This is a genomic window from Paraprevotella xylaniphila YIT 11841 (assembly GCF_900683745.1).
In the GTDB taxonomy this organism is placed as follows: Bacteria; Bacteroidota; Bacteroidia; order Bacteroidales; family Bacteroidaceae; genus Paraprevotella; species Paraprevotella xylaniphila.
In genome coordinates this window covers 55,712-171,054 of sequence record NZ_LR215980.1, presented here as the reverse complement: position 1 = coordinate 171,054, position 115,343 = coordinate 55,712, and the positions used below count along the sequence as shown (strand labels likewise).

Below are 115,343 nucleotides of genomic sequence, written 5' to 3'. Positions count from 1 at the left end.
CATCTATCTGCTCGTCCGCAGGCTCTTTTATCAAAGTGCCGTCGCGGTCTATAAACAAGGCTTTTTTCATGATGTTCATTTTATCGTCTCCGGTTTGTAAGAACGCAACGCGCCCAACAGACTGTTGTCCTCCTGCGGCGTACCGATGGTCACGCGCAGGCAGTCGCCGCAAAGTTCCACCCTCGAACGGTTGCGCACGATAATGCCGTTCTTCACCAAATAGGCGTATATCGCATCGGCTCCTTTGACTTTCGCCAGAAAGAAATTGGCATTCGTCGGATAAATCCTCTCGCAGATATCCAGTTCGGCAAAGGCCGCCATGACCTGCCCGCGTTCGCGCAGCAACGTCTTCACCCACTTGTCCACATCGAAACGCTTCTTCAATATCTCCACGGCCTGACGCTGGGTCAGTTGGTTCACGTTGTAAGGGTACTTCACCTTATTAAATAAAGAGATGACCTCTTCGGAGGCAAAGGCCATGCCCAAGCGGATGGCCGCGCTCCCCCATGCCTTGGAAAACGTGTTGAGCACGATGAGGTTCGGGTATGTCTCCAGTTCTTCGCGGAACGGTTTCTGTCCGGAAAAGTCGGCGTAGGCTTCGTCGATGACCACCATCCCCGGAAAACGCTCAAGCACCTTGACGATTTCCTCCCGTTCCAAGTCGTTTCCCGAAGGATTGTTCGGCGAACAAAGGAATATCAGTTTCGTATGTTCGTCCGCAGCAGCCAGCAATTTGCCGGCATCCAACCGGAAACCGTCGTCCAACAATACGGGGCGATAGGCCACGTCGTTGATGTCCGCACACACTTTATACATACCGTAAGTAGGAGCTATCGCCACCACGTTGTCCGTCTTCGGTTCGCAGAAAATCCGGAATGCCAAGTCGATGGCTTCGTCACTGCCGTTGCCGAGGAAGATTTGTCCGGGCTTCACGCCTTTGACGGGAGCCAACATCTCTTTCACCTCCAGTTGCAAAGGGTCGGGATAGCGGTTGTACGGGGCATTGTAAGGATTCTCGTTCGCATCGAGAAAGACGGAAGCCGCCGCACCCTTGTATTCGTCACGGGCCGAGCTGTACGGCTTCAGCGCCCAGATGTTCGGGCGCACCAGTTTTTGCAAAGGTTTCATGCTCATTTCATTTCGGTTTTAATGGATTCCAATCTTACGGTCATGGCATTGCGGTGTGCATCGAGATGCTCGCCTGCCGCCATGAGTTCCACGGCCGAACCGATGGCACGGACCCCCTGCGGCGTAAGTTCCTGAAACGTAATCTTACGGTGGTAGCTGTCCAAGTTGACACCGCTATAAGCCGTGGCATAACCGTTGGTAGGCAACGTATGGTTTGTGCCCGAAGCATAATCCCCCGCACTCTCCGGCGTATAAGAACCGAGGAACACGCTGCCTGCATTGACCACCCGTTCGGCGGCCTGCATGTAATCGGCCGTTTCGATAATCAGATGTTCGGGTGCGTAGCGGTTGGTCAGTTCCAGTGCCTCGTCCATGTCGCGCACCACGACGAGTTTGCTGTGGGCCAATGCCTGCTCCGCGATTTCCTTGCGCGGAAGGGCAGCCAACTGGCGTTCCACTTCGTCCTGTACCTTGCCGACCAAGGCTTCGTCGGTCGTCACCAACAAGACTTGGCTGTCCACGCCGTGCTCGGCCTGCGAAAGCAAGTCGGCCGCCACGAACACCGGATTGGAACCGGCATCGGCCAATACCGCCACCTCCGAAGGTCCGGCGGGCATGTCGATGGCTACGTCGTGAAGCGACACCTGTTGTTTGGCCGCCATGACATACTGGTTGCCGGGACCGAATATCTTATACACCTTGGGCACGCTTTCCGTACCGTAGGCCATGGCACCGATGGCCTGCACGCCGCCTGCCTTGAAAATGCGGTTCACTCCGGCCACACGGGCTGCGCAAAGGATGGCGGGATGCACCTTGCCGTCACGTCCCGGCGGCGTGCAAAGCACGATTTCACGGCATCCGGCAATCTTGGCCGGTGTGGCCAGCATCAGAACCGTGGAGAAAAGCGGTGCCGTCCCTCCGGGAATGTAAAGCCCCACCCGTTCTATGGGAACGGCTTTCTGCCAACAGGTCACCCCGGGACGGACTTCCACTTTCGTCGTTTCAAAGCGTTGGGAAGCGTGAAACTTCCCTATATTTTCGTGCGCCAGGCGCAAAGCATCTTTCAGTTCGGGCGACACCAAGCGTTCGGCCTCGTCCATTTCTTCTTCCGTGACGGCCAGACACTCCAGTTCCACATGGTCGAACTGCTTTTCGTAGGCCATGACGGCGCGGTCGCCACCCGTCTTCACGTCGTCCAACACCCGGCATACGGTTTCACGCAACGTGTCCACGTTCATTACGGGACGTTTCAACAGTTCGTCCCATTCTTCTTTTTGCGGATATCTTATCACATTCATTTGCTGTCCTCCTCTTTTTGATATGAAAATGCCGACCTGTCCGGCTCAAAGAATCATCTTCTCTACGGGAACAACCAGAATGCCCTGTGCTCCCAGTTCCTTCAGCTTGGAAATAATCTCCCAAAAGCGGGACTCGTCGATGACGGTGTGCACGCTGCTCCACCCTTCCTGCGCCAAAGGCATCACCGTGGGGCTTTTGGCTCCGGGCAATACGGACACGACATCTTTCACCTTGTCCGACGGCACGTTCATCAGGACGTATTTCTTGTCTTCCGCACTCTTTACCGCCTCAATGCGGAACAGCAATTCGTCCAAAATCGCCTTCTTGGCATCGTCCATATTCCGGTTGGCGATGAGCAACGCCTCGCTCTTCATGACGACGGCCACCTCCTGCAAGTTATTGCTAACCAAGGTGGAACCGGAGCTTACGATATCGAAAATACCGTCGGCCAACCCGATACCGGGCGCGATTTCCACAGAACCGGTAATGACATGGATGTCAGCCTCCACCCCGTTTTCCTTCATGAATTTTTTCAGGATATTGGGATAGGAAGTGGCTATCTTCTTGCCTTCGAACCAAGAAAGGCCGGAATAATCCACAGCCTTGGGGATGGCCAACGAAAGGCGGCACTTGCTGAAGCCCAGACGGCGTACCACCACGGCATCCTCCTCTCTTTCCACAAATTCATTTTCGCCCACGATACCCAAGTCGGCCACTCCTCCCGCCACGGACTGCGGAATATCGTCGTCGCGCAGGTAAAGCACCTCGACGGGGAAATTGGAAGACTGCACCAACAAGGTGCGCTTGGATGAACTCACTTTGATGTCGGCCTCCGCCAGGAGTGCCATGGTGTCTTCGTAAAGACGTCCTTTCGACTGTACTGCAATTCTAAGCATATCTGTTTTTTCAATAATGTATTCTTAAACTATCAAAAAAGGCTCACCGTTCATATCGGCAAGCCTTCATTTCTATCCTTCCATTGGCACACGCGGGACAGCCTACCGATTTCTAACCGTTAGGATGATGATGGTGGCGTGTTGCAATATTCTTCATTTTCTCTTTTGTTTATGGCAAAGTTAAACTATTATCCGCAAATAAGCAACAAATTCGCAAGAAAATTACGAAGAAGTTATCGTTGCCCAAAGGAATATATAAAAATTAGACATAGCATTTTTACATGGGGTGCCTCTCACGAATACTCCTTTGAGATTGTCCATAATCGGATGACAATGCCGAAGAATAATTTTTCTTGATGACCTCCTCGCATGGGCTACCTCCAAATGCGTTGTAACCAATATATTCCACATCAGGCAACTGCATATAAAACAAACCTAAACAACGTCTAAATGCATATGCCCCTACAGACTTTATTTCTTTCGAGAACGCTATGGCATACAAATCCTTGCAATCCGAAAAAGAACTTTCAGGAATTTCATCTATAGAAGCATTCCAATACACCTGCCTCAAAGAGCTCGAATGAAAAACAGAAGTTCCAATTTCTTCTACCGAGCTAGGAATAAGAACTAAATCAAGTCCTTCACAGAAACTAAAAGCACTATTCCCTATCTTACGGATACCTTCAGGAATAATAAAGTACGGAGGCATGTACATCCCTGTAAAAGCATACGCACCGATTTCGCCCACTCCGTTGACAAAATTCGTTTTAGCACATCCAGCCACAACTTTTCCTGTCGCCGTTTCTATAACAGCATTGCATCCCTGTCTGGAGTCGTATACCGGATTCTGCACATCCACCTCCATTGAGATACAAAATATACAACAAGCAAAAGCACGTTCACCTATTAAAGTTACCGTTTTGGGAATTTCTACCGTACGAAGTGAACTATGGACAAATGCAGCCTCTCCTATTTCCTTTACGCCCTCCACTATACGTGAATTTCCACATCCGGAAATAATCTTATCGCTTGCAGTTTCCACGATTGCATTGCAACCATACCGTGAATCATAAACCGGATTCAACGTATCAACTTCGATTGTGTCTAACATCCAACATTTTCCAAACAAGGGTGCTTGTATGGAAGAAACCTTAGAAGGAATATGCAAAGACTTCATTTGAGCACACCCCCAAAAGGCAAAATTCCCTATCCTTTCAAGAGTATGTGGCAACACAACAGATTTCAAGCCTGCACAACCACTGAAAGCCCCACTGCCAATCTCCACAACCCCTTCCGGAATAGACAATTCTTCCATACCCAAACAACCATAAAAAGCAGATTCGCCAATACGCCCTATCCCTTTGGGAATAACAGAAGTACGGCAACCAAGAACGAGTTCCTTATTTTTTTCATCCACAATGACATTACAACCTTCAGGTGAACTAAAAATTTCATTCCTACGGTCTACACTGATTGAACGCAAATTGGGACAAAATCCAAAAGCACTGCTACTTATATAATCTACGGTACTGGATATCACTATGCTCTGAAGTAAGGGAGAGTCAAAAAAAGCATAATCATATATAGCCTCTACTCCCTCTCCGATAACCACTTGTTCCACACATCCATTTCGGGCAAAAGCATTCTCCCCCACTCCCGTCACACGATACTCATAACCGTTATGCACAATCGAACCGGGCAGTACCAAAATTGTTGCCGTACGCAAAGAGTCTTCTATTCCCACTATATACACAGCAGAATCCCCATCATATACATAGTCTTCTACCATATATTGAAAATGGCCGTCCGTAAATACCCCTCCGGCACAGACCGTTAAAATTGTCCGAAAGAACAAAACTACAAATACAGACAGGAAATTAGTCACACGCATTTGCAACATGGATTTTAATAATAAACAGAAACAACCGTACTTGCCGGAACAGTTTTTACACCTTCGCTATCGCTATACGTCACGGTATCTCCCTTCGGATTATATCTTATAAATTTTCCGGTATGATTCGCAAAATTCACTGTTCTTACTTTCGTTTTTCCAGGATCCTTAAAAAAATCCGATGCCGTATTATCCTTGCTAAACGTCTTTCCTCCTTGCAACAAACCAAAATGAATTCCCACATTCAACATCACAGACGGATCCATTCGACCTCCTTGATAATCATAATTATCATGAGCGTATTTATATAATTGATTATAATAGTTTTCTGCCGTTGTCCCTGAATTAGTCCAACCTTCCGGAGTCTTGTGTTTCAAGGACACTAAAGCATAAAGAGCACACTCGTCCTTATTCACCGGAATATCAGCATCAGGGTTTCCTCCTACTTCCGGCCCTAACCGTTTTCCCCTCATGATTTGGTCTTCGATATCCAAACTGGATAATCCCGGCTCTTCATAATCGGCAGTACAACTACCCAAATAAAACAAACCTGATGCAATTGCGATTGCTGCGACTGACACATAAAACGTTTTTCTCATAATACACAATTTAAAATGGTTTATACTTTACCCTATAAAAGCCTTACCAACTTTTATCTATGGGTTGTTGCAAATATAGGTATCCCGCCTGCATTTACAAAATATTTTTTTAATAAAATCAATAAACATGTTTTATAACACAACAAACAGACACTATTTGTCTACCTCTAAGATTACAAAACAGCCTTCATCCTTCAGGGTACATGTTAATTTGAAGTTATAGGCTGAAGGATGTTTTTGCAAAACCTCTTGGGAAAACTTCTGGAAGGGGATGCAATACGAGACAAGAGGAATCCACCGTAAAATTCTACCGCCTCATAACTCGTTCCGTATAATGGTCCAAACATTCATTAGCTTCTTGGATAATCCTTTTCACCGCTGCGGATTTCTTAATTTTAACAGGCTTATTCATAATTGTTCTCGCCACTTCACAAGCATTTACACTATCCCCGTTTTCCCTATAAATCCGCATCTCATGGTATAAAGGTAAAAAGCGGTTAGGCACCATCCTGTTGGCATACCTATATTTTTCAATAGCCATTTGAGGCTGCCCTAAATGTTGGTAACAGCTTGCCATGAGCATCTGCACATTATAATCATTATATTTACTGGCGCACTCTTGAAGTATTTTCAGTGCTTCATTATAATGTCTTTCAAAATGAAGTTCTGCACCATAATTATACAAGAAAGCTCCGTCATCTTTCAAATCCTTATATAATTCGGCATATTGTGGTAACATATCCAAAGTTTCTCCCATCAAGGCTTTCTCTTGCACCTTAACCCAATGCACCTCATTTTTATATGACACGGCCATGGGAACAGAGTAAAGAAAAGCAACAAGCAAAGCACAAAAAGCCAATGGCCTGACAAAACGGAACCGTGCAAACACCGGGAAAAGACTAACTGATAGAAGATAAGCTATGACAAGCCAAACAAAAGGGATATGGAAAGGATAAGAAAACATCGCCCAAATGGCAAGAGCGAAATACAAACTTATCCAAAGTTTCTTCTGCTTATCACAACCCTTAAAAACGTTCTTCAAAATCCACCCCAACATCAGCAATAAAAGAATCAACCCCGCAATACCATATTGAACGGTAAACCACAAGAATTCATTAAACGGATGAGAAAGGTTATCTGCCAACAAAAGAAAAGAAGATTCAGGATTCCGCATAAAATAATCGGCCTGATACGGCATATAGAAAGCATCAAAACCATTGTTTCCCCATCCCAGAAACGGACGGTCGGCAATCATGTTCGCAGAAACTTTCCATGCCAACAACCGTCCGTCTGCCGAGTCTTGTTTACACCAATACAACACTCCTGCCAACAAAGCCAAAGCAACCCACAAAAGAATTATTCGTTTTCGATTGAACCTGTAATCTTTTATCACCCCCAACTTAGGCATCCACATGATAAAAGCGGAACATATCCCTGCGAGTATGCCTGTGCGAGAAGCTGACAATATTAAAAAAGCCCCCATACAAAAAGTCAAAACACCCCAGACTAAACGACAAACAGCAGTTGACCTTGCAGTAAAATACATACCTATGGGCAAGCAAAAGGACATGAACATAGCAAAAACAGCCGGATTGTCAAAACTACCGGTAAAGTGATAGTAAGGGTTGATTACAGGAAAAAGACCGCCAAGTTGCAATAGGGCACATACTATTTCCAAGATTCCCACACAAAAAAAAGACATGAGAACTGCGTGTGTTGAAGACAAGTAATCCCGTTTCAAGACAACGGCCATACAAAAGCAGATGCCAATGACCATCACGCTAAATGCAGCCCACATGTGGCATAACAAGTGAGCCAGGCGGAAATGTGGAAAAGCCGCCATAAAAGCAGTGCCGCCACATAAAAGCAAGGCAACACCGCCCCACAAAACCGTACTCCTATTCCACCTCACATTCATAATCCACGCACGAACGGCTCTGTTTGCAATCCTTCAGCAAAGCCGCTACGGCCAAATGAGCCGGATGGACCGCATAAGCCCTTACGTCGTCCATCGTGTCGAACTCGCTGTAGAGCGCGATGTCGAACTGTTCTTCCGGATTGGCATTCAACCCGACTTCAATCTTCCGGATAAACGGGATTTTGGCAGGCAGTGCCTCTATCCCTTTCTTAAAAGCGTCCATCACATTTTTCTTACGCCCAGCTTCCATCTCAGAAGCCAACTGAAATAATACGATATGTTTCACCATAATAATACAACGTCTTTTATATTATTTTCATCCAAAGTTAGCAAAAAATCCGTTCATGGCACCCGCTTCCAACTGTTTTTTGCTTACCTTTGCCTTATCACACTTATGCATCCATTATGATCAGACAAGGAATCATCGGTATTTGGAGATTTTACCGCGACGGTTTCCGCAGCATGACGCTGGGACGTACGTTGTGGGCCGTGATTCTCATCAAACTTTTCATCATGTTCTTTATCCTGAAACTTTTTTTCTTCCCGCCTTTCCTCAAAGGCAAATCGACCGAAGAAAAGGAAGACTATGTAGGCAACGAACTGATAGAAAGAGCTATCCATCCTTAATTTGAAATAAAAACAAGGCTTATGTTAGACAATATGGAGACAATGATAGACTGGTCAAGGGCACAATTCGCCCTGACGGCAATGTACCACTGGCTGTTTGTTCCGCTCACGTTGGGACTGGCCGTCATCATGGGAGTTATGGAGACACGATACGTCATTTCCGGTCATAATTTCTGGAAAAGGACAGCCCGGTTCTGGATGAAACTGTTCGGAATCAATTTCGCTATCGGAGTAGCTACCGGACTGATTCTCGAATTCCAATTCGGTACGAACTGGAGCAACTATTCCTGGTTCGTAGGTGATATCTTCGGAGCACCGCTTGCTATTGAAGGTATCGTGGCCTTCTTTATGGAGGCCACTTTCGTGGCCGTAATGTTTTTTGGATGGGACAAAGTCGGCAAGAAGTTCCATTTGGCTTCGACATGGCTCACCGGCCTGGGAGCCACCTTGTCTGCCTGGTGGATTCTGGTGGCCAATTCATGGATGCAATATCCCGTAGGAATGGTATTCAACCCCGAAACGGTACGCAATGAAATGGTCGATTTCCTCGCCGTAGCCTTTTCGCCTGTAGCCGTAATGAAATTCTTGCATACGGTACTCAGCAGTTGGATTGTAGGAGCCGTGTTCGTCATTGGAGTTAGTGCCTGGTTCCTATTGAAACGGCGTGAGAAGGAATTCGCCTTGGCCAGTATGAAAATTGCAGCATGTACAGGTATGGCCGCCTCACTGTTGACACTATATAGCGGAGATAAATCCGCCTATCAGGTCGCACAATACCAACCGATGAAACTGGCTGCCATGGAAGCGCTTTACGAAGGTGGGACAAGACAGCCGTTAACAGTGGTCGGCGAATGGAAAATCCCGACCATGCTGTCTTTTCTGGCCACACGGAATCCCGACGGTTACGTACCGGGAATCCACAACATCCTAGCGGGAGGATATACGACAAACGACGGTTCCAAGGCTCTGTCCGCCACAGAAAAGATAGCGAAAGGCAAAATGGCAATCGCGGCCTTATCGGATTTCCGGCAGGCTCAAAAGGACGGCGAACAAGATAAGATGGACGCGTCCCGCCGCACATTGGAAGAAAACATGCCATACTTCGGTTACGGTTATATTCAAAACCCTGACGACCTTGTGCCGAATGTAGGACTTTCGTTCTGGACATTCCGGATTATGGTAGGTTTCGGGATGTATTTCCTTGCTTTTTTCGCCTTGGTTATTTTCCTGTCATGGAAAAACATGCTATATGGACAAAGATGGCTGCACCGAATCGCCCTATGGAGCATTCCTTGCGCCTTCGTAGCCAGCCAGGCCGGCTGGGTCGTAGCAGAGGTCGGGCGACAACCTTGGGCCATCCAGGATTTGTTACCGGTCAATGCCGCCATATCCAACCTGTCCGCAGGAGCGGTACAAACGACATTCTTCATCTTTCTGGCCATTTTCACTATTTTATTCATTGCCGAGATAGGCATCATGGTAAAAGCCATCCAAAAAGGGCCTGAATCCCGGGCGTAACCGATAAAAAGATTAGTCACTGTCAAATATCAAAACTATGGAATCTACCTATATTTTTCTACAGCATTATTGGTGGTTCATCATATCCCTGTTAGGGGCGCTATTGGTCTTCTTGTTGTTCGTACAAGGGGGCAACTCATTGTTATTCCGCTTGGGAAAGAATGAAACGGAACGCGCCTTATTGGTGAACGCGACAGGCAGCAAATGGGAGTTTACATTTACCACGCTCGTCACTTTCGGAGGGGCTTTTTTTGCCTCTTTCCCTCTGTTTTACAGCACAAGCTTCGGCGGAGCATATTGGCTGTGGATGCTCATACTTTTCAGTTTCGTACTACAAGCCATTTCTTATGAATTCCAATCGAAATTAGGAAATCTGTTAGGCAAACGTACTTACCAATCTTTTTTGGTATTCAACGGAGTCATGGGTCCGGTTCTGCTTGGAGTGGCCGTAGCTACATTCTTTAACGGGTCTGATTTCCTTGTCTGCAAATCCAATCTGACGGAAACTACAAATCCCGTCATCAGTCATTGGGGTAACGAATGGCACGGTTTGGATGCCTTGGCAAATCCTTGGAATCTCATGTTGGGACTGGCTGTCTGTTTTCTGGCTCGTATTTTGGGTTGCCTTTATTTCATCCGCAGCATTCGCGACACAGGGCTGATTCCACGTTGCCGCCGCCAGTTATTGGGAGACAGCATCCCATTCTTGCTTTTTTTCCTGGCTTTCGTGGTCCACACGCTATTGAAAGACGGTTTTGCCGTCCATCCGGAAACCGGCATCATTTTCATGGAGCCATACAAGTATTTCCACAATTTGACAGACATGCCGATATTGCTTGTCTTGTTCCTTTCAGGTGTGACAGGTGTGCTTTTCGGCCTCATTCGTGGTATCTTCTGCCACACCTGTCACAACGGTTTTTGGTTTACAGGCGCAGGAACCATACTGACCGTATTATCCTTACTCCTGTGTGTCGGTTATAACCATACAGCCTACTATCCCTCCACTGCGGATTTACAAAGCTCTTTGACCTTGGCAAACAGCTGCTCCAGCCTATTCACCCTAAAGACCATGGCCTACGTGTCTCTCCTCCTTCCCATTGTCGTGGCCTACATCGCATACGTGTGGAAGGTTATGGACCGCAAACCGCTCACATCGGAAGAAGTCACCGAGAACGAGGATGTATATTAATACAAAAACAGAATACCCATGTATATTATCGGAATAGCCGGAGGCACGGGCTCCGGAAAAACAACAGTCGTACGCAAAATCATAGAGAGCCTGCCCGCCCACGAAGTAGCCCTCATACCACAAGATTCCTATTACAACGACAATACAGGAATACCGATGGAAGAGCGACGTAAAATCAACTTCGACCACCCTTGTGCTTTCGATTGGAAGTTGTTGATACAGCATATCAAGACCTTGAAGGCAGGACAAGCCATTGAGCAACCCACTTATTCTTATTTGGAGTGCAACCGGCTCAAAGAGACCATACACGTGGAACCGCAAAAGGTAATTCTCATTGAGGGCATACTCGCCTTGTCCAACAAAGAACTCCGCGACCTGATGGACTTGAAGATTTTCGTGGATGCAGATTCGGACGAACGCCTCATCCGTGTCATCGAACGCGACATCGTGGAGCGGGGAAGAACTGTACAAATGGTGGTGGACCGCTATCGGGCCGTACTCAAACCCATGCATCTGGAGTTTATCGAACCGACCAAACGCTATGCCGACCTTATCATTCCCCAGGGAGGAGAAAACGAAAAAGCTATCGAAATCATGCGTACCTACATCCTTCACCATCTCAGCCTCCGTTTGGAACAAAGCGGACAAGCCTTATGAGAGTCCGTGCAAACGGAAACAGAACGGAAACCCGTTCCCAGTTACAAAGAAGGAGACCGGACTTATGGAAACCCTATCTGTCAATCAGCCTCATAACCTCCCTATTGCTGTCCTTCAATGCCGTATCCTGCGGAGAAAAAGAAGAGAAAAAAATATCCCCTTTGGGTATTACGGAAGAGGAAGGTGCGGAAACAGCTTATGACTTAGACCAGATACAGGAAGCCGGCGAACTGATAGCCGTCACGCTGTCCGGCCCCGACACCTATTATGAATATAAGGGAAAAGGATTCGGGCTGCAATTTGAATTGGCCGAACACTTTGCCGTTTCCATCGGTGCCAAGCTCCGTATGGAAGCCGTACGCGATACGGCGGAACTTTTCCAACGTCTGAAAAAAGGAGAGGCAGACCTCATCGCGTTGGAAATTCCGGAGAACCACATGACAGACATGGAACTGCAATTCTCCGGTGTCCGGTCGTGCCTGTCAGACAGCACGGCCGCAGCCAAAACCGGATGGGTCGTACGAAAGGATGCACCCTTCCTGGCCGAAGCCTTGGACGGATGGTATAAACCCGAGACGCGGTCTTTCTTGCAAAAAAGGGAACAGTTGCGCCTGTCTCCCGGCGGAAATGTAAAACGCCGTGTCCGTGCCCCCTTCCAGAATCGCGCCAAGGGCATTATCTCGCCGTACGACACCCATTTTATCCGTCATAGCCAAGCCATCGGGTGGGACTGGCGGCTCATGGCCGCACAATGTTACCAAGAGTCCGGTTTCGACCCGGAAGCCGTATCGTGGGCCGGAGCACGCGGACTGATGCAGATCATGCCTGAGACAGCCGTACATCTCGGCTTGCCCGCCGACCAAATGCACCAACCCGAAAAGAACATCAGTGCGGCAGCCCGGTACCTCCGTGAACTCGAACGTAAATTCAGCGATATACCCGGCAGGGCGGAACGTATAAACTTTATCCTGGCGGCCTATAATGGAGGCACGGGACACGTCCGCGACGCCATGGCCTTGGCACGCAAGCACGGCAAAAACCCGCACCTGTGGAACGACGTGGCTCCTTTCATCCTCCGCCTGAGCCAACCGCAATATTACAACGACCCCGTGGTGCGTTACGGTTACCTGCGCGGAGAAGAGACCTACGGCTACGTGACTTCCATCCGTGAACGTTGGCAACGCTACCGCGCTGCCGTCCATGGCGGCACGACCGGTGCCGCTCCCGCCCCGTCGCGCAAGAATTCTCGCGGAGGATTCAAAAGCAAAGTACTGAGTGCCGAAGAACTGGAAGCCAAGTCCAAACAGAATACGCCATAACCCATGACGGAAGAGATTCAGGACATATTCGATGAAATCAGAAACATCATGCAGCCGGACATGGACCATACCGCACGTTACCATGCCCTTGACACGCTGTTGCTCCGTGCGCTGAAAGACCGGACCCGCCACAGTCCGGTGGATTTCACCCACACGGCCGCACGCCTGCACTGGCTCTGCAAACAAACCGGCCATCCGTCCCACCCGTTGGAAGTGTTCCGTGCACGGGCAGGACGAATACAAAAAGGGCTTTTCCTGCCCAACGGAGAGGATGAAACCTACGACTTAAAAGCGGTCTGCGAAGGATTGGCAGCTTTTTACCAGACTCATGTCCCGGAGGACGTGCAAAAACGCCTGCCCCGCCATTGGCGACCCGCTCCCGCACCTGCCGAAAAAGTACTGCAGGCCAAACGTATCCGGATAACGGTGCACCGGTGGGACGAGCATTTCATTTATGGAAAAGACCACACGCATCCCACGGAACAACTGTTGAAAGTGGAATATGCCGACGAAACCGACCGCACGTTCGCCGACTTGAACGGACAACTGTACGAAGGGGCACAGCTCAATCTCTTATCGGTCAAGGCCATAAAGGCGGAAGGCGCATATCCTTACGTCCTAAAACCCGAGATGTTAGTTCTCGACCCGGATTTCCTGATTGACATTACAGCCTTGTGCGCCTGCATCAAGCCATACGGGTATTCGGCATACACCCACTTGTTGAACAAATTCGCCCCTCCGGCACGCTCTGCGGCCATACAGTTGGGAAATGCGGCCAACCAGTTTCTGGACGACTGCGTGAATGAGCGATTTATCCAAAACGCAGACGGGACGACGGAAGCGGAACTCTACCTGCGTTCCATGCAAAATTCTTTCCGGTTCTCCCCTCTTGCCTGGTCCACCTTGCCGGACATCGACCGCGATTTCTTCAACCGGTGCGAAATGCAATTCCACCACATCCGGCAAACCGTACGCAACAGTTTCAGCGCCGCAGGCATCGACATCCGGCAAACGGAAGTGGAACTGGAGCCTTCTTTCCTTTGCGAAGCCCTCGGGTTGCAAGGGCGTATGGACCTGCTCACCCGGAACGCCGACAAATTAGTGGAACTGAAAAGCGGAAAAGCGGACGAATATCCCTACCGCAGCCCGAAGGAAGAACACAGCCTGCAAATGGCCCTGTACAAAGAAATCCTGTATTATAACCTGGACCGCAGGCGTGAGCAGGTACAGTCTTACCTCTTCTATTCACGCTACCCCGGGCTTTATGCCGTAGACGTGCCGCGCAGCCATATCCGCCGCGCCATGGCCCTGCGGAATGCCATCCTGCACATAGAGCATCGCCTGAGAAGGGGGGAATCCCGCACGTTGATAGAAGAGCTGACGGAAGAACGGCTCAACGTGGACGGACGCGCCGACCGGCTCTACAGCCGCTACCTGCGCCCCCGCATGATGGAAATACTGGCACCGCTTCATGGCATGAGGGGAATGGAAGCCGATTATTTCCATCGCTTCCTGACGTTTACCGCCCGCGAACAATTCCGCGCCAAAGTCGGGGACGACCGGGCTGACTCGCCGGGCGGGTTCGCCGAAACATGGTGCTGCGACACGCAGACCAAACAACAGAACGGGAACATCCTGACCGGACTGAAACTGCATCCCGTCCCCGACGAGGAAGGTGCCGTCGTGCGGTTGGACTTGCAACTTCCGGAATATGGCGAAGACTTCCTCCCGAACTTCCGGCAGGGTGACATGGTGATGCTCTACGAACGGAACCACGAAGGGGACAACGTGACGAACAAACAGTTCTTCCGTTGCACCATAGAGGAAATCCATCCTGAACGCATGCTGCTGAAACTATCTTACAAACAGCGGAATGCCGAAGTATTCCGCCCCGACAGCCTTTATGCCGTAGAACCGGGCTACATGGATGCCACATTCAACCAAGCCTATTCGGGACTGTTCAGCCTGCTCACCGCCCCACGGGAACGGAAAGAGCTGCTGTTGGGCATACGGCCACCGGCCACCGACCCGTCCGTAAGGCTCCACCGGCATTACCTGAATGAAGAAATAGACCGTATCGTCCTGAAAGCCAAACAGGCCCGGGATTACTTCCTGCTTGTCGGGCCGCCGGGGACAGGAAAAACGTCGGTGGCCCTGAAATCCATGGTAGAAGAGTTCTTGTCGGACCATCCGCAAAAGACCCTCCTGCTCATGGCTTATACCAACCGGGCTGTGGATGAAATCTGCCATACGCTGTCTGCCATCAACCCTGCTCCGGAATATATCCGCATCGGGCAGGAACTGAACTGCGCCCCGGACTTCCGGACACGGCTCATGAAGCACGTCATCGGGGATGCCACCTCCCGAAAAGAAATCTACGAGAAGTTGGCGCCCGTCAGGGTGTTTGCCAGCACCATCAGCAGCCTATGCAGCCAGACGGAACTGTTCAGCCTAAAGGTCATCGACGTGGCCATCATCGACGAAGCCTCACAGGTGCTCGAACCCCAACTGCTCCCCCTGTTATGCGCCACCACTCCGGTGAACCGGGGAGACTATAACCTGAACCGTCTGGCCATCGGGAAGTTCATCCTCATCGGCGACCACAAGCAACTGCCCGCCGTGGTGAGCCAACCCCGGGAAATGTCACGGGTGACCGAGGATAGCCTGCAAGCCATCGGGCTGACCGACTGCCGTAACTCCCTGTTTGAACGCCTGCACCGGCTAAACAGCCTGCAAGGCACGGAAGGCATCGTGGAAATGCTTCACCGCCAAGGACGCATGCATCCGTCCATCTGCGAATTTGTCAACCGTAATTATTATAACGGCGGACTGGATGCCGTTCCCCTCCCCCATCAACAGGAACCGTTGGCTTTCGGCATCCGGCCGGACGATGACCGATGGACCGCTTTCGTAGCCGGTACACGCATGGCATTCATTTCCGTACAAGCCGACGAAGCAGAATATTATATAAAAAGCAACAAGCGGGAAGCCGAGACCGTGGCACACTTAGTACACACCCTTTGCCAACTGCACAGCCGCTCGGGCATCCCCTTCAGTCCCTGCAAGCAAATCGGAATCATCGTCCCCTTCCGCGCACAAATCGCCATGATACGCAAAGCCTTGGCCGAACGGCACATTCCCGACACGGCCGGCATCACCATCGACACGGTGGAACGTTACCAAGGCAGCCAACGCGACATCATCATATTCAGCACCACTGTCAGCCGCCCGTACCAACTCCCTATCTTGTCCGAACCCGTCATGACAGACGGCCGGGAATTAGACCGCAAGCTCAACGTGGCCCTCACCCGGGCACGCAAGCAATTCTTCATGACCGGAAACGAAACGCTGCTCCGGAAATGCACGGCCTACCGGGAGTTTCTGGATTTTTTAAGCAAAGGGCAAATCCTGCGTCTGTAAAATCCCCCATTACAAAATGTCAAAAAGTCAAATCCGATAGTGCGTGGCCCGTTTATCCGTCCCCCACTCGGATGTCCGCCGTAAATACGCGATTCCCGTACCGTCGGGAAAAGACAAGATGGAAGCCGGACACATATTATGTTATCATTATGAAAACCGTTGGCTGCGTCCTGCGCAGCCCCAAGAGAATGGCGTAACCCCGTAAAGCGTTTCGCCTTACAAAAAGACACTCCGGACCCGCAGGCTTTTCCTTTCCAAATAGAAAAAATAACGGTTCCCGAAGCAAGTTATGCCAAGGTTTCAAGGTGCTTGTCCCGCAGACAAGCGCATGACTTCCGACCGTCATGCGGAGAAAAAAAATGTTTTCTCAGCCGAACGATTTTCCATTCTGCTCCAAACGATTCACGTCTTTAGTAAATAAACATAAAAAAACGCCCTGAAACCTTAAAAAAAGTATTCTTAAAAAGTCATTTCCATACCTGTTTCTGTACTTTTCCCGCCCTCAGGCCATCGAAAGGAAAGCCTTTTCCCTTTCCATTTGCATACAGGAAAGCGGAAAAGCCGTGCATACTGTCAAAAACGGGATATCCGATTCCATTCACCCTGCCTTATTCCGGTACGCCCTATCCACCCCCATACGTACCATCCTATGTGCCCTCAACAGATGCGCACCCACGGTGCATTCGGCCACACCAAGCCGGTCAGCGATGGAAGCATACGACATTCCCTTGTAAAAATACAAAAGATACACTTGACGGCGTCTTTCGGTCAACCGTTTCACCATCTTCTTATGCACAAAGCGGAGTTCTTTATAACAATAGTCTTCTTCGACCGTATTGCGACCACACTGTACCTCACCGTAGCTGTATATGTCCATCCGGCTTTTTTTCATATAACGGCGGCGCAGATAATCTATCACGGTATTCCGCATGACCCTAAAGACTAAATTCTGGAGGGTTACCATGCGCACTCCTTCCCGGCATCTCCATATATGTTCAAAGACATCCTGGGTCAAATCTTCCGCCTCTTCCCTGTCACGAACCCGAGAGAAGATATACCCGTTCACCTTCTCCCTATACTGCATATAACATGCAGAAAACTGACTTTCCGTGAATATTTCCATGATATTTGTTCCTTTCAAGTTTTTCTTCTTGCAAAATTAAGCCACATCGGCAAAACAGGATAGGGCAAATTTCGACAAAACGTATGTCATTTTTTCCCATTTCACACTTTCCTCAAAAAAAACAGGCATGGAAACCACGATATAAGCGCAATTCCATGCCTGCCATTCCTTAGTATGTCATTCTCAATTCTCCACCATCGGCAAATACCAGTTATTGCGGTCTCTCAATTTATTATAAAGCGCCTGGTCGGGATTGTCCGGACTCGTACGGCGAGCCACACGGGAAGCCAGGAAATCTTCTCCACGACGGAACGCAAAACGCATCAAGTCGTAAAAACGGTTGCCTTCGTAGGCCGTCTCCAAAGCCATCTCGTCGCAAATCATATCCTCTACTTTCCTTATGCTGTCCTCACGCGAAGCCATGGCCGGCAACGCATAATGCAACGTGTCCATCTCCGCATTCCCGCAACCGCGTGCATGCAACCCCATATTATCCTTGTTGTCATACATGTCGTAAAACGTATAACCGGACTGCATCAAACGGCGGTATTCCCCGTTGGCATCGTATTGTATCAGATTGCCACGGCTCAAACCATACTTCAGCACATGGAAAGCCGTCAACGGATAACCCGCACGGTTGATAGCCTCTGCCAGACGGAGGTAAACCGCCCCCGTACGGTAAGTGGTCACATGCGGCCATAGTGAAGAATACTTATTGATGCTCAACCCGTATCCTTCCTGATAATCCCGGTTGAAACGCAAATCGCCCATGAAATATTGCGGTGTGCCCGGCACCGTGATATATGAATAATACTGGGGATTTTCCTTTGTCCCGTAATACAAAGTATCCTTTGCCAGCCCCGTAAAGCGAGACATATACTCACTTTCATCCGATTCTGATTCTTCTGTATACATCACGTAGCAATAATAAGATTCATCCACCAATTTCTGAAGCGCGTCAGAACCCATGAAAAACCTGAACGATTGCTGCAAACTTCCTAATTTACCATATTGGGAGTTGCCTGCAAATGGAACGAGGCTGATACGTTCCATAGTATTGCCTCCCACAAAAACGGAATTCCAACGGTCCACAATTTGGGCGCCGTCCAAATCCACAGTCCGATAAGCTACCTTTATTTCAGGATTTACAAATCGTTCTTCGGACAATAAATAATCACGATATTCCTGAGCCGCCTTGGCAAAATCGGATTTATTGCCATCCAATGAACCACGCCATAAATAAAGGTCGCCTCTCAGCAAACGGATTGGAAGAAAAAAATCGCTACTGTTTACCGAGCTATTCTGGTCATAAGTGAAGTTCCCGTAATTGGGAAACGGCACATCAACGTAAGGAAGCAAATCATCAATGAAATAAGAACAAATCTCACCCAGTCCCTTCCGTCTGGAAGGGTCGTTCATCACTTGCTCTATTTCAGAATAAGACAGCAGAGGCTGAGTATAGAACGGGATTTCGCCATAAAGCAAAGCCAATTGCAAGTAAGCCCACGCCCGGTAGGCACTCACGGCTGCATATTCCTTCAGGAACACTTTCTGCCCGCGACGCTCCATCTCGGCATCCGCACGCTCCAAATAGAAATTGCAATTATTCACAATGGCATAGTAATCCCGGTAGCGGTTGAAAGTCGCATCCTCCAAATTCTCAAAACGAGCCAAATCCACCCAAGCATTACTTGCACCGGCTAAAGGAACAGGCTTTACCAAATCTCCCCTCAATTCACCTAAAAGCACTCCTTTTTCGACCACGTCTTGAACCTTGTCCAATATACCCAACACAGAGAACACGGTATCGCCCGGTTGAGAAAAATCATGGTCTTCTTCAAACATCACCGTAGTGGTATCCACCTCGCAAGCTGTGAAAGACACCGTAGCCGCCATCCAAATTGCGGTCGACTTTAATATGTTTTTTAACATCTTCATATCCTTGTTAAAGATTAATTTTAACCCCTAAAACGAAACTGCGCCCGTGTCCTAACAAACCACGGTCAATCCCCTGGTAAATCGGATTGCCTGAAATGGAGAGTTCCGGATCACTACCTAAATATTTCGTACACGTAAACAGATTGTTGGCAGCTCCCCAAACTGTAATCCCTTGCAGGAACGTCAAGTTGAAGGGAAAGCGATAGCTCAAACTCAAAGTCTTGAGCTTCAAATAAGAGCCATCCTCAATCCAACGGTCGGAAAAACGTGCGTTTCTCATCCGGTCCCCGTATTCCACACGGGGAATCGATGTCTGCTGCCCCTCTGAAGTCCAACGGTTCAATAAAGCCGTGGTTTGGTTATTATAAGAACTTCCGCTTTCCAATACGGCACGCTGGTAATTGTAAATGTCATTCCCCAAAGAATAACTGAAGAAAGCATCCAATGTCCAATTTTTGTAATGCAGGCTAGTCCCGAAATTACCGAAAATATCCGGATTAGGGTCGCCGATTACATCTTTGTCTTTATTATCAATCACCCCGTCAGCTACCAAATCGGAGAAATGTACATCACCGGCACGGAAAGCACTTCCATTTTTGCTTCCATTACGTAAATCCGTTTCAGCAGCTTCTTCCGAGGTGGCAAACACACCCTGAGTCTTGTAACCATAGAACAAACCGATCGGGTTCCCTACCTTAGTCATGACCTCACCGCCATAAACAGAAGTATAAACCGTCTTATCGTTATCCGGCAATGCAGTCACCTCATTCTTGTAATGGCCGACACTTGCAGAAATTTCCCATGAGAAATCCTTTAATGCCATGACTTTGGCCACAGCCGCAACATCAAAACCCTGGTTTTCCATCTTACCCTCATTACTCCAATAATTGCGCAATCCGCTCACCCCTCCCAATGTCTTGTAAGCTAACATGTTGTTCACATAAGACTTATAATAATTGAATCCAAGCGACAAGCGGTCATTCCAAACGGACATGTCCAAACCAACTGAAATCCGCGTGACCGTCTCCCATTTCAGTTTATCATTGCCGATATTGGCCAAGGACAAACCCGACGTATGATTCAAGAATGCACTTGGAGCAAAGTAAGAGCGGGAGGCAAAGCAATCAATATTGTCATTGCCCGACTGGTCGATGCCGACATTCAGTTTCAAATAGTCAATACCCTTCACGTTCTGGAAGAAAGGTTCGGCGGAAACCACCCAAGCCGCCTGCAAGGACGGGAATATCCCCCAGACATAATCGCCCAGTTTCACTCCCCCTGCGGCATTCCTGCCGAAACGCGTAGATGTCTCCGCCGTCAACGTTCCCTGCAAAAAATACTTATCTGCATAATTCCAATCCGCATTCACATACACAGCCGTGGATTTCCATTCCTCAATAATGCCGTCCACCTTACGGTTCTTCATTTCATTGGTGATGTTCGGCAACTTATCTCCCGCACTGTTGTCTGCACGAATAGCATCCGAATTAAATGAATCGCTTAAATAACGGAAACCGCCAAAAAGATGAATCACATGTCCGCCATAACGGCATGACCAATCAATCCTGGTATCGCTCGCCACGGACAATTGCTTACTGGAATAAGCCCTTGACCTGTTGGCTGTCATATCGTCACCGCTCTCTGTAAAAGTCGGTACCCCCTCATCCGGAATAAACGAACGTTCCGTGACATTGTTCAACACGTAACTTACCTTTTCAGACAGTGTCAGGTTTCGATTGATTTTCCATTTCGGCATGGCACTCAATGAAAACAAAGTATACTCCAACCGGTTTTTATTACTCGCGTCGCCATTCTCCAATATGGACAAGGGATTGGACAAGTTAAAACAATCGTAGTCTGCCATGGATGCCGTAAACCGGCCATATTGGTCAGGATTGTATGCAGCCAATACGGGGGATTTAATCAGGCCCAACATTCCCGGAGACAATGCCAGCCCACTGCCCATTCCGTCATCCCGTAAATTCCGGGTCGTATTGGAATAAGCTACATCCAAACTGCAATCCAGATTCTTCATAAACTTCACATCTGTATTGAAACGCATGTTCAACCTTGCGAAATCATTATACTTCAATGTGCTTTGCGCATTTGCATAGCCTATGGAAAGATTGTAATTAGCCACATCGTCACCACCTTGCACGTTTACACCGTAATTCTGCGTGAAAGCCTCATGATAAACATAATCCTTCCAGTCCGTATCGTTATGGTACATGGCATACTTTTGCTTGTCCGTTGTAAAATCGTCCAAGAAATCCGGAGTTTCGGTCACGTTCCCCATTACATCCGTTGCATACAAACGATATTGCCCGGCATTCATCATCGAAGGCAATTTCGGCAACAATTCAACCGCCCCATAGATGTCTACATCAATCCGTGTAGCCATACTCTTTGCACGTTTTGTCTCTATCACCACAACCCCATTGGCACCTTTCGCCCCATATAATGCAGTGGCGTTTTTCAACACTGTCACTTTCTCAATGTCATTGACACTGATAGCCGAAAGCACGTTATTGACATAACCTTCATGCATTAACGAACGTCCGTTTTGAGTATCAAGAATCACACCGTCCACCACAAACAGAGGTTGCCCGCCTCCATTCAACGAATTATATCCTCCAATAAACATGTTCGCCCCTTGGGCGGGATTACCCGAACGAAGCAACACACGCAAATCAGCACCAAGTTTTTTTGCCATTTCATCTTCAACGGTCAAAGACGAATTTGCAGAAAAATCCCCGACACTGCTCTTATTCGTCACCCTCACTTCATTGGCATAACCATTGGAAAAATGTTCCGAATACATCCTCACTACCAATTCTTTTCCTTTTCCGGCCAAATGTACCCTGGCCAAAGCATAAGTAGGAGTACGCACCAACAATTGATTGGCATACAACGGCACTTTTATTTCAAAGGTACCCTGTTCGTCGGAAATGGAACTGAACCGGTCGTCTCCGGCCACTTGTATGATGCCGCCCTGTACCGGCCCGCCCGTGGCTGCATCGACCAATGCCCCCTTATAAACCACCGTGGGTATCTTATTCATTTCCCTCTGCACTACAATCTGAAGCGAATCAGTTTCTCCTCCTGCGGCCGATAACGTGGAATCTGCCACCCCTTCCGCATCCACCTGTCCATAGGTCGTTTGCAGGCTGCCTGCCAAGGCCATACAAAAACATATACTATATAGATTCTTATTCTTCATCACTTAAATCTCCATCAATTGAGGGTTTCAACAATATGCAATCAATATATAAATCACGTGTATAATCCGACTCACTACGTTTAGGCGTGCTGACGATTTTCAAAGAGATTTTGGCATCTTCCATAGAAGCACGATCGGGGAAATAATCACAATAAGCAAACTGATGCCCTCGTGCCACCCATATCGTATCAACCTTGTCGCCTGGTATTTCAATCCCTTCCACTTCCAACTTTTCCTTCGTGTATTTATCATTCAATTCTACATCAACACGTCCTTTTTTCGTATCAATGGAAGAAGACCAACCGTTACGCGTCAGATTCATCGGAACAAATACAATCCCTATGTCATAAGCGCAAGACAGCACGTTCGGGATTGCATAAGTGACGGTGGCACCCCGCAACATGTTCGTAGAAGTAAACTTCATGTAGTAGCTTGATGACACACCGGTATTTGCAGCGGCAACAAACACCGGACGATCCTTATTTTCATCGTAATAATTAGCCGTAAGCAGATACTCACCGATATTCTCGGCTTCAACGACAATGTCGCTGTTTAAGACCTGATAGGGGCTTAAATTCACATCGGCCGCTTTCAATATTTGTCCATTGCTACAACCTATGGCTTCGGTCCCTTCAAACAAGCCCCCGGCATCTTGTGGACGATAGAACAATTTTCCGGACGTACTTTCCCAATAATCGGATGTCGAAGACTGACTACGGGTTTCAAATACCAAAGCATCCAATATGCTGCGACACGCATACTTGTCTGCCAATTCCGGTTCTTCGTCTTCCGAATAATGATAAAAGCCCTTAAACTTATCCACCAACCGGTCCCAACAATCATTCACGGGAACCAACATCGTATAATCCCGCTGCTCGTCATTCAAGTAGCCAATCTGCCCCCACAATTCATTTGTCAAGACAAACACGGAATCCGTATACACCTGTTCCCCATTCACCACACCGCCCGGTGTACTCAATTCAGGCACAAACTCCAATTTATTAAAGCTATACAAATAATCGGTAATATTAGAAAAATCAGCATCCTGTCTCAAATAAGACCAAACATTGTTATTGTAAACCGCCTGGCAATCTAATATATGCAAATCTCCATTACTGCATTCAATATTAAAAGATTTGGCCGGCGAGCCATTGAAATGAGGCACGCCTCCTTCTGACACAAAAGGCATGGGCTTCCCGTTCAACACCTTTATGGTATCGTTCACAACGGAGGATGCCGCAATAACCCCACGGGCGATATGGTTTTTAACCACTTGCTCCATCACTTCGTCCGGAGTCATGTCCTCACCGGTCACCAATGTCGTGTCTATGCTGCCGGATGGTGCCCAAACCGTATAGCGTTGGCCCGAATCCAAGAACTTGTCATAACCGTATCCTTTAAGCAATTTTGCAAAATCCGACAACTCCGGACGGGCAGTAATTTCCTGCCACAAAGTCCTTGTAGGACGGGGTACACCATCATAATGTGCATCCCAATCGTCCGAACAAGACAAGACCAATCCGGAAGCCAATACCGCCATGCAACAAATAGTTGCCTTGGCATATCTTTTAGAACCTTTCATAATCTTCTGCTTTTAATTTAATTTCTATCTTCTGGTATGGCACCATTATACACACTTTTCGGCACAATTTCGATAAAATCGATATTCAACATGCGCCCGGTTCTTTCGTCTACTTTACGCAAGCGCAAATAAGAAGGTTTTTCTTCCAAAGTCTGGGTGGTAACGATATTACGTATATACCACCAATCGTTAACCAACTTCGCACGTAATGAAACCCTGTCATTGTCTACCCTATACACGCAGGCAGGCCCCTTCATATACCCCAAATTACGCATAGCCTTGTCATTCTCAGTAATGGTTGTCTTTCCTTCGAGGTTATACGACACGTCGTTATGGATATCGTCAAATAAATCATTATCTGCTATCATTCCCACTTTTGGCATTCCGCCTCCCCATCCCAAATTCAAAGGAATTCCGGTGGGTTGCATATATTCGGTATTTTGTCCAAAATAGATTTGCGCAATTCCCATAAAGCCATTGGCCACGTACCCCAACCTGATTTCATATTGGCCGGCCGGTACGGCAGGCAAACGTAACATCACATCATATTCCCCCGCAAAATTCATATTATCCGTACGGAATGCTGCCAAATCATAGTGCGACCCCATTCCGGTTCCCTGAGCCTGAGGCCAACGGTTATATTTGCAATCGCATTGGCTGTCATAACGCACATCATCGAAATACCCTTCCGGGAAATGCCACCACAACATATCTCCGTCCGGATCCAGACGGACATCATTGTTCACCAATTCAGGAAACAAGACGCCCGTATCAATACGGATTCGTTCACTACGAAGCATTTTCACGACATTTTCATTATAAGAAAGGATGCTGCCCAGAAATTGGAAATTGCCATTTACAGTTGAAGAACCTCCGGAAGGAAGGACTTCCACACCATCCATCCTGTTGTCAGCCCTATTCACATCGTCACAGCGATTCAAATATATCCCGTCTCCCAAAAGAGAAACTTTTTGCGCACGCAACAAATTACCGGCCATGGTTTCGTAGTACTCCACAAAATCCCCACCTTCCTGCACAGACCAATCCGGAGTGGAACATACCAAATCCCCATAGCTTGCATTACGGTCCAAGATGTGATAAGCAATAAAACGGTTTAAAGGATTCTTGGGATGCGTATAGTCATCATCATATACCCCCTTGTCGTCCGGATATACCTTGTCGTATATGTCCTTTGCATAATTGAACAAGGATACCAAATCCGCCTGAAGATCTCCCGTATAGACAGGCTTACCCATATTTTGCGGATCATATACAGTTTTATATAAATTATCCTTCTCCACCAATACCGTATAACCGAACTTGCGGGCCGGAGGAACTTTATTCCCCTCCGTGGTGTACTCTGAGTTCGAAGCATATTGGGCCAACCGGGACAACATCTCCGGACTTTCATCTTTTTCCCTTAAAATGGAATCCGTCAAATGAGTCTGTTTCAATGCCTCCATAAACAGGGTAAAGCCTAATGTCTCACATTTGGACTGCATGTAATCAGGCAATACATAACTGGACTGCTCCAACACACGGTCTATGGTATGGACGACCCCATTGCTCACCGTATCGTTAGCTTGGATAATCCGTGAATAATCATTCAGGACAAATACCGTCATACTATCGTTTATTGCAGCATCGAACTCCTTCTCAATGGTCACTTGCACCTTACGGTCGTACATATTAGGCTTCTGAAGATAACCTGTTGAAAAATCAGAGGTCAAGTAGCGAACGCCTATCAAATGGCTTTTGGCCAAGGCCACCACTGCAGAATCCGGCAGGGTCTCCAACGTGCAGCCCGGATAATTACTATCCACATAACGGTCTATGGCCTCGTTGGTCGGTGCAAAGCAAGTGTAATCCCCATAAGCATACATCAAACCTTTCATGCCGGCACGTTCCAAAATAGTGGAAAACTCACCATATTTCCCGTCTGCATCCAAATAATCACCAACCGTCTGACCTTGGAACACATAATAACTGTCACCTTCCACACCGTCGTCATAACAGCCGGACAGCATGGTTGCCAAAACCACACATCCTATTACCTTATTATATATGTTACGTTTCATATTACTTCTATTTACTCTTGATTAATAAATGATGTAAGCCTGATTCTGGTCCGGTACCAACAACGGATTCACATCTAACTCTTTCTGATAAAAAGGCAGATACAAATTGTCCAATGACCCCATCCGAGCCACGGCATCACGTCCTCCCGTTCCATATTTACGTTGCAAATACGTGCTACGCAAGGTGGACATCGCATTCACCGGATTATCGGAGTGACGTACCATCCGCATCAAGTCATACCAACGCTTCCCCTCGAACATCAATTCACGCTGCCGTTCATCCAAAACGATGTTCTTGATCTTATCGGCATCATACACCAACAAGCTACGCCCTTTGCACGACCGCATGTTCACAGATTTCACAATCTCAAAAGCTTCCTGCTTGTTTTCATCCCCTCCCATATAAGCCAAAGCCTCAGCACGCATCAACATCACATCCGTCAAACGGTAAACAATCCAATTCTCTGCCGTGGAGCGAAGCACTCTTTCATCATTTCCAAAATACAAGAAACGAAACTTATAGACAGGATAACTGTTCGAGGGTTCGCCCTTATATCCGGTATTCTCTTCCAACCGTAAATCAGATGCGTCTGCAAACAAGGCATCAGCCGTCTGATTGGTCAAATAAGCCGCTGCATTGACCCTGCCTGAAAGGTCTTTATGATTTCCGTAGAAATAAGAAATACCTTCATTGCCATCCTTACGGTTGTCATAATCGTATTGAAGCTCAAAAATACTTTCAAATGAATTACCCCGCTCATACAACATGGTATAAGGATAATGCGATGAATAAGATTCATCCAAAAGCGGATAGCCATTGTACAAGGCCAGAGAGCCTTCCGTAGAAGAAGATATAAAATTTCCCTCCAATTCTGCTGTTTTGATGACATTGTACTCTGCCATTTTCTCATCCATGATTTCCTTGCAATATTGCACGCACTTGGCATAATCCCCTTTCCACAAGTAAATATCTGCCAAAAGGGCTTTCACGGATAACTTATTGAAACGTCCTTTCCTTTCGCGTTCATCATCAAAAAACTTTTTATTCCATATATAATCTTCTGACCATTCCAAATCTGCAATAATCTGTTCCAACACATCCTGCTCGGAGGATGCACGTACTTTGAAATCCACATCATCGCCGATAGTCGCCTGAAGCACCAACGGCACTTTTTTAAAGGTGCGGATTAAATAGAAATAACACAAGGCGCGAATCGACTTGGCTTCGGCTTCATGCGTACGTAATTCGTCTACTGAATAATTTCCATCCTTGGCTTGGGCCCCAGGTGCATAATGCAAGATGGTATTGCATAAATTGATTACATTATAGAAATCCGCCCACGAAGTCCAACTGTTGTCCGGAACGATATTATTCGTATAAAAATCATAAAGCTCCTTTTCTTTTGCGGCCATTGTGGAAGTTTCAGTCAAATTGTCGCCCCGTAACTCCCCCCAGGCTATCACACGTTGTGAGAAGCCCTTGTCCTGCATGTGAAAATAGCAAGAAGTTATCACACTCTCCACCTCGCTTTTCTTCTCCCAATAGTTTTCCACCACCACAGCATTCAGGGGCGTGATATCCAAGAAGTCGCCACAGGAAGTCGTAAAAGCGGCGAGAGAAACGGCCATGGCCAATGTCCCGGTTTTCAATATCTTTTTCATATTTCCTTCTGTTTATTCATGTCATTAGAACGTTGCTGTCAACCCGAATGTGAAAGACTTTGCACGAGGAGTAATCGCCTCGTCTTTAGTCACTCCCATATCACCATAATTCACTTCGGGATCCACGCCTGAGTATTTGGTCAGGCAGAACAGGTTCTCTCCGCTCACGTAGAGGTTCAGGCGGGAAAGCCCGATGCGCTTGATAAGCTTGGAGTCAAACCCATAAGAAAATTGCAAATAGTTCAGGCGCAAGAATGAGCCGTCTTCCACAAAACGGTCGCTACCCATCCAGTTATATCCTTGGCCATACAAAGCCCGAGGCAACACATGTCCCCCATTTGCACCGTCACCTTCCTTACGCCAACGATAGTTCACCGCCGTACTCTGATTGTCGGCACCATGCATGTTTTCCGCCCTCATTCGTGCCACATTTGCAATCTTGTTACCATAACGGTAGTTGAACTGCGCATTCAAACTCCATCCTTTATAGAACAACCTAAACCCAAAACCACCAGTCAATTTGGGCAATGAGCTGCCTAAATAGACCACATCATATTGATCAATGCTTCCGTCATGGTTCACATCTTCATAAATAGCATCACCACCGGTAAAAGCATATTTCGTACCATTATAATCATAATACATGGGCATCGGTTCTCCATTGGCACCATAAATGACGCTTCCGGCCTCATCCCGCGCCACCGGACAAGTCGCGCCGGATGCCTGTGCCTTGTCGAACTGGTCGTAACTGTAAGCATACACGCCTTTGTAACGCAAGCCGTAAATCGCACCAAACGGGTTGTCTATCTGCACACGGGACATATACTCCCCGTTTTTAGGTAACTTGACCCCTGTTCCATTAATGGCATTCAGACGCGTAGGTGTCATGGCCGTAATGGTATTCCGGTTATTAGCGAACGTAAGATTGAAAGTAGCTGCCAAATCTCCCGCCAATTTTACACGGTTCAGGTTCAAATTGATTTCATAACCTTTATTCAACATGTCTCCACCATTCTCCACAATCAACTCCGAAAAACCGGTCGTTGTGGGAATAGAAGCATGTTCGGTCATCAAGTCTGTTTTCTTATGGGAATACAAATTGATATCCGCCGTAACCAAATCATCAAACAATCCGATATTCCACCCTAAGTTCCACGCAGACTGTTTTTCCCAACGCAAATCCGTCAAGCGGACATTGTTCGGCCGCATCCCGATGGAATTAATATACCCTCCGTCTACACCATACACACTGAAATGAGTATCTTCCTTAGGAGGTTGCGTACCCGTCACGCCCCATCCGAAACGAACCGCAAACATGCTCAACCATTTTTTGGTAGGTTCCATCCATTTTTCATCCGAAATGTTCCAACGGCCGGAAGCTGAATAAAAATACCCCCAACGGTACTTTTGGCCAAAACGGGTGTTTCCTTCTCCGCGCAAGGCCAAATCCAACGAATACTTGGACTGGTAGGCATAATGCCCCTGAAGCACCCAATTGGCCTTCCGCCAATGACCTGCCCCCGTTTTCGTCTCGTTCAAAAAGCCACCGGCTGTCCCGGAAGTGATGGTTCCGCTTGGCAACAAGTATGAACTCAAGAACTGGGAACTGGACGTACCGGAAACCATTTCCCCTTTAAAGAACAAGCGTACCGAGTGGTCTTGGTTCATGATATAAGGGATATATGTCAACTGATGACGTGTGTTAAAACCGAAACTCTTTTCAAAAGCCGAAGAAGCGGAATTTATCCCTTTCTCATTCTCCTTGAAATCCACATTCCTCAACTCCCAAGGATAGTAAGAATCATTGTATTTATTATAAATGCTCAATACCACAGTCCCCTTATAAGTCAATTGGTGCGAAGTCTCGTCAAGTCCCAACAAACGGTATTGGAAATCGAATTGGGGTTGGATGTTATAACTACGTTCCTCCTTCTTTGCCAAATATGCCGAAGCCACCGGATTCACTTTACCGCGTTGTGACGAAAGTTCATCCTTGTCCCCTTGGTACCGTTCCACAAACCTCGGTTGCATGTAATACGTACCCAAAGAATTACCGTACGCATCCTCGTCATAAATAGCCAGATTGGGCATCTTCGTATAAGCTATCCCCAACAAATCATCACTATTCATGTGGTTGTCCGTATAAGTCAGTGCAAAGTCACTCGAAATCTTGATGCGGTCGTTCACAAAATAATCCAATGCCATACGGGTTGTAAAACGATCCAGTTTCTGAGCGATGATAGAACCTATCTGATGGTCATAACCGGCAGAAATACGATAATTCGCTTTTTCCCCGCCTCCCGACAAAGAAACATAATGCGTTTGGAACAACCCGAACTGCTTCACGGCATCCCTCCAGTCGGTATTGTTATTGAATTGTTCGTATTCAGAAAACGTCGGGTCATAATTCAGTTCCGGCTGACTTTCGGGATTTTGGTTCACATTGAAAAGTTCCTCTTTCATCATCATGGTATACTCATCTCCGTTCAATAATTTGTAACCCTCCGGCTGATAAGTCCCCTTCAACCTCAAAGAATAAGTAAACTGGGGCTTGCCACGCCTTCCACGCTTGGTTACGATATTGATGACCCCGTTAGCACCTTGCGATCCCCAAATAGCCGTAGCCGCCGCATCTTTCAGCACCGTAATGCTCTCTATGTCTTCCGGGTTGATAGACAATAATTCGGCAAACTTTTCATCCGTCATACTCGTATAATCAATGTCATCATTGGCATTGGTCTCAAAGATGTTGTCATCCACGACAATCAACGGTTCCGCATTTCCCATAATGGTTGACACACCGCGTAAACGCATCGTCGTACCCGAACCCAGGTTTCCGGATGAAGCGATAATGTCCAAACCGGCAATGCGTCCTTGCAAAGCCTCGTCGGCAGAAGTGAAGGACAAACCTTCGAATTCCGTCATCTTAATAGTCTGTTGGGCAAAAGACTGTTCACGTTCCGGTATTTCCAATCCTCCGGTGGCTATCTTCGGACGGGCTTCCACCACGACCTCTTTCATCACCTTACTGTTTTCCTCCATCATGATATCGAAAACCACCCGCTTTCCTATTTCCTGCAAAACCGTCTTGTACCCCATATAAGTAAAACGCAACTTATTCTTAGGGTTTTGTACTTTTAGGGTGAAATGCCCGTTCATATCGGTCACTGCGGCCGATACAATACGGTTGGCCGCATCTATCTCTCCCACATACACTCCCATCAGAGGACCCAAATCGTCCGACACGGTACCGCTTGCCACTTGGTTCTGCCCGACGGCCCACAGCGGACATAAGCAGAATAGGAATACTATCAAATATTTTATCTTATTCATAACCTCTTTTTTTATGATTCATGGTATTGTTAATCCTCCGGAACACGTTCATTATCTTTCAGGCAGAAACATTCGTCATCGTATATCAAAGGTTCATTCACACGATGAACCACCACGTATGAAGAAGCGTTGATATTACCATTTTCCGTCTTTTCCGAGAATGTGTACTCACGTGTCATCCGGTTATAGAATTCTGGATTTTCAGTCGTTATACGAACTACACCCGTCTTCTCCGAATTGTCTGCCACCGTAATACCTGTGGCATCAGAATTCACCCGCAAGGTATAGCTCAACCCCTTGTCTGCACCGTCCGAATGGGTTGCCGCAGTCTCGAAAGACATATTACGGGCATCCCCACCGATATAAACCGCATTGTCTTGGAAATGGTACTTCAAGAAGTTCATCACCCGTTGGGTGTAAGCCTGTTTCAAAGAATCCACATTGACATCCGTCCCGGCATACACGTTGGCCAGATTGTTGATGTCCTTCCAACGCGGCAACCCGAGGCTGTAAGCTTTTTCCATAGCCGCATTATCCGGCACATATACCGTATAATGATAAGAACTGAAAGTCTGTATGGCCGCATTGTCATCGTTCATATTCAAAGATTTTGTAGAAATCAAAGAATACAGGTTAGACTCGTTGGTCGTCCATTCCTCATTTCCCAAAAGCAATTCGTAAAATTCAGAATACTCCGGATGTTCCACCAACTCCTGCATCAAACTATGGAATGTAGGCTGTACCATTTGGTCAAGCACGTAATACACCCCATTGTCCATCGTTACGAAATCCTGCGTTGTTACTTTTTCCCCGGAATACTGGTCGGTCACGGTCACTTGCCCGCCCACTTTTTCAACCTTCATGGGTCCGTCATCCTTCGTCTGGTAATATACAGAACCATTACCCACATAATTGCCCCCGTTCACATCCCGGGGAACGATACAGAAGTTCAGCAAATCGGTCAGACGGTTCTCGACCACAGGATTGATTTGATAATATGAATTGCCCTCACTATCCTCCTGCAACGTGCTGCCCAATATGCGCATGTCATCCTCCGTGCAGCCGGCCCATCCGCCCAATTTCTTATCATAGCGGTAAGAATACGCTTCCACCTGGTTCTTCTCCGCATTATAATAAAACTTGAACCACCGCGGGTCCGTTCCGCTATACGACACGGGGTCAATGTAACGGGAAAGGGCCTCATCCGTCAATATCATGAAATCATAATGGCTCACCATAGATAACAAGTAAGGCCTGAACTCCAAACTTCTAATAGCCCAATTCATGATTTTCATATTCTCATTGACCAACGTCGGAGCCAATACGGAACGGAACGATGCCGGAGCATAGGCTTTTTTCATCACGTACACGGCACCATTGTTACACACAGCCGTGCTTCCTTTTATAATATCAGCCTCGTCAAGTCCGACAGGATCTTTGGCATCATCCAATACCAAATTGAATTTGCTGGGCAAAGAAGACAAGAACGAATACTGCATATGGTTGTTCAAGAACTCTGCCAACACATCATTGGGAACGTTTTCGAAAGGCTCGTCACTCGGATAACGTTCACGCAAGAAAGAGCCGTTTTCACTGTTCCAATACGAATTCAACGCCTCATCCGTAGGAGCGAAGACAGCACCCATGTCCAAGTTGACATTATCCGTATACTCCCCACCTGCGGTATAGATATTCCCTTCTGCATAATCGTTACGCGAAGGATCAAATTTCAGCACGCCGTCCACTTCCACACCGTTGTACGAAGTCAGTGAATTCCCATCGGCCGAAGAGAAAAAATAACGTCGTCCATATATGGAGTCACCTCCGGCCAATGCCGGATAAAGATTCTGGTCAGCATAACGGTCGTGCAAATCCTTGTAAGAATTGGAAAGGGAAGCTGATACGAAAGGAGCTGAATAACGGTCCATCAATTTGCTGAACAAAGAGGTAGCCCCGTTCGTACGCAAATAACCGGCCATGTTGGGCAAAGGTTCCGGCACACCATCCATAATATGGATATATCCATTCTGGCACGTCACATTCCCCTCGCGTACCTTCACATTATTTATATATACATCCTCTTCCTGGAACTCCGTTCCATTAAAAAGGTAAGAAAAATCTTTTTTAGTGATGCCCTTGGACATCATTTGGCGCCAAATAAAATGCACCATCGGCACAGTCCCTTCTTCAATCAGGTTATACACGGGCTGATGCCTTCCACGCAATCCGCCCCAGTAATCCGCACTCACTGAAGCCTCAGGCAGTTCTGCCACGGACACAGCCGGAATGGAATCATACACCGACCATTGCGTATTGGTACGGCGCATCACCTGCCCTTTCAATATATTGTCTCCTGACGGTTGGTTGGTCAACAAATCAAGCACGTAGGCATTCTCCAACATGGAAGTGTTCACCAAAAACCTCTTCATCGGAATAGAAATATGGTTCTCGTCCACACCGTGCGCCTTGAAATAAGCGCGATAAGTATCATCGTCGGGCACGAAGACCGTCACGCTACCGGTCTTGCTTAAGAATTCGGTGCGCCCCAAGTCATCCACCATCTTCAAGTAAATACTGAAATTACCTCGACGTGACAACTCGTCATAAATGCTTTGCCCCAACCACGAGGGTTTCTCCTGTGCCCATTCATAATCATCCGAACAGGAGGGCATCATGCAAAGTGCACCCACCCCAATAGCCGTGGAGAGCAACACCTTATACGTCCTTGCACGTAATACCTTTATTAGCATAAAACCTTTATTTTAAATTTTGTTTTCCTTTCACCTTAAATGGGAGAAACGGGACGGCACACGGCGGTGTCCCGTCCCGTTTTGTTTTAGATTAATTGCCTGCCACTACATATTTCTTGCCGCCTGCAATATAGATGCCTTTCTTCAAGCCATTCACCGCATCGGCACGTTTCACTTGCTTGCGCACAAGCTTGCCGGTAATATCGTATACATCTACAAGTTCCGACGAATTAGCGTTGCAATCCATCATGGTGCCACCGATATTGCTTCCTCTTTCCGTACCTATATAATAGAGACGGAAATTGTCGGCCAAGAACCAAGAATCATTTCCTCCAACTCGTCCATTACCACGTATTCCGATAGTTACGGCCCCATTCTCCACATAGATTTCAGGAACCACCGTGGTCGTTCCCAAAGTAGCCTGTGCTGCATCCCATACATCCTGCTTTCCGTTAAAGGCACTGTCGGCATATTCAATTTCAGTATAGGCATATACAAGACTGTCTTGTCCGGCACTTCCGGTCACAGTACTTACCTCCACACTGTTCGTCTGTGCGTAAAGCCTCATCTTGTCCCATTCATGGTTCAAGAACGTAGCAGCTTCCACACGATAGGCACCGGTAGGTAATCCATACTTACCCTCGGCAGACACTTCGGGTTGCGTACCGATAACCTGACGATAATCCGTAGCCGAAGAAATATTATGAGCATCATTGCTAGAGTGACTGGTCGTGTACATCCAAGTATCACCAGAAGTGGCTCCTGTACGCGGTGCGCGGTCGGCATTCGTCTCCAATGTCCATCCATTGATTCTCACATCCGTCGGATTGCCTTCATCATCCGTGGCATCCTGATAGATATTGGGATTGACAACAAATGTCGTCATATCAAACGGTTCATCAGCTGTTGCCCGGGACAACACTTCAGGAGTCATGGCATTGACACACTCCCCTTGCAAGGCTTGTACCGCCAAATCCACATCCAAAGGATCCAACTCATCCGAAGCAAGATAAGTCATTACGTTAAGGTAAGCCTCTGTTTGTGCCAAGCCCCCTATCTGGTCAGCCAGAACTTTGGCAGTACCCATCGGGTAACAAAGTGCCACGGAATTCATCAACTCCGCAGTGGCCGCCTTTAGAGCCTCCGCCTGTTCAACCACTGCGTCCGACAAATAATTGTCCCAAGACATATCCTCAGCCACTTCCGCAGCCATCTCCAAAGCCGCACTAAATGTTTTCTTTGCTGTAGGTTGGGCAAACAAAACACCTTCATTCAATTGGTTATTGAAATTATTTCCATTCTGCACCAACGGAGTCAAAAGCAAATAATTCGCAATCAATTTCTCAGCATCTGCGTTCATCTTGTCCAAGTCGTCTATGGCATAAGAAACGTCATCCAAAGTCCCTTCCGTCAAGAATATATAATAACCCTCTTCCGGATCCAAGGCAAAACCGTAAGACTCACTGTCATCAATGCCATAAACAGCCAAAGAATCATGCAATACGACAGCCTTATCCAAACGGTCTTGTAAACGTCCACGGTAAGCACCAAGAACATCAGAACCGGCAAAATAAAGACGGAAGTTATCGGCATACCAATTCTTACCATTACCTCCTTGATGGTTATTCTCCGGATCTGCTCCCCTTACACCGATATACAACTGGCCATCCACCACCACGACATCTTCTACCGTACTGGTCACATCTGTCTTAGAAAGAGCCTCATCATAAAGCATCCTGTCGCGGTTAAAATACACCGTGTCGATATTTACACTGTCAGATGTCGCATACAGTACAATCTTATTCGGATCACCGTCTGAATAAGTGGCAGCCGCCAACTGATACAAACCGTCCGGCAATTTGACCGCACCATCCCCGATTCCTATTTTCTGATAATAATGCACTCCTGTCACGTCGTTGCCTTTATTACCAGACCAGTTACCGGCATGCAATTCGCCATCACCGTCAGTCACCGTACACCAAATACTGTTGTCACGGGCATCGTTCCGACCGAGAATCCATCCACCAGGCATCTGGTTCTGTACACCGGTATTATTAAAGATATTCGGATTGGTAATAAAGCTTGTCATATCCAATTTGTTCTTTTCCGTGACAGTAGCCAAGAATTCCGGCGTCAGTTTCTCTTGGATTTTCGCATTCAAGGCAGCCACATCCAAGATGGCATCGTCAAATGTCAATTCCACGGCATCCAAATCAACCAACACTTTCTTATACTCATCCGTGTTCTCCAATCCGCCCAACCGGTCTGCTAAAGCCTTTGCCTTTCCTAAAGCGTATGACAATCCGGCCCAATTCCGGGCCGAAACCACCATTGCATTCAATTTCGTGGCACTTTCTTCTGCCCCGACGACCATATCAGCCATATTGGTCTCCGCAAGTTGTTTCTTAGCTTCCGCAATCTGTTGCTGCAAAGAAGTCTTCAAAGCATTGTTCAATGTGACCTCCCCGTTCTCGACTTTTGCCCAATATGCCTCAGCCCCCTTCACGGCATTATTCAAAGCCATGGTCAAAGCACGTGCGGCATTAGCCGATTTCACAGTCTCCGACACCACTTGCAACGCTTCCGTGACATCGCCTGTGGTTCCGGCATACTTGTCATATACGGCCTGAAGCTCTGATTTTATAGCTTCAGCTCCAAGGTCATTAAAGTCATTAATCAGATTCTGGAATGAACCCATCAACTCAGTAAAGGCTTCTTCTGCCGTTGCCTCTCCCAAATATGTCAAACGGAAATTGTCGAAAACGGCCCAATCATTCTTGATATACGCATTTTTCTTCACACCGAGACGCAAAGTACCGTCCTGCACAATCACTTCCACCGTATTACCGGCATAACGCCCGTCGCCAAAGGCAATCGCAGCCTTGTTGGCATCTGCGGGAACATCTTCCTCACTCTCGGCCAAAAGAAGAGGGGATTCAACCAAGCCGGCATACAACATGGCGTTCCGGGCCGAACCGTCACCTCGATAAAAACCTTGGCAGGTCAAACGGTAACGCCCGTTACGGATGCCAGTAAGTTCCTGGTAAATATCGAAATTGTCATTATTGGACGCCTCCGCACAATAAAAATGATTTCCAGAAGCTCCACCCGGAGAACTCAAACTGACCGTTCCCCCATTATGCACTTCTTTCCAATTATGAGGTTCCGTGCGGACAAAACTGGCTCCCATGATATAGAACGTGGCATCCACTCCATGGTCTTTGGTCGCTTGGTCAAGCTTTTGCTCACGCTGCGCTTTCGAAACGAACAACCATTGCGCGTCAGTGGCACTTCCGTTACCGTCCAAAGTCAGCACTGTGCCTTCCCCTCCATAATAAAACCATTTGTTGGCATCCAAGTTCATCACATACTCATTAAGGCCGTCATCCGGCGTGGGATCGGTGAAGGTATATTCAGCCGGATTGCCATTGTCGATATACCCATCGCTACCCAAGCCCCTGTTGTCACCGTTGCAACGGGTCACAATCTTGTATTTCCCGTTCGACACGACTACCGTGCACAATAATCCCGGCTGTCCCAAGGAACCTTGCGTCCCCCAGGTATTGGCACCCAAAAGGAAACCGTCACCACTCTTGTTATAAAGGTAAAACTCACCGCCTTCCGCAGGCAGAGCCTCACCCACCCAAGGATTCTCTTCTTGGGCAAAGGCCATGTTGGCAGCCGTCAATGCCATGGTCATCAAAGCCACTGGCAAGCGTTTGCCCAACCGGACAGAAAAAATTTTCGTCGTTCTTCTTTTCATGCTCATAAGTTTTAAGGTTCATTATTCTTATCGCATATCACAGCCGAACCCATTGACTGCAAAAGCGTTTCTTTATCCAACCGTTTTCAAAGGTAGGCACTATTTAAATTAAGGTATGGGACAAAAAATAACAAATGATTAGACATTTTATAACATGGCACAGAAACCACTGATTTTCAATACATACAAAATGTAAAAAACCACCTTTATCCTATCGTCCCATACTCATTCCATCCCATAGCCCTACATCACCTTCAGGCTCTTGCAACGCCCTGAAGCCGTCACATAGCGCAAAATCATCATGCCTTTCCGCGACGGCATATCCACACGGTTTGTACCCGGCACACAACGGACACTGCTCAACAGGCTACCCTCAAGTGTATATACATCCAACAAGCCCTCTTCGTCCACGGAGACTTCCAGACTGCCTTCACCACGACCGACAACTTCCAACAACGGGATGCCCTCCTCATTCTCCAAAACGGCATCCTCTACAGATGAACCGTCTTCCTTCTTCACCAGACGGAACGGGAATGAAGTGCAAAGCCCTTGGTTCACCGATATGACCGATGACTCCGGAGCAATCTCCCACAAACCGCCGGACGCGGACGAGGAACGCTCTATGGCATACAAGTCGTCCGACCCGCATTTATGCCACAAATTGAAAGAATGACGGGAATAATCGCTCGCCGAACTCAGACGCCCGTCCTCCGACAAATGCTGCCCGCTGTTGGTACGGCTGATGAACATGTAACGCGAACCGTATGTAGAGGGAAGGCGGCGGATGCGCCACAGATACTCTTCATCGGTATCTTCTGAATAAGTCATGAACTGACCGTCCGTATTCCGCAGGTAACGACCGCCCATAGCCTCTTGGATATAGTAGCTGTCCTTATCAGAAGGAGACAAAACATTGGTCTCATATACCGGCACATCGAAATGGTACACCGTGCGAGCCTCTTTCCCTGTAGATGAAAAACGTTGGAACACCAAGGTAACATTGAAACTGGTGTCCATGGCCGATACATGCAGGGTATCGTTCAAATCGGCCACCTGCCCGCCCAAATCATCCAAATGGTAAGTCAGCGTGTCGGCCTGGATGGTATCGTTGCCCACGACCCATTTATAAATACGCGTCGAATTCACCGACTGGCTCAATATGGACGTAGGCTTGGCATAAAGGCTGAAAGAAGCACCACGAGGCAACACCATGGAAGTACCGGGATATTCTTCGCCATTATAAATAATGAAAGGATCTATTTCGGAAACCTCCACGCGGAACACCTGAGACTTGAGCACTCCCGACTTGTGTTCCATCGTCACACGGTAATAGGCACTGGAAGCCACACTGGCCAATTCAAAACGGTTGGTTGTCGCGTTGTTCAGCTTCGACCACCTCTCCCCGTTCGTGCTCTTTTCCCAACGCCATGACTTGACATGCCATCCACCGTAATCCATACCTAAAATCACGCTCTCGTTCTTCTTCACGTAAATCAAAGTGTCCTGGCTTTCCCGGTAAGCATATTTGCAATAAGGCGTACAGTCACGCACGTATGCCTCACCAGCCACCTGTATGGAGAACATCTGCGTGCTTACCACTCCTGCCGCATTCGTATAACGCACGCGGTACACGAAAGAGGTATCCGCTTCCACCTCACGCTCGGCCGAAGTGCAAGAAGCATCATCGTCCCACGACCACTTTCCGGTATCAGTCTCACCATCCGGCAAAGCCACCTTCAGCGTCACTTTCGCCCCTCTCGGGACGGCATTCAACAAAGTACGGTCCAACGCCTCACCGTCATACCCGATGCTCCCTTTCAGGACGGTCGGCACAAGGGTCTTGTCTTCCAACGGATCCAAGGAACACATCAGCGTGGTGAAACCCAAATGGTCGTATCCGCCGCTGTTGCCGCCATAGAACCCTCCTCCAGCATCTATGCCGTCACCGTGGACCATCATGATCTTATGCGAATAGGGCATGTCCACGCCACGGATGTTTTCGTAGTAGTTCACGATGCGCGGCCAACCGCAGCGGTTGGTGCCTTGCCCGCCAGACCCCATCTCGGGGAAAGTGCCGTCCGAATTGGTGTATGGAGAATTGGGCAGGTTTTCCTCAAAAGTATTGTAAGCCGCCACATACTCAAAACCGGCCGCAATGCGGTCGTCCATATAGGCATAAAGGTCGTCTCCCTGGTTCAAACCTGCCCCACACACATCCGCTGCCAAAACCACAGCCATGGAAGCATGTCCTTGGTCTCGGTTGGATTCCTGCATTTGTCCGAAATAACCGAAGGGTCCACGCTCGTCCGGATGGAGCTTCCATACCAGATTGCGAAGCGTCTCGGCATAGCGGTGGTCCTCCATGTACTTGTAATACTCCATACCGGCATTGTACACATAAATGTCGTCGCACAAAATGCCCACACTGATTTCGCACAACACGTTGCACAACCCCCAATTCGACCAGTAATGATCGTCGGCACAACCATGACGCTCCTGCAGGAAACCGAAACTTTGGTCACTGAACACCCTCAGCATCCACTGTTGGTAACGTTTGAAATCCTCACGGTTCCACCCTTCGTAGTCCCGCATCAATTCTCCTGCATTGGCAAATTCATATCCATAAAGCCCGGAGGCAAGGCTTCCGTTGGAATTACCGGACACTTTCTGGCAGGTCCTGGCCCATGCGTTCATGACTTCAACAGACTTTTCCGCATAACGCTCATCTCCGGTAATCTTCCAAACCAGTGCACACTGGTAGGCTGTAGCTGCATCATTCATGGCGGCTCCATAATTGTCACCTTCCGGTTCCCAGACATTCCATCCTCCACGGATAATCTTGACTGTGGGATTGGGCTTCCAATTCAAATCCACATGCTTGCTGGTCATCAACTTGTTGTAGGCCGCCGTCCAAGGTTCCTGCCCGGTGGCCAACTTTTCCTTCACCCTGTCGAAATCCGCCTGCGTGTGCAATATGCCGGGATGTATGAACCCCTGCCCCATTCCGGACAAAGACATACAGGCAAACAGAAACGACAATACGCTCTTTTTGTTCATAGCATTCATTTTAAAAATACAACGTTCCAAAATTATATGATTCATTCCATACAATATGGGACAAAAAATAACAAATGATTGGACAATTTCTAACACCGCACATAAGACACTCATAACCACATACATAAGATGGCGAAAAAGATAGCATAAAACCCTTGAATCAATCTCAGGAGAATGAAAAATCATTTGGCTGAGATTGATTTTTCATTCTCCTGAGATTAAAAATCCGTTTGGCTGAGACCGAAAATCCACTCCATGCACTAAGGGTTTCACACGACAATAAAACAAGACATTTTTAGGCTTTAGGACTTTTGTTTTCCCTCTTGTTCGCTTCACGGTACTGCGTAGGTGTCATGCCGAACTCTTCCTTGAAATAACGGTTGAAGTATTTGATGGTGTTAAACCCTACCTTATCCGCAATCTCCGCCACGTTATATTGGCTGCCCGCCAACAACTGGGCGGCACGTTTCAAACGGACGGAACGGATGAACTGAAGCGGTTTCATGTTCAAGATGACCGTCAGCTTTCGGTTCAGGTGTGTCTTGCTCAAACCGAGGTCTTTGCTCAAATCCTCCAAAGAATACTCCGCATTGCCCATGTTTTTCTCCACGAAAGCCAAAGCCTTCTTCACGAATTCTTCATCCAAAGACGTGGTGGTTATCTCGCTCGGAGTGATTTCAATGTTTTTCCTGAACGTTTCCTTCCTCGCCTCCCGTTGCTCGATGAGTTTACGGACACGGACCTGCAACAGCTCGAAATTGAAAGGTTTCGAGATATACGAATCGGCACCGGCCTTGTAACTTTCTATACGTGCGTCATCCGACATCTTGGCCGTCAACAAGATGAAAGGGATATGGGAAGTATGAATGTCATTCTTCATCCGTTGGCAAAAGGCTATGCCGTCGCACCGAGGCATCATCAGGTCCGAAATGACAAGGTCGGGCCATTCCTCACGTACCATTTCCTCCCCTTCCACGCCGTCCCCAGCTTCTACCACGTCGAAATCCGCACTGAGTTCATGAACCAAATAAGCCCTGAAATCCGCATTGTCTTCCACGACCAACAGCTTTTTCTTCCCACCGGACGGCTCTTCGTCTTCTTCTCCGGCCGACAGGACGGAAGCTTCCACCGTCTCCTTGTCCTCCCCGTGCGGCACGGTGGCTTTTTCGTCGTGCAACAAGTCTGCCGGCAAAAGAACCGTAAAAGTGCTGCCCTCACCAGGCCGGCTGTCCACCGTAATCTCTCCACCGTGCAAATCCACATAGCCCTTGACCAGATGCAAACCTATCCCGCTGCCCGGTTGGGTCTTGTGGCCGTCCTCCACTTGGTAGAAACGAGTAAATATACGCTCCTTGTCCCCTTCTTCCATGCCGCACCCCGTATCCCGGACGGACACGGCTACATATTCACGCCCGTTGCGGACCGAACTTTCCACACCTACGCCTATGCAACCGCCCGAGGGGGTAAACTTCACCGCATTGGAAAGCAGATTGTTCACCACCTTATAGACCTTGTCATGGTCATAGTTCATATAAAAATGCTCCACCTTGCTTTCAAAAGTCAACGTGATACCTTTTTCTTTCACAAGTCCGCGGAAAGCCTCGACCGCATCCCGGACGAACACGACCATATCCCCCATGCTGACCGACAATCTCTCCCCCCGCATCTCCAATTTCCGGAAATCCAACAACTGGTTCACCAACTGGAGCAGTTTTTCCGCATTACGGTAAATCACGGTCAGCCTCTGTTTCAAGTCCACGTCGCCCTGCTGTTTGATAAGTGTCCCGAGAGGTGTCAGGATCAGCGTGAGGGGCGTACGGAATTCATGACTTACATTCGTAAAAAAGCGCAGCTTCATCTCTTCCAGATGCTCCTGCTGCTTCCTGGCGTTTTCCCTGCGCTCCTCCATCATCTTTTCCTTTTCCCGGCGCACGTACATCCGTGAAAGCCAATAGACCACGCCAATAGCTACAAGGACATACACCGCCATGGCATAATAGGTTTCCCAAAAAGGAGGATGCACGACAATGGACAGCCGGGCAGGTTCCTTGCTCCACACCTTGTCGCCATTGGCCGCATACACTTCAAACTCATACGTCCCGGGACGCAAGCCGGTATACACGGCACGTCCAAGGCTAGCGGCACGGGTCTCCGTCCATCCCTCTTCATAATTTTTCAACCTGTATTTATAATAAGTGTGGGACGGGTTGGCGTAATTCAACCCGGAAAATGCTATGGATATGAAATTCTCATCATAACGAAGTTCTATCTTGTCCGTACGGGTCATGGGGGCAGACAAAACGACATGTCCCTCATATTCTTCTCCCACCCGGACGGGTGTATTGAAAATACTAAGCCCTGTCAGGATGGGGCGGTTGGCAGCTTCTTCACACACCATGTGACCGGGATTGAAATAATTAAACCCGTGTGCCCCTCCGAAATAAAGCATCCCGTTTTTCGCTTTCAGTGCGGCATGGTCATAAAACATCCCGCTTTGCAACCCGTCCGGCACACCGAATGCCACTACGGAAAAATGATACCCGCCTTTTCCCTCTTCACGGGGAATAATCTTACATATACCATTCAGGGTCGAAGCCCACACTACCCCGTCACAGTCCTCCAAAATGGAAGAAACCGTATTGTTCGGCAACCCTTCGGACATCGTGAGCAAATAAAGACGTTCCGTCTTTTTATCCCAAATCCGGATGCCGTCCTCCGTGACAAACCATTGCAAACCGCGTGCGTCGGTCAGCAAGCCAAAATATTTTATGCCGGATTTATAGTATTTATCTTTACGTGTATCGGGAATCCGAACTTCGTCTTTTCCTGCGTCGTAATAAAACAAGCCGTTGTCCCCCAACGCGGCAAAACAATCTTTCCCTGTGGGACAAAGAGAAAGAATCAACTTAAAGTTCTTCAACTCCGGATGCCGTTCATGCAGCATAAACTCAATGGTTCCGTCCTCCGGGTCCAACAGCCCCACGCCGCCATTCACGCTGACCCAATAATTTCCATGGGAGTCTTCATACAATGCCCGCGACACATTCTGCGCCACGTCCTGCTCGGAATCGCCTTGGCTTCTTAAAAAATGCTTACATCCCCCGCAAATTTGGTAAAAACCTTTTAAAAAGTTCCCACCCACACATTTCCCTGACGGTCGCGGGAGAGCGACAAGACCAATTCATTGATTTCATCTTTAAAAACCTGTTCCACCTCATGGGTTTCCGGATGGAAACGAAACAGGCCTTTGCCACTCCCCACCAAGATTGTGCCATCGTCCTCCTCAAGGAAGCAGCGCACGGATTCGTTGGTGATGTAAGAACTTCCGGGGCATGTCTGTGCCAACTGGAATTTCTGCATGCCGGGGTGATGATAGCACAGCCCCTGAAATAACGTGCCGACCCAAAGCCCGCCGCGCGGATCTGCCATCACGGCATAAATGTCATTATGGAGCCTTCCGCCGTTCGTCAAGGCCATGTCCGGCATCTCGGACACAGAAAATGTCTTCCCGTCAATACGCCGCAGGCCACTCCGCGAAGTCCCGGCCCAAACATTCCCGTCACGATCCATGTCCATGCAAGTAAAGAAGTTGGATATGCCGGATATGCAGGCCACATCCTTCCACTCCCGGAGTGTACGGTTATAAAAACAAATGCCATTGTTGTACATCAGCCACAAGTTCCCCGCCGAATCGGGATGCAAATAAAGCCGGTCTGTATATCCATTGATAATCCCCTCGAAACGTGAATCCTGAAAAAGGAACTCGGAAGAAGTATAATCCCAACAACGGATCAGGCCGCTATCATACACGATCCAACAGAAATTCTTATATTGGGCCAATTCCAACGGAACGCCGTAGCGGCGCGTGAACTCGCTGTCACCACGGTCTATCACTTTTTTCTCTTGTTTTCGGACATCATAAAAAAAGAACGTATTGTCCTCTGTCAGGAACCAATAATTTTTAGCATCGTCAATGAAAAGGTTCTTCAACCTCTTGTCGATTCCCATGCTTGCCAACTCCCCTTGAATATCATAATTGAAAGTGTTCGTCTTCAAGTCCAGAAGCAGCAAATAACGCAGTTCCTTCATCCACACACGATCCTGCCCGTCATAATACTCTTTCGGCGGACGGGAATATGTCCACACGTACTTCCGGTCTTTGTCGTATGGAAAATACTCAAACGATGCCCCATCGTAAATGTTCAATATCGAGGCCGTCCTTATCCCGACACGCCCGTCCGGGACCATGCTCAGGCCACGAATCTGATTGTCGGACAAACCGTCCGGCACATCTATCAAACGAAACTTATACTGTTCTACCGCCCTGCACGGAAGTGCAAGACAGATACAAGACACAAATGCCCAAAACATTCTTGACATGTTCTTCATAATCGTTCCACGTTCTTTATGTGACGTTATTTTTCGTTGGTATTAATATATGCAAATATACTTCAAAAAGAAAGTAAACCCTATCAAAAAAACAGAAAAAAAGAGCACGTATCAAAAAAACACGTGCCCTTGTTCCTTACGCCCCACAGCTTTCATTCTATCGACAAACCATCAAAAACCACGCTGCCTGCGGCCTTGCCGCCGCCGAAGCTACCTGCCACCCCGACATAAATTTCCCGGGGCATTTCCACCTCCTCGGAATGCACATAAAACCAGTTCACCCCATCTGTAGACTCATACGCATAAAAGACATTCCCCACCCGTGCCAACTTGAACCAGGCAGGTATCCAAGTATAAGTATTGCCTATGGCAAAACGCCTTTCACCACCGCTCTCCTTGCGGTATCCCATACGGGCAAACCTCCGCCCCCAATGGCCAAGCGTCATCGTCACGGCCGTGGCATCCCCCTTTAAGGCTGCCCTTAACATCAAGCCGCATTCTTCCGTATTCCCGTCCATCCTGTTGATACGGCACGACACGGCAAAGTCTCCTGCCACTTTCCGGTACAGGTATGGAGCATTGTCCGACAGCGCGTCCACGGCCGCCGAACGGCAAGACAGGCGATAGGTACCTCCCTGCACGCCGGCATAGTCTGCCCTGCCTTCCTCCACATGGCCTACCTCTGCATAAGTCCATCCGGACGGGCATCCTGTCACGGATACGGCCTTCACCCTCACACTCTCCGAAAAACGGCTCGTTCCGGCCTTGTTGACCGCCGCCACCCGATATTCATACGTCTTGCCTTCTTCGATACGGGAATCAATAAACCAATTGGTCACTTTCTCCTTGTATACCCCGACATCCCTGAAGTCATCCCGGCCTGCTTCCGAACGCTGTATCACATAACCGTTGGCGAAATACTCCGCAGAGGGTTCCCAATCCAGACGGATTTGCCCGATGGAGGCTTCTGCCCGCAATCCCGTGGGCACTGCCGGTACAGGCAAGATAGGATAGTTGGAAGGACGTAATGAAAAGGTCAACGACCCATATCCGAAATGGTCTTTGCTACCGTGTTCCGGACGCAAAAGCTCGGCCATCCTCTTGGAATAAGGTGCCGGTACGCCTTTCAACACTTCATAATGGTTGTATATCATCTCCCAAACCGGACGGTCCTCCAATTGGCCCAACCCGTTTACGGAAGGCCAACGGTTGTTCAGCCCTTGGCTGTTATTATAATAAGTGAAAGGGACACCGCGCATCTGGTTGTGACGTGCCACGTATTCGGCCCCGGCCAACAGGCGGTTGCTGTCGTAGGCAAACAAGTCATCTCCTTGGTTCCAGGCAATCTGGCAGAACGTAGCCAAGAAACCTACTCCCAGTTGGGCATGCTCTTGGTCTCGCCCGCTTTCCTGCCATTGCCCGAGCACCGTTCCATCTTCCATCCGGTGCAGATAAGGCACGGCATTTCGGATGCTTCCGTTCCCCAAGCCGTGCTTGAAATATTCAACCCCTTCCCGGTAAATGTCCGGACGGTCGCACAGCACTCCGATGGCAGCCAAAGCGACCATGTTGCAAGCATCCCAGTTTGTCCAACAATAGTCCACACGGCCGCCGCCATGGGTCCGGAGGAAATCCCGGCTCACGGGATACAAATATTCCACCATCATCTCCTTGAAACGTTCAAAGTCGGTTCTTTCCCATAACGGGCACACACGCAACACTTCCGCAGCCATGGCAAACTCCCCGATGGGGATGCCCAAAAGCCCTTGGTCTTGCCGCGCCTTCGGCACTTGGTTCACGGTATTCGCCCAGGCATTACAAATATTGATGGCACAACGGGCATACGCCTCATCACCGGAAATGTACCAACGGATGGCGTTCAGATAAGCTGCATGGGCTTCTATTGAAGCCTTCTGGCGGCTGTCGCCCATGTTGGCCATCGGGCGGGCCGCAAACGTCGATTGCGCCCAAGGATCCTTCTGTAACTCCGCCCAACCTTCTGCCCAAGGATGCTGCCCTTCGCCCACCATCGCCTTCATACGCTCCAAATCGGCCAAGGTATGCAAACCGCCGGGATGCACAAACTTACGATGATCTGCTTTCTCATTAAACAAAAGCGTCCCGAAACCCGGTTGGTCACGGTCATACCCTTCCGGCCTGATTTGTCCGAGCACCTGTCCCGTGAAAGGCATAGGAAGCCCCATCCGGTTCACATAATGGTTGTAGGCTATGTCGAACACGTACATGTAGCGTCCGCGTGCCTTCGGCGACACTTCCTCCCAATCGCAGTACTTCCCGGTAATGTCCGTCCATCTCACGAAAGGAACATCGTAACCCAAGTTGTAACGCGCCACATATTCATATCCTTTCAACAAGCGGTTATCCTTAGCGGAATATAAATCATCCCCCTGTTGCCAAGCCAGTTCACATACCGTGGCCATTGCCCCGAGTCCCAGCATGCAATGGCTTTGGTCGCGCCCGCTCTCCTGTAGTTGGCCGGTTTCCCCGTCGATATAATGGGCCAATGTGCCGTTGTCGTACCCGTCAAGGTAGAAAGCCCGTGCCTTCTCATACATTTTCCGGTCATCCAGATGGATGGCTGCCGCCATATAAGTCTTGGTCACGATAGCCCCCCAATTCCCGTTCGTATAAGGGTTACGCTTATAGAACGTTTCCAATACGGGGAGGAACACTTTCGTGAACATCCGCAAAGCACCTTCATAATCCTCCGCAGGCATCTTACGCCACGTATGCTTCAACGCTTCAAGTGCATAAATGATTTTAAAACCTTCCAAACCGGCCAACAAAGGAGCGTCGTTCGTATCGGGTATGCGTTTCAGGGTGCGTGCATAGGCCGTCAATACTTCCGCCGCCTTACGGGCATGTGACTCATCGCCCGTGATACGCCACATCAGCGCATTCAAATAGGCCGCACTGAAGTCACGCTCCATTCTCGATTTGGTATAACCGAATTTACCGTCACGCGCTATGGTATCGAACGGGCCTTCCATTTTATAATCCGACTGTGCACACGGATGTTTTTCCAACAACAGATAGGAGGCATAAGCGTCGTCGCTTTTCCCTTTCACCAAACCACGGATTTGTTGCATCCGTTCTTCCGTATGCAACACACCGGGGTGCACGAAAGCTGCCGCAAGCACAGGGCACGACAGCAATAGGAATCCCAAGAACAGCCATAACCTGCCTATAACATTCTTCCAACTTTTCATGGTTTTACAATTTTTCATTTCAAAATACAGCCGACAAATATAGCGAATTTAAAAACACCATACGGCATCTCTACCTTACATTATTCGTCATTGCACCCTCTGTGGACACAAACGTCACATCCTCCACGTGCGGCCCCACATATATACCCGCCATGTCACCGGTGTTATACCAAGCCGGTTTACCGGGCATGTCGTCCGTAATCAGCTGTCCGTTGATGCGCAGGTTCTCGAAACGCACGTTCCTGATTTTCCTCTCTTCGTCATATCCCTCGATAATAGACAACTCAGCCCGGTTTCCATCATAAGAGACATCTTTAAACGTGATATTTTCAATACCCCGTCCCGGTGCCGTACAATACTTCTTATTATAGAAAATACGCAAATTGACCAATGAGCCTTCACGGAAATTCTCCACGCGGATATTTTCAAAACGGACATCGCGGACCAGATTGTTGTCTCCGGCATTGATGGACATGCACCCCTGGTAATTCAACTGCTTCTCCCGATGGTCCAATATGTCGATATTGACGTAATTCAAATCCTCAAGCACTTCCGGATTCTTCGTGTCACCATGGATGCCTATGAATATGGGATGGGCCACATCTGCCCAAAGCGTGGAGTTTTGCATCGTGACATGCTTGCAGCCCCCCTTGAACCCCAAACGTGTGCCGTACACCGTCGTGCAATCGTCCGAATTTCGGCAGAACACCCCGTCGAACAACACATTATTACTGGCAAAGACATTCATCCCGTCTCCCCACCCGTAATAGCTGATAGCCTTCACATTGCGGATGGTCACTGCATCCGAGCCCCCCGTAGCGCACTGGGTAGTGGCAATGCCTTCCACCAGTACATTACGGGAGTTTGCTATACGGATGCCTCCTTTTACCTTATAATCTATAATACCACGTCCTATCAATTTCACATCTTGCACGCCCTCAATGAGCACACGCCCGTTCAGCACGGCACCACCGGCCAAGTAAACTGTCTGTCCGGATTCCACCTTCACCTCGCCATCCTTGGGCGTATGGTAACCCGGGCCGAAGTAGACCACATTACGGTCTTTTTTTCTTGGAACATCCACCTCCACCGGATTGGCGAACAGGTGCAGGTTATGAAAAATATCGCCGTTCACTTCCACCGACAAGTTGCACGGCTTGTCCAAAGTGAACGTCAGCTCCTTTCCCTTCAACTGAAAAGGTATGCCGTATGACAAAGGACGAATCCTTGCACTGTCCACCGCTCCTTTGTTATAAGTGACTTTCACCTCCACCTTTCCCGAGAAGTCGAAAGTCGCCATCGAAGCCTTTTCCACACAATGCTGCGTCCCCCTCACTTCATCCACGCAAACCAAATAAGAAGGTACGTTCCTCCATTCCCCATCTCCTTGACGCGCTTGAACCGTAAAATCATCATTCAACTCCGCTCCCTCCGGTGCAGCGTAAGTCACCAAAGAAGACGAGGCATAGCATGCGGCACTTCCCGTCATCACCATAAAGGCCATCAAAAGCCAATGTCTTATTTTCATTCCGTTTCCATTATTGATTTCCGGTTGCAAATATAGCCCAACCCCAACAAACAGGATGGGACAAATCGAAACAAAAAAGGGGCTTAAAATCTCCAATTCAGAGAAATTAAGCCCTTTTTTATCATGTCAACCTACCTTTAAGGGAAAAACATGCCGGTTACCGGCCATGCCCTCCTTCCGGTTCCTCCCCAAAAAGCGGGCATTTCAATAACACCGTCCGACGAATCCTCCGCCAGCCCGCAACTTCACTTTCAGCACCTCTTTCTTCGACACCTCACGTTCTTCCCGTACCACGGAAGCAAGTTCTTTCCCATCATGCAGGAAAACCGCTTGTTTCTTCTTTTTCAGGAAATCCAACGGTATCTCAATCTCCCGTTCTTTGTCCCCGTTCATCACGCCTATCCACCACTCTTTCCCTTTCCGGCGGGCATAAGCCACGACCTCCCCCATTTCCGTACAGGGAAGTACAAGGGTCTCGTCCCACACCGTGGGCACAGCCTTGAGCAAATCCACGAAAGGACTTTCCAGATAATACGAATAATGGTCGGAGAAATGAGTAACCGGCGACAGGAATACTATGGCTTGGGCAAACTCGTGCGCCCAAGAGTATCCGCCTGTGGCCAACTCTTCCGGATTCAACGTCACCGGCGTGACATCAGCCGGCCCCGCCATCAAGCGCGTAAAGGGCAAAGCCACATAATGCGCCTGCGGGAGCACACGCCTGTAACGCCGGATTTGGTATTCATTTCCTCTCACCGCCTCACGCGTGATGTCATTGGGATAAGTCCTCGAAAGCCCCGTGGGCTTCACGCTGCCGTGGAAATTCAACAACAGTCCCAGTTCCGCACAATCCTGCATGCCTCCCATATACCATTGCATGATTTCCACCGTAGCCGTCGGGATAAAATCAATCTTGATACCGGAGGCCCCGATGGCCTTCACCCGTTCCAGATAAGCCCTCCGCGACTTTGCATCGCGCATCTCGTTGGAATTGACCCAAACCAACGACTTCACACCGACACTCCGTCCGTAGTCAATCACCTCCTTAAGCAATTCCCATTGGTCCTTGCCGTCCTTATGCCAATTTCTCCACCCGTCATCTATCAGGTAATATTCCCAAGAAAGTTCTGCAGCCGCATCGAACCAAGCCTTTTGGTCCTCATAGCGCGGGGCACCCACGCTCCACCATTGCCACAGGCACCGTCCGGGCTTTACCCACGAAAAGTCACGCCCCTCTTCCGGCGACGGGCACAAGTTCGTCAACAAGTCGGAATTCACCAAGCCGGTCAAATCGGATGCAATGATGGCACATCTCCAAGGAGAAACGTCCTTTCCTTTATATTTCCCGGCCAAGACCTTTTCCGACTCATCCGGCAGGCGCTTGATGTCCCATCCTTTTTCCGAGGAGGGAAAGCATGACTTGAAACCATTCCCCGAACGTGAAAAGGCCATGTCGGGAAAGTCTTCGCAATCTGCCTCCGTAAATGTCATATACCCTTCTGGCAATTCAACCGTAAGCGGGCCGCATACGTATTCGTTTTCCGGCATCTCATCCATCCGGGTGACATAAGCTTCCTTCTCATAACCTATGTCATAACCCGCCCACGCCACTTTCTTCACGTTCCGGGGCACATTCCAAGCTGTATGTTCCCGCTCTATGCGCCGGGCATTTTCAGGCAAGACGTAACGTACGGCCACACCGTCGTCATACACCCGGACCACAAGGCCGTAACGCACCCCATCGGCCGACAACGGCAACATGGCTTCCACCGCTTTGTCCGACGCCATGGCATGATGTCCGAACAGAGGGTATTCCGTCTTGAATTTCTCCACTTCGGGTTCTGCCGCCAACGACACATTCCGCCCAAGGTCCTTCCCGTCCACGACAAGCCCCAAGCGCGATGCCTCCAAGACCTCAACCTTACCTTTCTTCACGGAGTAAACCAACTGGCCTCCGTCCGTATCCACACAGACTTCAATATTCTTGCCGGGACTGCATAAACGAAGCAAATTGTCCCCTTCGGCATAACTCCCCCACGTGCAGGCACATAACAGCATGCAAGCCCTGCCCCACATTTTATTTACCATATCTTTTTTCACCTATTTAATAATCTCTACTTGATAACGGCCACAAAACCTCCACGCGGCAGGCAATCTACCGTCAAGGCTTTGTTTCCTTCCGGAACAGGCACGTTCTCTTCCACCACAAAGCCCTTGCCGTCGGCATTGTCCTTAAAGCAAGACACGTTCCGGCCTTTCCCAAGGTCAAGCCGCCCCAACGGCACTCCTATCTTCCGGCCTTCTTCCGTACCGTTAATTCCGGCTACATACCATATATTCCCTTTACGACGTGCCATCACCACATATTCTCCGGGATAACCGGCCAATAACTTCGTATCGTCCCATGCCGCAGGCAAACCGGATAGCAAACTCCTCACCGCTTCCGGCAAGCCACGATATACTTCCGGACGGTCGGGCATGTGCTGCAAAGCCGACTCGAAAATGACAGGAAGTGCCAGTTCGTGGGCATAGGTCGTGATGTGCGGGTTTTGGGAATCAGAGAAAGTACCGGGCGTGTAATCCATCGGACCTATCACATTGCGCGTAAAGGGCAACGTGGCATTATGGGCTGCAGCCCGTCCGGTCAATGTCCCGTTATTGTTGTACCATTCCGCACCATAAACCGCTTCCACCGACATCATGTGGGGATAAGTCCGCTGCCATCCCCTCGGTATGGCAGCCCCATGGAAATTCACCATCAGCTTATGCTTGGCCGCATCCTCCAACAAATCGATATAATAATCCATGGAAGACACGCTGTCACCGGCAAAAAAATCCACCTTGACGCCATACACGCCCAATTCGTTCAACCATCCGAATTCCTTTTGGCGGTCTTCAGGCTTGTTCAGACGATACAAGGGCGTGGGTCCCAACCACTGCGTACTGGAATTGTACCACAACAAAGGCTTTACACCGCGTTCCTGCGCATACTTCACGGCAGCCTGCAAATCGCCGCCGTTCGACATCTGGTCCCATTCCCAATCAATCAGGCTATAAGGCCATTTCATGTCGGCAGCAAGGTCGAAATAAGCTTTCAGCTTTTGGAAATCCCGCGTCCCATGGTTCTCTGCCCAATAAATCCATGAAGCCAAACCGGGCTTTATCCATGAGGTATCCTCCACCGTTGACGGGTCGGACACGTCGGTCACCAACGTAGACTCCACCACGTCCGACAACCGCCCTATGACCAACACCCTCCAAGGTGATTCCCATTCCTTGTCCATGGCCTGCTTTTCACTAAACAAACGCACGCGATAACGGTCGGCACTGTCGGCATTGCACAAGAAAGAACCGCAATGGCCGCGCCTGATATTGGCTTCCGTCACCAACATGAACACGGTGTCCCTTAATTGCACCAAACCGGGATACCCCCATTTGTCAGCCGAACCATTCTCGCCCCGGCCATCCGTGGACAAAGGATAAAAACCTTCATACCCCAAAGTGTATTGTTGCATCCAACGTTTCGCGCCCTTAGGCACATCGTATGCCGTATATTCGTCCACCACATACTCTTCCGGCGATACGGACTTTACCCCATACTTGAAAGCCACGCCGTCATTGTAGGCCCGGACGGTCACATCCAAGATGTTACCCTCTTCGTTCTCGAAAGAATAGACCTTTTCAGTCCCATGGTTCACACAATGGCTGCGTTTTCCTGTCGGCATCAGGTAATCGTCCTCTACCGGCTTGGCTTCCGTCACGCTTTTGAATTTCAGGTTCCCTGCATACTTTTGCAAGTTGGTCTCTATCCCCAAATCCACCAACGGCAACGCACGCGTCCCGTCATAAAACACCGATAGGACCGCATCGCCATAATGCTCCTTGTCGAGTCCGGTCAACTCCACCAACACATGCTTGTCCGGGGAACGCACTTCCTGCATGTCCTCTATCGCACAGGAACAAAGTCCCGCAACAAGGCCTAAACACCATCCCCATTTCAAAACTCCAGTCTTCATTCTCTTCTATTTTTATGATTTCACATTTTAATATACTCGCAACCATCGCCACCGTACAATTTTCAATAATTCCGTATCGTGGCATATACACCGTAAGACTCTTGGTCCACGTCGAACAAGGGACGGAGCCGGAACTCATTTACTCCGTTACGCAAGACAAACCGGTTGGGTTCACCGTCCACGACCGAAAGCCCTTGAAGCACCTCGTCCTTGCTTCCCTTCAATATCACTTCGCTACGGGTTTCAAAAGCCAACAGCATCGGGCCGTAGAACACGGCAAACATGTTCTCCTTGTCCGGCATGGACTGCAGGCGGAAAGCGTAACGGAAGTCCACACGCACCCGGTCTCCATCCTCCCAACGTCTGGAAAGCTTCAGGAAAGAAGAAGGCCGTACCGACATGCCCTGTTTCTCACCGTTTACATACACCTCTGTCCCTTCGGCCCAAGCAGGTATGAACAAGTTCAGGGCGAACCCCGCCGGACGACGCACCGAAACGGTAAAATCCGCCACCGGCTGCAGGGGAAATCCCCCTGTCTGTTCCAAAGCCACCTTTTTGGATGCCCAATGCAATTTGGACGGCACATAAAGGTTCACGTACACATCCGAACCGTCGTGGTAATAAATTCCGCTGTTCAATTCCGCAAAAGCCTCTATGCAAGACCCACTGCAACAGAAGAAATCATTCTCCTTCAAATATTTCTTATTGCGCGGCGAACCCAAAGGCAAATGGTAGACATACGCTCCGGTAGACCTGCTTTGCACGGGAAGCACCCCGTTGTAGAACATGTTCATATAGGCATCCGCATAACATGGGTCGCCTGTCCATCCGAACAGGTAAGCACTCAGCTTCTGCGTATTGTGCGTCACACAACTTTCGGCAATTTCGCACGTCAAGGTGTTACACAAATGTCCGGGTTCCCCCCAATGTTCCGCTGTCAGCGAGGTCGGCGTGACGGCTACCGGTCGCGGACCGCTGCTCGTCCCGTTCACGTATGCATGCCCCCGTTGGAGGATGTCCCAAAAGTGCATGGCCGCCTTCTTGTATTTTTCTTCGCCCGTCACCTCGTAACGGCGGGCAAAGCCATTGACCAACACGATATGCGTATTGGCATGCAAGCCTGCCAGGATGTCCTCGTTCCGCACCAACGGCTCAAGGAACCAGGCCGGGTCGAAACAAGCAGCCAAGGCCAAATGTTTGGGATTGCCCGAAATGCCGTACAGTTCATAGAGCACCTCATTCATGGCTCCCGCCTCATTTTGCGGATTCGCCTCCACGGTGTACATCATCCTCTCGATACGTTCCGGAGAAAGCTTCGACATCCTGCCTTCCACATAACCGGCCAAAGCCTCCACCATACCGTAAGCCTTCCGGTTGCCTGTCTTCGTGTAAGCGTCCAACAAGCCCTGCAAAATCTTATGGAGCGTGTAATACGGTGCCCATACCCCCGTAAAGCGTGTTTCCAATGTCTCGAAGTCTTTTTCCGGAAAGGCACTCAAATAACCGTTCCCATGCGCTTGTTGGCATTTGTACAGCTCATCCACCATATACTCCAACCGTTGGGAAGCCCACCCGTCCCCATATCTCTCGGCCAATACCGACAATGCCGACAGGTAATGCCCCGTGAAATGCCCCCTCAGCCCGACACCGGGGGATTCCCATCCCTCCAATGGTTTTGCCAAAGACGGAAGCCCGGCCGTGACCCGGAAATTATGCAACAGCCTGTCGGCCTCGACAGACTGAAGGTAAGCCACATCCAAGTCTTCCCGCTGCTTGATCCAAGAAGCTTCCAGTTCCACATCTTTACCGGAAAAAGGACGCAATTCCACCACGGAAGGAGATTCTACTTTCCCGTTTCCCCACACTCCGGACTGGCACAGCCCGAAGCCGATAAGGACAGACAAAATACGTTTTTTCATGATACCTGAACCTCGTTATACTTTATTTCCTTTCACAACCGGCATTTCAACTCTTTCCCTTCGTAGCGCACAAGTTTGCCGTCCGTCCGTTCACCGAGGGCTTCCGTACCGTCAGCCACCACTACCCTGAAACGGCGTGTCTTTTCCATGCCTTCGAAGCCGCCCCGGCGCTCCCCGAACGTCAACACACGACGCTTGTCATTCCACTGCAATTCAATGGTCGAGAAACAGCCTTGTTCATAATCGTAATTGTCTCCTTCATCTTCATACAACACAAAACGGGCATCCCGTCCCGGATAAACCACGATGGTGAGTTCTTTCCCCGGCAATTCACCCGTATGCTGTACCACCGGCCCCATCGGCACGATGGAACCTTGGCGCACGAATAACGGAATCTTGTCGATGGGGGCATCGGCCGTGACTTCACGCCCTCCTTCATACTTCTTACCGGTCCAGAAATCCATCCAGTCCGCCCCCTCGGGCAAGTAAACGGTACGCGATTTCGCCACATCCTGCAACGTCACGGAACCTTTGTCGTAATACATCGGACGGGTCACGGGACAAACCAGAAAAGCCGGACCGAACATGAACTCATCCTTGATGTCGTGCACACGGGCATCTTCCGCAAAATCAAAAGCCAACAACCGGCTCATGGTATAATCCTCCTGCGTGACCTTTCCGGCCAGAGAATATATATAAGGTATCAGGCGGTAACGCAAATGAATCATGCGCAGGATGCTGTCATAAAAGGGTTCGCCCGGCTCACCGAACCGCCAAATCTCGCGCGGAGTGTCCGTACCGTGGCTGCGGAACAAAGGCAGGAACGCCCCATATTGCAGCATGCGTACATAATATTCCCGGTAACCCATATCGTCCACGCCCCGGTCGAAATCCCCGGCACGGAACCATTCGCGTCCACCTCGCGTGAAGAACGAACCGATGTCCACCGTCCAATAAGGACAGCCCGTGGCCATGAAATTCAGTCCCTGTGGTATCTGTTGGGAGAATGACTTCCACGAAGCATGGGTGTCGCCGTTCCATGTAATGGTGGCATAACGCTGCTGGCCCGCATAACTGGAACGGGTCAGGTTCACCACACGTTTACGATCCGTCGTGGCACGTTGGTTTTCGTACAACCCTTTGGAATGGTACAAAGAAAAAAGGCAACTGCGTTCCGCACCCAACACAGCATCCAACAAGGCCAAATTGCCTTTCCAACGCTCCTCATGGCTGTCCCACCCGTATCCTTCCGGCATCGCTCTCCAGTCGGCATCCAAAGGTTCCGTACAGTCGCACCACCATGCATCGAAACCGTTTCCGAAAAACTCCTCATTGGCATAATCCCAATAGCGCGCCCGAGCCAGAGGGTTGAAAGCGTCATACACGGAATGCCCCAACATGAAGCCACGCTCCGCGAAATCCTTCGTCTGTGGGCAATTCGTCGGATTGGGCCAGATGGAAACCATAAGCTTGGCATCCAAGGCATGCAACGAATCGGCCAAATGGCGCGGGTCAGGATAAAAACGGCGGTCCATCTTCATGTACCCCCATCCCTGAGGCCAATAGTTCCAATCCTGCACGATGACATCCATAGGCACCTGCCGCCTGCGGTATTCCTCCGCTACATCCACCAGTTCCTCCGAACTCCGGTACCTTTCCTTGGATTGGATATACCCGAACATGTAACGGGGGAACATGGGAGACTGCCCGGTCAGGTAACGGTATTGCGCCACGACTTTGTCCATCGTGCACCCTTTCATGAAATAATAATCCACCTCATTGGCCGCCTCCAATTCCACGAAGCTTCCTTCAGGAGCGTCCTGGTACACCATGCCGCATCCCGCATCGAAAAGCAGGCCGTAACCGGCCGTGGAATTCAAGACCGGCACCATCTCCTTCAGGTTGTGCTGGCACAGGTACATCGTTTTCCCACGCAGATCCAAGTAGTCTTCCATGTGGCATCCCAAACCATAGAGGGCTTCCCCCTGCGCCCACCGGAAATGGTTGCGGAATTTCCAGCTCCTTCCCACCGTGTCGCGCCGAAGTACGTCCATCACTTCCTTTTCCCCGTCTGCCGTCTTCACGATACGTTTGCTCTGCGGGTCATACACAACATTTTCCCGATAGGTCTGTTCGGCCTCGCGCGGCCGTTGCGGATTTTCCGACAACAAAGTACGTCCGGTACGCCTATCCTTATACGTCAAGGCATACGAGCCAAGGTCTACCCATACTTCAAGGCTGTCCGAGCGCAAAGAAAGCCTGCCGTTCTCGCGTTGCAGCCGGAAAGGAACTTTTTCTTCCTCGCGCCCCGTGCACACGATGGTGCCGTTGCCCAAAAAGGCAGGCTCGCACGTGTAGCGGACCCGCACGATGTCCGGACGGACAAATTCCACCCTCATGCGCCCTTCCGGAGTCTGGAAATGCACACCGTTGCGTTGGACTGCATAGCCCTCCCCCTCTGCCATTACCGGAAAATGGCACATCAAAGCCATGCAGGCCACAAAGACTCCCTTGCAGGAAACGGAATAACGGAATTTACTCCTTTTACCTTGATTTATTTCCTTAAAATCCATATTTGTTTGTTTTTCTAACCACAACGCAAAGTTAAGGCATATCCTTTAATCATTATAGGACAAAAACATACAAATAATAGGATTTAAAAGCACATTTCAAGCCCTAAGCAAGGCGACGGGGCATCTTCCGCAGGATCCTCGGGAACTGCCATGCAAATATCAGCGTGCAGCACACGGCGGCAGTGGCATCGGATATGCCCTCGGCTGCGAACACCCCCATCATGCCCATGCCGCGTGGCAAAAGCAAAGCCAAAGGCACCAGGAGGATGACCTTACGGAGCAAGGCGATGAACACGGACACCTTGGCCTGCCCGAGTGCCACGAACATGTTCTGGCAAGCCCGTTGCAGCCCGAAAATGGTCATTCCGGCCAAAAACACGGGCTGCGTCTGTTCCACGGCTGCAATAAGCTTCCCGTCGGACGTGAAAGCGGAAGCCACCAACCCGGGAAAAAGTATCATGAAGAGCACCAACAACAAATTGAACGTAAACATGACTTGGAGCACAATCCGGAAACAGTCCTTCACGCGTTGGCCGTTCCCATGCCCGTAATTGTAACTCACAATGGGGATGAAGCCTTGCGAGAAACCTGTCAGCGGCACGCTGACGGCCAGCATCGCACTCTGCATGATGGCCAACGCGCTGATATAGATGTCTCCATAGGTCTTCAGGCTGCTATTCAGCACGAAGCCCACAAGGCTCTCCGTACTGGCCATGATGAACGGCGAAACGCCCAAGGCAAGCGTGGACAAGACCACCTTACGGTCGGGACGCATATACCTGCGTTCCAACCTCAAAGTGGCTTTCCGCGAAGTCAGGAAACGCACCACCCACAAGGCACTGCATGCCTGCGAGATAATAGTAGCCAAAGCTGCCCCTTTCACACCCATGCCGAACACAAAAATAAACAGCGGGTCGAGACCGATGTTCAGCAACGCACCGATAATGACCGAGCACATGGCAATGCCGGGCCGCCCCTGGGTGTTGATGAAAGTGTTCAGCCCCACCGAGACCTCGACGAACAATGTACCCAACAGATACACCGAGAGATAATCCGTCGCATACCCTATCGTATGTTCCGAAGCCCCGATGGCCATCAACATGGGTTCCATGAAAAGGTAGGCCGTGGCAGAAGTCAGCACCGTGAATAGCAGCAACAATACCAGTCCGTTCCCCAGGATTTTACCGGCACGCACGCGGTCGCCCTGCCCCAAGGCAATGGCCGCCAACGGAGCACCTCCGGCTCCGACAATGGAAGAAAAGGCCGAAATCAGGATGATCACGGAACTGGTCACGCCGATACCGGCCAACGCATCCGTCCCGATACCGGGAATATGGCCGATATAAATGCGGTCCACGATGCTATACAACAAGTTCACGATTTGGGCGGCCACAGCCGGGAGGGCCATACGGAACACCAAAGGCAGCATGCGGTCCGTACCCAACCGCTCTTCATACAGGTTATTCATGCGTCTTCTCTCTTATAAATTCGTGCAAAGTTACAAATTTCACACAGACTGACAGAATGACAGAGCAAAGTTCATATTGACTTTTTGTATTTTCCACAGCCACGAGATTCGGATATTCCGCCCCGAATCCGGTCGGGACGGAAAATAACGCAGCCATACGAATTTCCGCCAAGCCCAAAAGTCAGGGACAGAGGCTTATTCTTTCCTTTCCGGCACAAGCCCATTCATTTTCTCCGTATGTTCCTCGCTTTCAAGGTCAAGAAAAACCGTTCCGGCTTACATTCTGCCACATCCGACATGACCATAAAAACTTTCCAAATAAATCTCCCGTCCTCGTCCCAAGCCGGCCTTCAGCCCTCTCAAAGCCGGTTCCAGTACCGGAAAAGAGCCTCTGTTCCCGTGACATGCGGACAAAACGGAAAAGACATGCCCGTATAAAAAAATCAATCTCTTGAGACTGATTTTTCATTGTGCTGTAATCCGTCTGACGTTATGCAGTGTTTATGCAGGAAAACACTTTGAATCCGCATATTTATACAGATTGTTTTCATGGATTTGCCATGAACGTCTTCTTCTGATGTCAGAAAAAAAAGGCATGAAAAGACTTTCTGAAAGCGAAAAACAACGTTTCATACCAAAATGTCCCTGATTTCGGTAAAAAATGGCCTATACTTTCCCCTGATAAAGTTCTAACTTTGACGCATGAAGACCAAACCCTTGAAATGTACAATGATAAAGAACATTTATACCCTGCTATATGGAGGGTTAATTTTTGCTTGCGCGTTCCCCTCCATGAACATGTTCTACGACCGGTGGAACACTCCAAAATGGCTATGCACCCTCTTCTTGACAGGATTGCTTGCCGTATGCACCGCCATACTTGGACATAACCGGAAAAAGACAAGCGACTTTTCCCATTTCTCTGTATGGAGCGAAGCCGCTACCATGATTGTCACACTGGAATGCCTTTATGCCCTCATGTTCCTATTCAAATACCCGACGACATGGCGGATTGGAATAGCCGGAACGTTTGACAACCCCGCCGGACTGGCATTTTTCTTATGCGCCCTCCTGCCCTTCATCTCAGGTATGGCTTTACGCTTCCTAAAAGATAATGGCAAAAGAAACATATACATAACAGTCGCCTTACTCGCAGGGACAACCGTCGTGCTCACCCACTCGCGCACCGGCATACTGTGCCTCGTGGCATATATCCTTATAGCTCTAAAAGATTATGGCAAGATTTCCATACGCCCGACATGGAAAACCATCATCCCGGCCATTGCCTTCACAGGCTTCTCCATCTTGTTTTTCAAACCGGAATCCACCTCTGGAAGAATGTTTATTTTGGAACAGACATGGGAGCTTATCTGTAAAAGACCTTGGAGCGGATATGGCACAGGAGGCTTCGACCGAGAATACATGAATCAGCAAGCGGAGTTCTTCAAACAGCATCCCGAAAGCCCGGTAACGATGTTGGCCGACGAGACGGGACACCCATTGAATGAATTCGCCTACCTATGGGTGGAACATGGCATCGGTGCCCCCTTGGTTTTACTCCTTTCATGGGCAGGGTTATGGCATGTCCTACGAAAAAGAAAAGACATATCCTCACAAATAGGCTCTTACACGCTCATTCCCCTATTGTTGTTCGCCTTGTTTTCCTACCCGTTCAAATATCCTTTGGCCTGGATTGCCGTAGGATGGTGCGTAAGCATAGCCGGAAAGACCTATTTCAAAGCTTTTTCCCGTCGAAAAAGCCTGAGGGCTTTGGCCACCTTTTGTCTTGCTTCCATCGGAATAGGCATAGGAACATACCTCGCCCATGCACTTCCGCAAGAAAAAGAATGGGGACATGTCGCCCGAGAAGCCCTCAAAGGGAAGGGACGAGAAATGATGCCCCGGTACGCACGCCTGTACCCACATTTCTCTCATAATCCGGAATTCCTATATAATTATACGGCTGAACTATTTCAAGCCGGACAAACGGAGAAAGCATGGCATACAGCACAAGTCTGCCGGAAACAATGGAGCAAGTACAATTTGGAACTACTAACCGGAGACATTTGCCGGGAACTCCGAAAGTATGAGGAAGCCGTCTGCCACTACCGACAAGCGGCTTACATGTGCCCCGTAAGGTTTGCTCCGTTGGAAGGCTTATATTATGCCTACCGGAACATCGGGGACACCATCCGTGCCGACTCCATTGCACAATTCATACAACAAAAAAAAAGTAAAAATCCCCTCATACGACGTTGAAAGGATAAAGAAGGAAATCAAGCCCAAAAACGAACTGATGTTTCAAAATGACCCATGATTGGTTACGAATCATCCCATTCATTCTTCTAAATATTTCCTTTCTTTGCCCAAAGGAACATGAATTTCACAAAAAATGATGAAGAAGCTATTGCATTTTTTCATTCTTCTATGTATGACCACCGGGATTGCAAACTCCTGCAAAGAATCCGGACTTGACCGTTCCCTGTCACAGGCAGGAAACAACCGTAAGGAACTGGAAGCCGTCCTGCGACATTACCGGAACGCCCCACTAAAACTTCAGGCCGCCCGTTTCTTGATTGAGAACATGGATGCCCATTATGGTTTCGGCGGCGAAGCCGTAGAAGAATACTACCATGCCATGGACAGCATATTCCGCCACGGGAAAGGTGACCGAACCTATTGGAATCGCCAGTACGATTCCATCCTCGCACAAGTAGGGACAGGCTTGGACAGTTGCATGTCCGTCCCCCTCTTCGACATTGAACATATCAAAGCCGATTTCCTGATAGCGCATATAGACAGCGCTTTTGCCGTGTGGGACCGGAACTGGAACCGGCAATACAGTTTCGACATGTTCCTACGTTATGTCCTGCCTTACCGGATAGGGCATGAAGGGTTGAGCTTGTGGAGGGGCAATCTATCTATGGCAGCCTTGGAACAAGAAAGTTATAAACAAAACATATTCAATTCAACATACGTATACGAAATAGCGAATACCATATCATGGCTACTTAGACCTGCTATTTATTATCCCTCACGCCACCTCCCGAATTTTCCACTTGACAAATTGCCAAACCTAAAACTTGCTTCTTGCCGAGAATATGCCCACTTATGCGCAGCCCTATTCCGGGCAAGGGGAATACCGGCCACTGTAGACTTCGTTCCGCAGTGGGGAAATCGCTCCTTGGGACACGTTTGGTGCGTGTTTTTCCCAAACAACCAAACTTCCATACCGGTTGAACTATGCGAACCGTTAGGCACGGAATTCATGCGTAGACGAGAAGACCGACTTCCCAAAGTTTTCAGAAATACTTATGAAAAAAATCCCTATTCACTATATGTGCAGAACAAAGAACGGGACTCCCTACCCTACGTTTTCAACACACCTTATATATTGGACGTGACAGACCAGTATGTAGAAACATCAGATGTAGATGTCCACTTATACAATCTGGACTATGATACCCGTTACGTATATCTTTCCGTCTTTAACGACCAAAAATGGAGTATCGTACATTGGGCAAGAAAGAAAGGTACAAAAGCTCGTTTCACCAAATTAGGACGCGACATCGTGTACCTTCCTGTATACTTCATACAAGGTCTGACCATTCCGGCCGGCAACGCATTCCTATTAGACCATAAAGGACTGAAAACGGATATTCAGCCAGACATATCCAAAAAAATTTCAGTCACAGTAAAACGTAAATTCCGAGATACGAAATCTAACCACTTCCTACAAGGAGTTATCGGAGGAAAATTCCAAGTAGCCAACAGAAAAGACTTCAGAGACTCCATAACCCTATACGACATTCCCCGAATCGAAGACAACCGTTACCATAAAGTCAACACCAACATGTCACAACCTTATAAGTATTTCCGCTACTTGTCACCAAACTTGTCACGCGGCAATATGGCGGAATTATACGTTTTCAATGAAACCGGAGATACTTTGCGCCCTCATGAATATTTCGGCAATTTACACACACGCCCCGGTATGGGCATTGAGAATCTGTCTGACGGCAATACTTTATCATATTATGAATCCCACGACCTATACAACGTGTGGTATGGATGGGAATTTGAAAGCCCCTCACAAATTAGCCAGATTCTTTTTCTTCCACGGAATGACGATAATTTTATCCGAGAGAAAGAAATATACGAACTATTATATTGGGACAATGGAGAATGGCATTCTTTAGGACAACAAACTGGAAACTTTAAATCCGAGTTAGTTTTCAAAAACGTACCTTCAGGAGCATTACTTCTTCTACGGAACCATACAAAAGGAAAAGAAGAGCGTATTTTCACATACCAAAACGGAAAACAAATTTGGAGATAATGAATCTATGTTAAACCCTTTAAAAACAAGAGCCAATGGAATAAGTAAATGAAATACAGTAGTTCAGTCAACAGAATACGACCACTACACTTATCAAATCAAGTAATTAATTTAAAAGAAAAAACAAATGAAAAAGTATATAGTCATCCTTTTTATCGCCCTCATTGGCGGTGCATTCATCTGGAGTTGTTCCCAAGATGACTTAGATAACGGGCAACCCATTTATCACTATTCGGCAGAACAGCTGGCCGAAATCCGTGCATTGGCCGAGGAGTATGACGTACCTGAAGTCAAGTATGCCACAGCATCTGAAAAAGGTCTACCTACAGTAGAAGAGATGAAAGAAACTTTCCTATTATTCAGCATGATAAAACACTCGTTAACACAAACTATGGAAACCATAGACTCATCTGAAAACCATATTCGCTATCGCACAAGACACCCTATGTTCAAACGAATTTACGTGGAGGGAGAAGGGTATACAGGTGATGCTCATATAGAGGAGTCTTATAATATAGATTTTGAAAGTGGTAATACCTATAGCTGTTGGTTAATTATTGATGTTTCATGGACAAATGCAACTGACAAAAACCAAAATGTTAAAGTAGAAGCTAAGATAGAAATGGATTCAGGTTTAGCAGAACGAGTTGACGTGAGCAATGAACAACTAAGCTGGCAATGGATTGGTGCAACAGGACTCCAAATTGCATATTCATGCGAATTACGTAGAAAAGGAAGCACCTCATCAAAACCATATTATAAAGTTACATATTTCGATGTCATCACTATTAATTAACAATAGCATCTATTTATTGTTACTATTTATCGCAGTCCCCACTTTTCCCAAAAGTGGAGACTGCATTTACCCCCCACAGCATCAAGAAAAAGTGTACCTGCATTTTGACCAGACCGCTTATTTCCTCAAAGAAACGATATGGTTCAACGCTTACATACTGGACGAAAGCAACCGTCCTACAGACATCAGCCGAGTACTCTACGTAGAACTCGTTTCACCGGAAGGAGGCATCGTGAACACATTTAAAGGAAAAATAGAGAATGGAACCTGTCACGGGCAATTCGCATTGGATAGTGCCTACCTTTCCGGGTACTTTGAAATACGAGCCTATACTCGCCACATGATGAATTTCGGAGAAGACAATTATTTCTCACGGGTCTTCCCTATTTATGACATAGCCACAGACGGGAACTATCATATCCGTAGCATGCTTGACCGCTTACGCCCCGACTTGTCCAAAGACAACAATCTGACGTTCAGGGAAAGAAAGGAAAAGGCAAGAAAGCCCTCAAAGGACACATTGCCTTTGTCCGTACAAAAAGCTGTCAATTCCGTCATACGGCACTATAACTATTTCACCCCCGACACCATTGCATGCGAAAGCATACCAAAAGACTTACGACCGGGAGAAAAAGTGGAACTTGTATTCCGGGCTACACCCTATAGCCAATTTTCCCTTTCCGTTTGTGCGGAAGAAAGTTTTATCCACACGCACAATAAAGGTGACATTTACCAAACCTTGTTCAAAGACTACAGTTGGGTAGAAAGAAGTTATCAAGCCTTACAAAACTTCAACCCACAAAAAGACATCCGTTATGCACCAGAAAAAGGAATCACCGTGGACGGAGACCTTATCTTAAACAAAAGAAGAAAGATCCGTTTCTTGCCACAAGCAACCATTAGTTTGTCCATACGTACGGACAGACTGCACTTCGGAGGAAACACGAAAACGGATTCATGTGGGTATTGGGCTTTCACCATGGATGATTTCTACGGGAAACGAACAGGGAGTTTGAATGCAATCAGGGCAGACTTCTTTTGGAACGAATCAAGAATAAGAATGCACAAATGGTTCTCGCCTCCCCCTCGGCAATACCAGGACAACGAATACCATCATATACAGGATTACACTATAAAAACAGACTCTTTGACCGGCACGGCAGAAGTTGGCATCAAACAGTTAAAGGAAGTGAAGGTTACAGCCCAACAGCATAAACGGACTTGGAAAGGAACCACACGTTCATTAGTGCACTATTCCTACGCTGAAGAACAAGAATACGCCTTAGACCAAACTGGATCCATCAATTTTGACGGTTCTTATCCGACATGGAAAGTCGTTTCCAGCCTCCTATCACGATATTACTACCCCGAACGGTATACACGACTCCTGATAACCAAGCACTACCACGGAGATTATGGCATTCCTGAAGGACACATTCACGATGGCAATTTAAAACAAACCGACAATATCAAAGAAATCGTTGTGAGAACAGACCGTGCCACATGCTTACAATATGACTATTCCCGTGTGCCTTTCCAACATCATATCGAAAAAAATCCCACCGGAACAATTACCATCGCCCACAAATACAAAAGTCTCGGGATACCCTCTGAAGACAATCCATACTCCATTAGAGCCGGATTGTTAAACTACTTGGTATGCCTCATTCCATACTCTTCCGAGGAACAGATTGCCAAAAAATTACAACCCACAATCAGACTTAGCCCTACTTCACGCGCCACTATCATTAAAGGGTTCTCACGACCAAAAGAACTCAACCAACCAAAATACAACTGTTCACTTAAAGAATTGGATGCTGATTTCAGACGCACCTTATACTGGAATCCAAGCGTAAAAACGGATGCCCAAGGTATTGCCCGTATCACATTCTACAACAACAATAACTGCCGTTCACTCCATATTTCCGCTGAAGGCATAGGAGCTGACGGAAATCCTATCATCTATTATAATAAGGAGAAACAAAAATGAAAAAACTGACCCTTTTAGGCATATTGCTGTATTACACCACAGACATTTGGACACAGACATACCAAACAGACTCCCTCGCCGCCCGCGTGGAACGCTTCGGAACCGGCCTACCGCAGGAAAAAGTGCACCTCCATATTGACAACACCTGCTACTTCGTGGGAGATACCATCTGGTATAAGGCATACGTCACACGGAGTGACAAGGGGTGGCTTACCGACCTGAGCAAAATCATGTACGTGGAACTCCTCACGCCGGACGGATATCTCGTGGAACGGCAACAACTGAAGATGGAGGACGGAACGGCGCACGGCGCGTTCACCCTGACAGACTCGCTCTATGCCGGATACTATGAGTTGAGGGCTTACACCCGGTGGATGCTCAACTTCGGACGATATGAGCACCCCCATTCAAAATACACCGAGGACATGTTCTACAACGAACAGATGGCCAGGGACTTCTTCCGGGACTATGACAAACTGTATTCCCGCGTGTTCCCCGTGTTCGACAAGCCCAAGGAAGCCGGGCGCTATACCAAGGACATGACTGTGCGCCCCATGAGAAGGTACTACAAGGCACGAAAGGGAAAGCCCGAAATAGACCTGCGATTCTATCCCGAAGGAGGGCACCTGATTGCAGGGACAAACGGGAGGGTAGCTTTTGAAATCAACGATGAAGAGGGAAAGCATCTGGAAGCTGAACTCTCCATCATTGATAGCGATGGAAAGGAAATCACCCAGACACGGACATTGAACCGGGGAAGAGGCGTGTTCACCCTAACAGACATGAAACCGAACGAAGAATACAAAGCCAGACTGCATTACCAAGGTTACGACTATGAAGTGAAGTTACCGAAAGTGGAAAAGGAAGGATACGCCTTGCATGTGGAAAGGAAAGACAGCGTACTGAGGATGATTATACAAGGGGCCACCGAAAGCAAGGAGGAATTGGGGATTCAGATACAATGCAATGGCGTAAGCAAGGCCGTCAGGAAACTGTCACCCCGTAACAATGGGAAAGATACGGTGGACGTATATTGGGCATCGCTCCCCACGGGTGTGAACCAAATCACGCTCTTTAACGCAGAAGGACGGATTTATGCAGACCGCCTCTTTTTCGTGAACCATCACGACTATGACCAACCGCTCGTCAACGTAGAAGGCATAAAACAGGAATATGCCCCGTTCGAACCTATCGAACTGAGGATGAAGTTACTCCGGCACCAAGACGCAGACATTTCACTCGCCATACGCGACCATGCCACGGACGAAACGACTTACGACAACGGCACGATGCTCACCGAAATGCTGTTGGCCAGCGAGATTAAAGGGTTCGTGGAAAATCCCGGATGGTATTTCGAGACTGACGACAGCCTGCACCGGCAAGCACTCGACCTGCTCATGATGGTACAGGGATGGAGAAGACATGACTGGAAAATGATGGCCGGAGCGGAAAAAACGCAGTTCGAGTTCCTGCCGGAGAAGATTCAGACACTCAGCGGAAGCGTGCACCAAACCAATTCGCTCTTGGAGGAAACGAACTACGGTGAACCTGTGTACATACCAGCCATAGCTAACACGGCAGCAATTTATACCACGGCACAAGACTATAGTAAAAAAGGGGGGATAGACCCCGCCCTCGCCAAAGTCCTGACCCTACAAGACCTCTATGGCCCGCTCATTAAAAAGATGAAAAAGGAGGTGAACGTGTCCGCCTCGTTCATACAAGACCGCGACATCGTGGATGTATCCCAAACCACACAAAACGGAAAGTTCTACATGCCTTCGGCTGTCGTCAACGACAACTACGTCTTATTCCTAAGCGCTTCGGACAGTACAAAAAGCGAGAAATATAAAAGAAGAATAAAAAGGAAAGGATTCATGGACGAACAAGCCTACCCGGAGTTCTACGTCAAACTCGACCCATTCTTTCCTGTGTTTCCCAAGCCATACAGTTACTATCAGGATGCTACCTTCGAGGAAAAATTTACCTTGCAGGATTCCGCAAGCCGGGAAAGCTTCACCGAACGGAAACTGAATGCCGTCACTGTAAGAAGCAAACGTGGAGGATTGAGAAAATTAGACCACAGCAAGCCGGCCTTGGTCGTGGATGCTTACGAAGCCTTCAACCTTGCAGCCGACTATGGGCTGAACTGCGGAATGCATGACTGGAGAACATTCTCGAGGCAAGTGGCCACGGCATTTTTCGGAGACATGGGCATGGACAGGCATTTCTATCTGCAAGAACAATACGATGGAAAGATATTAGATTTTATGCCTGAGCAAAAGAGGGAGTCCGAAGCGGGCATGTCCATGTCCAACGCACAAATGGAAAAGTACCGTCGCCTCCGCCATCTGGACAAGCTGTACATCTATACCGATTACGTCCCACGAGAACAAGGAAGCTGGAAATACAGCCAGACCAACCAACCGGAGGTGGTCATAGACTACAGGCTTCTGCCCAACGACGGGGTACGACCCACCTACCGGGACAGACGGTATGCCGCAAAAGGATACTCCGTCTGTACGGAGTTCTACAGTCCCGATTACAGCAAGAAGCCGATGCCCGATACCAAAGACTACCGACGCACGCTTTACTGGACACCCAAGGTGAAATTCAACAATAAGGGAGAAGCCGTCATCCGACTATATAATAATAGTAAAAAGACGGTGATAGCCGTGGAGGCCGAAGGCATTACAACCGACGGAAAACCCGTTGTGTGGAAATCGGAAACAGATAATACATACTCACGTTGATTTGTCCCATCATTTGGAAAAAAATGTCCCATACACTTCCAAAATAAGTCCATACCTTTGCAGCGGAAACATGAAAGAGTCAGTGAATAACAGATATTTAAAAATATGAAGAAAGTCATGATTAGAAAGAAAACGGTAAGCATCATGTGGATGATGTTTGTATTCATACTCACAGGGCAAACCATCTGTGCAAAGCCCAAAAACATAACGGTTCATCCATACGCTCCGTTTGTCATTCCAGAAACAGGCCTTGGCGGAGAAGCCTATCCTTCGCATGTAAGAAACGATGTAGCCTCTGCACGCTTTAATGTAAAAGTGGCAGATACCAAAGTTGCTGCAATCCGCTATGACAATACTGGTTTTGGCAATCAAGGCCACAACATGGATGTCGCCCGTTTTGCCACGAACAGCCGGACTCCCGAAATCGAAGTCAATGTGAAAGGAGAAAACGAAATCAACAGCGTAACCATCCATCCTGTACGCTTCTATCCGCAAGAAAAGCTGAAAATCAGCCCTGACAAAAGGAGTGTCACATTCGAAATGGCCAAAGAACTACCCTACGCCATAGTCATCATCAACGGTAATGACCCACAGGACGCTTCTACTTCCAATCCGCAACTTACGTTGATAAACGATCCTTTGGAAGACTTGACCGAACACCCTTTGCCGAAAGCTCCCAACGTTCTTGATTTTAAGAAGTTCGCAAAGAACTATTTAAAGGAAAACCCTATTACGGAGACATCCGGACAAGTATGCCGGCCTGCGGGAAGCATCACGGACGCTAGCCTGAATGACGGGAGAATGTTCACGTGGAATTACGAAAAGGGGGTGTTCGTCCCCTATACAGACCGGATTGTCGCGTTTCCGAATATGAGAAAAAGAAGCCGGAATGACGTTTCGGATGCCCTGCAAGCGGCATTGGAAGTAATCAAGAACACACCGGAACTCAACACGCTATACATTCCGGCCGGAACTTACCTATGGTCTGGACTGCGCATCATCAACTGGAACGGAAACCGTAAAAACGGAGGAAAGCCCCTTTTCGTTTACACTGATGAAAACGCGCTTATGATCAACCGTTTGAAAGAGTGCCGGGAAGCCAATGAGCCTGCCATTTACATCGCCAATTCCTCTTACGTGACCATTTCCGGCCGCGGCATGCACGACGGGCAAGGCTGCTTTACTTTCGCCATGGACAGGAAGGACGCACGGAACACTCCCCACCAAGGAGGTGCAGTCATAAAGAAATCAAACCATATCACATTTAATGATACATATATACGTGACAGCCAACAATGGAATTGGGAAACACATGATGCCACGGACATCGAGCTGAACAACATCAAAGGATTGTCGCCTTATAACCACGGGTGGATAGACGGACTCAACCTGTCAAGCGGAAAGAACATCACGGTCAACGGTTCCATTACGTTGGGAAATGACGATACATTCGCAACCGGCCATTATAACCCCTCGAACGAATTCCCAATACGTACCTATCGGGAAACCCCTTCCGTCAATCTCGTGAACACAAACGAGAATCCGGCAGAAATACGCCACACGTTTGCTGCAGCAGGTGTTTACAACAAAGACCGGATGAAATGGAGCCGCGACGGCGGATCGGAAAATATCCGTGTCCACAATGCCATCGGATGGACACGCACAGCCCATTGCATACGTATCGGAGGAAACGTCCTGGTTGGCAAACCTCAGAACAATTCAAGCGAAAAAAACATAAAAGGTTATTACTTTGATAATTTCCATTCCATCGCAGGAAGAAAAGCGGGCGGAAACATCAGAATCCAATTCTACGACAAAACCGATTTGCCGGCGAAAGGCGAACTGGTAATCAAGAACTGCTCTTTCTGGACGGCTTCAAAGGCATGGGCTTTAATCCCGGCCTCTAAAGACAACCACACATCAATACGTAAAGTGGTGCTGCAGAATCTTTATTTCGCAAACCCCATAGCGGACCCCTCTGCCATCTTCTCTGACATCGAAGAACTGACGATAAAGCAACTGCATATCGGAGGACGGAAGATTGACCAGTACGATTTGTCCGGCATTCCCCAAAAATTAGAGAATGTCACTCACTTCAAAAACGATTTCAAGGACTAAAAAAGGAACAAAGCCCAATGGAAGGCATGGAAGTTAGGCGCAACTCCCACCCCATGAGTTTTTGCAAAAACCAAGGAAAGGCTATACAGATTCTCGAACTCATTGGGAATTCTGACCTTTAAAAAGGTATCCGGAGAACATCGCATCACTCCGTAATCTCTATCTGATTACCTTCCGGTCCTAACACGCAACTCTCATAAAAACCATCGCCTGTAAAACGCGGCCCACTTAACACGGCATATCCTTGAACCTGCAGAGAGGAAGTCAACCTATCCACTTGTGCCTTACTCCCTACACTGAATGCCAAATGGATATATCCAATCTGGCAAAGTTCTTTTGTCCCCTCCGTCATATCCGGACGAGACATGATTTCTAACCTGGCTCCATCCTCGAAAGAAAGGAAATAACTCTTCAAGCCTGTCCGGGGATTATGGTACATTTCATTAGAAACGGCATCGAAAAAACGCACAAAGAAATCCTTTACCGCCTCCAAATCCCTCACATACATAGCCACATGATTGATCTTCATTTCTTCACAAAACCTATCTTTAGGTTCAACTTCAAATAGTAGGCACGGTTTTCACGCTCCAAATAACCGTACTTGTCCTTTTCCGGATGCCCTTTCTCCAAACGGGTATGCGTGAACAGGAAATCGGCAAAGACCTGACGCTCCGTCTTACGATAGGCCACCATACGTCCCTCCGCATCCACCATCACGAATCCCGCCACAGCCGAATCCGTACCGTCATACTGCTTGGCCGGACGCAAGCCCAAAGCCACGGCCAAAAGGAACTCTTTCATCTTATGACGATAATACCCGTGCTTGCGGATCAATTCCTCCTTTATTTTCAGCGGGTTCCGGTCTTCTATAAGTGCCGTCAGTTCGTCCACCCGGCTTATGTTGTCCAAATGCATCAAACGCACCATCTCGGCCAACACACGGGAGAAGTTGAGGTCTATCAAGCAAAGGTTACTGCGGAACACTTTATCGGCCACGTCATTATATTTCAACACACCGCCCATGCTCTCGATGTAAAGCATACGGCGCGCCACCTCGTTCGGATTGTCCGGGTCTTCCGTATAATTGATTTTGTTGACCGCCGGTTGGGAAAAACGAATGCCTCCCTGCTCGAATTTCAGATTGGCCGTCCGCCCACCGTCCAACAAGGGCATCATGGCGCAAAGACGGGAATAGATGCGGAATCCCACGGGCGGGAAACTGTCATCATGAAAAGTAATGTAGAAATCGGTACGGTCGTCTGTCCGGGCTTCCATATCATAAATCTTCAGTGCGTCGAGGAAACCTTCTACCCCTTCGGGTGCCTCCACCTCTTCGTTCCGATCCCGTTTCAGCGCATCGAGAATCATGGATGCCACTGTGCCGAAGTCTTCACGCGGAAAACGTTCGTCCATCTGTTCCCCTTCTACATGGATGTCGGTCTCTTCCATCGTATAACGACGCTCTCCGTCATGCTCCTGCCGCGTCACCCGAAAAATAGGCAACACACGGCCGGAAGGTAGCCCCTCCTCGTTACCCAAGACTACCTCCCCCTGAGCCAACAAGTTGAAAAACACATATAATTCGTTCCATTCCCTACGCGTAGCTGTCAACATATCCATTTCATTTTAAAATACAGGCAAAAGTAATAAATAATATGGGATTTTCCCCTACCTTTGCAGACAAAAACAACGCTTACAATGATAACTCTGAAAGAACTATACCGTATCGGCTACGGACCGTCGAGCAGTCATACCATGGCTCCGCGCAAAGCCGCCACCCTCTTTTTGGAACGTAACTCGAAGGCCATACGTTTCGAAGTAACCCTTTACGGCAGTCTGGCCGCTACGGGAAAAGGACACATGACGGACAAAGCGATTCTCGACGTATTGGACGAACCACGGACTACTATCACCTGGAAGCCGAAAACTTTCCTTCCCTACCATCCGAACGGTATGAAGTTCCAAGGATTCGACCCAGAAGGGCACATCACGGAAGATTGGACCGTGTTCAGCATCGGTGGAGGAGCACTGGGTGAAGAGGGAAAACAAAACCTGACGTTTGAAGAAATATACCCGATGAACTCTGCCACAGAAATCCTGGCCTGGTGCATGCACAGCGGAAAAAGTTATTGGGAATACGTGGAGGAATGCGAGGGAAAAGACATCTGGGATTATCTGGAAGAAGTGTGGAACACCATGCAACAGGCCGTACGGAACGGACTGGAACACGAAGGCGTGTTGCCCGGCCCATTGGGATTGAGAAGGAAGGCTACGTCTTATTATGTCCGTGCCGACGGCTACCAACATTCCATGCGTACCCGCGGACTGCTTTTCGCATACGCCCTTGCCGTGAGCGAAGAGAATGCCGGAGGCGGAAAAATAGTCACAGCCCCCACCTGCGGCTCGTGCGGAGTGCTGCCGTCTGTGTTATACCACCTCTCCGTATCTCGGCACATCAGCGACCAACGTATCCTCAAGGCTTTGGCCACGGCCGGCCTGTTTGGCAACATCGTAAAAAACAATGCTTCCATATCGGGTGCCGAAGTAGGATGTCAGGGCGAAGTGGGCGTAGCTTGTGCCATGGCGGCTGCGGCCGCAGCCCAGTTGTTCGGAGGCACACCGGCACAAATCGAATATGCAGCCGAAATGGGATTGGAACACCATTTGGGACTGACCTGCGACCCCGTTTGCGGTTTGGTGCAAATCCCCTGCATCGAGCGCAATGCCTATGCCGCCGCCCGTGCCATGGATGCCAATTCGTATGCCATGCTGACTGACGGGGCACACCAAGTGTCGTTCGACAAAGTGGTAGAAGTTATGAAAAAAACCGGCCATGACCTCCCGTCCTTATATAAAGAAACAGGAGAAGGAGGACTGGCCGAAGATTACAAACGGATGTGGGACACGTTGCATACCCGCTAACGGGCACCACGCAACGTATCCAACAAACCGGCACAGGCATCTTCCAGTATGTCGAGCACATTCTCGAATCCGCTGTCGCCTCCATAGTAAGGGTCGGGCACATGGTCTACTACTTTCAGCCGACAATAGTCCGTCATGCGCACGACTTTCTTTTCTTCTTCCAATCCGGGTGCCAAAGACTTCAACTTACTGATATTACGGTCGTCCATTCCTACGATCCAATCGAAATCAAAGAAATCATCATACCGCACCGGGCGCGAGAAATGGGTGATATGATACCCCCGGCGGGCAGCGTGTGCCCGCATACGGGCATCGGCGGGTTCCCCTTCATGATAGTCTATCAAACCGGCGGAATCCAAGAAGAACTCATGCTCCAAACCGGCATCACTCACCAACTTCCGCATGACTTCTTCGGCAGCCGGAGACCGGCAGATATTTCCGAGGCAAACGAATAAAATCCTTTCCACCGGGCTGTCACCAAGAAAGAGTGTATGAGCCACGCCCCGTACCATAAAGTTGACTGGCAGCCGTAGTCGTAATACTACCGTAAAGGCCTGATTGTCCGCTATTGGAGCCACTCGGTGCCGATTGCGGAGCCGTAGCCGAATAACTATACTGGACGCTGAAATTTATTTTAGCCATCCTGCTGCGAAAATCATCCGGAAGCCGGATACCGATGTATGGGTTGGATTTATCTGCGTCATACACCACATTATAATCTTTTGTGAAAGTCGTATCCGTACATTCCACACTCCAATGGTATTCAGCCTTATACAACAAATCTCCCAAACTTTGCTGTACTGCAGTAATCGTGACCGAGTCCCCTGCATTCCAAACCGTAGGCTCAATACGGAAACCGGCAAATGACGGCAAAGTACAAATATGCTTGTCTTCTTCACAAGCAACAAAGGCCATGGCCACCGCACCCAAGCATGCCAGACGCATCAAAGATTTCATTTCCATTCGTCTCTTTATCTTTATAATGTTTTTAATTCCTTATATAAACGCTGCACCGGCAGCCCCATGACATTAAAATAAGAACCGCTGAGGGAAGATACTCCCACATAGCCTATCCACTCCTGAATGCCGTATGCCCCGGCTTTATCCATCGGACGGTAGTGCGCCACATAATACTCTATTTCTTCATCCGACAACTCGTCGAAAGTCACTTCACTGACCGTCGCAAAAGTCTTTTTCTTACCAACTGTTACCAATGTCACCCCGGTAATTACCTGATGCGTACGTCCAGACAGGCGGCGCAACATGTCCTTGGCTTCGGCCTCGTCTTTCGGCTTGCCCAAAACCTTCCCGTCCGTCCAGACTATCGTGTCAGCCGTGATAATCAACTCGTCCGGCTGCATAATAGCTTCATACGCTTCCGCTTTCTTGCGGGAAATGTACTGCGGGATTTCTTCCCCCGACAACCCGTCCGGATAAGCCTCGTCGATGCCTGGCAACACTCTCACTTCATAATCCACATCCAACCCAGCCAAAAGCTCTTTACGGCGCGGGGAATTGCTGGCCAAGACCAGACGGTATTTCTTCAAGTTCTCCAACATATTCTCCATTGTTTTACTACCAACCAAAAGCCTTTTCATCCTTCAGCCATAATCCTTGCGCCTTCAATACCTGTTCTATCACGTCGCGCCCGCATCCATATCCTCCTTTCAAATGGGAGATATATACCGCCAAAGCCTTGATTTCCGGAGCTGCGTCGGCCGGCGCACAAGGACAGCCACAACGCCGCATGACTTCATAATCGGGGATATCATCACCCATGTAAAGCACTTCCTCGTCCCGCAATCCATAACGTTCCAAAAAGGCTTCGTACGTCTTTATCTTCACGGCACATCCCAAATGCACGTCCGGAATGCCCAGTCCCTCATACCGTTTACGCACCGATTCGGTACGCCCGCCGGTGATAATGGCCACATGCAAGCCCGACTTGACAGCCAACTGCAAGGCATACCCGTCTTTGATATTGACCGAACGCATCGGCTCCCCTCCGGGATGCAAGGTGATGGTCTCGGCACTCAGCACGCCGTCCACGTCGAAAACCAACGCCTTTATCTTTTTTAATTCGTAATTAATCATTTATTTCCTTCCTTTCCGCTTCATTCCTCAAGGCCAGAGCATGGATGCTCCGGCTCATCATTTCATAGATTGCTTTCCATTCAGGCTCTCCATCGAGCATGGCACATTGACGTTCTATCACATTCCGGTCATAGCGCACGGCCGGCCCCGTTTGCGCCTCCACGGGCGGAAGACGATGTACCTTCCGCGCCGTCTCGTCTATCAAAGGCCACATTACATCGAACGGTATGTCGTCCCGACCCAACAAGTCCGCAGCCAAAGCGTAACAATGATTCACAAAATTGCAAGCAAATACTGCCGCCAAATGGAGACAGCGGCGTCTTTCCGTACTCATATCCTCCACCCTGTCCGAAACAGAACGCGCCAACTGTTCCGTCTGTGCAAGCGAGTCGGGGGCGGATGCTTCCACAAAAACCGGAATCTCCTTGAAATCCACCGGGCAATCTTTAGAAAACGTCTGCATGGGATATAACACGCCATAACGCCGGACATGTCCACGGAAAACATCCATCGGCATGCTCCCGGCCGTATGCAGGCACAAGGCATCTCCTATCCGGGGAGCGATACGGGACACCAAGCCCTCTAACACTCCATCTTTCACGGAGAAGATATACACATCCGCACCCGGCACCACGGCATCAAGGTCATCCGTCGCCGGACATCCCAAACGTACGGCCAAAGCTTCAGCGGAAGCCATCGTACGGCTGAAGACCTGCAACGTTTCATGGCCTGCACCGTGCAGAGCCAGTCCCAACCGCGTAGCCAAATTTCCGGCACCAATCCAGACAATTTTCATTCTTCCGGCGCGTCAAAGGTATTGATATGCACTTTTTCCCACTGCAACCGGTCTTCATTAAACGGTTTGCGTTCCATTCCCTTATGGCCCACAGCCACGATGGAAAGCACCCTTAAATGCTCCGGGACATGCAGAATGGCCCGCACCATCTCCTCCGCAGGTTTTCCATCCGCCATTGTACGGTTCCGGATCTGTACCCAACAAGCACCCAGACCCAAATCTTCAGCCTGCAACAGCATCATGGTCGTAGCCACCGAAGCGTCTTCCACCCACACGTCGCTCTGCGTCGGATCGGCCAAGATGACCACCGCCAAGGGAGCACCTTCTATCAACTCGGCTCCGTGCTCCTTGCAATGCGCCAGTTGCTGCAACAAATCCTTATTGTCCACAACCACGAACTCCCAAGGACGCACTCCCTTGGAAGAAGGGGATATCAACGCCGCACGCAACAATGCCACCACCTCGTCTTGGGTCAACTCTTCTTCCGTAAACTTCCGCATGCTACGACGGATGCGAATCAGCTCGCTAAACTTTTCCATTTCCTTATCCTATATTTATTATCATGTCACTGCGCAAAGATACATGATTTCCCTATTACGGAGAAAAGAAATCCAGACGGAATCGACAGTTTCACCAAATAAATCGACGGTTCTTTATACAAAAAAGCGTATTTTTGCGTTATTTAAAAAGTGTAAGTAGACAGACAACGAAGTGAAGACAAGACTTTTCAAATCCATATCCTGCCTTTTCCTGCTGGCCCTTATGGCCTTGCGCGTGGCCGCCCAAGACAAAGTAAAACTGTCGGGAAGGGTCATCGACGATGAACAAAACCCGGTGCTTTTTGCCGTAGTAAAAGTAGACGGCCAGGCCGCAGGTACTACCACAGACCTGCAAGGGCGTTACCAACTGGAATTCTCCACTGCCGACACCGTGACCGTGTCGTTCAGCATGATAGGTTACGTAACCAAGAAAAAGACACTGGTCCGTCCCAAAGGTAGTTTACGGCTCAACATCACCATGCAAACCCAAAGTATCGACATGGGTGAAGTAACGGTAAAGGAAGTACGGCGACAAATGAATTCCACCCAACACTTGAATGCCGAAAACCTGAAACGGCTGCCCTCCACCACCGGAAATGCCGTAGAGGAACTGGTGGCCACACAAGCGGGAGTCAGCACACACAATGAGTTGAGTTCGCAATACAACGTAAGAGGCGGGAGTTTCGATGAAAACAGTGTATATATCAATGGAGTGGAAGTATACCGCCCCTTACTTATCAGTTCCGGACAACAGGAAGGACTGAGCGTCATCAACAGTGACATGGTGGAAAACATCAACTTCTCGGCCGGAGGTTTCGATGCCAAATACGGGGATAAGATGTCGTCTGTTTTGGACATCACCTATAAGAAGCCCAAGAAATTCGAGACTTCAGTTTCGGCTAGCCTTTTAGGGGCCGGCCTCTATGTAGGTTACGCCAAAAAGAACTTCAGTATGACACACGGCGTGCGTTACAAGACTAACCAATATATGTTGGGGTCGTTGGAAACCAAAGGAGAATACAACCCGCGTTTCCTCGACTACCAGACCTATATCAGTTGGTCGCCCAACCGGAAATGGAGCCTGGACTTCATCGGGAACATCTCCCAAAACCAATATGACTTCCTGCCGACGAACCGACAGACCAATTTCGGCACAATGCAGGATGTCAAGTCGTTTCGCGTATATTTTGACGGAAAGGAAGAAGACCTCTTCCGTACACTATTCGGCACACTGAGCCTGTCGCATAGCTTTACCGACCGCACAAAGCTTTCCCTTTTGGCTTCGGCATTCGCCACCAAGGAAAGGGAAACATACGACATCCAAGGGCAATACTGGCTCGACGAGACCAACACGACCGAACAATTAGGCGTAGGCACCTACATGGAGCATGCCCGCAACTACTTAGATGCCAACATGAAGAGTCTGAAACTCCTGTTCTCTCACAAACCGAAAGGGCACGACATACAAGCCGGACTCACATGGAAGCACGAAATCATCAAAGAGAACTCACGCGAATGGGAGATGCGCGACTCTGCCGGATATTCCATCCCCCACACGGGCAACCGTCTGGATCTGATTTACAACCTGAAATCCTCCAATCGCATCAGCAGCGACCGCCTCGAACTTTTCGGTCAGGACACTTGGCGGTTTACTAACAGACACGGCATATTTTCCCTTAATTACGGGGCACGGTTAAGCTATTGGAGCTGGAACAAGGAATGGCTATTCAGTCCGCGTGTTTCGCTCGGCATCATCCCGTCTTTCAACGAAGATTTCACATTCCGCATCGCCACGGGACTGTATTACCAGGCTCCTTTCTACAAGGAACTACGAGACACTGTGACAACCGGTGTCTCCACCAAAGTACACCTGAACCGCGACATCAAGTCGCAGCGTTCGTTCCAAGTCGTATTAGGGGGAGACTACAAGTTCAAGCTCATGAACCGTCCTTTCAAATTCACCACGGAAGTCTATTACAAGGCATTGAACAACCTGATACCCTACAATGTGGACAACGTGAAAATCGTATACTACGGAGGCAACATCGCTTCGGGATACACCACAGGCATCGACTTCAAAATCTTCGGGGAGTTCGTGGAAGGTACGGATTCCTGGATCAGCTTCAGCCTGATGAAAGCCCAGCAGAAAGTGGACGGCAAGAGTTTCCCGCAAGCCACCGACCAACGCTATAACCTGAACTTCTTCTTCAGCGACTTCTTCCCCGGTACGACGCGATGGAAGATGACACTGAAAGCCAGCATTGCCGACGGACTTCCTTTCGGTCCTCCCCACACGGGATTGGAACGCATGGTATTCCGCGCCCCGGCCTACAAACGCGTGGACATCGGAATGAGCTACCGGTTGTTGGACAACGAAGACGGGCGCAACCAAAAGAAATTCATCCGCTACCTGCGCAACGTATGGTTAGGCGTGGACTGCTTCAACCTGTTCGACATCAGCAACGTAAGCTCATACTATTGGGTGACGGACGTGACCAACCAACAATACGCCGTGCCCAACTACCTGACCGGACGGCAAATCAACGCACGTATACTGATTGAATTGTAACCACCGGAACGGCTACTGCCAAAAAAACATGAATTTATTTCCTGTTTCACCGCAAAATGCGTACTTTTGCAAGTCAGTAAACGCACAATAACGTGCAAACAACTAAAATTTATATGTCATGAAGATATCACATATCGAACATTTGGGTATCGCAGTGGAAAGCATCGAAGCCGCACTGCCTTATTATGAAAACGTATTGGGACTGAAGTGCTACGCTGTGGAAGAGGTAGCCGACCAAAAGGTAAAGACAGCCTTCCTGAAAGTGGGCGAAGTAAAAATCGAACTCCTCGAACCTACAAGCCCGGACAGCGCCATCGCCAAGTTCCTGGAAAAAGGCGGACGCGGCGTGCATCATGTGGCTTTCTGTGTGGAAGACGGTGTGGCCAACGCCTTGGCTGAATGTGAGGAAAAAGGCATCCGTCTGATTGACAAGGCACCGCGTCTCGGAGCGGAAAAACTGCAAATCGCATTTCTGCATCCGAAAACGACATGCGGCGTATTGACCGAACTTTGTGAACATTAACACAACTCCAAGTGAAATTCAATCCAATCATTGAACTTCATATAAAGGCTCGTCCTTGAACCTGATACCACCAGCGGAACCGCTTTCTATGAAAGTCTTCCGTTGGTGGCTTGTTTTTTTAGGGATAGGGAAATTCAAAGCCTTCTTTTTGAAACAGAAAATAAAACAGATTATGAGTGTCCAAACAGAAAAAATCAAGGAATTAGTAGAATTGCGCGCCAAAGCACGCATGGGAGGCGGCGAGAAAGCCATCGAAAAACAGCATGCCAAAGGCAAGTACACGGCTCGCGAACGCATCGACATGCTGCTCGACCCGGGCAGCTTCGAGGAAATGGATATGTTCAAACTGCACCGCTGTACGAACTTCGGCATGGAAAAGAAACAGTACTTGGGCGACGGTGTGGTGACCGGTAGCGGCACGATAGACGGCCGCCTGGTTTATGTTTTCGCACAGGACTTCACCGTCAACGGCGGTTCGCTGTCGGAAACGATGGCTGAAAAAATCTGTAAGGTCATGGACCAGGCCATGAAAATGGGCGCACCCTGCATCGGCCTGAACGATTCCGGCGGCGCACGTATCCAGGAAGGCATCAACGCTTTGGGCGGATTTGCCGAGATATTCCAACGTAACATCATGGCTTCGGGCGTGATACCTCAGATTTCGGGTATCTTCGGCCCCTGTGCCGGCGGTGCGGTCTATTCTCCCGCCCTGACGGACTTCACGCTGATGATGGAGGGCACTTCTTACATGTTCCTTACCGGTCCGAAAGTGGTGAAGACTGTGACGGGCGAAGACGTGTCGCAAGAAGACTTGGGCGGCGCAAGCGTGCACTCCACCAAGTCCGGAGTGACGCATTTCACAGCCCAGACGGAAGAAGAGGGCTTGGCCACCATCCGCACGCTGTTGAGCTACATCCCGCAGAACAACATGGAGGAAGCTCCGCGCATGGAATGCACAGACCCTATCGACCGTATGGAAGACGCGCTGAACGAAATCATTCCGGACAACCCGAACAAAGCATACGACATGTACGAAGTTATCGGGGCTATCGTGGACAATGGCGAGTTTTTCGAGGTTCAAAAAGACTATGCCCGCAACATCATCGTAGGCTTTGCCCGCTTCAACGGCCAGAGCGTGGGTATCGTGGCCAACCAACCGAACTGCTATGCAGGCGTGCTCGACTGCAATGCCAGCCGCAAGGGCGCACGTTTCGTACGTTTCTGCGATGCCTTCAACATACCTTTGGTCACGTTGGTAGACGTGCCGGGCTTCTTGCCGGGGACGGGACAAGAGTACAATGCCGTCATCCTGCATGGTGCCAAGCTGCTGTATGCTTACGGCGAAGCCACCGTACCCAAAGTGACGGTAACCTTGCGCAAGAGCTACGGCGGTTCGCACATCGTCATGAGCTGCAAACAGTTGCGCGGCGACTTGAACTACGCTTGGCCGTCGGCCGAGATTGCCGTGATGGGAGCAGAAGGTGCCGTAGCCGTGCTTTATGCCAAAGGCGCGAAGGAAGCTGAGGACCCGAAAGCTTTCCTGGCCGAAAAAGAAGCCGAATACAACAAGCTCTTCACCAACCCGTACCAGGCTGCCAAATACGGTTATATCGACGATGTCATCGAACCGCGCAATACACGCTTCCGTGTCATCCGCGCCTTGGCCCAGTTGAAAACCAAGAGCTTGACCAATCCGGCCAAGAAGCATGGCAATATTCCTCTGTAATCCCTTTCAAAACGAAATTGTCATGGAACAGAAACAGAATGAAGTGTACGCGGCCATCACACTGGCCCTGCACGAATACCAGGGCTACACGATGCATGTGCCGGAAAGCGGTATCCTGACTTTGGGAAATGCAGATACTGAGTGGAACTCCAAACTTCGTACGCAACGCCAGTTGCCTGAGCACAAATTTTAAAGCAAACAATAGCAAATGAAGACATACAAATATAACATCAACGGCAACGATTATGAAGTGGCCGTGGAAGGAATCGAGAACTATGTGGCCACCGTTACGGTGAACGGCGAAAGCTACACGGTGAAGATGCCGGAACCGGAAAAGCCGGCACATCATCCCGTAGTAGTGAAACCCGCCGGAGTGCCCGCCGTAATTGACAAACCCAAGAAGTACGGCGTGAAAGCCCCGCTTCCGGGTGTGATAGTAGACGTGAAGGTGAAACCGGGCGACGAAATCAAGCGCGGCGACACGGTGGTTATCCTGGATGCCATGAAGATGGAAAACAACATCACGTCCGACCGTGCCGGACGGGTCTCGGAAATCTGTGTCACGCCAGGCGAATCAGTCATGGAAGGCAAGGACCTGGTGGTGTTGGAATAACCCTATCCTGCACGCACTTATAGCGAACGGATATGAATATGTTCCACCCCGGAATGCAGTAAGCATTCCGGGGTGGAACTTTTTTGCATCCTCCTTTCCAAACGGAAATTCCCTTCAGAAAGAATAAAAAAAGCATAAATCTTCTCATAAGAACAAGGCATTGATTGTTCTAAATACTATCTTTATCCCAAATAGCGTGGCATGTTTCCGCTATTTTATAAAGAAACACAAATCCACCTTAATACCTAAAAACAAAATGAGAAAAGCATTATTGGCATTCCATGTGCTATGGATTACGGCTTGCAGCCACGTGAGTGGCCCGAATTTGAGGCTGAATGAACTTGAGTACTTCGAGACCCAAGGTGTCAATGTCCTCGTTTACAGCAACCAATTCACCGGAGGCTTCAACGACGAAAAGAACTCCGGCATCGAACTCATCCACCACGGCGTACGCACTGCACAAGGCGGTGCCATAAGGCTCTCCAACACTCCTGAACAATGGGATTTGGTGCCCACTACCACATCACGGAAAGTAAACGCAGAGGACAATTTGATTGAAGTAGGCCTGCGCTACGAAGATTACGACTTCGATTCGCGTGTCGTGGTCACGGGAAAAGGAAAAGCAGTTGAGATATCCGTCTACCTGGACAAACCCCTACCCCACGAACTGGAGGGCGATGCCGGCTTAAACCTTGAGTTCCTCCCGTCTCAATATTGGGGCAAGGCTTATCTCATGGACGGGCATCCCGACCGTTTCCCACGCTACGCAGTGAGCAACACTGTCTGCCGCCCCAATGCCGAGAAAGTAAAGCAGTTCAAGGGATACAAGACATACGACGACCGTGGGACTGGCCAATTCGTGGAACCCTTGCCCCTATCTTCCGGCCACACCATGATACTCGCACCCGATACCCCCGAACGCATGGTGAAAATCACATCAGACTCTTGCCTGTACCTCTACGACGGGCGCATGTTGGCACAGAACGGTTGGTTCGTGGTCCGTAGCATCCTGCCAGCCGGCAAGACGGGAAAGGTGCTGACATGGACAGTGGAACCGAACGCCGTCGAAGGATGGATAAGAAAGCCCAACATCGGTTTCTCCCAAGTGGGCTACTTGCCTTCACAGCCCAAGGAGGCCGTCATCGAATTGGACAAGAACGACAAAGTCATCCCCCAGGCATCCATCTGGCAAGTGAAAGCAGACGGGACGGAAGCCGAAGTATTCAAAGGGAAAACTGCCGTATGGGGGCCTTATTACAAATACAATTACATCAAGTTCGACTTCTCCGAAGTGCAGGAACCGGGAATCTATTACATCCAATACGGCAACGAAAAGACCAACAACTTCACCATAAGCCCAAACGTGTACGACCACATCACGGACGCTACCACCGATGTATGGATTCCCATACACATGAACCACATGACCGTCAACGAAGGTTACCGGGTCTGGCACGGCGAGCCTTTCAAAGAAGGATACCTGCAGGCACCGCCCCACACCGACCATTTCGACATGCACTGGCAGGGAGCTACCACCGACACTCGCTATAAGGCATTAGAACTGATTCCGGGACTGAACGTAGGGGGGTACTTCGATGCCGGTGACTTTGACATCGAAACGGGTGCCAACATCAACGTCGTCCAGAACCTGGTCAGGACATGGGAACTTTTCAAGCCGTTGCGTGACGAAACGTTCGTCAGCGAACAGCAACGCTACGTGGACCTCCATCGTCCGGACAGCATACCAGACATCATCCAGTACATCGAGCACGGGGTGTTGAACCTCTTGGCACAGGCCGAGAACATCGGACACATGTCGCAGACACTCTCCAACTCCGTGTTGGACAACTACCACCATTTAGGAGATGCCGCAAGCATCACCGACGGATTGCACTACGACCCCCGCCTGGCTCCCTACGAAAAATCGGCTGACGGGAAATCGAGTGGCACACCGGACGACATGTGGGCCTTCACAAGCCGCAACCCACGCATGGACTTCAGGGCGGCCACCATGTTTGCTGCCGCAAGCCGCGCCCTAAAAGGATACAATGACGACTTGTCGGAAAGAACCTTGAAGCAATCCAAAAGACTATTGAAAGAAGCCACGGAACTCATGTCGGAAGGATCACAAAAGGACAAAAGGCAGAATGTCGGCGGCGACATGGCCACAAACCTGCAATTATACGCCTCTACCGGCGAAAAACAATACTTGGATAACTTCACGCAAGGAATCTGGATGGCACTGGAACACAACTCCAACCGCAACATCATGACGGCCTTGGAAGCCATCCCCTACATGGACGCGTCTTACAAAGAAAAGCTCCGACCTTATGTTAAGAAATACAAAGAATACCTCGACAGCCAAGACGAGGAGAATCCTTACGGAGTGCCCATCGGCCGGGGGAACTGGGCCGGAAACAGGGGAATTGTCGATTTCGGTATCTCGGCCTGCTTCGCCAACAAATACTTCCCCGACATCATCGACAACAGCTATGCTTTCAAAGTGGCCAACTGGCTTTACGGTTGCCACCCTTACCACAATTATTCTTTCGTGGCCACCGTCGGAGCCACTCGCCCCAAAGCCGTCTTCTATGGCAACAACCGGGCAGATTTCTCCTTCATCCCAGGCAACATGGCTCCCGGCGTACTGTTCCGGCAACCCGACCATTTCGAGAATTACGACGATTGGCCATTCCTCTGGGGGCAGAACGAAGGCACCATCGCCGACAACACAAGCTACGTGATTTTCGGCCATGCTTTCAAGGACCTGCTGCACTGACTCACAACCTTACGGTTCTAATGGAATAAAATGTAAAAAACAAGGAAGATATAATATTTTCCACATTAATACTGGTTTTCAATTACTTATATCAGAAGAATCGTTCTGCGCCAAATAAAAAATCATTTGGCGCAGAACGATTTTCCGTTGTGCTGAGAACGATTTTCAAATCTCAGCACAACGGTTTCAGGCTTTCTGCCGTAAATAACATTTACCTGACGGAAGCCTCATCGCACTCAAAAAAGCACCCATTTGCAACGGTCTGAGAACTCCTGTCCATCCCGATTCCCGAAAGCCTCCACTTGGTTCTCCCCGTGCTTCAAACCTACCTTCCTCCAGATGCAAACGCTTCCGTCGCGCTCCGGACTGCCGCAATCCTTCCCGTTCACTTTCAGGCGGACGGTTTCGCAATTCGTATATACTTTGACATCCGTCAAAGAATCCCGACGGGCCACGTCCCTCCGGCTGGTGATATGTACCACCGGCTCTTCCGACCATTCCGACTGATAAAAGTAGAAAGCGTCCTTCCGTATCTTACGGTCGTAAGAGACCAAACCTTTGTCATTCATCCCCGGCATATCACCCTCGTTGCGCGACGCACTGGCAAAATCGAACATGTTCCAGACGAAAGAACCCCACGCGAAACCGCAGCGCTTGATGGCATCGTAAGTCTGTTCGTGCACCGTGGCCTGCCATTCTTCGGGATGGAACACGCCGTCGGCTTTCGGGGTCTTCTTCCCCGTCTGCCAATGGTGCCACACGTTGGCTCCCGCCCCGTACTCGCTCACGGCGATGCCTTTTCTGCCACCTTTACGGTTCCAACGCTCCAAAGTGGGTTTCATTTCCGACGGTTCCGCCCAATACCAACCGGGATAAGTGTTGAACGCCAAAAGGTCGGGCACGGTGTTTTCCGGCCGACCCTCCACATTGGAGGCCAATACGGTCAGCCTTCCCGGGTCTTCGCGGTGCGCCACGTCATTGAGTTCCGAAATTAATCCTTTCACATCGCCCTTGGACAGTTCGTTCGACAAGCTCCAACAGAAGATGGAAGGGTGGTTGAAATTCTGCCGGATGAGTTCCGTCAACTCCGTTTTCATGTTCTCCGTGAATTCCGGGGTGTCCAAGGCTTTGCCGACCAAAGGAATCTCGGCCCAAACCCACATGCCCTCGCGGTCACACAAAGTGTAAAACTCGTCCGAATGCGGATAATGTGCTAGCCGGATGCCATTGGCACCAATCTCTTTAATGAGTGACATGTCCTCCCGGTGGTCGGCCGAAGAGATGGCCCACCCCTTGTCCGGACGGTCCTGATGGCGGTTCACTCCTTTTATCTTATAAGGCTTCCCGTTCAGGATGAAACCTTTTTCAGCGTCCACACGGAAAGATCTCAGGCCGACATACTGCGACAAAGTGTCCAACACTTCCTTGCCACGACTCAGCTCCACAAAGACACGGTACAGGTAAGGTGATTTACGCCCGTCCCACAACATGGGATTGTCCACTTTCAGCCGATTCGTAAAATCGAGCCGTGCCTGTCCTTCCACGGCTTGGGAGGTTGTGGATGTCGCCACCAGTTTACCGGCGGCATCAAACACGTCCGCCTTCACGGACAATTCTTTCACCCGTTTCAGTCCGTTGTCCACTTTAGTGACTACCGACAAGTCCGCACGTCGCTCGCTGACCTGTTGACTGACATATACCCCGGAAGAAGCATAATCCAAAGGCGTAATGCAAGCCTTGGGCAACAGCAGGAGCGAGACAGGCCGGTAGATGCCGCCAAAGACGGTGAAGTCCCCCTCCAACGGAGCGATGTTCAACTCCTTACGGTTGGACACGGCGACCTCCAACAGGTTCTCGCCGGCATGCACGTAGGGTGTGATTTCAAAACAAAAGGCATTGAAACCTCCCACATGTTCTCCTACCTCCTGTCCGTTGAGTTTCACTTCCGCCTTTTGGCTCGCCGCCTCGAAACGCAAAAAGATACGTTTTTTCATCATCGCGGACGAAACGGACAAGGTGTAACGGTACGTGCCGTCGCCCCTGTAATAATCGGGTGACGTGCCGTCTTTCGCATTCCATGTGTGGGGCACGTCCACTTGCTCCCATACGTCTTCCGCCTCATCCCTATCCAGACGGAAATCCCATTTCTCACTCAAAAAACTTTGCTGTCTGAGCTGCCCGGCCACAGGAACGGACAGGCATGCGCAAAACATCGCCAAGGCCACGGACCTTACTTTTAATACATTCATCGGTTCTAAAAGGTTAAGTTGCATATACAAAATGATGTCAAAGATAAGGGCCATCATCCTGCCGGGCACCATACATTCCCGTAATAAAATACGATTTTTGCGGCAAAAAGACTTTTGAAGCCGTCTTCTTCCCTCTTTTCGGAAGTTTTTCTTAGTTTTGCAAAAGGAATGAACAGCCACAGCCTTACTCTTATGAAACAAAATACATCCTTCAAAATCGCCTGCGGATACTTTTTATTGATTTGTCTCCTGTTGGGTTCCATCTATTATATTTACCACCAAACCTCCTCACTGGCCCGAATGTCCGGCAATGAACAGACGTTGGCAGAACGCCGGAAAGTGACCCACCAACTCGTCAGCCAACTTTATGAAACGGAAAACATCGGCCAGGCCGTCCATTTCGGCCGTTGGGAGGCATACCGCAAATACGTGCAATCCATGTCAAACGTACAACAGACCATATCTGCATTGGACACTTTATTCACCGATTCCCTGCAAAAGGCCCGGCTAGACACACTGTCTTCCTTGCTGACCGGCAAACAGGAAAACATGAAACGGTTGGTATTGACTTTGGAGAACAACTCCGCCCCGCAGATTTACCAACACCAAATCAGCCTACTTGTCAAAAGCCAGGACACCGTCATCCAAAAGCCGCATATTACCCGGCAAATCATACAGAAAGACAAATCCTACACGGTGAAAGAACCGAAAAAGAATTTCTTCCAACGGTTGGCTTCCGCTTTCCATAAACCAGAAGCGGACACTACCGCCGTGAAACAAACCGTGCAAATCTTGGAAACGGACACCATCCATCAAGAATTCAACGCAAGAGACACCCTTGCACATATCCTGGACAGCATAGAAAGCAGCATGAAACAATATAACAGCCGACGGCGGCAACGCATCAACGCGCAAGCGGAACGGCTTTGGTACACGAGCCTCGAACTTAACAACCGCGTCACGCAACTCCTGGAAAGCATCGAGAAGGAAGAACAGCAACGGTTGGAAGAAGAAAGCCGGAAAGCCTATATGGTGCGGAAACAGGCAGCCCTCACGACCGGACTCATCGCCACGGCTGCCATCCTTTTAGCCATTGTCTTTTTCGTCATCGTATGGCGTGACATCACCAAAAGCAACCATTACCGCCACGAGTTGGAAAAATCCAAGAAAAGAGCCGAAGACCTCTTGGTTTCCCGCGAGAAATTGATGCTGACCGTGACACATGACATCAAGGCACCGGTAGGTTCCATCATGGGGTACACGGAACTCCTGGTCCCCTACGTCCGGGAAAACCGCCCCAAAAACTATTTGGACAATATCCGCAGCTCGTCCGAACATCTGCTCAGCCTCGTCGGTTCTTTGTTGGACTATCACAAACTGGAAGCCCATAAAATGGATTTGCACCCAGTCAGCTTCAGTCCGGACGAACTCTTACGCACCATAGCCCAAAGCTTCTTGCCCATGGCGGAGAAAAAAGGATTGGCACTGCAATTCGAGACCTCTCCCGAAACCCGACGGACCTATACCGGCGATGCTTTCCGCATCCGGCAGATTACGGACAACCTGTTAAGCAATGCCCTGAAATTCACACGGCAGGGGCATATCCTCCTTCGCGCCAAAATGCACGGCCGCCTGCTTTGCATCACCGTACGCGATACAGGATGCGGAATGACTGCGGAAGAACAACAAATGATTTTCAAGGAATTTACCCGCCTGAGCAGTGCACAAGGGGAAGAAGGGGTTGGTTTGGGACTATCCATCACGCTGAAACTTGTACAACTCCTTCAAGGAGAAATCCATTTGGAAAGTACTCTCGGAAAAGGCAGTTCCTTCTTTGTCACACTCCCCTTGCAACTCACCCACAAAAAACAGGTTCCTGTCGCAGAAGCCCCTGCCACCCTTGAATCCGTAGAGCGTCCTCTCCATATATTGCTGATTGACGACGACCGTATCCAAATGCAGCTGACCCAAGCGATGTTGCAGCAAATCCAACCGGAAAAAGCGGATTGGGAGATTGTTTCCTGCCGAACGCCGGAAGAAGTATTCCACCGGGTTGGACAATGCCGTTTCGATTTGTTGTTCACAGACATACAAATGCCGTCCATGAACGGCTTCGAATTATTGAAGAAAGTACGAGCACTGAATCCTCCCGCCCACGCACAACTCCCTGTGGTGGCCATCACGGCACGTAACGACATGCAAGAAGCGTTTTTCAGGGAACACGGGTTCGCCACCTGCCTTTACAAGCCATTTAACCAAAAAGACCTGGCTCAAGCCATCCGGAAGGCACTCGGAGAAGCCTGTCCAGAAGTAAAAGAAGCACCAGGGAAACCCGAAGTTGCGCCATCCCAAACGTCGCCCGCCATCGACCTTGAACCGTTGACTGAATTCGCCGGAGACGACCGGAACGCCGCACAGAAAATCCTGAATACCTTCCTACAAGAAACCCTCCTGCATGCCAAAGCGTTCAAAAAGGCTTACGAACAAAAGGATAAGGCCGAAATATGCAGGATAGCCCATAAATTGCTTCCTACCTTCACCCTTGTGGGCGCTCCCTGCATCAAAGCATTACGGACTTTGGAACAACAACGGGATGAACAGGTATGGGACGACACGGACAACGTCCCGGCACAAGAAGTCATCGAGTCTTTCCACCTCATCGTCCGTGCCCTGAAAGAAAAGAATGGCAGTGGACCTGCACATCAGCATGAATATTAAAACATTTAAAAAGCCGCCCCGCATATACTTTCGTACTGCAAAAGGCATTATCTTTGCGTCAACTTAATCCGATAAAGACCACATGGCAGCCATTCTCATAGTAGAAGACGACTTGACGTTTGCCACCATGCTTAAAACGTGGTTGGGCAAACAAGGATTCCAAACCAGTACAGCCGGAGACTTATCCAAAGCGCACAAGTTATTGGAACATCAGTCGTATGACCTCATCCTGTCGGACCTGAGGTTACCGGAAGGCGACGGCCTTTCCCTGCTTGACTGGATGCAAAAACACGGCCTTGCCGTTCCTTTTATCATCATGACTAGCTATGCCGATGTCCAGAATGCCGTAAACGCCATGAAACAAGGGGCATGCGACTACATTGCCAAACCAGTGCAACCGGCCATGCTTCTGGACAAGATAAAGGATGCCTTGTCCGCGTCTTCTGCAACCCGCTCCAAAAAAGATACGGCTCCCGAAGAGGTTCAAGCAGGTACCGAATCCCGCCCGGCATTCCTGGAAGGGAAAAGCGAGGCGGCACGCCAACTTTACAATTACGTGGCTTTGGTAGCTCCGACACCGCTTTCGGTACTCATCAACGGTGCCAGCGGTACCGGAAAAGAATATGTGGCCCACCGCATACACCAATTAAGCAAGAGGGCTGATAAACCCTTTGTAGCCATCGACTGCGGAGCCATGCTCAAAGAACTGGCGGCTTCCGAATTTTTCGGCCACGTGAAAGGTTCATTTACGGGTGCCGTAACCGACAAAACCGGAGCTTTCGTAGAAGCCAACGGCGGCACGCTGTTTCTCGACGAAGTGGGCAACCTGAGCTACGACGTGCAAGTACAGCTCTTGCGGGCCATCCAGGAACGCAAAATACGTCCGGTGGGTTCCAATCAGGAAATAGAAGTGGATGTCCGGCTTGTCTGTGCCACCAACGAGAACTTGCAACAGGCCATCTCCCGTGGAGAATTCCGTGAAGACCTCTACCACCGCCTGAACGAATTCACCCTGCACATGCCTTCCCTGAAAGACCGGGGTGAAGACATCCTTTTATTTGCCAACTTCTTTCTGGACCAAGCCAACAAGGAACTGGAAAGGCATATCGTAGGTTTCGACGCCCCGGCTTCGGAAGCGTTGCTCAATTACGCATGGCCCGGTAATTTACGCGAATTGAAAAACCGGGTGAAACGCGCCACTTTGCTAGCACAAGACCGCCTGATCCATAAGACCGATTTGGGAGAGTTCAATGTCATAAACTGTGGCGAAGAAGAACTCCCTGCAGCAACTCCTTTCGCCTTACACGATAAAAATACCGAGAAAGAACGTATCCTGCAGGCCCTGCAAACGGCACACCACAACAAAGCGCGTGCCGCACGCCTTTTAGGCATAGACCGCAAAACCCTCTACAACAAAATCAAGCTCTACGACATTCCACAATAATAGTGTGGAATTCTTCCCCACTCATCCCCACATTCCACACGTATGCTTTTGAGCCTCATGCTATCTTAAGCGGAAAGAAGTCGTTTATAATCAACACTTTACAATCATCTTTCTTTTTCTGGCACACCTCTTGTCCATTAGTTTGGCAGATGACAAGATAAAACAGTCAAACAATTAAATAAAACAGAAAGCATTATGAAAAAGTTATTTGCAACAGCCTTGATGGCTATGAGTATGGGAAGTGTTTTTGCACAGGGTAACATCGTAGCAAACGATACTGTAAAAACGGATACTACAAAAAACTGTCCTGCAAAAGGTTGCCAGAAATCATTGGCTGCCCTCATTTCCAACGATACTGTAACCACAGACAGCACCAAAGCCAAATTAACCGCCATGTTGGCGTACGTAGCTATGAATGATACGGTAACCACCGACTCCACAAAATCCGCTCCGGCTGCATTAGTAGCACAGAACGACACAGTTACGACGGACAGCACAAAAGCTCAACCGGCCAAACCGGCAGCTTTAGTAGCCATGATTGAGGAGAAGGATACGACTCAAACCAAAGATGCAAAAACAACTCCTTCCACTTGCGACAAAAAAGCAGGAGAGAAAGCGATCCAAGCATTAAACGCCATGAGAAAAATCACCGCCTAACCACACTGATTTTTCTCATTTTAAAAGAGGAGAACGTGCCCGCGTTCTCCTCTTATTTTTCCTCTTCCCCAGTTTGCTTTTCGGTCAGATACTTCCAGTAACGCACCGGCATGTCTTTCCGGTGCTTACGGGGATTCAAACGTTCCTTAATACAAATGGCCTTGAAATATGTCCGCCACATCTCCTGATACCACATTTCATCCTCGTCCCGCATCGCTTCGCTCAAGCGTCCGTCCGGCAACCGGAAAACCTCTGCTCCATCTTCAAAAGTAACACGTACGGACTTATGCCCGGCATGATAGTAGCCATACCGGCGGCGACGGTCGTAAATCAGCCAACATTCTTCCGAAAAACGGTCACTAAAATGCGGAACGATTAAAGGCAACACGTCATAGTCCGGCTCAATCATGGCAAAATAAGTCCCGTCGGCAGTTTTCTGGAAGCGCACGAATTGCATCATGCGAAGACGTTCACAACGTACCTTACGATAGGTATTCGTCACAAAAAGCACATCCGGATCTGCAAAATTCGTTTCAATGCTTTGCCCGGCCTTCACGGCTTTGCATACATACCGAAACAAAGGTAAGTCCAAATCCGGCAGTTCGGAAAAAAGACTGGTCGTCAGGCAAGCCAATGCAGCGGATGAAAGTTTCCGTTGCAATGCCCGAAACACTCTTCCGGCTTTTTCCTCGTCCGTTATCACCCGATGTACGACCGCAAAAAGAGGAGGCGTATCCTTTTCTCCGATAATCGCCACAGGAAACTGGTGACGGTAGAATGCATCGAACACCGCTGTCAGCAAACCGTCCCACGTACGGTCGTACACGAATACACTATCCTCTGTCATACTCCTCATGCAGGTTCCTCCTTAAACAGCAACGTCAACTGCCCGTCGTTCTGTTTCTTCCGGCTTTTCGACTGCGCCAATAAAGAACGGACTCGTTCGGGATAAAGCTCATTCACTCCCTTGGCTTCCAACTCCCCACAGGTTATGAAATACTGGGCACGCTTCATCACGCATCCCATTTTCTTCAAATCAAAACTCGTCAAACGTCCGAAACGTCGCGAACAGACAATCAGACGGGCCGACTTTACCCCAATACCGGGCACCCGTAGAATCCGTTCATACTCCGCACGGTTCACATCCACGGGAAATTGTTCGGGATGCCGAAGAGCCCAAGCCAACTTCGGATCCACCTCCAAATCCAAATCAGGATGCGTTTCATCCACAATCTCTTCCACTTTGAACTGATAGAACCTCATCAACCAGTCTGCCTGATACAAACGGTTTTCCCTGACCAACGGTGGCTGTTTCAAGGCCGGAAGGCGAGGGTCGTACGTATTCACTGCCACATAACCGGAATAATACACGCGACGCATGGTAGGCCGACCGTATAATGCGGACGAAAGGTGCAAAATATCCCGGTCGGACTCCCCTGTTGCCCCCACAATCATTTGCGTGCTTTGTCCTGCCGGGACGAAACGCGGGGCATGCCGGTGCTTCTTACGTTCCTCCGCACTTTCCAGTGCACCCTGCTGTATATATCCCATAGGGCGGTAGACGCTCTCATGGTCCTTTTCCGGTGCCAACAATTTAAGCAAAGCTTCATGGGGAATCTCTATGTTCACACTCATACGGTCTGCATACAAACCCGCCTCGTCCACCAACTCACGACTGGCCCCCGGAATACTTTTCAAATGGATATACCCATTAAAACGGTGCACCGTACGCAGGTCTTTCACCACACGTACCAAACGTTCCATCGTATAATCGGGGTTCCTCACCACACCGGAACTCAGGAACAATCCCTCGATATAATTCCTTTTGTAGAACTCCATCGTCAGGTCTACCAATTCCGATACGGAGAGTGTGGCACGGGGAATATCATTCGTACGGCGGTTGATACAATAAGCACAATCGTAAATACAATAGTTCGTCAGCATGACTTTCAGCAAGGAGATGCAACGCCCGTCCTCGGCAAAACTATGACAAATGCCTATGCCTCCCACGGTATTCCCCACTCCGCCTTTCACGTTACGCCTCACCGTGCCGCTCGAAGAGCAGGACACATCATATTTGGCCGACTCAGCCAATATCTTCAACTTCTTGAGCGTATCGTCTTTCATACCGCAAACCACTTTTGTTTTTGCAAAGATAACCCTTTTCAGCAGATTAGGAAAAAGCCGCTCCGGGTTTTCATCCGAAGCGGCTTTGCCGTATCACGTTCAAAAGTGTACCAAAGTATTAATACTCGTTACCCCATATATCGGTAAAACCTTGATTCATGTTGGCCCGACCTTCTATTCCATCCTCTGGCGTGTTATTGACTCCTATGGAGCAATTCAACAGCAATGAATCTTGAATCTCAAATTCTGCCACTTCGCAAACCGGTTTTATATATATTTTCTTGTTCATATTCCAACTTGTTAATACTATTTTACTACTACTTTTTTACCATTCACAATGTAAATGCCCTGCGGCAAGCCTTGAGTGGCCTCTGATTCGTTGACCTGATGACGGACTTCCACACCGCTAAGTGTGTACACATCTGCCAAACCGCCCTCAACCATTGTTTCGGAGATACCGGTCGCATCTTCAAATGAAATCAGGCGTTGGTTCACGCCAACTTCCCCACTGTATTCCGGAACCTTATCCATATCAATATAAGCACGGTTTCCCGAAATCTTACAACCCTTACCGCAAAGCTGCACTTTGTTTTGGGCACTAATCAGGTACATGCCCTCAGCCACATCTTGCCCCTCAAAAGAACCGACCAATCCGTTTGCTTCACCAGCTTCAGCTACAGCCTTTCCACTGTATGCCGCTATAAGCTTATCGGAAGTTGCACTGAATATATAAGGAACTCCAGCCTCAAGGGTGGTCACTTGCTCCAATACCATGGACTGCGGCTCTCCGTCCTTCATGACTTTTCCGGCAATGCTGAAGAACTCTGCACCAACCATATCTTCTGCGGCCACGGCATAGGGAAGACAGATAGTACCGTAATCGCCGGAAGCGACATTGCGAACATAACCATCAACGATAGGCATATCTGTTGCAAATTGGTTAGTCGTGCTCGAAAGTGAATATGTTCCGAAAACACTGTTACCACTTGAAACCCCAAGTCCTAATACACGAGCAGAATTTGTAGAAGAGTGCCAATAACCATCACTTTCTTTCTTCCACGTGAATTTCTTTGTATCGACTCCTAAATCAGTACTATTTCCTACGTGGGCTACATACTCTCCCGATACAGTTTGGATAGTACCCTTACTTTCATCTATATAAAATTCAAAATCTACAGTTTCAGAAGTCTTAACGACTTTGTTATTCAAAACATCAACTACATCTGTATCCAACTTTTTATCTGAAATTTTATTGGAAGAAAGCATGGCATAATACACACCATCCTTTTCTGCCACTAAAGCCCTTGCTTCCGGCAATGCAGAAGGATCTACCACGTTCACGGTACATGTTGCTGTCGCACCGGTAAATTCATCATTTTCGGCGACAGAGGCTGTAATCGTTACCGTCCCGGCCTTGTTTCCCGCCTGAACCTTGCCCTCGCTGTCCACTTTGGCTATTTCTTCATCCTCAGAAGAATAAATAACCGGGGATGTAGAATTCGTAGTAGCCTTGATGATTAAGGATTCACCCAAGTTCACAGAATAAGCATCTTGTTCGAAAACCAAGGTCGCCTGCGTCTTGCCTGCGGTCTTTACGGCAATATCCTCTTGCAAGATTACATTCAGTTGTTTATCAGAGTGAAACAAACCCGGATACCCTGTTACGTCAACCGTGGCCTGCACATCTGCCGTAATGCTTTCATCAGCCGCCCTGAGTGCTATCTTTTCACCGTTTTGCTCGATTTCCCCATTCTTATTGTTAAAGCCTGATGTTACCGTCGCATCTACCACCTTTACACGCATGGATTCATACTGGGCAAAGTTTTGGTTCAATTCAGCCACAGTCACCTCTTGTACCGGAATCTCAACGCCTTCGGCAACCTCCACATTGTCGAACTCCCCTCCTTCTACCTTCAATTCATACAGGCCATTGTATAATGCCAATGGGGCTGATACCACACCGTTCAGTTTCGTCCCAACCTTCAAATTGTTTGAGCCAAAAACATACAATCCTGCTGTCTCATCTTGAATATAAGCCTTCCGGGAGTCAGCATACGTCACCACAGCATCTTTCAACTCTACAAAACAAGTTACACCTTCCGCCGTAGCTATACCGCTTTCTTTCAATGCCTTCAAAGAAGTATATGGTTCTAATTTAGTGTAAGTCGCAGTGACTACTTCACTATTGTCCAACCCATCTTTCACGGCAATAGCTTTTAATGTGGTAGTTTCCGTGAGAGTTACGCCTTCTGTTGGAAACTTATCAGAACCTGTAGTAGGCTCTGCTCCATCCTTTGTATAATAAATTGTGGCACCTTCTGTAGGACTAGAAGCTGTTACCGTAAGCTTATCCACAAAAGTGGTTCCGTTAGCCGGTGCAAAAACAGGTGCTGCCACTTGGGTCTGCTCACCTCCTTCCCATGTAATTACCAACTTATCAAGATAGAGAGCACCGTCATTCGAACGAATACCAATATAAGTGTAATCACCATTTATCTCCAAAGAAGTAGTTCCATTAGGAATCTCACCAATCAATTCTCCCTTGGTAGCCACATCGCTTTTATACAAATCCGCAGCAGAAGAGTAGGCCGAAGTTTTACCATATACATCTAATTGACGTTTTGAAGACGTGTTTGAATTCCATTCCACGGAAACTCTCTTGACCCGTTTTCCTCCTGATACTGTCGCGACAATCCCGCAATCACTACCGCTACTTCTTAATTGGATAGCGTTATGGCTTGTAGCCGATTTACCCGCATACACAGCCCCGGAAGCACCTTGGACATTAGAAAATTCCACATACGAATTAGTCGTAGCTTTAAAATCACGGTATGTAAACTCATCGCTTACTTCTTGCCCCCAAACACTGCCGGAGACCAACGCGAGAAGTAGTAATGTCAAAATTACCCCCCCCCGATTTAACATTTGTAAACTTTTTCATACGCTTAAGTTTTATATGAATAATAAATTGAAAAGTTTTCTCATGTTATGACCTGACAAATATATACAAAAGAAATCAAGTTACCATATAAAAAACAAATTATTATTCATATTTCCCCATAAAAATCAATTCATATTGCAATAAAATGACATCATAACGCCACCAAAATTCTTTCAAACCTACAAAAATATTTTAAAATCAAGATATTAACATTATTTTTCAGGAACAAAAGCCTTCGACAAAGATTCACATTCCAAGCCCTATCTCATTATTTCCCGTACTTTTTTGCCCTTTCGGCATGCGGATAAGAAAAAAAGTTGTAACTTTGCCCACCGAACAAGGAAAGATGCCGGAGTGGTCGATCGGGCCGCACTCGAAATGCGGTGAACGGGCAACTGTTCCCAGGGTTCGAATCCCTGTCTTTCCGCCAATACTCCCGACTTCACTATCTCCCCTTGCGGAATGGTAAGGTCGGGCGTTTCGTTTCACCTGACATATAGGGAAAAACAAAATGGGACACGAAAAATCAGAAAGGATACAGACCTCCATCCTGAGCCGGGTGGAGAAGAAAGCTTTAGGGTGGTTAGCCGGACGGCAACCACGTTGGGTCACATCGGACTTCCTCACGTTCGTAGGCGTAATGGGAGCTGTGCTCTTCGCTGTCGGCGGCATGCTAGCACACATCGACCTGCATTACCTGTGGCTCGGCTCACTCGGGCTTGTGGTGAACTGGTACGGTGACAGCCTGGACGGCACGTTGGCACGGGTGCGCCATACCCAACGCCCCATATACGGTTTCTTCATCGACCATACGTTGGATGCGTTAGCCACCTGCCTCTTTTGCCTCGGACTGGGCCTCTCGCCCGTCATGCGGATGGACGTGGCATTGCTCATCATGGGCGGTTATTTGTGCCTCTCCATCTACACCTACATCAGTACCATCATCATCGACGAGTTCCGGCTCACTTACGGCAAATTAGGGCCGACAGAAGTACGCCTTATCCTGATAGCCGTGAACACGCTGTATATCTACGCCCCGTGGCGTGAAACCCATTACGCCATTGGCAGACAGCAATGGAGCGCGTTCGACCTGATTGGTGTGGCCGTGTCGGTTATCCTCTTCACACTTTATGCCGCCCAATTTGCTTCGGACCGCCGTAAGTTGGCCGTAAAAGATCCCCTGAAACCTTACCGACCCGAAAGCGAAAAGTGAAATATCCTTAATATAAACCGTTGTGCCCGGACTCCCCTGTCGGAAATCCGGGCACAACGGTTTATATAGCCAAGAGGGCATGAGGCAGGTGCCTTAATCTTTCAACGTGATGCGGCATCCGTCCAAACTTTCAATCACCGCCAACGACTCCACATGAATGCCCTGCGCACGCAAATAATCGCCCCCATGTTGGAAAGCCTTTTCTATGAGGAATCCCATTCCGGCCAATTCGGCACCGGACTGACGCACCAAATCCATCACCCCTTTGGCCGCATTGCCATTGGCCAGAAAATCATCTATGAAAAGCACCTTGTCGCCCGGCTGCAGATAATCCTTACACACGCATACATCATACGTATTGTTTTTGGTAAACGAAAAGACTTTCGTCGCCAACATATTTTCCATCGTGCTCGGTTTCTTCTTCTTGGCAAAGACCACCGGGAGCTCCAAGAGGTAGCCCACCATAATGGCAGGTGCAATGCCGCTGGCCTCTATCGTCAATATCTTGTTGATGTCACGCGAAGCGAAACGGCGCACGAACTCCACGGCCATGGACTTCATCAGTATGGGATCCATCTGATGGTTGATGAAATTGTCCACTTTCAGTATTCCTCCCTCGAAACATTTTCCATCGCGCAAAATGCGCTCCTTGAGTTGTTGCATATTTTTTTCCTCTTTATATCCCGTCTGAATGTTTTTCCTTCCGGCATGGCCGAAACGTGGGACAAAGATAGTATAAAAAAAGTAAAAAATGCGGTTTCCTCCACAGAAAATAATGAGACGGTCAATGCTCCCGGAAGAAATAAAAAAACACCCGCCACCCCCATACAGGAGTTTTCCGAAAAACATCCTTCATCTTTCAGATTGCACGATAAAACATTTATAATTAATAGATTACATCCTGAAAGATGTTTCAGGCATCTTTCAGCCAAGCTTCATTTCAACCAGCTCAGATTGACGAAACGTTTGGCGCAGAACGAAAAATTGTTTGGCTTAGATTGAAAAACCGTTTGGCGCAGATCTTTTTACCGCTTCCTGCCATGAAAGAAGGCTGAAAGATGCCTGAAACATCCTTCATCCTGTAAAGCATTGTATGACAATACATTTCCTCATAACCTGAAAGATGAAGGATGTTTCCTGGAAAGACCTTGGGAAAGAAATCCCCATCCTCCTACTCTGGTACCGCCACCTTGTCCAAGATACCGGCCAAAGCTGCTATGGCTATTCCATAATTGGTCACAGGCACACCGCAGGCACGCGCCCGCCTCAAACGGTTCAGCACATGGCGGCGCGTAAACATGCACGCCCCACAATGGATGACCAAATCGTAAGCGGACAAATCCTCCGGGAAGTCGTTACCGGACACGATGTCGATGTGCAAAGCCTCGCCGAACTTACGACGCAACAAACGAGGAAGCTTCACGCGTCCTATATCTTCATATTGCGGCACGTGGGTGCAAGCCTCCGCTATCAGTACTCGGGCATCCGGACGCAAAGCGCACAACACCTCCGCCCCCTGCAGGAATTGCCGGATGTCCCCCTTGTAACGGGCAAACAAAACGGAAAAAGAAGTCAGCCGCGTTTGCGGTGGGCAAAGGGCCTCCACCGCCGGAAATACTTGCGAGTCCGTGATAATCAGGGACGGGGGCGACGACAAGACGGACAACGTGGTCGGTAAACGGTCTGCCGTACAACACAAAGCCGTACAACGTTTGTCCAACAGATTGCGCAAGGTCTGTACCTGTGGCAGGATTAACCGTCCCTTAGGTGCCTGAATGTCTTGCGGCATGACCAACACCACGGTATCGCCTTCGCCCACCAAGTTTCCAGTCAAATCCTCCACCTCATCCGTACGGCGATACACCTCGGCCATCGCAGACAGCAAACAGTCACGACCTTCTCCCGTACGCGCCGAAACCGACACCACATCCGTTGCCCCCAATGCCGTGCGCCAAGCACCGGCATGGCTTCCACCATCTTCGTCCACCTTATTATATATATACAAAACGGGAATGTCGTCTGCTTGGAAACGTTCCCCCCAAGCCTTTTCCTTCTCTGCCCCGTCCGGAAAACCCGACACGACAATCAAAGCCAAATCTACCCTACGGGCAGCATTGACGGTCTGTTTTACACGCAGTCCGCCCAATTCCCCTTCGTCGTCATAACCGGCCGTGTCAACCAAAACGGAAGCCCCGATACCCGGCAGTTCGATATTCTTCAATATCACATCCGTCGTCGTGCCCGGCACATCGGACACTACGGCAACCTCCTGCCCCGTCAGCATATTCACCAACGAAGACTTGCCGCTGTTGCGCCGGCCGAACAATCCGATATGGAAACGGTTGGCGCGTGGAGTTTCTTCTTTCATCATAGCCTATCTTGTCTATATCTTAAAAACGGAAATCACGCCCGCCCTCCTCTATGGCTTTCAAATAGCGACGGGCATTCTCCCGTACCCGTTCGCCGGGAACGGTTTCCAACAAACGGGCAATCATGGCCTCTCCTTTCGCACGGGTGGCAGGCGACGCATAATCATTCAAATACTCTTTCAGGGTCAGCAAAGCATTAGGCAGGCAACAGTTGGCTATCTGCCCTTTCTTCACCAACGACATGAAACGGTCGCCAGTGCGGCCCTCACGGTAGCAGGCCGTACAGAAACTGGGCAGATAACCCAAATCGAGCAGCCAACCCACCACTTCGTCCAACGAACGGCGGTCGGACACGTCGAACTGGGCGGAATTCTCCTCCGCCTCTTCTTCGTGCACATACCCTCCCACACTGGTACGGGAACCACCGCTCAATTGCGACACGCCCAATTCCAAAACCTTCTCACGGCTGGCAGGCGTCTCACGCGTGGACACAATCATTCCCGTATAAGGCACGGCTATACGGAGCACCGCCACAATCTTATGGAAAACCTCGTCCGGCACACAGTTCTTGAAATCCGCCGTGTCTATGTCATCGGCCGGGCACAGGCGCGGCACGCTGATGGTGTGCGGCCCGACCCCGAAACGGGCTTCCAGATGCTCGGCGTGCATCAGCAGGCCGATGAAGTCGTAACGGTAAGTCTCCAACCCGAACAACACGCCGATACCCACGTCATCAATGCCTCCCAACATGGCACGGTCCATGGCCTCGGTGTGATAGGCATAGTCGCTCTTCGGCCCCGTAGGATGGAGTGCCTCATAATTCGTCCGGTTATACGTCTCCTGAAAAAGAATATACGTACCGATGCCCGCGTCCTTCAAGCGACGGTAGTTCTCCACCGTCGTGGCAGCAATGTTCACATTCACGCGCCGGATGGCTCCGTTCTTATGCTTGATGCCGTAAATCGTACGGATGCTCTCCAACACATATTCGATAGGGTTGTTACGCGGGTCCTCTCCGGTCTCCAAAGCCAACCGCTTGTGTCCCATGTCCTGCAAGGCAATGACTTCCCTGCGGATTTCTTCCTGCGTCAATTTCCGGCGGCGTATCATCTTGTTCTTGGCATGGTACGGGCAATACACGCAACCGTTCACACAGTAATTGGAAAGGTACAACGGAGCGAACATCACGATGCGGTTGCCATAAAAACGCTGCTTGATGTCGCGTGCCAAGGCAAACATCTCTTCCGTCAGGTCCTGCTGCCCGGAAGCCAACAGCACGGCAGCCTCGCGATGGGTAAGCCCTTTGCAAAGGCGTGCTTTCTCCAATATGGACACGATGAGCGGACGGTCATCCTTATGCACCTCGGCGTATGCCATTGTCTCACGTATCTCCGCGTCGGAGATAAACTCTTCGGCGCGTTCCGATTTCACATCATACATTATCTTCATATCTAATCGTTCTAATGCTACTTTCCTACCTCATGTCCCGGACTGTCTCCGCGACCGTATGAAATATGGTAGCCTATTTTTTTCAAATCCTGTTCCAGACGGTGCAACCCTTCGGCTGCCTCGCTCCCGCCGGACGCTTTATGGTCGTAAATACTGTATCGCCCCCTCACGGCCAAAGGGGACAAGTTAGGCATCACCACGTTTGCCCCTGCCAAGATACCGGCTTCACGCCCGTGCGCGTCCAACGTAGCCAAAGCTGTAGTAGCCGGAATCAATGCGTCCGGAAAGCGCAGCCTCATCAAGGCAATCAGCCGGAGCGTCAAAGACACCGACCCGGCCGGATGACGGGCAAAAGGCGTATGGGCAGCCGGAACGAAAGGTCCCATGCCTATCATCTCCGGTTCCAATTCTTCCAAAAAAGCGATGTCATCCAACAAGCAATCCCATGTCTGACCGGGCGTTCCCACCATCATGCCGGCTCCTGTCTGATACCCCAAAGCTTTCAGCGTCCGCAAGCATTCCCGACGCCGGGCACCGTCCATCTCACGCGGATGCAAACGGGCATAATGCGCCTCATTCCGTGTTTCATGGCGAAGCAGGTAACGACCAACCCCTGCATCACGCCACCGGCGGTACACCTCCCCGTCACGCTCGCCCACAGACAACGTGATGGCATGCCTGGGAAACTCCATACGGAGCTTGCCTATCAAATCTTCTATCCAATCATCATCTTGTTCCGTGTCTTCTCCGCCCTGCAAGACAAATGTCCCGAAGCCGAGCCGTGCCCCCTCCCGGCAACAATCGAGTATTTGCTCCTGAGACAAACGGTAGCGCGAGGCGAAACGGTTGGAACGGCGTAGCCCGCAATAATAACAGTTGTTACGGCACCACGAAGAGATTTCAACGAGTCCGCGGATGAACACCCCGTTCCCGAAACGCTTCCGGGCCGCCTCTGCCGCAAAGGCACGAAGAGACGCATCCTGCCCGTCGTCCAAACCGGCAAGCAGCAATCTCCAACCTTCCCTGCCGGGACTTTTTCCAACCAAGAGTACATCCAACAGAGCTGAAAAACTGCTTTCTGAAATATTATTGAAACATTCTGCCATAAAATTAACACAAAGATACAAAAGATTGCCTTTTTTTTCGTAGATTTGTCCAATAATCAAAACTAAATAATCCTAAACGATGGCATACAACAACAACATCATGTTCATCCGCTACCAATTATTGGCGCGTTTGGTGAAAATGTGGAAAGAAAACGAGTTATTAGAGAAGATTGACCGGTTGCCCGTAGAATTGCATCCGCGCAAGCAAAAACCGTTGGGCCGCTGTTGCGTATATAAGGAACGTGCGGTGACCAAATACAAGACCATGGCCATGATGGGCTTTGACATGACGGATGAAACCGACGAAACCGAACGGCTGTCCACCTATGCCGCCCGCATGATGGAACGGAAAAGTCCCGACCCGAAGAAAAGCATCCTCAGCGTAATGGACGAGGCGTGCTCTTCGTGTGTGAAAATCAACTACGAGGTGACGAACCTGTGCCGCGGCTGTGCCGCGCGACCTTGCTACAACAACTGTCCGAAAGATGCCATTCACTACGACAGCGAAGGAAAAGCCTACATCGACCACGAAAAATGTATCAGTTGCGGGCGCTGCCATCAGGTATGCCCCTACCACGCCATCGTGTACATTCCCGTACCGTGCGAAGAGGCTTGCCCCGTGAAAGCCATCTCCAAAGACGAATACGGTGTGGAACATATCGACCCCGAAAAATGTATTTATTGCGGCAAATGCTTGAATGCATGTCCATTCGGTGCCATATTCGACCAATGTGCCGTATTCGACGTGCTGAACCGCATCAAAGAAGGACGGCAAGTAGTGGCCATGGTGGCCCCCTCCGTACTGGCCCAATTCAAACAACCTGTAGAGAAAGTATTCGGTGCATTGAAAGCCATCGGTTTCAGCGATGTACTCGAAGTGGCATACGGCGCCGAAGAAACCATCCGTCGGGAAGCAGAAGAATTCAAAGAGAAATTAGAAAGCGGGGCTGCGTTCATGACCACCAGTTGCTGTTCGGCTTACGTACAGTTGGCCCAGAAACACATCCCTGAAATCAAGCCTTACGTGTCTTCCACGGGCTCTCCCATGTACTACGTGGCGGAGTATGCGCGTAAGAAACACCCGGAAGCCCTGACGGTGTTCATCGCCCCCTGCGCTTCCAAAAAGGCGGAAGGACGAGAGAATCCCAACGTGGACTTCGTTTGGACATTCCGCGAACTGGATGCCGTCATTGAAGGTATGGAAATAGACATGGCGGCATGCGAGGACTTTACGCCCGAAGAACACGCAGGACACGACGCGCACGGCTTTGCCAAGACCGGCGGTGTGTTCACGGCCGTAAAAAACATGGTAGGTGACCCGGAACTGCAAGGCACACTGATAGCCGACCTGAACAAGAAAAATATTGCCGCATTGAAAGCGTACGCCAAAACAGGCAAATGCCCCACACGCATGATCGAAGTCATGGCTTGCCCCGGAGGTTGTATCAGCGGTCCCTGCGCCTGCAACGAGGGTATGGCCGCCATCCGGCAGTTCGATGCGGAGCTGAAGAAAAAGGAATAGGCACAGAATGCCAATCACAAAAAGAAGAAAGGGCTATCGGAATCCGACAACCCTTTCTTCTTTTTATCTTCACGGAACTTATTCTATCAATTCTATGGTTTCCGATGCCTTTTGCTGTTGCATCCGGCTGTACTTACGCCAACGCACACCGTTTACCAATTCCGACACACCGTAAAGCATGAAACTTATCCCCAAAAGAATGAACGGGACGGAAGCGGACTCCAACGGATTGAAAAGCACGAACACTCCCAGACCCGTAATCAACAAAATGAAAAACAAGACATACCAACGGAAAGGTATCAAACGGCGTAAACGGAACATATTCCACAATTGGTTGATCCCGGCCACCACCATCAGGAAACCGAAAATATACATCAAATATGTAATGAATAACCCAGGGAAAAAACCAAGAAAGACGCCGAACAACAGGCTGCCCAATCCCACCAAAGGAAACACAGGTTTGACCGGCACCTTATCCGAATAACGGATGATGAAATAATTGATGAGTGACACCAAACCGGAAATAAGAAACAACCCACCGATTACCTGAACCAACAATCCAGTCATCCGCTCCGGATTGGATACTAACAAAAGGCCGATAAGCAAAGCGCATACGGCACGAAAAATATAACTGTTCACTATTTTCATGAGTGCAAATATTTAATGTTTATACACGGCTAAGATACGATATTATCATTGAAAAAACGAAAGAAACCCTGAAAAATCGGTCAAAAAGCCGATTAAACGGATTTATTTTACTTACTTTACCCCTTATTACGCTACAATCTTATCTTTTATGACAGAACTTTATCTGGTGAGACACGGACAAACAGAAGAAAATGCGGCCCAAATCCTGCAAGGACACATGCCAGGCCACCTGTCACGCGAGGGCATTGCACAAGCACAAGCCCTACGGGATGAACTGAAAGATATCCGTTTCGATGCCTTGCTGTGCAGCGACTTGAAACGCTGTATGGACACCGCTATGATACTGAACGAACCGCACGGCCTGCTTCTTGAATCCACACCTCTCCTTCGCGAACGGGATTGGGGACCGTTCACGGGCATGGATATCCTGAAGGCACGCACAAAGATAGACCATCGGGCCGAACCGGTAGAAGCCATGTTCCACCGTGCGGAAACGTTCCTGCTCAATATAGTGTCCCGTTACAAAGATAAACGTGTATTGGTAGTAAGTCACGGACTTTTCTGCCGTGTCATCCAAGCGGCCTGTTCGGGTAAGACCATCCGCGACATCCCACGTATGGACAATGCGGAAGTGCGCCGCCTCATCCTCACACCGCCATTCTCTTTCTCCTGCCTGCAAGAAGAAACCGGTGCCACGGCCAACTAATCATATCTGGGAATCCAAACTTTCCGAACGTGCTCCCCGATTCGCACCACATAGATGCCGGACGGCAAACGGAACGTCTGCTCCCCTGCTTCGTAATGACCGGACAGTATCCGGCGGCCATCCCAAGCATAGACGGACAAGACAGACGGAACGGACAAAGACACCCACAAGCATCCCTCCCTCACGCCGATTTGGCAACCGGCCGGTTTGCTTGCGACTTCAAGCGCGTCGCCCTTTTCAGGTTTCAATACAGATACGTCGTCTACAAATGACCCACAAGCCCCTTCTGTTTTGGCCAAGAATATGACTTGGAGGCGTTCCGCGCTCACGGGCAAATCCACTTCCTGTTTCGTCCACGTGTTGGTTATAGCATCCAAAACCAGCAAAGGAATCCATTCCTTCGAGGTTTCCTTTTTACAATACACTTCCAAAACGACCCGTCCTCCGCTTCGTACCTTGTTCTGGTAAAAGAACCGCAATTTGGCATTACCGTCGGGATTGTCCGTCACGGGTGGAGACATCATTATCCCTTCCGAGTTTCCTAACATAAACCGCTGCACCATCCCCATATAATATGAACCGTCTGCCGCATCGGCTATATAGTCCCACGAAGCGATTTCCCCTATTCCTCCGGAACTTTCAGCCATCATACGTTCCCACTCCGTCGTATACCCCCATTGGCCTGACACTAACCATGGTGAAGCGGAAGAGGGATTCTCAAAACTTTCGTTCCATTCCGTCTTCCATACCGAAGACGGAACCGTACCATCCGCTGTAAAACGGAAAGAGACCTGTCCGTCCGCAGTGCGGTTTATATCGGACAGTTCAAAGCCTACATCGCTCCCGTCCCATGCAAACGCCGCCGGAACGGTCTGCCCGCCGAACACCGTCTTACCAGACGCACCTGGGAAAGGGCAACCTGCCGAATTAATCTCACCGTATGAATAAGAAGAAGATGAAGGAACGGACACGGACGAAGAAGCACACACCGGATACATCATTTGCGGTGCCGAGGCATTTATCGTATTGCCATACGCCCCTTCCTCTACCCAGGGATGCACGTGGTACACCATCAGCCCTTCACCGGGCAATGCCGTATCGAACCCGTCACGAACACGGCTCTCCAACAAATAAAAATCCCCCTCGGAACCTGTATCTACCCGGAACACGCCGTCTTTCTCCCAAGTGGAAGGCCGGAGCGAATAATCCCCTGTATGCGTCAACATAGTCACATCCACCCAACCGAAGTCGTATGCTTTCACGTAAGGGTTGAAATGTGCCGGGGTGATACCGTCGTTATTCCAACTGCCTTGCGCCATGACATCCCATACGCCCGTGCCCTCGAAACTACCGCCCGTGGCATAATCGGTATCGTAATAGTCCATCGCCCCCAAAGCATGCCCCATTTCGTGGCAGCAAGGTCCGATGCGCGATATACCGCCCCCACGGTTTCCCCGTAACTCAGGCGTACAGGAATAACGGTCTATCTTCATGCCTTGCAGGGTGATTTCCTGAAACATGGCCTCATGCGACCAGATGGCGGAGGGAGAAGCCCCGGCTTCTTCACCATACCCGGCAAATACGATATGCACGTTGTCCACATAACCGTCTCCGTCGGCATCATAATCCTGCAAGTCGATTTCCCGCACGGCATGTTCCATGGCTTCGAGAAACAAAGCATAGGGATTCACGTCCGAACCGCCATAACCGTTCGAGCCATAATAAGCCATAGGATACGCTGCCCTGTAAGGTCCCAACACGTCGCAATGAAACGAAAGTAGCCCGTAGGAGACTTCGCGGAAATAATCATAGACGCTTCCCTGCGCCCCGTCCACGGCATAACCCGGCTCGTTGAAGAGTGCATCGAAATCGGCCTCAGTCTTAGTGAAGCTTACATCAGCGAACGACATCAGGATTACCAAGGCACGGCGTTCTCCAACGGCTGCCGCATGCCGTCCTCGTTTTTCAACAGCCCTATTTCTGTACGATAGCTTCTTCTTTCGGGCTTCGTCCGCCATAGGACGCAACCCTTTCGGCTGTTGTGCCAAAAAACGACGCAAACTTTCCGGGCGTTCGGCATCGGCGCACAATTTATAACCAGAACGGACAGCATTCCCCATGCTGTCCGCCTTAGCAAAATACCATTCATTTCCTGAAGGTAGTAAGGTATAATTGTCTGTGGTCAAAGCCCATTTGTTGTATTCGTCGCCTTTAAGACGAATTGACACTTCCGTACTGTCCCCAAACTTATAAAGGACTTTATGAGGATAGGCAGGAACTGAATACATCTTTATAGAAAACAAAGAAAACACAGCTAACCAACATCCCCCTCTTCTCTTATTCATTCTACAAATAAAAGCTACTTTTTATATAATATAGAGATTTCCTCTCCATTTGAAGTATTAGTCAATACCATTTTAACGCCTTCACTAACAACGCCTTCAAGATTTGCCTTTCCCGTTTGTTGGGGTCTAAATACAATCAAAGTTCCAGAATATGTATAAGAATAAGGACTTGACGTATTGTCAACAATCGTACCTCCTGCATTTCTTTGTTCTACTTCATAATAAGCTTTTGTTTCATCCGCAAAGCGAATACGCGTTGTTATAGTACCAGACTCATAAATATCTTCATATTCCCAAACTGTTCCCGCATAGGGATGTCCTTCATCATCATCACTACAACTAGAAAAGGACAAAACCGATAATACGGCCACAAACATCCAACTCAAAAATTTTAAAGCCTTCTTCATAACATTTCTTTTTAATTATTAATATGAAATTAAACTGATGCAAAGTTAAGGAGGAAAATGCGTTAAGACATATAGAATTTGTGGACGTAACGGCCACAAAGCGTAGACAAAACCGCTACGGTTTGTTATCGGAAACAAAATCGTCGGTATAGTACTTAAAGAAATCATGGGACAAAATACAAGAAATACGATAGAGCAACAACGTGTCTATGCTCTCCTTACGGAATAGTTTGTACACATTGGTACGGTCGCAATAGAGTTCCTTTGCGAACCATGACACGGAACGTCGCTGGCGGCGCAGTTCCTGTTCAATGAGTTGACCAATGTGTACCATAAAAACAAAAGCGTAAACCATCCAGTGCTTATTGCCTGCCTGAGGTACCGCCAAGTAACCTGAAGATCGCATATAAGCACAGACGGTTCACGCCCGTTAGGACGCGAACCTCTCGTAGCTTATCCTCTGATCTTCAAATTTTGGCGGTTTTCAGACAGTGAGAATGTAAGCTAAAAGCTCGTTTTCTTAAAAGCTGAATGGAATCGCTATTCCACTATTTATATGTTTATCTTTTTTGTCGTCTGACTACTTTTGTTCTTATAAAGCCCCAAAGTTACGAAGATTCCGGCAAAAGTACAAACAGGTAAAAGAAAAGCGGTAGTTCGGCTTCCGAGATAGCTTGCCTCGAAATGCTCAATCATTGAGCATTGTTCTCCGTTTCTTACTCAACGATTGAGCAAAATGAGTATCTTTTCCCTCCATACTTTCAAGCATGTGCTCACACCGCCTGTAACTCCGAAATCTGCCGGAGTATCTGGACAGCCTCTTTCACCGAACGCACCTCCTGAATCACCATCGAACGGCGGCCGTTCGCCTCACGCAGGTTGCTACGGTGGGCATTCATGGCAGCATACGCGATGCACTGCCCGAAAGCCTTGCTCTCGAAATAGGCGCTCTTCTCGTTCTGCACGAAATAAAGCACCATGCGCCCGGCCTTGAGGAATATCTTTTCCGCACCGAGACACTTGCCGAGGCGGCGGAGCGCCACCACGCGAATCAGTTCCTCACCCTCCTCCGGAATCTCCCCGAAACGGTCTTTCATACGCAAGCGGAATGCCTCCACGTCTTCGTCGCGTTCCAGACCGTCCAGTTCGCGGTAAAGAAGCATGCGCTCGCTGCTGCTGGGCACATAATCGTCGGGGAAAGACATCTGCAAGTCGCTCTCCAACGCGCACTCGTCCACAAAGTTCTCACCGCCCAAGTCGTTCCCCTTCCTGATTTCCTCGGCATAGAGGTCGCCGAACTCATCGTTCTTCAGTTCCTTCACGGCTTCGGACAAAATCTTCTGATAGGTCTCATATCCCAAATCGGCGATGAAACCGCTCTGCTCGGCTCCCAACAGGTTACCCGCCCCACGGATATCCAAGTCCTGCATGGCGATGTGGATACCCGATCCGAGGTCACTGAAGTTCTCGATGGCCTGAAGGCGGCGGCGCGCCTCCGGTGTCAAGGCAGCCAAAGGAGGTGCCAAAAGGTAACAGAAAGCTTTCTTGTTGCTGCGCCCTACTCGGCCTCGCATCTGGTGCAAGTCGCTCAGACCGAAGTTCTGCGCCCCATTGATGATAATCGTATTGGCATTGGGGATGTCTATACCGCTCTCGATAATGGTGGTGGACACCAACACGTCGTAATCGTAATTCACAAAACCGAGAATAATCTTCTCCAATTCTTCTGGTGGCATCTGCCCGTGCCCCACACATACGCGGGCATCCGGCACATGCTTGTGCAACAGTGCCTCCAAATCGTAAAGACTGGAAATACGGTTGTTCACGATGAACACCTGCCCGTTGCGGCTCATCTCGAAATTGACCGCCTCGGCGATTAGTTCCGCACTGAACGTGTGCACCTCGGTCTGCACGGGATAACGGTTGGGCGGCGGGGTCTGTATGACCGACAAATCGCGTGCCCCCATCAGGGAGAACTGCAACGTACGCGGAATCGGCGTGGCGGTAAGCGTCAGCGTGTCCACATTGACCTTCATCTGGCGCAGCTTTTCCTTGGTAGCCACCCCGAACTTCTGCTCTTCGTCGATAATCAACAGGCCAAGGTCCTTAAACTTCACCGACTTACCAATCAGTTTGTGCGTCCCCACAATGATATTGATTTTTCCGTCGGCCAAATCCTTCAAAATGTCTTTGGTTTTGGCCGCGCTACGGGCACGGCTCAGGTAATCCACCCGGACGGGCATTCCTTTCAGACGCGAAGAGAAAGTCTGGAAATGCTGGTAGGCTAACACTGTGGTAGGCACCAACACCGCCACCTGCTTATTGTCCGCACAAGCCTTGAAGGCAGCACGAATGGCCACCTCGGTCTTGCCGAATCCCACATCCCCACATACCAGGCGGTCCATCGGACGGTCGCGCTCCATGTCGGCCTTCACGGCCTGCGTGGCTTTCAACTGGTCGGGGGTATCCTCATAAAGGAAACTGGCCTCCAGTTCGTGCTGCATGAAACTGTCAGGACTGAACGCGAAACCTTTCTCCTGCCGACGCAGGGAATACAACTTGATGAGGTCTCGCGCAATGTCCTTGATCTTAGTCTTCGTCCGCTCTTTCAGGCGTTCCCATGCCCCCGTGCCCAACTTGTTCAACCGGGGAGGCTCGCCCTCCTTGCCACGGTATTTGCTCACCTTGTGCAGGGAGTGAATGGAGACGAACACCACATCGTCGTTCTGATAGATTATCTTGATGACTTCCTGCATGGTGCCGCCATTGGGAATGCGTACCAAACCACCGAACTTCCCGACCCCGTGATCTACGTGAACCACATAATCGCCGATGTTAAACTCCTGAAGTTCTTTCAACGAAAGAGCCACTTTGCCGCTCCGCGCCTTATCGCTGCGGAGGTTATACTTATGGAAACGGTCGAAAATCTGATGGTCGGTGAAAAAGCACGTCTTGAGGTCGTCGTCGGCAAACCCGGCGTGCAAAGTACGGTTCACGGGAGTAAAGTCGATACCCGAAGCCTGTTCCGTGAAAATGGAAGCTAACCGGTCGGTCTGTTTGGCCGAATCGGCCAATATATATAAGGTGTAGCCATTTTCCAAATACTCATGGAAAGTACGATTCACCAATTCAAAATTCTTATGGAAAATAGGTTGTGCCGTCAGGTGGAAACGCACGGTGGCCTGCGGTGTGGCGGACGGCTTGTTCCCAATCTCTACCCTGCGGAAATCGAGCATTCCCTTCATCAAGGCCGACCCGTCGACAAGCATCAGGTCGGCACGAAGTTTCTCGTGCCGCTCCGCCTCTTCCATCTCCGTCCGGGCCTGCTCGTCCATCAGGGCCTGCGTCGAAAAACCGTCGGCATATACCCGGTCGGCCACGTCACGCAAGAAGAACAAATCTTTCATCACCAAGACGGTCTCCGGGGGCAGGAAGTCCGTGAACGGCACCTTGCCCTGCGTATAACCGGCCAGTTCGGGCACGATGACGATTTCTTCCTGTTTATCACGCGAAAGTTGCGTCTGCACTTCAAACGTACGGATACTGTCCACTTCATCGCCGAAAAAGTCCACCCGGTAAGGCCATTCCGAGGAGAACGAAAACACATCGAGGATACTGCCCCGCACGGCGAACTGCCCCGGTTCGTAGACATAATCCACACGCCGGAAACCGAACGCACGCAAAGTCTCCTCCACGAACGTGATGTCCACCCGCTCGCTAGCATGCAGCCTCAGCGTCTGCTCATCCAGTTTCTGCCGCGACACGACTTTTTCCATCACCGCCTCGGGATAAGTGACCACGAAAAGTGGGCAATGTCCTGCCGACAAACGGCTGATGACCTCCGTGCGGAGTATCTCGTTGGCCGCATCCCGCTGCCCGAACTTCACCGCCCGGCGGAACGAAGAAGGAAAATAGAACACTTCTTGGTCACCCAAAATCTGCGTCAGGTCGTGATAAAAATACCCGGCCTCTTCCGCATCATCCAACACGAAAACATACGGACAAGCCATCACCTGCGGACAAGCTGCGGCCACACTGCTGAACAGCAAAGGAGCGGCCGACGCGCACAGTCCTTCCGCGAAAATCGTCCGTGCGGAACCGTCCTGCAAAGCCTTTGCCAAAGCCTTTACCGACTTATGCCCTGCATAGAGGGCCTGTAAACCTTGTATCTCCATGATTCAATCCGGTGCAAAATTACAAAGAATCACTAAAAAAACACTTCCGCCGGAAGAAATATTTCCACTCTATTACCTGTATTCGTGATTTATGTCTATATTTGTTTCACGAATACAAACGAAGTCATTCACTTTTAAAGCTGACAGAAATATGCGTTCAGACAGTGTAGTTATCATTCCTACGTACAACGAAAAGGAAAACATAGAAAACATCATCCGGGCCGTATTCGGACTGGAACAACCGTTCGACATGCTGATCATAGACGACGGCTCGCCCGACGGCACGGCGACCATCGTGAAACGCCTCATGGCGAACGAGTTCAAAGACCGCCTGCATCTCATCGAACGTACGGGGAAATTAGGTCTCGGCACAGCTTACATTGCGGGATTCAAATGGGCTGTGGCGCAGAAATACGACTATGTCTTCGAGATGGACGCCGACTTCAGCCACAACCCGAACGACCTTCCGCGACTGTACGCCGCTTGTGCCCAAGAGGGATACGACGTGGCCATCGGGTCGCGCTACGTGAACGGGGTGAACGTGGTGAACTGGCCCATGGGGCGCATCCTGATGTCCTACTACGCCTCTAAATACGTGCGCATCATCACGGGGCTGAAGA

At 49.2% G+C, this 115,343-nt stretch carries 76 protein-coding genes and 1 tRNA gene (2 of these 77 running past the window's edge); 28 read left to right on the top strand and 49 right to left on the bottom strand.

The window, feature by feature from the left end:
* From hisB to E0E47_RS00685, 8 genes are all read right to left on the bottom strand, one after another.
* Window positions 1-70, bottom strand: partial view of a bifunctional histidinol-phosphatase/imidazoleglycerol-phosphate dehydratase HisB gene (gene hisB / locus E0E47_RS00725; RefSeq protein ID WP_172604621.1) — the start only. It extends 1,034 nt beyond the left edge of the window; 70 of the gene's 1,104 nt are visible here — the first part of the coding sequence; it begins with the start codon at window positions 68-70; its stop codon lies beyond the left edge, outside the window.
* Window positions 71-75: 5 nt separating this feature from the next.
* A complete protein-coding gene (gene hisC, locus E0E47_RS00720; RefSeq protein WP_172604740.1) occupies window positions 76-1,128 on the bottom strand; it encodes a histidinol-phosphate transaminase in 1,053 nt (350 codons plus the stop codon).
* A gap of 2 nt (window positions 1,129-1,130) precedes the next feature.
* The gene (gene hisD / locus E0E47_RS00715; RefSeq protein ID WP_172604620.1) at window positions 1,131-2,426 is read right to left on the bottom strand and encodes a histidinol dehydrogenase; all 1,296 of its coding nucleotides are present in this window, start codon (window positions 2,424-2,426) and stop codon (window positions 1,131-1,133) included.
* Window positions 2,427-2,471: 45 nt separating this feature from the next.
* Window positions 2,472-3,323, bottom strand: coding sequence for an ATP phosphoribosyltransferase (gene hisG / locus E0E47_RS00710; RefSeq protein WP_008624734.1), 852 nt, complete (start codon window positions 3,321-3,323; stop codon window positions 2,472-2,474).
* Between the two features lie 277 nt (window positions 3,324-3,600).
* Window positions 3,601-5,214: a leucine-rich repeat domain-containing protein gene (locus E0E47_RS00700; RefSeq protein ID WP_172604619.1), complete on the bottom strand. Its 1,614-nt coding sequence runs from the start codon at window positions 5,212-5,214 to the stop codon at window positions 3,601-3,603.
* A gap of 14 nt (window positions 5,215-5,228) precedes the next feature.
* Entirely contained in the window at window positions 5,229-5,813 is a 585-nt protein-coding gene (locus E0E47_RS00695; RefSeq protein ID WP_008624728.1) for a hypothetical protein, read from the bottom strand.
* Window positions 5,814-6,120: 307 nt separating this feature from the next.
* On the bottom strand, window positions 6,121-7,725 hold the full coding sequence (locus E0E47_RS00690; protein ID WP_232038280.1) for an O-antigen ligase family protein: 1,605 nt from the start codon (window positions 7,723-7,725) through the stop codon (window positions 6,121-6,123).
* Window positions 7,712-8,020 (bottom strand): Dabb family protein, encoded by a 309-nt coding sequence (locus tag E0E47_RS00685; protein ID WP_008624724.1) that lies wholly within the window; start codon window positions 8,018-8,020, stop codon window positions 7,712-7,714. Before E0E47_RS00685 ends, E0E47_RS00690 begins: the two co-directional genes overlap by 14 nt.
* A 116-nt stretch (window positions 8,021-8,136) precedes the next feature.
* On the opposite strand from E0E47_RS00685, the gene E0E47_RS00680 reads away from it, so the two are divergent.
* From E0E47_RS00680 to E0E47_RS00655, 6 genes are read left to right on the top strand one after another with little or no spacing between them, the layout of a single operon-like run.
* Entirely contained in the window at window positions 8,137-8,358 is a 222-nt protein-coding gene (locus E0E47_RS00680) for a DUF4492 domain-containing protein (protein WP_008619362.1), read from the top strand.
* A 21-nt stretch (window positions 8,359-8,379) separates the two neighbouring features.
* Window positions 8,380-9,876, top strand: coding sequence for a cytochrome ubiquinol oxidase subunit I (locus tag E0E47_RS00675; RefSeq protein WP_130892583.1), 1,497 nt, complete (start codon window positions 8,380-8,382; stop codon window positions 9,874-9,876).
* 37 nt (window positions 9,877-9,913) lie between these two features.
* Window positions 9,914-11,065 (top strand): cytochrome d ubiquinol oxidase subunit II, encoded by a 1,152-nt coding sequence (gene cydB, locus E0E47_RS00670; RefSeq protein WP_130892582.1) that lies wholly within the window; start codon window positions 9,914-9,916, stop codon window positions 11,063-11,065.
* An 18-nt stretch (window positions 11,066-11,083) separates the two neighbouring features.
* Window positions 11,084-11,722, top strand: a complete 639-nt coding sequence (udk, locus tag E0E47_RS00665) for a uridine kinase (RefSeq protein ID WP_008624704.1) — start codon at window positions 11,084-11,086, stop codon at window positions 11,720-11,722.
* Complete coding sequence (locus E0E47_RS17465; protein WP_130892581.1) at window positions 11,719-13,041, top strand: MltF family protein; 1,323 nt, start codon at window positions 11,719-11,721, stop codon at window positions 13,039-13,041. The genes udk and E0E47_RS17465 overlap by 4 nt, the downstream gene beginning before the upstream one ends.
* A gap of 3 nt (window positions 13,042-13,044) precedes the next feature.
* Window positions 13,045-16,461, top strand: coding sequence for a DEAD/DEAH box helicase (locus E0E47_RS00655; RefSeq protein ID WP_130892580.1), 3,417 nt, complete (start codon window positions 13,045-13,047; stop codon window positions 16,459-16,461).
* A 598-nt stretch (window positions 16,462-17,059) separates the two neighbouring features.
* Here the strand turns inward: E0E47_RS00655 and E0E47_RS00640 are convergent.
* From E0E47_RS00640 to E0E47_RS00550, 19 genes are all read right to left on the bottom strand, one after another.
* On the bottom strand, window positions 17,060-17,584 hold the full coding sequence (locus E0E47_RS00640) for an RNA polymerase sigma factor (RefSeq protein WP_130892579.1): 525 nt from the start codon (window positions 17,582-17,584) through the stop codon (window positions 17,060-17,062).
* Between the two features lie 183 nt (window positions 17,585-17,767).
* Window positions 17,768-19,522, bottom strand: a complete 1,755-nt coding sequence (locus E0E47_RS00635) for a RagB/SusD family nutrient uptake outer membrane protein (protein WP_130892578.1) — start codon at window positions 19,520-19,522, stop codon at window positions 17,768-17,770.
* 7 nt (window positions 19,523-19,529) lie between these two features.
* Window positions 19,530-22,742 carry a SusC/RagA family TonB-linked outer membrane protein gene (locus E0E47_RS00630; protein WP_130892577.1) on the bottom strand — a complete coding sequence of 1,071 codons (3,213 nt, stop codon included), beginning with the start codon at window positions 22,740-22,742 and terminating at the stop codon, window positions 19,530-19,532.
* Window positions 22,732-24,324: a fasciclin domain-containing protein gene (locus E0E47_RS00625; RefSeq protein ID WP_130892576.1), complete on the bottom strand. Its 1,593-nt coding sequence runs from the start codon at window positions 24,322-24,324 to the stop codon at window positions 22,732-22,734. The genes E0E47_RS00630 and E0E47_RS00625 overlap by 11 nt, the downstream gene beginning before the upstream one ends.
* 17 nt (window positions 24,325-24,341) lie before the next feature.
* On the bottom strand, window positions 24,342-26,402 hold the full coding sequence (locus E0E47_RS00620) for a fasciclin domain-containing protein (RefSeq protein ID WP_008624681.1): 2,061 nt from the start codon (window positions 26,400-26,402) through the stop codon (window positions 24,342-24,344).
* 21 nt (window positions 26,403-26,423) lie between these two features.
* Window positions 26,424-28,064, bottom strand: coding sequence for a RagB/SusD family nutrient uptake outer membrane protein (locus tag E0E47_RS00615; protein ID WP_130892575.1), 1,641 nt, complete (start codon window positions 28,062-28,064; stop codon window positions 26,424-26,426).
* Between the two features lie 24 nt (window positions 28,065-28,088).
* A complete protein-coding gene (locus E0E47_RS00610; protein WP_008624679.1) occupies window positions 28,089-31,397 on the bottom strand; it encodes a SusC/RagA family TonB-linked outer membrane protein in 3,309 nt (1,102 codons plus the stop codon).
* Between the two features lie 29 nt (window positions 31,398-31,426).
* The gene (locus tag E0E47_RS00605) at window positions 31,427-34,147 is read right to left on the bottom strand and encodes a fasciclin domain-containing protein (RefSeq protein ID WP_130892574.1); all 2,721 of its coding nucleotides are present in this window, start codon (window positions 34,145-34,147) and stop codon (window positions 31,427-31,429) included.
* Between the two features lie 91 nt (window positions 34,148-34,238).
* A complete protein-coding gene (locus E0E47_RS00600; protein ID WP_232038279.1) occupies window positions 34,239-37,910 on the bottom strand; it encodes a T9SS type A sorting domain-containing protein in 3,672 nt (1,223 codons plus the stop codon).
* A gap of 243 nt (window positions 37,911-38,153) precedes the next feature.
* Complete coding sequence (locus E0E47_RS00590; protein ID WP_232038278.1) at window positions 38,154-40,967, bottom strand: alginate lyase family protein; 2,814 nt, start codon at window positions 40,965-40,967, stop codon at window positions 38,154-38,156.
* Window positions 40,968-41,262: 295 nt separating this feature from the next.
* Complete coding sequence (locus tag E0E47_RS00585; RefSeq protein ID WP_232038277.1) at window positions 41,263-44,022, bottom strand: ATP-binding protein; 2,760 nt, start codon at window positions 44,020-44,022, stop codon at window positions 41,263-41,265.
* A 68-nt stretch (window positions 44,023-44,090) separates the two neighbouring features.
* Complete coding sequence (locus E0E47_RS17460) at window positions 44,091-45,356, bottom strand: ligand-binding sensor domain-containing protein (RefSeq protein WP_232038276.1); 1,266 nt, start codon at window positions 45,354-45,356, stop codon at window positions 44,091-44,093.
* A gap of 152 nt (window positions 45,357-45,508) precedes the next feature.
* Entirely contained in the window at window positions 45,509-48,586 is a 3,078-nt protein-coding gene (locus E0E47_RS00580; RefSeq protein ID WP_232038275.1) for an alginate lyase family protein, read from the bottom strand.
* Window positions 48,587-48,656: 70 nt separating this feature from the next.
* Window positions 48,657-50,114: a glycosyl hydrolase family 28 protein gene (locus E0E47_RS00575; protein WP_130892571.1), complete on the bottom strand. Its 1,458-nt coding sequence runs from the start codon at window positions 50,112-50,114 to the stop codon at window positions 48,657-48,659.
* A gap of 204 nt (window positions 50,115-50,318) precedes the next feature.
* Window positions 50,319-52,202, bottom strand: a complete 1,884-nt coding sequence (locus E0E47_RS00570; RefSeq protein WP_130892570.1) for a glycoside hydrolase family 97 protein — start codon at window positions 52,200-52,202, stop codon at window positions 50,319-50,321.
* A 26-nt stretch (window positions 52,203-52,228) separates the two neighbouring features.
* On the bottom strand, window positions 52,229-54,130 hold the full coding sequence (locus tag E0E47_RS00565) for a glycoside hydrolase family 97 protein (RefSeq protein ID WP_130892569.1): 1,902 nt from the start codon (window positions 54,128-54,130) through the stop codon (window positions 52,229-52,231).
* Between the two features lie 62 nt (window positions 54,131-54,192).
* Window positions 54,193-56,049 carry a beta-L-arabinofuranosidase domain-containing protein gene (locus tag E0E47_RS00560; protein WP_130892568.1) on the bottom strand — a complete coding sequence of 619 codons (1,857 nt, stop codon included), beginning with the start codon at window positions 56,047-56,049 and terminating at the stop codon, window positions 54,193-54,195.
* 32 nt (window positions 56,050-56,081) lie between these two features.
* Window positions 56,082-58,622 carry a glycoside hydrolase family 31 protein gene (locus tag E0E47_RS00555; protein ID WP_130892567.1) on the bottom strand — a complete coding sequence of 847 codons (2,541 nt, stop codon included), beginning with the start codon at window positions 58,620-58,622 and terminating at the stop codon, window positions 56,082-56,084.
* A 103-nt stretch (window positions 58,623-58,725) separates the two neighbouring features.
* The gene (locus E0E47_RS00550) at window positions 58,726-60,090 is read right to left on the bottom strand and encodes an MATE family efflux transporter (RefSeq protein WP_130892566.1); all 1,365 of its coding nucleotides are present in this window, start codon (window positions 60,088-60,090) and stop codon (window positions 58,726-58,728) included.
* A gap of 729 nt (window positions 60,091-60,819) precedes the next feature.
* Here E0E47_RS00550 and E0E47_RS00545 point away from each other — a divergent pair.
* The 6 genes from E0E47_RS00545 (at window position 60,820) to E0E47_RS00520 (ending at window position 72,086) form a co-directional block, all read left to right on the top strand.
* Window positions 60,820-62,349: an O-antigen ligase family protein gene (locus E0E47_RS00545; RefSeq protein ID WP_172604618.1), complete on the top strand. Its 1,530-nt coding sequence runs from the start codon at window positions 60,820-60,822 to the stop codon at window positions 62,347-62,349.
* 133 nt (window positions 62,350-62,482) lie between these two features.
* Window positions 62,483-64,429, top strand: coding sequence for a transglutaminase-like domain-containing protein (locus E0E47_RS00540; RefSeq protein WP_172604617.1), 1,947 nt, complete (start codon window positions 62,483-62,485; stop codon window positions 64,427-64,429).
* Between the two features lie 127 nt (window positions 64,430-64,556).
* Window positions 64,557-65,225, top strand: coding sequence for a hypothetical protein (locus E0E47_RS00535; protein ID WP_130892563.1), 669 nt, complete (start codon window positions 64,557-64,559; stop codon window positions 65,223-65,225).
* A gap of 91 nt (window positions 65,226-65,316) precedes the next feature.
* Window positions 65,317-67,215: a hypothetical protein gene (locus tag E0E47_RS00530; RefSeq protein ID WP_130892562.1), complete on the top strand. Its 1,899-nt coding sequence runs from the start codon at window positions 65,317-65,319 to the stop codon at window positions 67,213-67,215.
* A complete protein-coding gene (locus tag E0E47_RS00525) occupies window positions 67,212-69,968 on the top strand; it encodes a hypothetical protein (protein WP_130892561.1) in 2,757 nt (918 codons plus the stop codon). The genes E0E47_RS00530 and E0E47_RS00525 overlap by 4 nt, the downstream gene beginning before the upstream one ends.
* A gap of 105 nt (window positions 69,969-70,073) precedes the next feature.
* Window positions 70,074-72,086: a glycosyl hydrolase family 28 protein gene (locus tag E0E47_RS00520; RefSeq protein WP_130892560.1), complete on the top strand. Its 2,013-nt coding sequence runs from the start codon at window positions 70,074-70,076 to the stop codon at window positions 72,084-72,086.
* Between the two features lie 145 nt (window positions 72,087-72,231).
* Here E0E47_RS00520 and E0E47_RS00515 read toward each other — a convergent pair whose 3' ends face one another.
* Window positions 72,232-72,615, bottom strand: a complete 384-nt coding sequence (locus E0E47_RS00515) for a VOC family protein (protein ID WP_130892559.1) — start codon at window positions 72,613-72,615, stop codon at window positions 72,232-72,234.
* Window positions 72,612-73,706, bottom strand: coding sequence for an HpaII family restriction endonuclease (locus E0E47_RS00510; RefSeq protein ID WP_130892558.1), 1,095 nt, complete (start codon window positions 73,704-73,706; stop codon window positions 72,612-72,614). Before E0E47_RS00510 ends, E0E47_RS00515 begins: the two co-directional genes overlap by 4 nt.
* A 78-nt stretch (window positions 73,707-73,784) precedes the next feature.
* On the opposite strand from E0E47_RS00510, the gene E0E47_RS00505 reads away from it, so the two are divergent.
* Window positions 73,785-75,008, top strand: coding sequence for an L-serine ammonia-lyase (locus E0E47_RS00505; RefSeq protein WP_130892557.1), 1,224 nt, complete (start codon window positions 73,785-73,787; stop codon window positions 75,006-75,008).
* On the opposite strand, the gene E0E47_RS00500 is transcribed toward E0E47_RS00505, so the two are convergent.
* The 6 genes from E0E47_RS00500 to E0E47_RS00475 are packed head-to-tail and all read right to left on the bottom strand — an operon-like array spanning window position 75,005 to window position 78,437.
* A complete protein-coding gene (locus tag E0E47_RS00500; RefSeq protein WP_130892556.1) occupies window positions 75,005-75,475 on the bottom strand; it encodes a low molecular weight protein-tyrosine-phosphatase in 471 nt (156 codons plus the stop codon). The two genes, E0E47_RS00505 and E0E47_RS00500, sit on opposite strands and share 4 nt — an antisense overlap.
* Before the next feature lie 7 nt (window positions 75,476-75,482).
* Window positions 75,483-75,971 (bottom strand): hypothetical protein, encoded by a 489-nt coding sequence (locus tag E0E47_RS00495; protein ID WP_008625930.1) that lies wholly within the window; start codon window positions 75,969-75,971, stop codon window positions 75,483-75,485.
* A 14-nt stretch (window positions 75,972-75,985) separates the two neighbouring features.
* Window positions 75,986-76,567: a Maf-like protein gene (locus tag E0E47_RS00490; protein ID WP_172604739.1), complete on the bottom strand. Its 582-nt coding sequence runs from the start codon at window positions 76,565-76,567 to the stop codon at window positions 75,986-75,988.
* A gap of 16 nt (window positions 76,568-76,583) precedes the next feature.
* Window positions 76,584-77,102, bottom strand: coding sequence for a KdsC family phosphatase (locus E0E47_RS00485; protein WP_130892554.1), 519 nt, complete (start codon window positions 77,100-77,102; stop codon window positions 76,584-76,586).
* The gene (locus tag E0E47_RS00480; protein WP_130892553.1) at window positions 77,095-77,898 is read right to left on the bottom strand and encodes a Rossmann-like and DUF2520 domain-containing protein; all 804 of its coding nucleotides are present in this window, start codon (window positions 77,896-77,898) and stop codon (window positions 77,095-77,097) included. Before E0E47_RS00480 ends, E0E47_RS00485 begins: the two co-directional genes overlap by 8 nt.
* Entirely contained in the window at window positions 77,895-78,437 is a 543-nt protein-coding gene (locus E0E47_RS00475) for a nitroreductase family protein (RefSeq protein ID WP_172604616.1), read from the bottom strand. Before E0E47_RS00475 ends, E0E47_RS00480 begins: the two co-directional genes overlap by 4 nt.
* A 223-nt stretch (window positions 78,438-78,660) precedes the next feature.
* Here E0E47_RS00475 and E0E47_RS00470 point away from each other — a divergent pair, with 223 nt between their 5' ends.
* From E0E47_RS00470 to E0E47_RS00450, 6 genes are all read left to right on the top strand, one after another.
* A complete protein-coding gene (locus E0E47_RS00470; protein WP_130894289.1) occupies window positions 78,661-81,006 on the top strand; it encodes a TonB-dependent receptor in 2,346 nt (781 codons plus the stop codon).
* A gap of 118 nt (window positions 81,007-81,124) precedes the next feature.
* Window positions 81,125-81,529, top strand: coding sequence for a methylmalonyl-CoA epimerase (gene mce / locus E0E47_RS00465; protein WP_008625944.1), 405 nt, complete (start codon window positions 81,125-81,127; stop codon window positions 81,527-81,529).
* Window positions 81,530-81,701: 172 nt separating this feature from the next.
* Entirely contained in the window at window positions 81,702-83,255 is a 1,554-nt protein-coding gene (locus E0E47_RS00460) for an acyl-CoA carboxylase subunit beta (RefSeq protein WP_040602653.1), read from the top strand.
* A 22-nt stretch (window positions 83,256-83,277) separates the two neighbouring features.
* Window positions 83,278-83,448 (top strand): hypothetical protein, encoded by a 171-nt coding sequence (locus tag E0E47_RS17190; protein ID WP_172604615.1) that lies wholly within the window; start codon window positions 83,278-83,280, stop codon window positions 83,446-83,448.
* A gap of 15 nt (window positions 83,449-83,463) precedes the next feature.
* Window positions 83,464-83,868, top strand: coding sequence for a biotin/lipoyl-containing protein (locus E0E47_RS00455; protein ID WP_008625957.1), 405 nt, complete (start codon window positions 83,464-83,466; stop codon window positions 83,866-83,868).
* Between the two features lie 256 nt (window positions 83,869-84,124).
* Entirely contained in the window at window positions 84,125-86,647 is a 2,523-nt protein-coding gene (locus E0E47_RS00450; protein ID WP_130892552.1) for a cellulase N-terminal Ig-like domain-containing protein, read from the top strand.
* Window positions 86,648-86,883: 236 nt separating this feature from the next.
* On the opposite strand, the gene E0E47_RS00445 is transcribed toward E0E47_RS00450, so the two are convergent.
* Complete coding sequence (locus tag E0E47_RS00445) at window positions 86,884-88,896, bottom strand: glycoside hydrolase family 2 protein (protein WP_130892551.1); 2,013 nt, start codon at window positions 88,894-88,896, stop codon at window positions 86,884-86,886.
* Between the two features lie 192 nt (window positions 88,897-89,088).
* On the opposite strand from E0E47_RS00445, the gene E0E47_RS00435 reads away from it, so the two are divergent.
* The 3 genes from E0E47_RS00435 (at window position 89,089) to E0E47_RS00425 (ending at window position 93,715) form a co-directional block, all read left to right on the top strand.
* On the top strand, window positions 89,089-91,614 hold the full coding sequence (locus tag E0E47_RS00435; RefSeq protein ID WP_232038274.1) for an ATP-binding response regulator: 2,526 nt from the start codon (window positions 89,089-89,091) through the stop codon (window positions 91,612-91,614).
* A gap of 82 nt (window positions 91,615-91,696) precedes the next feature.
* Window positions 91,697-93,058 carry a sigma-54-dependent transcriptional regulator gene (locus tag E0E47_RS00430; RefSeq protein WP_130892549.1) on the top strand — a complete coding sequence of 454 codons (1,362 nt, stop codon included), beginning with the start codon at window positions 91,697-91,699 and terminating at the stop codon, window positions 93,056-93,058.
* Window positions 93,059-93,253: 195 nt separating this feature from the next.
* A complete protein-coding gene (locus E0E47_RS00425; RefSeq protein WP_008625982.1) occupies window positions 93,254-93,715 on the top strand; it encodes a hypothetical protein in 462 nt (153 codons plus the stop codon).
* Between the two features lie 52 nt (window positions 93,716-93,767).
* Here E0E47_RS00425 and E0E47_RS00420 read toward each other — a convergent pair whose 3' ends face one another.
* The 4 genes from E0E47_RS00420 to E0E47_RS00410 all read right to left on the bottom strand — a co-directional run bounded on the left by E0E47_RS00420 (window position 93,768) and on the right by E0E47_RS00410 (window position 98,491).
* Complete coding sequence (locus tag E0E47_RS00420) at window positions 93,768-94,571, bottom strand: TIGR03915 family putative DNA repair protein (RefSeq protein ID WP_130892548.1); 804 nt, start codon at window positions 94,569-94,571, stop codon at window positions 93,768-93,770.
* Window positions 94,568-95,842, bottom strand: a complete 1,275-nt coding sequence (locus E0E47_RS00415; protein ID WP_130892547.1) for a putative DNA modification/repair radical SAM protein — start codon at window positions 95,840-95,842, stop codon at window positions 94,568-94,570. The genes E0E47_RS00420 and E0E47_RS00415 overlap by 4 nt, the downstream gene beginning before the upstream one ends.
* 118 nt (window positions 95,843-95,960) lie before the next feature.
* Window positions 95,961-96,131, bottom strand: a complete 171-nt coding sequence (locus E0E47_RS17185) for a hypothetical protein (RefSeq protein ID WP_172604614.1) — start codon at window positions 96,129-96,131, stop codon at window positions 95,961-95,963.
* A 17-nt stretch (window positions 96,132-96,148) separates the two neighbouring features.
* Entirely contained in the window at window positions 96,149-98,491 is a 2,343-nt protein-coding gene (locus E0E47_RS00410; protein WP_232038273.1) for a chitobiase/beta-hexosaminidase C-terminal domain-containing protein, read from the bottom strand.
* Window positions 98,492-99,123: 632 nt separating this feature from the next.
* Here E0E47_RS00410 and E0E47_RS00405 point away from each other — a divergent pair.
* A tRNA-Ser gene (locus E0E47_RS00405) sits at window positions 99,124-99,213 on the top strand.
* A gap of 81 nt (window positions 99,214-99,294) precedes the next feature.
* Window positions 99,295-99,996, top strand: coding sequence for a CDP-alcohol phosphatidyltransferase family protein (locus tag E0E47_RS00400; RefSeq protein WP_130892545.1), 702 nt, complete (start codon window positions 99,295-99,297; stop codon window positions 99,994-99,996).
* A 93-nt stretch (window positions 99,997-100,089) separates the two neighbouring features.
* On the opposite strand, the gene xpt is transcribed toward E0E47_RS00400, so the two are convergent.
* Window positions 100,090-100,659, bottom strand: a complete 570-nt coding sequence (xpt, locus tag E0E47_RS00395) for a xanthine phosphoribosyltransferase (protein ID WP_040602656.1) — start codon at window positions 100,657-100,659, stop codon at window positions 100,090-100,092.
* A gap of 45 nt (window positions 100,660-100,704) precedes the next feature.
* Here xpt and E0E47_RS00390 point away from each other — a divergent pair, with 45 nt between their 5' ends.
* The gene (locus E0E47_RS00390) at window positions 100,705-100,998 is read left to right on the top strand and encodes a hypothetical protein (protein ID WP_145988332.1); all 294 of its coding nucleotides are present in this window, start codon (window positions 100,705-100,707) and stop codon (window positions 100,996-100,998) included.
* Window positions 100,999-101,167: 169 nt separating this feature from the next.
* On the opposite strand, the gene hydF is transcribed toward E0E47_RS00390, so the two are convergent.
* From hydF to hydE, 3 genes are read right to left on the bottom strand one after another with little or no spacing between them, the layout of a single operon-like run.
* Complete coding sequence (hydF, locus tag E0E47_RS00385; RefSeq protein ID WP_130892543.1) at window positions 101,168-102,367, bottom strand: [FeFe] hydrogenase H-cluster maturation GTPase HydF; 1,200 nt, start codon at window positions 102,365-102,367, stop codon at window positions 101,168-101,170.
* A gap of 19 nt (window positions 102,368-102,386) precedes the next feature.
* Complete coding sequence (gene hydG / locus E0E47_RS00380; protein ID WP_130894288.1) at window positions 102,387-103,805, bottom strand: [FeFe] hydrogenase H-cluster radical SAM maturase HydG; 1,419 nt, start codon at window positions 103,803-103,805, stop codon at window positions 102,387-102,389.
* A 26-nt stretch (window positions 103,806-103,831) separates the two neighbouring features.
* A complete protein-coding gene (gene hydE, locus E0E47_RS00375; protein WP_420873288.1) occupies window positions 103,832-104,920 on the bottom strand; it encodes a [FeFe] hydrogenase H-cluster radical SAM maturase HydE in 1,089 nt (362 codons plus the stop codon).
* Between the two features lie 79 nt (window positions 104,921-104,999).
* On the opposite strand from hydE, the gene E0E47_RS00370 reads away from it, so the two are divergent.
* Window positions 105,000-106,442 carry a monomeric [FeFe] hydrogenase gene (locus tag E0E47_RS00370; protein ID WP_008626010.1) on the top strand — a complete coding sequence of 481 codons (1,443 nt, stop codon included), beginning with the start codon at window positions 105,000-105,002 and terminating at the stop codon, window positions 106,440-106,442.
* Window positions 106,443-106,520: 78 nt separating this feature from the next.
* Here E0E47_RS00370 and E0E47_RS00365 read toward each other — a convergent pair whose 3' ends face one another.
* Window positions 106,521-107,090 carry an HdeD family acid-resistance protein gene (locus tag E0E47_RS00365; protein ID WP_008626011.1) on the bottom strand — a complete coding sequence of 190 codons (570 nt, stop codon included), beginning with the start codon at window positions 107,088-107,090 and terminating at the stop codon, window positions 106,521-106,523.
* A gap of 148 nt (window positions 107,091-107,238) precedes the next feature.
* On the opposite strand from E0E47_RS00365, the gene E0E47_RS00360 reads away from it, so the two are divergent.
* Window positions 107,239-107,796 carry a histidine phosphatase family protein gene (locus tag E0E47_RS00360; RefSeq protein ID WP_130892541.1) on the top strand — a complete coding sequence of 186 codons (558 nt, stop codon included), beginning with the start codon at window positions 107,239-107,241 and terminating at the stop codon, window positions 107,794-107,796.
* Here the strand turns inward: E0E47_RS00360 and E0E47_RS00355 are convergent.
* The 4 genes from E0E47_RS00355 to mfd form a co-directional block, all read right to left on the bottom strand.
* Entirely contained in the window at window positions 107,793-110,084 is a 2,292-nt protein-coding gene (locus E0E47_RS00355; RefSeq protein WP_232038272.1) for a M6 family metalloprotease domain-containing protein, read from the bottom strand. The genes E0E47_RS00360 and E0E47_RS00355 overlap by 4 nt on opposite strands.
* Before the next feature lie 71 nt (window positions 110,085-110,155).
* Entirely contained in the window at window positions 110,156-110,548 is a 393-nt protein-coding gene (locus E0E47_RS00350) for a hypothetical protein (protein WP_130892539.1), read from the bottom strand.
* A 115-nt stretch (window positions 110,549-110,663) separates the two neighbouring features.
* Window positions 110,664-110,882, bottom strand: coding sequence for a hypothetical protein (locus tag E0E47_RS00345; RefSeq protein WP_232038271.1), 219 nt, complete (start codon window positions 110,880-110,882; stop codon window positions 110,664-110,666).
* A gap of 439 nt (window positions 110,883-111,321) precedes the next feature.
* Complete coding sequence (mfd, locus tag E0E47_RS00340) at window positions 111,322-114,723, bottom strand: transcription-repair coupling factor (protein ID WP_130892538.1); 3,402 nt, start codon at window positions 114,721-114,723, stop codon at window positions 111,322-111,324.
* 151 nt (window positions 114,724-114,874) lie between these two features.
* Between mfd and E0E47_RS00335 the strand changes: the two genes are divergently transcribed.
* Window positions 114,875-115,343, top strand: partial view of a polyprenol monophosphomannose synthase gene (locus tag E0E47_RS00335; RefSeq protein ID WP_172604613.1) — the 5' portion only. 275 nt of this gene lie beyond the right edge of the window; 469 of the gene's 744 nt are visible here — the first part of the coding sequence; the start codon lies at window positions 114,875-114,877; its stop codon lies off the right edge, out of view.

Bases quoted from the DNA above. Each gene is read 5' to 3' on its own strand.
- E0E47_RS00685 (WP_008624724.1), bottom strand. From the start codon at position 8,020: ATGGTGAAACATATCGTATTATTTCAGTTGGCTTCTGAGATGGAAGCT.
- E0E47_RS00470 (WP_130894289.1), top strand. From the start codon at position 78,661: ATGGCCTTGCGCGTGGCCGCCCAAGACAAAGTAAAACTGTCGGGAAGG.
- E0E47_RS00600 (WP_232038279.1), bottom strand. From the start codon at position 37,910: ATGAAAAGAAGAACGACGAAAATTTTTTCTGTCCGGTTGGGCAAACGC.
- E0E47_RS00590 (WP_232038278.1), bottom strand. From the start codon at position 40,967: ATGAACAAAAAGAGCGTATTGTCGTTTCTGTTTGCCTGTATGTCTTTG.
- E0E47_RS00365 (WP_008626011.1), bottom strand. From the start codon at position 107,090: ATGAAAATAGTGAACAGTTATATTTTTCGTGCCGTATGCGCTTTGCTT.
- E0E47_RS00525 (WP_130892561.1), top strand. From the start codon at position 67,212: ATGAAAAAACTGACCCTTTTAGGCATATTGCTGTATTACACCACAGAC.
- E0E47_RS00605 (WP_130892574.1), bottom strand. From the start codon at position 34,147: ATGCTAATAAAGGTATTACGTGCAAGGACGTATAAGGTGTTGCTCTCC.
- E0E47_RS00485 (WP_130892554.1), bottom strand. From the start codon at position 77,102: ATGATTAATTACGAATTAAAAAAGATAAAGGCGTTGGTTTTCGACGTG.
- cydB (WP_130892582.1), top strand. From the start codon at position 9,914: ATGGAATCTACCTATATTTTTCTACAGCATTATTGGTGGTTCATCATA.
- E0E47_RS00475 (WP_172604616.1), bottom strand. From the start codon at position 78,437: ATGGAAAAGTTTAGCGAGCTGATTCGCATCCGTCGTAGCATGCGGAAG.
- E0E47_RS00520 (WP_130892560.1), top strand. From the start codon at position 70,074: ATGAAGAAAGTCATGATTAGAAAGAAAACGGTAAGCATCATGTGGATG.
- E0E47_RS00570 (WP_130892570.1), bottom strand. From the start codon at position 52,202: ATGGTAAATAAAATGTGGGGCAGGGCTTGCATGCTGTTATGTGCCTGC.
- E0E47_RS00610 (WP_008624679.1), bottom strand. From the start codon at position 31,397: ATGAATAAGATAAAATATTTGATAGTATTCCTATTCTGCTTATGTCCG.
- E0E47_RS00435 (WP_232038274.1), top strand. From the start codon at position 89,089: ATGAAACAAAATACATCCTTCAAAATCGCCTGCGGATACTTTTTATTG.
- hisD (WP_172604620.1), bottom strand. From the start codon at position 2,426: ATGAATGTGATAAGATATCCGCAAAAAGAAGAATGGGACGAACTGTTG.
- E0E47_RS00390 (WP_145988332.1), top strand. From the start codon at position 100,705: ATGGCCGAAACGTGGGACAAAGATAGTATAAAAAAAGTAAAAAATGCG.
- E0E47_RS00450 (WP_130892552.1), top strand. From the start codon at position 84,125: ATGAGAAAAGCATTATTGGCATTCCATGTGCTATGGATTACGGCTTGC.
- E0E47_RS00540 (WP_172604617.1), top strand. From the start codon at position 62,483: ATGATGAAGAAGCTATTGCATTTTTTCATTCTTCTATGTATGACCACC.
- E0E47_RS00695 (WP_008624728.1), bottom strand. From the start codon at position 5,813: ATGAGAAAAACGTTTTATGTGTCAGTCGCAGCAATCGCAATTGCATCA.
- E0E47_RS00575 (WP_130892571.1), bottom strand. From the start codon at position 50,114: ATGAAAATAAGACATTGGCTTTTGATGGCCTTTATGGTGATGACGGGA.
- E0E47_RS17190 (WP_172604615.1), top strand. From the start codon at position 83,278: ATGGAACAGAAACAGAATGAAGTGTACGCGGCCATCACACTGGCCCTG.
- E0E47_RS00445 (WP_130892551.1), bottom strand. From the start codon at position 88,896: ATGAATGTATTAAAAGTAAGGTCCGTGGCCTTGGCGATGTTTTGCGCA.
- xpt (WP_040602656.1), bottom strand. From the start codon at position 100,659: ATGCAACAACTCAAGGAGCGCATTTTGCGCGATGGAAAATGTTTCGAG.
- E0E47_RS00640 (WP_130892579.1), bottom strand. From the start codon at position 17,584: ATGGAAATATTCACGGAAAGTCAGTTTTCTGCATGTTATATGCAGTAT.
- E0E47_RS00565 (WP_130892569.1), bottom strand. From the start codon at position 54,130: ATGAAGACTGGAGTTTTGAAATGGGGATGGTGTTTAGGCCTTGTTGCG.
- E0E47_RS00400 (WP_130892545.1), top strand. From the start codon at position 99,295: ATGGGACACGAAAAATCAGAAAGGATACAGACCTCCATCCTGAGCCGG.
- E0E47_RS00360 (WP_130892541.1), top strand. From the start codon at position 107,239: ATGACAGAACTTTATCTGGTGAGACACGGACAAACAGAAGAAAATGCG.
- E0E47_RS00545 (WP_172604618.1), top strand. From the start codon at position 60,820: ATGATAAAGAACATTTATACCCTGCTATATGGAGGGTTAATTTTTGCT.
- E0E47_RS00555 (WP_130892567.1), bottom strand. From the start codon at position 58,622: ATGGATTTTAAGGAAATAAATCAAGGTAAAAGGAGTAAATTCCGTTAT.
- E0E47_RS00560 (WP_130892568.1), bottom strand. From the start codon at position 56,049: ATGAAAAAACGTATTTTGTCTGTCCTTATCGGCTTCGGGCTGTGCCAG.
- E0E47_RS00535 (WP_130892563.1), top strand. From the start codon at position 64,557: ATGAAAAAGTATATAGTCATCCTTTTTATCGCCCTCATTGGCGGTGCA.
- E0E47_RS00515 (WP_130892559.1), bottom strand. From the start codon at position 72,615: ATGAAGATCAATCATGTGGCTATGTATGTGAGGGATTTGGAGGCGGTA.
- E0E47_RS00425 (WP_008625982.1), top strand. From the start codon at position 93,254: ATGAAAAAGTTATTTGCAACAGCCTTGATGGCTATGAGTATGGGAAGT.
- E0E47_RS00655 (WP_130892580.1), top strand. From the start codon at position 13,045: ATGACGGAAGAGATTCAGGACATATTCGATGAAATCAGAAACATCATG.
- hisG (WP_008624734.1), bottom strand. From the start codon at position 3,323: ATGCTTAGAATTGCAGTACAGTCGAAAGGACGTCTTTACGAAGACACC.
- E0E47_RS00460 (WP_040602653.1), top strand. From the start codon at position 81,702: ATGAGTGTCCAAACAGAAAAAATCAAGGAATTAGTAGAATTGCGCGCC.
- E0E47_RS00350 (WP_130892539.1), bottom strand. From the start codon at position 110,548: ATGAAGAAGGCTTTAAAATTTTTGAGTTGGATGTTTGTGGCCGTATTA.
- hydG (WP_130894288.1), bottom strand. From the start codon at position 103,805: ATGTATGATGTGAAATCGGAACGCGCCGAAGAGTTTATCTCCGACGCG.
- E0E47_RS00700 (WP_172604619.1), bottom strand. From the start codon at position 5,214: ATGCGTGTGACTAATTTCCTGTCTGTATTTGTAGTTTTGTTCTTTCGG.
- E0E47_RS00620 (WP_008624681.1), bottom strand. From the start codon at position 26,402: ATGAAACGTAACATATATAATAAGGTAATAGGATGTGTGGTTTTGGCA.
- mce (WP_008625944.1), top strand. From the start codon at position 81,125: ATGAAGATATCACATATCGAACATTTGGGTATCGCAGTGGAAAGCATC.
- E0E47_RS00490 (WP_172604739.1), bottom strand. From the start codon at position 76,567: ATGTTGGAGAACTTGAAGAAATACCGTCTGGTCTTGGCCAGCAATTCC.
- E0E47_RS00430 (WP_130892549.1), top strand. From the start codon at position 91,697: ATGGCAGCCATTCTCATAGTAGAAGACGACTTGACGTTTGCCACCATG.
- E0E47_RS00615 (WP_130892575.1), bottom strand. From the start codon at position 28,064: ATGAAAAAGATATTGAAAACCGGGACATTGGCCATGGCCGTTTCTCTC.
- E0E47_RS17185 (WP_172604614.1), bottom strand. From the start codon at position 96,131: ATGAACAAGAAAATATATATAAAACCGGTTTGCGAAGTGGCAGAATTT.
- E0E47_RS00455 (WP_008625957.1), top strand. From the start codon at position 83,464: ATGAAGACATACAAATATAACATCAACGGCAACGATTATGAAGTGGCC.
- E0E47_RS00415 (WP_130892547.1), bottom strand. From the start codon at position 95,842: ATGAAAGACGATACGCTCAAGAAGTTGAAGATATTGGCTGAGTCGGCC.
- E0E47_RS00635 (WP_130892578.1), bottom strand. From the start codon at position 19,522: ATGAAGATGTTAAAAAACATATTAAAGTCGACCGCAATTTGGATGGCG.
- E0E47_RS00370 (WP_008626010.1), top strand. From the start codon at position 105,000: ATGGCATACAACAACAACATCATGTTCATCCGCTACCAATTATTGGCG.
- E0E47_RS00625 (WP_130892576.1), bottom strand. From the start codon at position 24,324: ATGAAAGGTTCTAAAAGATATGCCAAGGCAACTATTTGTTGCATGGCG.
- udk (WP_008624704.1), top strand. From the start codon at position 11,084: ATGTATATTATCGGAATAGCCGGAGGCACGGGCTCCGGAAAAACAACA.
- hydF (WP_130892543.1), bottom strand. From the start codon at position 102,367: ATGATGAAAGAAGAAACTCCACGCGCCAACCGTTTCCATATCGGATTG.
- mfd (WP_130892538.1), bottom strand. From the start codon at position 114,723: ATGGAGATACAAGGTTTACAGGCCCTCTATGCAGGGCATAAGTCGGTA.
- E0E47_RS00355 (WP_232038272.1), bottom strand. From the start codon at position 110,084: ATGTATTCAGTTCCTGCCTATCCTCATAAAGTCCTTTATAAGTTTGGG.
- E0E47_RS00505 (WP_130892557.1), top strand. From the start codon at position 73,785: ATGATAACTCTGAAAGAACTATACCGTATCGGCTACGGACCGTCGAGC.
- E0E47_RS00550 (WP_130892566.1), bottom strand. From the start codon at position 60,090: ATGAATAACCTGTATGAAGAGCGGTTGGGTACGGACCGCATGCTGCCT.
- E0E47_RS00480 (WP_130892553.1), bottom strand. From the start codon at position 77,898: ATGAAAATTGTCTGGATTGGTGCCGGAAATTTGGCTACGCGGTTGGGA.
- E0E47_RS00680 (WP_008619362.1), top strand. From the start codon at position 8,137: ATGATCAGACAAGGAATCATCGGTATTTGGAGATTTTACCGCGACGGT.
- E0E47_RS00345 (WP_232038271.1), bottom strand. From the start codon at position 110,882: ATGGTACACATTGGTCAACTCATTGAACAGGAACTGCGCCGCCAGCGA.
- E0E47_RS00495 (WP_008625930.1), bottom strand. From the start codon at position 75,971: ATGGAAATGAAATCTTTGATGCGTCTGGCATGCTTGGGTGCGGTGGCC.
- E0E47_RS17460 (WP_232038276.1), bottom strand. From the start codon at position 45,356: ATGAAGAACATGTCAAGAATGTTTTGGGCATTTGTGTCTTGTATCTGT.
- E0E47_RS00580 (WP_232038275.1), bottom strand. From the start codon at position 48,586: ATGAAAAGTTGGAAGAATGTTATAGGCAGGTTATGGCTGTTCTTGGGA.
- E0E47_RS00630 (WP_130892577.1), bottom strand. From the start codon at position 22,742: ATGAAGAATAAGAATCTATATAGTATATGTTTTTGTATGGCCTTGGCA.
- E0E47_RS00420 (WP_130892548.1), bottom strand. From the start codon at position 94,571: ATGAGGAGTATGACAGAGGATAGTGTATTCGTGTACGACCGTACGTGG.
- hydE (WP_420873288.1), bottom strand. From the start codon at position 104,920: ATGGCAGAATGTTTCAATAATATTTCAGAAAGCAGTTTTTCAGCTCTG.
- E0E47_RS00510 (WP_130892558.1), bottom strand. From the start codon at position 73,706: ATGGATATGTTGACAGCTACGCGTAGGGAATGGAACGAATTATATGTG.
- E0E47_RS00675 (WP_130892583.1), top strand. From the start codon at position 8,380: ATGTTAGACAATATGGAGACAATGATAGACTGGTCAAGGGCACAATTC.
- hisC (WP_172604740.1), bottom strand. From the start codon at position 1,128: ATGAAACCTTTGCAAAAACTGGTGCGCCCGAACATCTGGGCGCTGAAG.
- E0E47_RS17465 (WP_130892581.1), top strand. From the start codon at position 11,719: ATGAGAGTCCGTGCAAACGGAAACAGAACGGAAACCCGTTCCCAGTTA.